This is a genomic window from Burkholderia sp. BCC1996 (genome assembly GCF_905339955.1).
In the GTDB taxonomy this organism is placed as follows: Bacteria; Pseudomonadota; Gammaproteobacteria; order Burkholderiales; family Burkholderiaceae; genus Burkholderia.
In genome coordinates this window covers 1-87,791 of record NZ_CAJPHM010000029.1, presented here as the reverse complement: position 1 = coordinate 87,791, position 87,791 = coordinate 1, and the positions used below count along the sequence as shown (strand labels likewise).

76 protein-coding genes, 2 tRNA genes and 2 pseudogenes are annotated in these 87,791 nt (G+C 65.2%); 26 read left to right on the top strand and 54 right to left on the bottom strand.

What is annotated here, in order from left to right:
- A partial coding sequence (locus tag U4Z64_RS31295; RefSeq protein WP_321821982.1) for a substrate-binding domain-containing protein occupies positions 1-631 on the top strand: 631 nt, incomplete at its 5' end.
- Positions 632-798: 167 nt separating this feature from the next.
- Positions 799-959: pseudogene (locus U4Z64_RS31290) on the top strand (carbohydrate kinase); the annotation flags it as partial.
- 6 nt (positions 960-965) lie between these two features.
- On the opposite strand, the gene U4Z64_RS31285 reads toward U4Z64_RS31290, so the two are convergent.
- The 3 genes from U4Z64_RS31285 to U4Z64_RS31275 all read right to left on the bottom strand — a co-directional run bounded on the left by U4Z64_RS31285 (position 966) and on the right by U4Z64_RS31275 (position 4,003).
- Positions 966-2,684, bottom strand: a complete 1,719-nt coding sequence (locus U4Z64_RS31285) for a SulP family inorganic anion transporter (protein ID WP_321821981.1) — start codon at positions 2,682-2,684, stop codon at positions 966-968.
- A 24-nt stretch (positions 2,685-2,708) separates the two neighbouring features.
- Positions 2,709-3,335: a ParB-like protein gene (locus U4Z64_RS31280; RefSeq protein ID WP_321821980.1), complete on the bottom strand. Its 627-nt coding sequence runs from the start codon at positions 3,333-3,335 to the stop codon at positions 2,709-2,711.
- 125 nt (positions 3,336-3,460) lie between these two features.
- A complete protein-coding gene (locus U4Z64_RS31275; RefSeq protein ID WP_321821979.1) occupies positions 3,461-4,003 on the bottom strand; it encodes a GNAT family N-acetyltransferase in 543 nt (180 codons plus the stop codon).
- 279 nt (positions 4,004-4,282) lie between these two features.
- Here U4Z64_RS31275 and U4Z64_RS31270 point away from each other — a divergent pair, with 279 nt between their 5' ends.
- From U4Z64_RS31270 to U4Z64_RS31255, 4 genes are all read left to right on the top strand, one after another.
- Entirely contained in the window at positions 4,283-5,503 is a 1,221-nt protein-coding gene (locus U4Z64_RS31270) for an MFS transporter (RefSeq protein ID WP_044849269.1), read from the top strand.
- A gap of 216 nt (positions 5,504-5,719) precedes the next feature.
- Entirely contained in the window at positions 5,720-6,538 is an 819-nt protein-coding gene (locus U4Z64_RS31265; protein WP_044849270.1) for a TetR/AcrR family transcriptional regulator, read from the top strand.
- A gap of 476 nt (positions 6,539-7,014) precedes the next feature.
- Entirely contained in the window at positions 7,015-8,769 is a 1,755-nt protein-coding gene (locus U4Z64_RS31260; protein WP_321821978.1) for an AMP-binding protein, read from the top strand.
- 29 nt (positions 8,770-8,798) lie between these two features.
- Positions 8,799-9,713, top strand: coding sequence for a DUF1571 domain-containing protein (locus U4Z64_RS31255; protein WP_321821977.1), 915 nt, complete (start codon positions 8,799-8,801; stop codon positions 9,711-9,713).
- A gap of 33 nt (positions 9,714-9,746) precedes the next feature.
- On the opposite strand, the gene U4Z64_RS31250 is transcribed toward U4Z64_RS31255, so the two are convergent.
- Positions 9,747-10,031: a PXPV repeat protein gene (locus tag U4Z64_RS31250; RefSeq protein ID WP_044846004.1), complete on the bottom strand. Its 285-nt coding sequence runs from the start codon at positions 10,029-10,031 to the stop codon at positions 9,747-9,749.
- A 295-nt stretch (positions 10,032-10,326) separates the two neighbouring features.
- Between U4Z64_RS31250 and hfq the strand changes: the two genes are divergently transcribed.
- Positions 10,327-10,893 (top strand): RNA chaperone Hfq, encoded by a 567-nt coding sequence (hfq, locus tag U4Z64_RS31245; RefSeq protein ID WP_321821986.1) that lies wholly within the window; start codon positions 10,327-10,329, stop codon positions 10,891-10,893.
- Between the two features lie 83 nt (positions 10,894-10,976).
- Here hfq and U4Z64_RS31240 read toward each other — a convergent pair whose 3' ends face one another.
- The 14 genes from U4Z64_RS31240 to U4Z64_RS31175 form a co-directional block, all read right to left on the bottom strand.
- Positions 10,977-11,684, bottom strand: coding sequence for a DUF2968 domain-containing protein (locus tag U4Z64_RS31240; protein ID WP_044846006.1), 708 nt, complete (start codon positions 11,682-11,684; stop codon positions 10,977-10,979).
- Between the two features lie 55 nt (positions 11,685-11,739).
- Positions 11,740-13,131, bottom strand: a complete 1,392-nt coding sequence (locus U4Z64_RS31235; protein ID WP_044846007.1) for a sigma 54-interacting transcriptional regulator — start codon at positions 13,129-13,131, stop codon at positions 11,740-11,742.
- 11 nt (positions 13,132-13,142) lie between these two features.
- Positions 13,143-15,173, bottom strand: coding sequence for a pilus assembly protein TadG-related protein (locus U4Z64_RS31230; protein ID WP_321821976.1), 2,031 nt, complete (start codon positions 15,171-15,173; stop codon positions 13,143-13,145).
- 11 nt (positions 15,174-15,184) lie between these two features.
- On the bottom strand, positions 15,185-15,538 hold the full coding sequence (locus U4Z64_RS31225) for a DUF3613 domain-containing protein (protein ID WP_415750326.1): 354 nt from the start codon (positions 15,536-15,538) through the stop codon (positions 15,185-15,187).
- Positions 15,535-16,377: a tetratricopeptide repeat protein gene (locus U4Z64_RS31220; RefSeq protein WP_321821975.1), complete on the bottom strand. Its 843-nt coding sequence runs from the start codon at positions 16,375-16,377 to the stop codon at positions 15,535-15,537. Before U4Z64_RS31220 ends, U4Z64_RS31225 begins: the two co-directional genes overlap by 4 nt.
- A gap of 18 nt (positions 16,378-16,395) precedes the next feature.
- Positions 16,396-17,388: a type II secretion system F family protein gene (locus tag U4Z64_RS31215; RefSeq protein WP_321812754.1), complete on the bottom strand. Its 993-nt coding sequence runs from the start codon at positions 17,386-17,388 to the stop codon at positions 16,396-16,398.
- Between the two features lie 4 nt (positions 17,389-17,392).
- Positions 17,393-18,385 carry a type II secretion system F family protein gene (locus U4Z64_RS31210; RefSeq protein WP_321812753.1) on the bottom strand — a complete coding sequence of 331 codons (993 nt, stop codon included), beginning with the start codon at positions 18,383-18,385 and terminating at the stop codon, positions 17,393-17,395.
- Complete coding sequence (locus tag U4Z64_RS31205; RefSeq protein WP_124522577.1) at positions 18,378-19,739, bottom strand: CpaF family protein; 1,362 nt, start codon at positions 19,737-19,739, stop codon at positions 18,378-18,380. The genes U4Z64_RS31210 and U4Z64_RS31205 overlap by 8 nt, the downstream gene beginning before the upstream one ends.
- Before the next feature lie 3 nt (positions 19,740-19,742).
- The gene (locus U4Z64_RS31200) at positions 19,743-21,014 is read right to left on the bottom strand and encodes a fimbrial protein (RefSeq protein WP_321812751.1); all 1,272 of its coding nucleotides are present in this window, start codon (positions 21,012-21,014) and stop codon (positions 19,743-19,745) included.
- Between the two features lie 60 nt (positions 21,015-21,074).
- Entirely contained in the window at positions 21,075-22,406 is a 1,332-nt protein-coding gene (locus tag U4Z64_RS31195) for a type II and III secretion system protein family protein (protein ID WP_124893779.1), read from the bottom strand.
- A 64-nt stretch (positions 22,407-22,470) separates the two neighbouring features.
- Positions 22,471-23,409, bottom strand: a complete 939-nt coding sequence (gene cpaB / locus U4Z64_RS31190; protein WP_321821974.1) for a Flp pilus assembly protein CpaB — start codon at positions 23,407-23,409, stop codon at positions 22,471-22,473.
- A 75-nt stretch (positions 23,410-23,484) separates the two neighbouring features.
- Positions 23,485-23,988 (bottom strand): TadE/TadG family type IV pilus assembly protein, encoded by a 504-nt coding sequence (locus U4Z64_RS31185; RefSeq protein ID WP_321821973.1) that lies wholly within the window; start codon positions 23,986-23,988, stop codon positions 23,485-23,487.
- Complete coding sequence (locus U4Z64_RS31180; RefSeq protein WP_321821985.1) at positions 23,988-24,485, bottom strand: prepilin peptidase; 498 nt, start codon at positions 24,483-24,485, stop codon at positions 23,988-23,990. Before U4Z64_RS31180 ends, U4Z64_RS31185 begins: the two co-directional genes overlap by 1 nt.
- 109 nt (positions 24,486-24,594) lie before the next feature.
- Positions 24,595-24,798 (bottom strand): Flp family type IVb pilin, encoded by a 204-nt coding sequence (locus tag U4Z64_RS31175; RefSeq protein ID WP_124667732.1) that lies wholly within the window; start codon positions 24,796-24,798, stop codon positions 24,595-24,597.
- Positions 24,799-25,467: 669 nt separating this feature from the next.
- Here U4Z64_RS31175 and U4Z64_RS31170 point away from each other — a divergent pair.
- From U4Z64_RS31170 to U4Z64_RS31155, 4 genes are all read left to right on the top strand, one after another.
- Positions 25,468-27,096: a collagen-like triple helix repeat-containing protein gene (locus tag U4Z64_RS31170; RefSeq protein ID WP_321821972.1), complete on the top strand. Its 1,629-nt coding sequence runs from the start codon at positions 25,468-25,470 to the stop codon at positions 27,094-27,096.
- A 40-nt stretch (positions 27,097-27,136) separates the two neighbouring features.
- Positions 27,137-28,486: a collagen-like triple helix repeat-containing protein gene (locus U4Z64_RS31165; RefSeq protein WP_044846019.1), complete on the top strand. Its 1,350-nt coding sequence runs from the start codon at positions 27,137-27,139 to the stop codon at positions 28,484-28,486.
- A gap of 144 nt (positions 28,487-28,630) precedes the next feature.
- Positions 28,631-30,316, top strand: coding sequence for a ShlB/FhaC/HecB family hemolysin secretion/activation protein (locus U4Z64_RS31160; protein WP_044846020.1), 1,686 nt, complete (start codon positions 28,631-28,633; stop codon positions 30,314-30,316).
- Positions 30,317-30,482: 166 nt separating this feature from the next.
- A complete protein-coding gene (locus U4Z64_RS31155) occupies positions 30,483-30,944 on the top strand; it encodes a DUF2147 domain-containing protein (RefSeq protein ID WP_321821971.1) in 462 nt (153 codons plus the stop codon).
- A 103-nt stretch (positions 30,945-31,047) separates the two neighbouring features.
- Here U4Z64_RS31155 and U4Z64_RS31150 read toward each other — a convergent pair whose 3' ends face one another.
- The 6 genes from U4Z64_RS31150 to typA all read right to left on the bottom strand — a co-directional run bounded on the left by U4Z64_RS31150 (position 31,048) and on the right by typA (position 40,733).
- Positions 31,048-31,458, bottom strand: coding sequence for a transposase (locus U4Z64_RS31150; RefSeq protein ID WP_321821970.1), 411 nt, complete (start codon positions 31,456-31,458; stop codon positions 31,048-31,050).
- A 144-nt stretch (positions 31,459-31,602) separates the two neighbouring features.
- Positions 31,603-32,700: a cell division protein ZapE gene (gene zapE / locus U4Z64_RS31145; protein WP_257774136.1), complete on the bottom strand. Its 1,098-nt coding sequence runs from the start codon at positions 32,698-32,700 to the stop codon at positions 31,603-31,605.
- Between the two features lie 99 nt (positions 32,701-32,799).
- On the bottom strand, positions 32,800-34,230 hold the full coding sequence (lpdA, locus tag U4Z64_RS31140; RefSeq protein WP_321821969.1) for a dihydrolipoyl dehydrogenase: 1,431 nt from the start codon (positions 34,228-34,230) through the stop codon (positions 32,800-32,802).
- An 81-nt stretch (positions 34,231-34,311) separates the two neighbouring features.
- Entirely contained in the window at positions 34,312-35,589 is a 1,278-nt protein-coding gene (gene odhB, locus U4Z64_RS31135) for a 2-oxoglutarate dehydrogenase complex dihydrolipoyllysine-residue succinyltransferase (RefSeq protein WP_044846025.1), read from the bottom strand.
- Positions 35,590-35,725: 136 nt separating this feature from the next.
- A complete protein-coding gene (locus U4Z64_RS31130; protein WP_044846026.1) occupies positions 35,726-38,590 on the bottom strand; it encodes a 2-oxoglutarate dehydrogenase E1 component in 2,865 nt (954 codons plus the stop codon).
- A 316-nt stretch (positions 38,591-38,906) separates the two neighbouring features.
- The gene (gene typA, locus U4Z64_RS31125) at positions 38,907-40,733 is read right to left on the bottom strand and encodes a translational GTPase TypA (RefSeq protein ID WP_044846027.1); all 1,827 of its coding nucleotides are present in this window, start codon (positions 40,731-40,733) and stop codon (positions 38,907-38,909) included.
- Between the two features lie 334 nt (positions 40,734-41,067).
- Here typA and U4Z64_RS31120 point away from each other — a divergent pair, with 334 nt between their 5' ends.
- From U4Z64_RS31120 to U4Z64_RS31105, 4 genes are all read left to right on the top strand, one after another.
- A complete protein-coding gene (locus U4Z64_RS31120; protein ID WP_014897211.1) occupies positions 41,068-41,559 on the top strand; it encodes a MarR family winged helix-turn-helix transcriptional regulator in 492 nt (163 codons plus the stop codon).
- Positions 41,560-41,646: 87 nt separating this feature from the next.
- Complete coding sequence (locus U4Z64_RS31115) at positions 41,647-43,143, top strand: efflux transporter outer membrane subunit (protein ID WP_321821968.1); 1,497 nt, start codon at positions 41,647-41,649, stop codon at positions 43,141-43,143.
- A gap of 52 nt (positions 43,144-43,195) precedes the next feature.
- Positions 43,196-44,413 (top strand): efflux RND transporter periplasmic adaptor subunit, encoded by a 1,218-nt coding sequence (locus tag U4Z64_RS31110; RefSeq protein ID WP_044846029.1) that lies wholly within the window; start codon positions 43,196-43,198, stop codon positions 44,411-44,413.
- Positions 44,414-44,440: 27 nt separating this feature from the next.
- Positions 44,441-46,000, top strand: a complete 1,560-nt coding sequence (locus tag U4Z64_RS31105) for a DHA2 family efflux MFS transporter permease subunit (protein WP_044846030.1) — start codon at positions 44,441-44,443, stop codon at positions 45,998-46,000.
- Between the two features lie 92 nt (positions 46,001-46,092).
- Here U4Z64_RS31105 and truB read toward each other — a convergent pair whose 3' ends face one another.
- The 9 genes from truB to U4Z64_RS31060 form a co-directional block, all read right to left on the bottom strand.
- Positions 46,093-47,025 carry a tRNA pseudouridine(55) synthase TruB gene (gene truB, locus U4Z64_RS31100; protein ID WP_321821967.1) on the bottom strand — a complete coding sequence of 311 codons (933 nt, stop codon included), beginning with the start codon at positions 47,023-47,025 and terminating at the stop codon, positions 46,093-46,095.
- A 13-nt stretch (positions 47,026-47,038) separates the two neighbouring features.
- Positions 47,039-47,437, bottom strand: coding sequence for a 30S ribosome-binding factor RbfA (rbfA, locus tag U4Z64_RS31095; protein ID WP_006495346.1), 399 nt, complete (start codon positions 47,435-47,437; stop codon positions 47,039-47,041).
- A gap of 113 nt (positions 47,438-47,550) precedes the next feature.
- Positions 47,551-50,472: a translation initiation factor IF-2 gene (gene infB / locus U4Z64_RS31090; RefSeq protein WP_257774130.1), complete on the bottom strand. Its 2,922-nt coding sequence runs from the start codon at positions 50,470-50,472 to the stop codon at positions 47,551-47,553.
- 91 nt (positions 50,473-50,563) lie between these two features.
- Entirely contained in the window at positions 50,564-52,039 is a 1,476-nt protein-coding gene (gene nusA / locus U4Z64_RS31085; RefSeq protein ID WP_044846033.1) for a transcription termination factor NusA, read from the bottom strand.
- The gene (gene rimP / locus U4Z64_RS31080; protein ID WP_014897219.1) at positions 52,039-52,497 is read right to left on the bottom strand and encodes a ribosome maturation factor RimP; all 459 of its coding nucleotides are present in this window, start codon (positions 52,495-52,497) and stop codon (positions 52,039-52,041) included. Before rimP ends, nusA begins: the two co-directional genes overlap by 1 nt.
- 418 nt (positions 52,498-52,915) lie before the next feature.
- Positions 52,916-54,625: a 23S rRNA pseudouridine(2605) synthase RluB gene (gene rluB, locus U4Z64_RS31075; RefSeq protein ID WP_321802183.1), complete on the bottom strand. Its 1,710-nt coding sequence runs from the start codon at positions 54,623-54,625 to the stop codon at positions 52,916-52,918.
- Between the two features lie 60 nt (positions 54,626-54,685).
- Positions 54,686-55,708, bottom strand: a complete 1,023-nt coding sequence (scpB, locus tag U4Z64_RS31070) for an SMC-Scp complex subunit ScpB (RefSeq protein ID WP_321821966.1) — start codon at positions 55,706-55,708, stop codon at positions 54,686-54,688.
- A gap of 272 nt (positions 55,709-55,980) precedes the next feature.
- The gene (locus tag U4Z64_RS31065; RefSeq protein ID WP_321821965.1) at positions 55,981-57,183 is read right to left on the bottom strand and encodes a pyridoxal phosphate-dependent aminotransferase; all 1,203 of its coding nucleotides are present in this window, start codon (positions 57,181-57,183) and stop codon (positions 55,981-55,983) included.
- A 66-nt stretch (positions 57,184-57,249) separates the two neighbouring features.
- Complete coding sequence (locus U4Z64_RS31060) at positions 57,250-58,152, bottom strand: LysR family transcriptional regulator (protein ID WP_124488898.1); 903 nt, start codon at positions 58,150-58,152, stop codon at positions 57,250-57,252.
- Positions 58,153-58,582: 430 nt separating this feature from the next.
- Here U4Z64_RS31060 and U4Z64_RS31055 point away from each other — a divergent pair.
- Both U4Z64_RS31055 and U4Z64_RS31050 read left to right on the top strand, forming a co-directional pair.
- Positions 58,583-58,978 (top strand): annotated as a pseudogene (locus tag U4Z64_RS31055) (transposase); the annotation flags it as partial.
- A gap of 202 nt (positions 58,979-59,180) precedes the next feature.
- Positions 59,181-59,432 (top strand): hypothetical protein, encoded by a 252-nt coding sequence (locus U4Z64_RS31050; protein WP_321821964.1) that lies wholly within the window; start codon positions 59,181-59,183, stop codon positions 59,430-59,432.
- Between the two features lie 181 nt (positions 59,433-59,613).
- Here the strand turns inward: U4Z64_RS31050 and U4Z64_RS31045 are convergent, their stop codons facing one another.
- Positions 59,614-59,931, bottom strand: a complete 318-nt coding sequence (locus tag U4Z64_RS31045) for a hypothetical protein (protein WP_044846039.1) — start codon at positions 59,929-59,931, stop codon at positions 59,614-59,616.
- 157 nt (positions 59,932-60,088) lie between these two features.
- Here U4Z64_RS31045 and U4Z64_RS31040 point away from each other — a divergent pair, with 157 nt between their 5' ends.
- From U4Z64_RS31040 to U4Z64_RS31030, 3 genes are all read left to right on the top strand, one after another.
- Positions 60,089-60,805, top strand: coding sequence for a YdcF family protein (locus U4Z64_RS31040; protein ID WP_321821984.1), 717 nt, complete (start codon positions 60,089-60,091; stop codon positions 60,803-60,805).
- A 223-nt stretch (positions 60,806-61,028) separates the two neighbouring features.
- On the top strand, positions 61,029-61,307 hold the full coding sequence (locus tag U4Z64_RS31035) for a hypothetical protein (protein WP_059608570.1): 279 nt from the start codon (positions 61,029-61,031) through the stop codon (positions 61,305-61,307).
- A gap of 136 nt (positions 61,308-61,443) precedes the next feature.
- Positions 61,444-61,701 (top strand): hypothetical protein, encoded by a 258-nt coding sequence (locus tag U4Z64_RS31030; RefSeq protein ID WP_006486090.1) that lies wholly within the window; start codon positions 61,444-61,446, stop codon positions 61,699-61,701.
- A 711-nt stretch (positions 61,702-62,412) separates the two neighbouring features.
- Here U4Z64_RS31030 and bamC read toward each other — a convergent pair.
- The 3 genes from bamC to U4Z64_RS31015 all read right to left on the bottom strand — a co-directional run bounded on the left by bamC (position 62,413) and on the right by U4Z64_RS31015 (position 64,725).
- Positions 62,413-63,621, bottom strand: a complete 1,209-nt coding sequence (gene bamC, locus U4Z64_RS31025) for an outer membrane protein assembly factor BamC (protein WP_044846042.1) — start codon at positions 63,619-63,621, stop codon at positions 62,413-62,415.
- Positions 63,622-63,761: 140 nt separating this feature from the next.
- Positions 63,762-63,838 (bottom strand) — tRNA-Pro (locus U4Z64_RS31020).
- Positions 63,839-64,011: 173 nt separating this feature from the next.
- The gene (locus tag U4Z64_RS31015) at positions 64,012-64,725 is read right to left on the bottom strand and encodes a methyltransferase domain-containing protein (RefSeq protein ID WP_321802180.1); all 714 of its coding nucleotides are present in this window, start codon (positions 64,723-64,725) and stop codon (positions 64,012-64,014) included.
- A gap of 347 nt (positions 64,726-65,072) precedes the next feature.
- Between U4Z64_RS31015 and U4Z64_RS31010 the strand changes: the two genes are divergently transcribed.
- Positions 65,073-65,933: a tyrosine-protein phosphatase gene (locus tag U4Z64_RS31010; protein ID WP_321821983.1), complete on the top strand. Its 861-nt coding sequence runs from the start codon at positions 65,073-65,075 to the stop codon at positions 65,931-65,933.
- A gap of 356 nt (positions 65,934-66,289) precedes the next feature.
- The gene (locus U4Z64_RS31005) at positions 66,290-68,500 is read left to right on the top strand and encodes a hypothetical protein (RefSeq protein ID WP_321821963.1); all 2,211 of its coding nucleotides are present in this window, start codon (positions 66,290-66,292) and stop codon (positions 68,498-68,500) included.
- Positions 68,501-68,582: 82 nt separating this feature from the next.
- On the opposite strand, the gene U4Z64_RS31000 is transcribed toward U4Z64_RS31005, so the two are convergent.
- The 13 genes from U4Z64_RS31000 to U4Z64_RS30940 all read right to left on the bottom strand — a co-directional run bounded on the left by U4Z64_RS31000 (position 68,583) and on the right by U4Z64_RS30940 (position 81,556).
- Entirely contained in the window at positions 68,583-68,996 is a 414-nt protein-coding gene (locus U4Z64_RS31000; protein ID WP_321812187.1) for a MerR family transcriptional regulator, read from the bottom strand.
- A gap of 61 nt (positions 68,997-69,057) precedes the next feature.
- Positions 69,058-69,444, bottom strand: a complete 387-nt coding sequence (locus U4Z64_RS30995; RefSeq protein ID WP_006486093.1) for an integration host factor subunit alpha — start codon at positions 69,442-69,444, stop codon at positions 69,058-69,060.
- A gap of 72 nt (positions 69,445-69,516) precedes the next feature.
- Complete coding sequence (gene pheT, locus U4Z64_RS30990; protein WP_321821962.1) at positions 69,517-71,946, bottom strand: phenylalanine--tRNA ligase subunit beta; 2,430 nt, start codon at positions 71,944-71,946, stop codon at positions 69,517-69,519.
- A 97-nt stretch (positions 71,947-72,043) separates the two neighbouring features.
- The gene (gene pheS, locus U4Z64_RS30985; RefSeq protein ID WP_006753318.1) at positions 72,044-73,057 is read right to left on the bottom strand and encodes a phenylalanine--tRNA ligase subunit alpha; all 1,014 of its coding nucleotides are present in this window, start codon (positions 73,055-73,057) and stop codon (positions 72,044-72,046) included.
- Positions 73,058-73,206: 149 nt separating this feature from the next.
- Positions 73,207-73,566 (bottom strand): 50S ribosomal protein L20, encoded by a 360-nt coding sequence (rplT, locus tag U4Z64_RS30980; RefSeq protein ID WP_004192938.1) that lies wholly within the window; start codon positions 73,564-73,566, stop codon positions 73,207-73,209.
- 30 nt (positions 73,567-73,596) lie between these two features.
- Positions 73,597-73,794 carry a 50S ribosomal protein L35 gene (rpmI, locus tag U4Z64_RS30975; protein ID WP_004191477.1) on the bottom strand — a complete coding sequence of 66 codons (198 nt, stop codon included), beginning with the start codon at positions 73,792-73,794 and terminating at the stop codon, positions 73,597-73,599.
- Positions 73,795-73,984: 190 nt separating this feature from the next.
- A complete protein-coding gene (gene infC, locus U4Z64_RS30970; RefSeq protein WP_071734130.1) occupies positions 73,985-74,509 on the bottom strand; it encodes a translation initiation factor IF-3 in 525 nt (174 codons plus the stop codon).
- Positions 74,510-74,558: 49 nt separating this feature from the next.
- Complete coding sequence (gene thrS / locus U4Z64_RS30965; RefSeq protein ID WP_257774120.1) at positions 74,559-76,466, bottom strand: threonine--tRNA ligase; 1,908 nt, start codon at positions 76,464-76,466, stop codon at positions 74,559-74,561.
- A 273-nt stretch (positions 76,467-76,739) separates the two neighbouring features.
- Positions 76,740-76,816, bottom strand: a tRNA-Val gene (locus U4Z64_RS30960).
- 96 nt (positions 76,817-76,912) lie between these two features.
- Positions 76,913-79,147, bottom strand: a complete 2,235-nt coding sequence (locus U4Z64_RS30955) for a bifunctional (p)ppGpp synthetase/guanosine-3',5'-bis(diphosphate) 3'-pyrophosphohydrolase (protein ID WP_321821961.1) — start codon at positions 79,145-79,147, stop codon at positions 76,913-76,915.
- Positions 79,148-79,186: 39 nt separating this feature from the next.
- Entirely contained in the window at positions 79,187-79,540 is a 354-nt protein-coding gene (locus U4Z64_RS30950; RefSeq protein WP_006758848.1) for a RidA family protein, read from the bottom strand.
- An 81-nt stretch (positions 79,541-79,621) separates the two neighbouring features.
- Complete coding sequence (locus tag U4Z64_RS30945; protein ID WP_321821960.1) at positions 79,622-80,518, bottom strand: alpha/beta hydrolase; 897 nt, start codon at positions 80,516-80,518, stop codon at positions 79,622-79,624.
- 132 nt (positions 80,519-80,650) lie between these two features.
- A complete protein-coding gene (locus U4Z64_RS30940; protein WP_321821959.1) occupies positions 80,651-81,556 on the bottom strand; it encodes a LysR family transcriptional regulator in 906 nt (301 codons plus the stop codon).
- 138 nt (positions 81,557-81,694) lie between these two features.
- On the opposite strand from U4Z64_RS30940, the gene U4Z64_RS30935 reads away from it, so the two are divergent.
- The 3 genes from U4Z64_RS30935 to U4Z64_RS30925 are packed head-to-tail and all read left to right on the top strand — an operon-like array spanning position 81,695 to position 84,034.
- Positions 81,695-82,249: an ester cyclase gene (locus tag U4Z64_RS30935; protein ID WP_321812190.1), complete on the top strand. Its 555-nt coding sequence runs from the start codon at positions 81,695-81,697 to the stop codon at positions 82,247-82,249.
- An 11-nt stretch (positions 82,250-82,260) separates the two neighbouring features.
- The gene (locus U4Z64_RS30930) at positions 82,261-83,274 is read left to right on the top strand and encodes a polysaccharide deacetylase family protein (RefSeq protein ID WP_321821958.1); all 1,014 of its coding nucleotides are present in this window, start codon (positions 82,261-82,263) and stop codon (positions 83,272-83,274) included.
- 46 nt (positions 83,275-83,320) lie between these two features.
- The gene (locus tag U4Z64_RS30925) at positions 83,321-84,034 is read left to right on the top strand and encodes an SDR family oxidoreductase (RefSeq protein WP_321821957.1); all 714 of its coding nucleotides are present in this window, start codon (positions 83,321-83,323) and stop codon (positions 84,032-84,034) included.
- A gap of 96 nt (positions 84,035-84,130) precedes the next feature.
- Here the strand turns inward: U4Z64_RS30925 and U4Z64_RS30920 are convergent, their stop codons facing one another.
- Positions 84,131-84,772, bottom strand: a complete 642-nt coding sequence (locus U4Z64_RS30920) for a CoA transferase subunit B (RefSeq protein ID WP_321821956.1) — start codon at positions 84,770-84,772, stop codon at positions 84,131-84,133.
- Position 84,773: 1 nt separating this feature from the next.
- Complete coding sequence (locus U4Z64_RS30915) at positions 84,774-85,478, bottom strand: CoA transferase subunit A (RefSeq protein WP_044846055.1); 705 nt, start codon at positions 85,476-85,478, stop codon at positions 84,774-84,776.
- 223 nt (positions 85,479-85,701) lie between these two features.
- On the opposite strand from U4Z64_RS30915, the gene U4Z64_RS30910 reads away from it, so the two are divergent.
- Positions 85,702-86,247, top strand: coding sequence for a LuxR C-terminal-related transcriptional regulator (locus U4Z64_RS30910; protein ID WP_044846056.1), 546 nt, complete (start codon positions 85,702-85,704; stop codon positions 86,245-86,247).
- 99 nt (positions 86,248-86,346) lie between these two features.
- Here the strand turns inward: U4Z64_RS30910 and U4Z64_RS30905 are convergent, their stop codons facing one another.
- Positions 86,347-86,778 carry a thioesterase family protein gene (locus U4Z64_RS30905; protein ID WP_321821955.1) on the bottom strand — a complete coding sequence of 144 codons (432 nt, stop codon included), beginning with the start codon at positions 86,776-86,778 and terminating at the stop codon, positions 86,347-86,349.
- Positions 86,779-86,810: 32 nt separating this feature from the next.
- Positions 86,811-87,587: an SDR family oxidoreductase gene (locus tag U4Z64_RS30900; RefSeq protein WP_044846058.1), complete on the bottom strand. Its 777-nt coding sequence runs from the start codon at positions 87,585-87,587 to the stop codon at positions 86,811-86,813.
- Between the last annotated feature and the right edge of the window lie 204 nt (positions 87,588-87,791).

Sequence of the window (87,791 nt, the reverse complement as noted above, 5' to 3'; positions counted from 1 at the left end):
GAAGAAGGCGCAGGCGGCGGGCATCACGGTCGTCGCGGTGGACGTCGCGGCCGCCGGCGCGAACGCGACCGTGCAGACCAACAACGTGAAGGCCGGCGAGCTCGCGTGCGACTTCCTCGCGAAGAAACTCAACGGCAAGGGTAACGTGATCATCGAGAACGGTCCGCAGGTGTCGGCCGTGATCGATCGCGTGAACGGCTGCAAGACCGTGCTCGCGAAGAACCCGGGCATCAAGCTGCTGTCGAGCGACCAGGACGGCAAGGGCTCGCGCGAGGGCGGGATGAACACGATGCAGGGCTACCTGACGCGCTTTCCGAAGCTCGACGGCGTGTTCACGATCAACGACCCGCAGGCGATCGGCAGCGATCTCGCGGCGAAGCAGCTGAATCGCCCGAACATTGTGATCACGTCGGTCGACGGCGCGCCCGACATCGAAGTCGCGCTGAAGTCGAACACGCTCGTGCAGGCGTCGTCGAGCCAGGATCCGTGGGCGATGGCGCAGCAGGCCGTGAACGTCGGCTACGGGATCATGAACGGCCAGAAGCCGGCCAACCCGATGATCCTGATCGAGCCGACGCTCGTCACGCGCGACAACGTGAAAGCTTACAAAGGCTGGAGCAGCCCGCGCTGATCGCGCGACGCGACCCGCGATTCCTGGCGATCCCGGTCGGTGCGGGGTGCGGACACCGGCCCTGCCCGTCCGTTCACCCCAACCGCCGCACCGCCGCGCGACATGCCGCGGCACATGGTCTCGACCCAACGACGACGTTCCCCCGCCGGGCCGTATTCGGCGAAGCGCTGACCGACTTCATCCGTGATGACCCGCGGCATTGGCGCAGCGTCGCCGACGGTTCATGCTGGAACGTGGCGCGCGGCTCGGCGTGCCGACCGCCTTCGCCGGCATGGTCAGCCGCGCCAATTTGGCGGCACGGGAAAACACCAGGCGAAGTATGCGCGCCGCCCGGTCACGCACCACGCTTCCCGCCGTTACCGCGCGCCTGCAGCAGTTGCAGGCTCTCGTCGACACTCAGTTCGGACATCGCATCGTCGCGCAGCGTATCGTCGGTCGCGCGGCGCAGCGCATGCAACGCGTGCTCCTTGAGCCGCACGATCGCGAACTGCAGCCCGCGTGCCGCGCATTCGGCGGCGAACGTGCGCAACGACTCGATCGTCGTGCCGTCGACGTCCGGCGTTTCCTCGAGACTCAGCATCACGGTATGCGTATCGGGCGCGGCCTTCATCAGGACGCGCACGCGATTGAGCATCCGATCGGCGTTCGCGAAAAACAGCTGCGCCTCGGGCCGCACGATCAGCACACCGGGGATCGGCTTCGCATCGGCGTGATTCGCGACGTCGACGAAATCGTGGCCGTCGCGCAGCCGGCCGAGTACGCTCACGTTCGGCTCCGACAACTTGCGCAGCGTCAGCAGCAGGTTCACGCCGATGGCCGCGAGCAGCCCGTGCAGCACGCCGAGCACGAGCACCGCGAGCAGCGCGGCGATCACGACGAGCCGGTCGCGATGCCAGACCCAATACGGCCGGAACACCGACGGATGCAGCGAGTGGCTGACCGCGAAGATCACGATCGCCGCGAGCACGGGCTCCGGCGTGCGCGCGAGTTGCGGCAGCAGCAGCCACACGATCAGCGCGACCACGCCGGCCGCCCACAGGCCCGCGAAACGCGACTGCGCGCCGGCCGCCTCGTTCGCGGACGTCGCCGAATAGCCCGCGCCGACCGGCATTCCGTGCAGCAGCCCCGACACGAGGTTCGCGCAGCCGATTGCGACCAGGTCGCGGTTCGCCGACACGCTGTCGCCGTGCTTCAGCGCGAAGTTGCGAATCGATCCGTACGACTCCGCATACAGGATCAGCATCAGCGCGAACGCGAGCTCGACCGTCTGCATCCATGCGTTCCGGTCGAGATGCGGCAGCCCGAATTCGAGATGCCGGAAATCGATGTGTCCGACGATCGCGATCCCGTAATGCTGCCAGTCGAACACATAGCCGGCCGCGATCGACAGCACGATCACGACGAGCGTCGCGGGCACGCGCGAGCGCCGCCCGAGCACGAACAGCAGCGCGAGCGCGGTCGCGCCGAGCGCGACGCTCGCGAGGTTTGCACGCGGTGCACCGGTGACGAGGTCGAGTGCGACGCGCGGCGCATCGCTGTGCTGCACGGAGATCGCGAGAATCTTCGGCAGCTGCTTGATGACGATCGTCAGCGCCAGGCCGAACGTGAAACCGCGCAGGACCGGTCGCGCGACGAAATCCGACATGCCCCCGAGCCGCGCGACGCCCGCCAGGATGAACAGCACGCCGGTCATCGCGACGAGCGCGGCCGCGAGCGCGAGCTGCGCGGCAAGCGCCATCCCCGACTCGGCCAGCACGGTCGCGGCGAGTACGGCCGCTGACGACGACGTCGACGACACGATCGCAAAGCGACTGCTGCCGGCCAGCGCATAGACGACGAGCCCCGACAGCAGCGCGATCAGACCGGCCTGCGGCGGCAGGTTGGCGAGACCCGCGTACGCGACCGCCTCGGGAATCAGCAACCCGGCGATCGACAGGCCAGCCAGCGCATCGAGGCCGATGCGCTGCGTGGGCGGCGGTGGCGCCGCATCGAGTGCAGCAAAATGCTCGGGATGCTGCAAGCCGGCATCCGGACGGATCGGGGCGGTCGTCATGAGGCGGTAGGCACCGGGTGCGGGTCAGGGTTTGACGGCGATGACACCCGACCAGCCGGGCAGATAGCGCGCGTCCTGCTCGTGTGCGCGGCGCAGCGAGATGTCGAGCGCCTTCGCGAAGTTCTTGCGGATCTGGTCGAGCGTCACGTGCTGGCGCAGGTAGTCGGCCCACAGGAATTCGCTGAACGGCGTCGCATCCTTCGCGTAGCCGCCGGCCGTGCGCAGTTCGCCCGCGAGGCTTCGATACGGATCGTCCTGGAGCCCCGTCAGCGCCTTCGGCAGTTGTGCGTAGTCGCGACGCGAGCCGTCCACGCCGAACGGATGCACCCACTGGTTGTGTTCCATCATCCGCCAGAAGATCGTGTCGTCGAGCCAGGACAGATCCTTCAGCAGCATCGCGTTCACGCGCGCCTCCCCTTCCTCGATCAGCGCCAGGCCGAGATGGTGATGGTCGGTGATGTAGTGCAGCCCGCCCGGGCCGAGGACGGCCGGAAACCAGTGCGAGTCGATCGCCGCCTTGCGGGCGCGCTTGTCGAGCGCCTTCCAGTGCTTGCGCTTCGCTTTCACTTCGCGATAGCCGACCGTCATTTGCGTCGGACGCAGTGCGTCGAGCCGGACGGGAATGAGATGAACGTCGTTGCCGAGTGCCATGGTCGTACCCCATGTTGCGAATTTCCGGCAACGATACTCCTGATCGTGCGAGCCGTTAATACGTCGCGACCTCGATGCGCGTGCGCTTGACCATCCCTGACATCCGGTCGCGCCCGCACGCGACGCTATGCACGCAGGTCGTCGCGCTCGAGACGATGGCGAACGTAAGGAATGCCGTCGTGAATAACGCTCACGCGCCGCATCCCGAGCTTGCGCGCGACGTTCAACGAACCCGAGTTCGCCTCCGCGATATCGGCGATCACGCGCGGCAGCCGCACGGTGTCGAACGCGTGACGCACGACGGCCGCGGCGGCCTCGCACGCGATGCCGCGCCCCCACGCCACGCGCACGAGCCGCCAGCCGATCTCGACGTCGCGCGCGCCGCCCGCATAATCGGGAATCAGCAGGATCCAGCCGATGAACGCGTCGGGCGCGGCCTTCTCGAAGATCGACCAGTAACCGAGGCCCGGCGGATAGGCGCGCGTGATCCGGTGCGTGACGAAGCGGCGATGTTCGTCGGGGTCGTGCCACGGCCCCGCGATGTAGCGCGTGACCTCCGGATCGCGATCCATCGCGATGCTCGCGTCGAGGTCGGCCAGCACGCGCGGGCGCAGCCACAGCCGCGCGGTCTCCAGGGCGGACAGCGCGGCAACGGACGGTTCGGTCATCGGGGCTCCTGATTCGGTGACGATGCGCATCGCGTGCATTACGTATCTGATACAAAAAACCTTCCGGAATGATACAGACGACTGTCGCTCGTCACGCACACGCTCATTTCCGTTTTCTCAACAGTTCATTTCGTAGGGATTATTCCCGATGCGCGGTTATCGCGCCCCACATCGCACGGCGCGGCGGCCTACACTCGATCCATGCCCCCGCGTCGCGCGCCAGCCGGGCCGGCATCCGCCGGCAGAGTGTGCGCACAAGCCAACGAGGAGACCTCGGACATGAGCTGGACCCGCGAACAACGCAACGTCACGATCGCCGCCTACCTGGGCTGGACACTCGACGCGTTCGATTTTTTCCTGATGGTCTTCGTGCTGAAGGACATCGCCGCCGAATTCGCGTCGACGATTCCCGCCGTCGCGTTTGCGCTTACGCTCACGCTCGCGATGCGCCCGATCGGCGCGCTGATCTTCGGGCGGCTCGCCGATCGTTTCGGCCGCCGCCCGACGCTGATGGTCAACATCGCATGCTATTCGCTGCTCGAGCTCGCGTCGGGCTTCGCGCCGAGCCTCACCGCGCTGCTCGTGCTGCGCGCGCTGTTCGGCATCGCGATGGGCGGCGAATGGGGCGTCGGCTCCGCGCTGACGATGGAAACCGTGCCGACCCACGCGCGCGGCTTCGTGTCGGGCTTGCTGCAGGCCGGTTATCCGAGCGGCTACCTGCTCGCGTCCGTCGTGTTCGGCCTGCTCTACCAGACCATCGGCTGGCGCGGGATGTTCATGGTCGGCGTGCTGCCTGCGCTGCTCGTGCTGTACGTGCGCACGCACGTGCCCGAATCGCCGGCCTGGAAGCAGATGGAAAAGCGCCCGCGCCCGAGCCTCGGCGCCACGCTGCAGCAGAACTGGAAGCTCACGATCTACGCGATCGTGCTGATGACCGCGTTCAACTTCTTCTCGCACGGCACGCAGGATCTCTACCCGACCTTCCTGCGCGAACAGCATCACTTCGATCCGCACACCGTGTCGTGGATCACGATCGTGCTGAACATCGGTGCGATCGTCGGCGGCCTGTCGTTCGGCGCGATCTCGGAGCGGATCGGCCGCCGCCGCGCGATCTTCATCGCCGCGCTGATCGCGCTGCCGGTGCTGCCGCTGTGGGCTTTCTCGAGCGGCCAGCTCGCGCTCGCCGCCGGCGCGTTCCTGATGCAGATCTCGGTCCAGGGTGCGTGGGGCGTGATCCCCGTCCACCTGAACGAGATCTCGCCCGACGAGATCCGCGCGACCTTCCCCGGCGTCGTCTACCAGCTCGGCAACCTGCTCGCGTCGGGCAACGCGACGATGCAGGCATCGCTCGCGGTCTCCCAGGGCAACAACTACAGTTTCGCGCTGGCGCTCGTGGCCGGCATCGTCGCCGTCGTGATCGCCGTGCTGATCCTGTTCAGCCGCGAACGGCGCGGCATCGACATGACGCAATCGGTCAATACGCGTACCACCGCCGGCTGAAGCCGCGCATTGCCGCGACGCACCATCGCGCGTGCCCCGTCCCGCCGGGGCCACGCGACATACTTTCCGCATCCGCACATCGAACTAGAGGAATTTGTCCAGATTCCGCGCTTGCCCGCGCCGCACGCGTTTTTTTATCTTAATAAAAACGGCTGTTTGAATCAGACAATCAAATCACCTGTTCGCGGCCGGGCAACCGGCATTGGGAGGCGGGACATGGCAGTCAGTCAGGAGGGGCGAGCGTCCGCGGGACGACCGTCCGGGACGCGGTCATCCGGCAATCGGCAGACCGGCGGGACGAAGGCGCGCATTCTCGATGCGGCCGAGGACCTGTTCATCGAACATGGCTTCGAAGCGATGTCGATGCGGCAGATCACGTCGCGCGCGACGGTGAACCTCGCCGCGGTCAACTACCACTTCGGCAGCAAGGAAGCGCTGATCCACGCGATGCTGTCGCGCCGGCTCGACCAGCTCAACCTTGAACGCCTCGGCATCCTCGACCGCTTCGATGCGCAGCTCGGTGCGCACATCACCTGCGAGCACGTACTCGGCGCGATGTTCATTCCCGCGCTGAAGGCGTCGCGCGACCCCGAGCGCGGCGGCCCCGCGTTCCTGCGGCTGATCGGCCGCGCGTACACCGATCCGTCGCCGTTCGTGCGCAACTTCCTGACCGCGCACTACGCGAGCGTCGCCGGCCGCTTCTTCGATGCGTTCCAGCGCGCGCTGCCGCATCTGCCGCGCACCGAGCTCGGCTGGCGGCTGCACTTCGCGATCGGCGCGCTGTCCGGCGCGCTGGCCGGTGCCGAAACCGAAAGCCTGATCGACGAATTCTCGCAAGGCCGCACGATGAACGACGTGCAGATGATCGCGCGGCTGTCCTCGCTGATCGTCGCCGCGCTGAAGGCGCCGATGCCCGACAGCGCGCAGTTGTCGATCTTCGCGGCCGTGCTCGACGATGCGGGTGCGAGCGAAGCGTTCGGGCTGTCGTCGAGCACGGCTGCTGCCGATACGGCGACGGCGCCTTCGGCGAGCTGATCGCACCAGGCCGCGCAGGCGGCGTTTCACGATTTGGGCGGCCCGGGCCGGCGTTGATGCGCCGGCCCGGGCCGAACGAATGTCATGCGGCGGGAGCCAAGGCAGGCTTGCTTTCGTCGACGAAAAGCATGGGGTACGAGTAAGCGCTGGAGTGCTGACTCTCACTGACTGCGAAGCATGGGGCGGGAGTAAGCGCTGAAGTGCTAACTCTCACCGACCGCGAAGCACGGGTGAGCGTAAGCGCTGAAGCGCCAACTCTCACCGACCGCAAAGCATGGGGTGAGCGTAAGCGCTGAAGTGCCAACTCTCACCGACCGCGAAGCATGGGGCGAGAGCAAGCGCTGAAGCGCTAACTCTCACCGACCGCGAAGCATGGGGTACGAGTAAGCGCTAAAGCGTTAACTCGTACCGACCGCGAAGCATGGGGCGAGAGTAAGCGCTGAAGCGCTAACTCTCGCCGACACCGGAGACACATCATGGCCTCATCCGCAGCAACCGCAGCGGCCCAGCTCCCGCCGAACAGCGACGGCATCTGGTACGCGTCGTATCCGCCCGGCGTGCCGCACGAGATCGACGTCACGCAATACGCATCGCTCGTGCAGTTCTTCGACGAATGCACGACGCGCTTCGCCGAGCGGGTCGCCTACGTAAGCGCCGGCGCATCGATGACCTACCGCACGCTCGCGCAGAAAGTCGACGCGTTCGCGTCGTATCTGCAAAGCACCGGCGTAAAACCGGGCGACCGCGTCGCGATCATGCTGCCGAACACGTTCCAGTACCCGGTCGCACTGTTCGGTACGCTGAAGGCCGGCGCGATCGTCGTCAACGTCAATCCGCTCTACACCGCGCGCGAACTCGCGCACCAGTTGAAGGACAGCGGCGCACAGACGATCGTCGTGTTCGAGAACTTCGCGCGCACGCTGCAGGACGCGCTGCCGGAAACGCAGGTGAAGAACATCATCGTCACCGCGCTCGGCGACCTGCTCGCCGACGGTTTCAATGCGAAGGGACGCCTGATCAATTTCGTGCTGAAGCACGTGAAGAAGCTCGTGCCGGCCTACAACCTCCCGCAGGCGATCCGGCTGCGCTCCGCCCTCGCACTCGGCGCACGCGGCAAACCGCAGCCGGTGCAGACGACCCGCGACGATCTCGCGTTCCTGCAGTACACCGGCGGCACGACCGGCGTCGCGAAAGGCGCGATGCTCACGCACGGCAACCTGATCGCGAACCTGCTGCAAGCGAAGGCGTGGATCGCCGACCAGGTGTCGGGCGACGTCGAGACCGTGCTCACGCCGCTGCCGCTCTATCACATCTATTCGCTGACGGTGAACGCGTTCATCTTCATGGGGCTCGGCGGACGCAACATCCTGATCGCGAACCCGCGCGACATGAACATGGTGATGAAGATCATCCGCAACGAAACGTTCACCGGGATCACCGGGATCAACACGCTGTACAACGCGTTCCTCGACAACGACGAATTCCGCAAGCGCGACTTCTCGAAGCTCAAGCTCGCGATGGCGGGCGGCATGGCGATGCAGCGCGCGGTCGCGGAGCGCTTTCAGCAAGTCACGGGCCGGCCGGTCATCGAGGGCTACGGGCTCACCGAATGCTCGCCGATCGTCACGATGAATCCGGTGGACCTGAGCGACATGGCCGGGTTCAGCGGCTCGATCGGCCTGCCGGCCCCGTCGACACTCGTGCGCTTTCGCCGCGAGGACGGCACCTGGGCCGCCGTCGGCGAGCCGGGCGAGCTGTGCGTGCACGGCCCGCAGGTGATGCGCGGCTACTGGCAGCGGCCCGACGAAACCGCGAAGGTGATCGACGCCGACGGCTGGCTCGGCACCGGCGACATCGGCGTGATGGACGAGCGCGGCTTCATCCGCCTCATCGACCGCAAGAAGGACATGATCCTCGTGTCGGGTTTCAACGTGTATCCGAACGAGATCGAGGAAGTGCTGGTCATGCATCCGGGCATCAGCGAAGCCGCTGCGATCGGCATCCCGGACGAAGTACAGGGCGAACGGATCAAGGTCTTCGTCGTGCGCCGCGACCCGACGCTGACGGTCGACGACGTGCTCGCGCACTGCCGCAAGAACCTGACCGGCTACAAGATGCCGAAATTCGTCGAGTTCCGCGATGCGCTGCCGCAGACCAACGTCGGCAAGATCCTGCGCCGCGCGCTGCGCGACGAGGAACTCGCCAGGATCAAGGCCGCAAAGCAAGGCTGAACGATCCGATGAGCCCCGAGACGCTGTCGATGAACGAAGGAACGAAGCGCCGCGCGCGGTACGCCGCCGCGGCACTCGCGTGCGTGCTGTCGCTCGCGCAAGCCGGCCTGCACGCCGAGGAAACCGCCGATGCCGCGAGCGCGGTACAGGAGGCCGCACTGCCGGCGGAGCTGGCGAAGGTCACGCGCGAGCCGGTCGCGCAGCAGGCGCGCTGGCTGCGCACGGCCGCCCAGCGCGGCGCGCTCGCGCAACTCGACGACGCGACGCTCACGGCGCTGTTCAAGGCCCTCGATCCGCTCGCCGTACCGCTCTATATCCGCAATGGTCCCAACGGCTATCCGTCGTACCAGTTCACGATGGTGCGCCAGGAACGCATCAGCGGGAAATGGTCCGACACGCCCGACCGCATGCTCGTGAAGACGACCCGCGAACCGTTGCGCGTTTATGCGAAATGGCTGGCGAGCGGCGCGCATGCGGGACAGGAGACGATCTACGACACGACGCGGCGCAGGGACGAGATGTACGGCCATCTCGGCGGCCTGCTCGGCAAGATTCCGTTGTGGACGGCGCTCGACGGCGCACTCGCGCGTGCGCAGTCGAATCACCAGGTGAAGGATCTCGGCACCGAGTTCATCACGAACCTGTACCTGACCGAAGGAAGGAAATACCAGGAAGCCGGCGTGCAGCGGCCGACCCAGGTGGAGGCGAAGACGATCGGCGGCGTGCGCGTCGTCGCGCTCACCTACGAGACGCCGACCGGCCGGCCGCAGTTCTACGCGAAAAAGGAAATCCTCGGGCTCGACCTGCACGCGCCCTACTTCAGGACCATCGAGTCCTATGACAACGACGGCAGGATCTTCGAACGGATCGTCATCGAGAAAATCGCGCCCGCGACGCTCGACGAATCCGCGTTCGACCCGAAGAACCCGGACTATGCGTTCTGATCGTCACCGGCGTCGGCGCCACGCAGGTCGCGCTCAATCATCATCGTCGTCGTGATGATGCTTGTGCCAATGCTTGTAATAATGCTTGCGCCATTTCCGGTAGCCGTCGTCGTCCTCGTCGCCGTAGTAGCCGTATCCGTAACCCGGATAAGCGACCACCGCAGGCTGCGGCGCCACATAGACCGGCGCCGGTTCGACATAGACCGGTGCGACCGGCACGCCGATGCCCACCGACAGGTCGACGCGCCCCGCCATTGCACTGCCGGAAGCGAGCAACGCCACACTCCCGATCCACACCGCCAATCCCCTCTTGTTCATGTTCCCCTTCCCGGATCCGCCGGCCTGCCCGGCATGCGCGTGGAATGTAATCCCGCCGCGCGCCGCCAGGTGCTACGCCATTGCGAGATTCGTAACGCGACGTAACGAAACGGCACTAGCCATTCGACCGAATCGCGAAAATGCACGGGAACGTCTATAGTGGGTTACGGTTCGACACAATCACGACTGCGCGCTGGTGGAACGAACAGGGTAAAATCCCGCCAAACACTTGGTGGGCAACCACGCCACACACACGCACAACATATTCTCTGACGCAGGCTCCTGCCGCACCTCAATGGCCAATCCCGCAGAATCCCATCCGCAAAACGACTTCATCAATTCGGCGCGCAAGGAACGTAAGCGCGTTGAAATCTATCTCGTCAACGGCATTCGTCTGACGGGATGTATCGAGTCGTTCGACCAGTACCTGGTGATGCTGCGCACCCCCGTGGGTCTGCAAGGCATCTACAAGCGTGCGATTTCCACGATCCAGCTCGACACGGGCGGCTCGCGCCCGGGCGGCGGCGGTCCCCGCGGCCCGCGGCCCGGCGGTCGGCCGGGCGGCCGCGAAGGCGGCGGCCACAGCCCGTACGGCTCGCATGGCGGCTCCCGCGAATCGCGTGGCGACGGCGGCGGCTACGGCTCGCGCGAGCCGCGTGAAGGTTACGGTTCCCGTGAACCGCGCGAGGGTTATGGCGCGCCGCGCGAGCCCCGCGAAGGCTATGGCGCCCCGCGCGAAAGCTACGGCGCACCGCGCGATGCCAGCGACGCTTCGGGCAACACGTCGCCGTCCGACGCACGCGGCGGCAACGGGCCGGTGATCGTCACGCGCCGCCGGCGAATCGTGCCGGACGGCCAGTAAAACAAAAGGGCAAGCCAGGCGGCTTGCCCTTTTTTCTGGCGGATCGGCGCGGCATGTCGCCGCACCGGCCGTGCCGTGATCGCTCAGTGTGCCGTCGTCGGCAAACCTGCGTCGGCCTCCCGCTGCAGCGAACGCACCTGCTGCTGCAACGCGCGCAGTTGCGACTGAAGCGCCGCCTGTTGCGCCTGCAGCGCCGCCGTTTCGTTGCGGACGCTCTTCTGGCGATCCGCGACCGCCGCCTGCTGCTCGCGGGCGATCGAGATATCGGCCTGCAGACGCCGCGCCCGCTCCTGCGCGACTTCGATCTGCCGATCCGTCTGCACCTTCTGCGACTCCAGCTTCGCCGCACGCAGCTCGTTGACGGACAGCCGTTCCGCCTGACGCGAGAAATCGCGATAGATCGCTTCCGCGCGCGATTCGTCGTAAGTCTTGATCACGCGCCAGAACGCCTTCTGCTGGAACAACGCGACGAAATAGGAACCGTCCTTCACGCTGAACAGCTGGCTCGCGCCGTAGCTGCCGTTATAGCTGGTGCGCATTTCCGTCAGCGAATGCGCCTGGATCTGGCGCTGCAGCTCGTCAACCGTGCTCTGCCCCGTCGTCTCGCCTGCCTGCGGCTGTATCGAGGTTTGAACCTGCTGATCAATCACCGGAATCGCCGCCACCGGTGCCGACGCCTGCTGTACCGCGGGCGATGCATTGCCCGCCAATCCCTGCGCGAACGCGCCCTGCATGCCTCCCATCATCGCGAGCAACACCCACGCCCGCCCCAACCCCGTCATATGGCTCATGAATTTTGATTCCCTGCCCGTGTCGTTGTAATTCAGCGCGATTTTATCGCATTAATTATTCGCTTTCGCGGGTCTCGGGCTCTTCGTCGAAGATCTGATATTTGCGCATCTTTTCCCACAGCACCTTCCGGCTGATGCCGAGCTGCTGCGCCGTATCCTGCCGTCGCCAGCCGTTTGCGTCGAGGGCCGCGATCACGCGGCTGCGCTCGTTCATGTCCCACTTGCTGCGGTCGACGAAGACCTCCGCCACGCTCTCCGCCGGCACCGGCTGCGCCGCATTGCGCGCATGCGCGACCAGCCGCTGCAGTCGCGCGGCGTCCCAGCCGCCCGTTTGCCGCACCGTCACGCCGACGCGCTCCGCAAGGTTGCGCAGTTCGCGCACATTGCCGGGGAAATAGCTGTCCGCGACCGCATCCGCGAGCCAGTAAGGCAGGTCGGACAGTTGCGCGAGCCGTTCGTCGCCCACCACCTCCGCGACGAACGACTTGAACAGCGCGATCTTGTCGACCGCGCCCCGCTCTTCCAGCGACGGAATGCTCAGTTCGATCACCGCGAGCCGGTAATAAAGATCCGCGCGGAACAGGCCTTCCTTCACGAGCTGCGGCAGCTTCTTGTTGCTGGCCGCGACGAGACGGAAATCGACCTTGATCGGCGTCGTCGCGCCGACCCGCAGCACGGCGCCGTCCTCGAGCACGCGCAACAGCTTGACCTGCTGATACAACGGCAGATCGCCGACTTCGTCGAGGAACAGCGTGCCGCCCGCCGCCTGCTCGAAATAGCCTTTATGCGCAACAACCGCGCCGGTAAACGAGCCTTTTGCGTGCCCGAAGAACAGCGATTCGAACAGGCCGTCCGGAATCGCACCGCAGTTGACCGGCACGAATTCGCCGTCGCGGTAGCGCGAATGCTTTTCGTGGAGTAATTGCGCGATGCGTTCCTTGCCGACGCCGGTTTCGCCGTGCAGCAGCACGTTGGTGTCGCAGTCGGCGAACATATCGACCTCGTGCAGCAGCGCCTGCATCGACTCCGAGTGCGCGACGAGTTCGGACGGCCGCAGCGTATCGGCCGCATGCGCGCGCAGCTGCGTGACGAGCTTGCCGATCATCCCGCGCAGCTCGGCGCACGTGAAGTCGAGCGGCAGGATGTGCGAATAGTCGGGCGGATACTGCGACGCGTCGTGGTCGCGCGCCGCGCCGACCCAGACGACCGGCATGCCGATGTTGGCCTGCCAGTCGCGCAGGAACGCCGCGCCGGTCTCGATCATCGTCACGCTGATGATCGCGAGCGATGGCCGCAAGGCGGCGCGCTCCGGCGAGATTTCCGCATTGTCGGCGCGGATCACTTCGACGTCGAAGCTCGCCATGCAGCGGGCAACGCGGTCGACAATGTCCGCCTTGCCTTCCCAGACGTACAGGTCGAGTTCTGCGATTGCGGAGGGGGTTCTCATCGTTGATGCTTTCAATGAACGATTTGCGGGGCGTTGCAAGTCAAGCCGTGTTGAATCACGGTCAGCTGTCCGATCTGCAATCCTAATGCCGTCAGCAGTGGTGTCACCAGCGTATTGAGCAACGGATTGACTAGGCCGAGCAGCAACGGAATGAGCTGCCCCGTCAGCGGCTGAAGGATCACGGTCAGGATCGATAGATCCAGCCCCAAGACATTCAGCTGAAGCGACGGTAGATTCAACAGATTGGTCAGTTGTACGTTGAGTGTGTTGGTCGCCGTCGACGACGTGGTCCAGTTGGGCCCGGGAGACCACGCGGACGACGTACAAGCGCCGTTGCTCGGCTTGGTATTGCAGAACGAGTATTGCGAACTGTTCTGATAGACGATCCCCGTCCCGCTCAATGACAGGCTGGCGTTCAGCGCGCCAGGGGTCGAGGGCAATGGCGGCCCGCTGTAGATGGGCGTGCTGGCGCTACTCCCAACGTACGCGACGGGATTCGATACCGACAGGACGACTTGCAGAAGCGAAAAATTGCCGAGTAGTCCCCCGCCCGACAACTTGGCAACGGGAATCGTGCCGGAGGTGGACGCACAGCTCGGTGAATTGAGGTTCAGCTTGCCGCCAGTTGTTTGTCCGGCGCAAATCATCGCTACACCCGGCAACGCACCGAACGTCGCGGTGCTCGATGCAGGGGTCGATTGGCAACTCGTATTGGCCAGCCAAGCGCGCCCTGGGCCGCCCAGGACGATATAGAGCGGCAAGTGCGGTCCCGTCAGCTGAAGCGTCAATACGCCGGGAATTCCCAGTGGAGGCGGATCCGACAGCGCCTGCACATCGACGTAGAGTCCGATCTCCGCTTGCGACGCCTGCGTGCGCCAGATGCCGTTTACTTGTCCGGCCTCGCCAATTCCGATCGACGGCGGTGCCAGCACCTGCAATTGCAGGCTATTGACTCGAACCAGCGACGACACCGCTGAAATGAGCGGGCAAAACGGACTGCCGGGGCAGTTGCCTTGGCCGACCGACACCGTCAGCGCGCTGTTGTATGCCCCGACCTCCGCCGTCGTCAGCAGCAGTTGAAGCACATTGATGCTTGCGTTCGCGGCCGCTTCCGCATTGCTGCCCGAGTATTGAAGGAGACTTCCCAAAGAGATCTTGTTGGCATTGACGTTGGCGCCAACACTGTTCTTCAGCGCGGTGAGTACCGTGCCCACCGTGGTATTGCTGCCGACCGCGGTGGCGGTGAGGTTCAGGATATCCGCTACGGTCAGATTGAGACCGAGCAACTTCCCGACGCTGGCTGGACTCGACATCCCCGCGGTGCCGAGCTGTGTCGCGACGTTCGCCAACTGACCCAGCGTAACGTTTGCCCCGGCCAACGCCTGGTAACTCGCCAGACCGACATTGACGTTGGCCGACGCGCCCAGCAATCCGGTGAGCAGCGGGTCAAGAATCGCGGACGACGAGGAATTCAGGCTCGCGAGCGTCGACCCCACGCTGAACGTGTCGATTGCCGCCGCGCGTGCGGTAGCCGTTGCGGAAACAACGACCTGCCGCCCGCTCAACTTGTTCAGCAGCCCAAGGAAGAAGTAGCTCACCTGCCGGTACGCCGTCACCTGCGCCGCATTCGCCGCGGCCGACGCCGGCGTCACATAGGCGGTCGACGGATCCCACCTCCCGCAACTGACGGCAATCTGGTCCCTTCCCGCCGTAGGATTTGCCGTTGCCGTGGCGCTGATCAGCGTAACCGTATAACCCTTGTCGTTGATGTTCGCGCTCGTGGTTACATTGTTCTTCGCATCGCTCAGGCAACCAGTCGGATCGCTCGACATCGGCTGCACCGCCGCCAACGCGGCCAGGTCCGCGACCCGCTGCAGATCCCGCTTCTGCAGATACAGATTCGCGATGTCGATGACCCCGAGCACGACGATCGCGACCGTGACCCAGAGCGCTGCCATGACCACGATGGAACCGCGTTGACGTCGCTTCCCCGGCCAGCGAGCACCCCGCCGCCGAGATCCATATGGTTGATCTACGCGCATCGTCATCTCGCTTACTGCGCGCCCTGCCCGCTACCCGACATGCCACCGGACGAGCTACCAAGTTGCGTGCTCATCGACTCGGGAATCTTGTTCTTGAACGAATCGAGATAGCGCTGATAAACGAGCGACGCGACATCGCCGAGCATCGGTTGCGTCGGCGCCGCCGCGCGATTGTCTCGTTGCAACGAAAGCCACTCCTTCGTCGAACGGTCGACGTCGGATGCGGACGGTGCCGTTCCCTGTTGCGCCTGTGCGGCTGCAGTGCCCATCGCCATGCCCATGATCGCGCTCAACACCACGACGCGGCCCGCAAGCGTGTTTCGATAATATTTATTGTTCATGTCGTTCCCCGCCTGTCTGTTCATTGTGCAAACCGTTGCAGCAGCGGCACGGTCTGGTCATAGCCGAAATTATTTGCCATCGGCGTGATCGGTGCAGTCGTGGAGCGCCGCGATACCACCGGCGGCGTCGCGACCGCACGCTGCTGCGCACGTGCCGCGGCCGCGATTTTTGCGGCATCGCCGACGATGTTCTTGCGGATATCCGTCGGAAGATGCTGCTGGTTCATCAACCGCTGCGCGTCCTGCGAGCGCCCGGCAGCAAGCAGATACAGCGCGAGGTTGCTGACGATTTTCGGGTTGCGTTGATCCAGTTCCGCCGCCTTCATCAGCGGCACCCGCGCACCGACCACATCGCCGTTACGCAACTTCGCATAGGCGAGATCGGACAGCAGCGACGCGTCGGTCGGCGCGAGCTCGGACGCCTGCGTCAGGGCCTGTACCGCCTGGGCGAAATCGCCGGCCGCACCGGCGATCAGCCCAAGCCCCCGGAAACCACGCGCGGCGAGCGGCGTCTTCAGCAACTGTGTGTATGCAGCCGCGCTCGCAGCCGGCTGGTCGGTCATGCGCAGCGCATCAGCGCGCAGCAATATCGAGTCCGGCGACACGCCGTACGCCTTGTCGTATGCGTCGATGTGCGCAAGCGACGCGTAATAGAGACCCTCTGCCTGCATCCGCTGGATCAGACCGAGATACATCGCGGGCGTATCCGGCACCGCCTGTTTCTGGTCAGCCGCCTGGATCAGCGCCGCACGTTCGGTCTGTGCACCGACGCCGTACCCGCTTTCCTTGGTTGCACATGCGGCAAGGAGCAGCACCGCCATCGCCATACTTGCGTGCCTCGCCATCCTGCTTATCCGCTTCATCGTCTTTCCTTCCAACCATCAATGACGCGCCGACAGCGCATGCATCACCGCCAGAAACCCGGGCCCCGCCGTCACGATCAGCAGTGCGGGCAACAGCGTCAGGACCATGACACCTGTCATCTTCACGGTCAGTCGACCGATCCGCTCGCGCAGCATCGCGCGGCGCGTTTCGCGCAGCCGGTCGCCGAACTGCTTGAGCGGCTCCTGCACCGCGCCGCCGTGCTTGTCGACCTGCACCATCAACCGGGCAATCGCGCGCAAGTCCTCGTTGTCGAACCCGCCGGACAACCGCTGCATCGATTGGTCGCGCGTGCGGCCCGCCGCAAACTGACGCTGCGCGATTCCAACCTCGGACGACAGCACCGGCATCATCCCGCGGAAATCGTTCGTCACGACCTGCAGGCTTTGATCCAGCGACAATCCCACGCCCTGCAACAGGCGCAGCATGTCGACGAGTAAAGGCAGTTCATCGACGACGCTCTGGCGCCGTGCCGCTGCACGACGGCGCACATAGAGTTTCGGCAGCATGAAGCCAAACCCGAATGCGGCGAACATGCCGATCGTCCAGTGTCCGCCTTTCATTCGTCCACTCGCGACTACCGCGAAAAGCACCGGCACCGCGATCCCGCAAGCGATCCGTGCGATCAGAAACAGCCCGCGCGTGTGCGTGTCGACGTAACCGCATTGCTCGAGAAGACGACGATCCTCTTCCGCGACGATGTGCTTGCCGAAACCGGTATCGAGCCAGCGCATCCCCGCCGCAGACAATCGTGCGAGCATTCGCTCGATGCGCTGCTGGCCACGCATGTCCGGTCTCGCTTCCGTACGTTCTTCCGTCGAGGTCCGGAGCTTGGCCGCTTCGAGTGCTGCCATACGCTGGTCGAGCGCATCGGCCAGCGCGCGTTGGGCACGCGACGCGGCCCTCGCACGCAGCAACGCGATCATTCCAAGCAAGAGCACGCCCAGCGCGCCGAGCGCCAGAGCAATCGAGCCGATCTGAGTTGCCGTCATCGCATCACCTGAGTCGAGCCATTCGATACAACCACACGCTCCCGGCAACCTGCATCAGGAACGCGAAGACAAGGAACGTGCGTCCGTTCGGATCAATCCACATGCCTTCCAGATACTTCGGATTGGTCATCACGACAAAACTGCCGATCGCGATCGGCAGCATCATGAGCACGAACGCCGACAACCGCGTCTCCGCCGACATCGCCGCCAGTTCGCGCTCCGCCTGCTCGAGGTCGCGCATGAACACGGCCATGCGCTCGAGCATCACGTCCGCACGGCCGCCATATTTGACCGACAATCGCAGCACGGATCCGAGAAGTTCGAATTCCTTCGTCCGGTAGATCTTCGCGATATGAAGCATCGCGCGATCGATCTCGACACCCGTGCGCAACATCCGGGACACGTGGTCGAGACACCCCCGCAGCGGCTCCTCCGTCGTCAGCAGCGCTGCCTGGAATGCGGCCGGCACGCTGTTGCCGAGCGTCACCAGTCGCACGATCCCGTCGAGAAACGATGGAATCTGCCGGACGATTTTCAGTCGACGCCGCTGGATGCGCGATGTGAGCCAGATGCCGAAAATCGCGCTCCCGCAGACAAGCGCGGCGAAACACGCGAGCACGCCGCCGCGGCTGCCCGCGATTGCCGCAACCGTCACGAGAGCCGCCAGCGCGACGATCGCCTTGCCGCGTGCGCCTTCGATCCCGGCACGGTTCACGAGGTCGGTCAGATACTCCGTCGCCATCGCCAGCCAGTGCACCCAGAAAGCACCGGATGCCGCATTGCGCGCGCCACTGGATGACGACACGACACGCGGCGCAGCGGATGCTGCCGGTCTTGCAACCGGTGCCGCCGCGCGTGCGCCGGGCTCCAGCCGACTGTCGATGAAGCGCTTCGCATCGGTGCGCACGCGCCGGGTTTCCGCATGTCGCCACAGCATCAGTGCCGATGCCACGCACAGCATCGCGACCGCGAGCATCCAGATCGTTGCGCTATACATTGAAGCCCCCGCCGCGACCGAAACCGCCGCCGCCAAAGCCGCCGCCGAAACTGCCCAGGCCGCTGTTCGTCAGCGTCTGGCGGAAACGCGCGAGCTTCGGCGAATGCGGATGAATGCCCAGCGACTCCCAGTGATCGACTTCCTCGCCCTCCGGCGTGACGCGCGCTTCGTAGCGATACAGCTCCTGCGTCGCGATGATGTTGTCGGACAGCCCAGTCACCTCGGTGATCGACAGAATCCGGCGGCGCCCATTCGACAGGCGTCCGATCTGCACGATGAAGTCGATCGCGTTCGCGATCTGGCGACGCAGGCTCGATTCGGTCCCCTGGAAGCCCGCGAAGCCGGCGAGCATCTCGAGACGGTACAGGCACTCGCGCGGCGAACTCGCGTGCACGGTGCCCATCGAGCCGTCGTGGCCCGTGTTCATGGCCTGAAGCATTTCGAGCACTTCACCGCCGCGCACTTCGCCGACGATGATCCGGTCCGGACGCATCCGCAGCGTATTGCGCAACAGATCGCGAATCGTCACGACGCCACTACCGTCGAACCCGCCCGGCCGGCTTTCGAGCCGCACGACGTGCGGATGGTTCAGCGACAGTTCCGCCGTATCCTCGATCGTCACGACACGCTCGGCCTCCGGAATGTGGAACGCGAGCGCATTGAGCAGCGACGTCTTGCCCGAGCTCGTGCCACCCGACACGAGCACGTTGCAGCGGGCCTCGACCGCCGCCTCGAGCAATGCACCGATCTCTTCGTTGTACGTGCCGTTGCCGAGCAAGTCCGAAGGCTTGAGCGGGTCCTTGCGGAATTTCCGGATCGACACGATCGGGCCGTCGATCGACAGCGGCTCGATCACGACGTTCACGCGGCCGCCGTCGGGCAGTCGCGCGTCGACCATCGGGTTCGATTCATCGAGACGGCGCCCGATCGGCGCGAGGATCCGGCGCACGATTCGCAGCAAATGCGCGTTGTCGGTGAAGCGCACCGGCAGCTTCGCTAGGATCCCGTGACGCGACACGTACACGTCGTTGTAGCCGTTGATCAGGATGTCCTCGACCGCCGGATCCGCGAGCAGATCCTCGATCGGCCCGAAGCCCGCGAGTTCCTTCGTCAGCGCCTCGGCGATCGCACGCACCTCGTTCTCGTTGAGCGGAATGCGGCGCAGGCGCACGAAGCTGTCGATCTCGAGATCGACGAACTGATTGATCGCCTGGCGCGACCATCGGCCGAACTCGGCGCCCAGTTCTTCGATACGCGTCAGCAGGTGCTCGTGCGCGGCATTCTTGATGTCGTGGAATTGCTGCGTCTGGGAGAACGGCGCTGCGCCGTCGGCGAATTGAATGTCGTGTGCCATCGGTTACGACCGCTTGGACGAAGGTTGAATGAAACGTTTGAGCGCGGACAGGCCGGGCGCCGCGCGCGACGCGCCCGCCATGCCCGATACGCCGGGCAACCGCGCGGCGAGGGATTCGAGTGCGCGCACGTAAGGATCACGCTCTGCCGCATCGACGATGAGCCGCCCCTGGTTCGCCGCATGGCCGATCGCGACGCGGCGCGCGGGCAAGCTGCCGACCAGCGACAACCCGAGACGCTCGGCGATCTGTCCGGGCATCAGGCCCAGCGCGGGATCGTACTGGTTGACCACGAGCTTGACGCGATCGGTATCGACGCCCCCATCGCGCAACCCGGTGATCAGGTCGGCGGCCGAAACGATCGATGCGACGCCTTGATCGCAGACCAGCCACGCCTCGTCGGCCGATGCGGCGATCTGCGTGACGAACTCGCGATTCGAGAACCCGCCGAGATCGACGACCTGCTGGTCGAAGAACGCACGAAAACGGTTCAGCAGGCCGACGCATGACGCATAAGACACGTCGCGCAACCCGCCCAGGTCCGGCGGCAGCGTCGTCAGCGCGACACCGCTCTGATGCCTCGTGAGCGCGGTGTTCACGAACGTGCGGTCGATGCGGCGCAGGTTCTGCACCGCATCGATGAAATGAAATTCGCAACGCGTGTTCAGAAACAGCGCGCCGTCGCCGGCCGGCAACCCCAGGTCGATCAGCGCGGTCTGGCGGCCGGCCGGCGCACCGCCGTCCGTGCCCGCCGCACCCGGCCCGAGTGCCCGCTTCTGAAGCCAGACCGCGAGGTTCGCTGCGAGCGTGCTGACCCCCATGCCCGCGCGCGCGCCGAGCAACGTGACGACCTTGCCGTGACGGCTCGTCGGCTCGCCGACGTGGGACAGCAATCCACGCGTCGTCCGCAGTGCATCCTCGGCCGATGCCGACACGTCGATGAAATCGCGCACGCCCGCGCGCAGTGCGGCAAGCGTGCTCTCCGGCTGGGTGAGCGAGCCCAGCGCGACGATCGGCAACCCCGGATGTGCCGCGCGTACCGTGGCCGCAGCGACGCTCGCCGCTTCGCTGCGTTCGGAGAAATCGATGAACACGAGCGCCGGATTGAGCCCTGTGATGCGCTGCGCAAGCACGCCCGGCTCCAGCGACGCGGCCTCGACCGCACCGGCCGACACCAGCGTATCGGCCAGCCAGCGCACATGCGCTTCCTTTGTCGATGCGCAAACGAAGTAGTCGGTCACGGCGGGTTCACACAACGATTGGGTTCGTGCATTCATGTCGAACACCCCCGATTACGCAAGGCGTAGCAATGTGCCACGACGCGCAATGCATCAGATTCATTTCGAAAACCCCGGTGCCGCATCCGGCGATGCCGCACCGCCCAGGTAGGATCGCCATACCGGCCCGTCGCGCTGCTCGGACAATTCGCCAGGCGTCGCAGGCAGCACCGCCCCCTTCGCAATCGGTGCGACGAGATGCGGTGTCACGATGATCAGCAATTCCTTGTCGTTCTGCTGGTAGTTCAGGTTCTTGAAGAACGTGCCGATGATCGGCAGGTCGCCGAGCAGCGGCACCTTGCTCACGTTCGACATCGTCTGGCGATCGATCAGGCCGCCGATCACGAAACTCTCGCCATCGCCGAGTTCGACCGTCGTGTCGGCACGACGCGTCGTGATGCCCGGCACGGCGACACCGCTGATCGTCACGCTGTTCACGAAATCGAGCTGGCTCGATTCCGGCGCGACCTTCAGCGCGATCCGGCTTGGGCTCAGCACCGTCGGAGTCAGCGACAGTCCCACACCGTATTGTTTCCACTGGATCGCGGTCGAGCCAAGCCCCTGCGGCGACGGAACCGGGATCTCGCCGCCGGCGAGGAAGCTGGCGCTCTGGCCGGACAGCGCGACGAGCGTCGGCTCCGCGAGCACGCGCGCCAGATTGTTCGCTTCGAGCAGCGACAGGTCGGCGAAGATGCCGCGGCCTGCTGCATTCACGACCAGGTTGAATGCAGACGCAACCGGTGCGCCGAGCGTCGGAATATACCCGGCCGTACCCGGGCCCGACGCGCCGTTATACGACTGCACGCCGCCCGGCGAAAACGAGCCGAACGAAAAGCCGTTGCTCTGCTTGAAGAAGTTGAAGCCGACCTGCTTGAGCACCGAGCGGCTGAATTCCACGACCCGCACGTCGACCTGCACGACATTCTTGCCGGCCAGCGTCGAACGATCGATCACCGTGCCTTTCGGGCTCATGTTCTTGGCGACCGCCACGGCACGTTCGTGCGCATCGAGCGATGCCGACGTTCCCCGCAGCACCGACGTCCCGCCGTATGCCTTCACCTGCGGCGTCGAACCGTCGAGCACCGCTTGCGCAGCAGCATCGACGACTTCGACACTCCACACCGTCGGCTCGTCGTGACCGCGCTCCCACAACATCACGTTCGTTGTACCCGGCGCTTTCGCGGTCAGCAGCACGGAACCGGTACGACTGCCCTTCATGATCAACACGTCGGCGATCGCGGGATCGCCGACTGCGACACGCTGCAGCGCACGACCTGCAGAAATCTGCCGCTGCGCGCCGACCGCGAGTTCAATCGTGCCGCTCGCGCTTGCAGTGGATGCGAATGTCAAGGTCCAGAGAGCAATCGCGAATGCAGTCAGTATGTTTTTCATTGTTTGTTGGGCCGTCGCACGGCCTTTACTTGTCGTCGCAGATATCGATGGCCACCGATGTTGTTCAATATGCAACCGTTTCCGAGCGGCCGCCGCGGATCAGCTCGATGCTGCCGCCGCCGCTACCGCCTCCGACGGATCGCCCTGCCGGCGGCAAGCGCGATGGCAGCGGCGGCACATTCACGTTGGCCACCGCAGTCCTCGACGTACCGGACAGCTGTTGCAGCGATACGCCGACCGCGGCAAGCGCCGACGGCGACAACTTGTTGTCCGTACGCACCGCCACCGTCTGCATCGCAAGCTCGTCGTCGCGCGGATTGCGCAGTGCGAGCGTCAGCCGACCGCTCGCCTCGCCGAGCGTGAGTGCATCGACCTGCGCCGTCGGCACCGCGAGCACCGCGATGCGCGTATTGCTCGGCTGGCCGTTATTGCCGTTCGTGTTGCTGCCGCTGTCGCGCTCCGGCGTCGCGTCGCCGAACGACAGCACGCGCACCTTCGACATCAGGAGCCGCGCTTGTGTCTGCGAGACTTCGCCGTCGAGCATCCCGCCGCCCGCCTCACGCTTCAGGTTCACGAAGACGTCGACGAAGTTGCCGGGCCGCAGGCGATTGCCGACCGCATTGGTCTCGTCGACACGAACCGCAATCGCGCGCTCGCCCGGCTGCACGTCCTCGGCAAGCCCCGACACCAGTGCGTCCGACACAACCGGTGCCGACGCCGGGATGTCTCTCACCGGAACGCGACCGACCAGGGCGGCCGGATCGGAAAACGCACCTGCCGGCGCAGGAGCAACTGGTTGAACCTTCAACGCATCGGCGGCAATCGGCTGCCCCATCGGCAGCGCGCGCGTCGCGATAACCACTGACACCGGGCTCGCAGCGATAGCCTGTTGCACGGGGATGGGACTAGGCGTACTGCGTCCAAGCATCCAAGCGTAGATTCCAAGCAGAACAGCGATCGCAATCAGCAACCCCGCGATGATTTTTGTCAGATTGTTGGCCATGTTGATATCGGAATGCCGGAATCAGGTTCTGGAGCGTGATGACGGTCGGGCGACTCGATCAAGTAGGATTGCGATTCAGAGCATGCTTGGCTGAACTTGCACGGTCGCACTACTCTGCAACTGCGGCGCAGTGAACAGGAATATCCACGGGATCAGCGGATTCGCCGCGTATGAATAGGTCGTTGTCACCATCACGTTGAATGCGGCGGTGGACGTCGATGTGAATGTCCCGCCGCAGGTCACGCCGGGCGTCGACGTGGGCGACGGTATCGAGGTGGACACCTGCGCGGCGAAACTGACGTTCTTCGACCACGGTGCGCCGCCCAATGCTTGCGTCACGGCATTTCGCGCATTGACCTGCAGGCGGTCGCACGGCGCCGACGTGTAGTTCAACGCAGCGCGCGCGCCTTCGGATGCCGCGAATGTCAGGCTTTGCTGGATGATGAACACCATCCCGAACGTGACGATCGCGTAGAAAATCAGGAAGAACAAAGGAAAGACGACAGCGAACTCAACCGCCGCCACTCCCCGTTGCCGCCGCCATGCGGACGGCTGGCGCGCTTGCGTCCCCCGAGCCATCACATTCCCCTCACATACATAAGATGCAGAAGCCAAACAGCCGCGGGTATAACGAGAAAGGCCGCGTAGGGCGTCGCGCGACGGCCGCCGAGCGTCATTGTGGGCATCGTGCGCTTGTACAGCAGGGAAACAGACGTCCGCGACAGCAGCATTAACCAAAGCGCGTGCAGCCCCCCGGCGAGACTCGCGACAACCCAAAGCCACAACAATGCTTGCGCACCACACCATGCACCCAGTACGGCGAATACCTTAACGTCGGCCGCGCCCATGACGCGCAATGCGAACAAGGGCGAAAAGCAAATCAGCCCTACGAGCGCGCCTGCCAATGATTGAGAGAGGGAAATTCCAAACGGATTTCCGGAGATCGTCGCGCCCACCAGTGCGGCCACCAAACCGAAAATGACGAGTGAATTTCGAATGCGCCGAAGACGGATATCACTGGCCGCGACAAATACCGCCCAGCCCAGGAATGTCCCGCAGAAAATAAGACGTACCATCACGCCGCGATCGATCCCGGCCAGATCGGCGGGCGAACAACTAATGCAGTCCGCCCGCTGCCCGGCCGCAAGATGATTTCCGGAACCCGCGCCCTCTCACCCGCCGCGATTAACTCGAAGCAGCCGCAGTCCAGCACGTGCTGCTCGGCGCCGAGACACAGGTACCAATTTTTGAGAAGGTACTGCTGAGATTGGACCCCACCGAGGAGGCGCCAGCGATGATGGCAACAGCAATCAGACCCGCAATCAGCCCATACTCGATTGCGGTAACCCCGTCTTCTTCCTTGAGGAAGCGCTTGATGAGTGCTTTCATTTTTTAATTCCTCGTGCCTGTATGTACGTTTTTTGGCCTTTTATACGTTGTACATCCCCGCATATCGGGCCCTTGCCCCGCGTCGTTCGCTACAACTAAGTAACGACAACCGGATGCGCTTTCTTTATATGTCACCCCGAGGGGTATGTATCACAATTTGATGCAAGTTAACATTCGCGATAGTGACCCTCCTCGAACGTCGTGTACCGAGCTGTACATTTCCTTACACCTGCTCCGGATTCTATATCCGATCGTATTTAACTTCCAACCTCTTTTAAGACCGGATCGAAAAAACTTTCCGGGAGCACAGCCGTATTTGTACGGCGTTTCGGTACGACTTACACATAGGACTTACGATAGGTTAGATGTGCACACCTAATCCACCAGTAAAACAGCCGGAGCGCCCGCCAGGCCTGCACGCCCGCCCACGTTACGCCGCACGCGTAACGCCAATGTTGTGACGTTACGTTACGAAACGGCCGAAACCGTTCTCATTCGACCGTTCTTAAACAGATTCAACAATCTTTCAGTTTGCCTAAATCCCTTTTCCGACAAGGAATTGCCCCGTTTAAAACCAATCGTCGAACCGTCGGCCATCGAAATGGCACGACAGTTGCAGAGTAGTCCCCGCATCACTCAACACAACATCAGCTTCAATGCGAGGACGAAATGGACATTCAGGTTATCCCTCATGGCACGCTCCGGACGACTATGATCGCGGCCACCGTGGCAGCCATGCTTTCCCTCTCCGCGTGCGGCGGCTCCGGTTCCATCAGCAAGGGGCTCAGCGGCGGCTCCAGCTCGGGCGGTGGCGACTCCGTCTCGACGTCGGGTGGCGGCACCTCGGGCGGCACGTCCGGTTCGACGAGCGGCAGCACGTCGGGCGGCACCAGTGGCTCGACCAGTGGCAGCACGAGCGGCTCGACGAGCGGCAGCACCAGCGGCTCGACGAGCGGCTCGACGAGCGGCACGACGAGCGGAACGTCCAGCGGAACGAGCGGCACCTCCGGTGTGTCGTCGAACGCAGTGGGTCAGGTCCTCGCAAGCGGCAGCAATCTCGTCACCAATCTCGGTGGCACCGTGTCAAACCTCGGCGGCGTCGTCGCCGGCCAGTCGTTGCCCGGCGTCAACCCGGCCACGACGCAAGCGGCGGGCGGCATCATCCAGAACGTCGGCGGCGCGGTCACTGCACTCGGCAATGGCCTCGGCAACGGCCTCGGCCAGCTCGGCGCAACGAAAGACCCGGTCGGCGTCACGGTCGCCAGCACCGGCGGCGTGGTGAACCAGCTCGGCGGCGCAGCCACGCAGACCGGCAACCTGGTCACGAGCCTCGGCAGCGGCCCGTTGTCGCCACTCGCTCCCGTCACCGGCGCCGTCGGCGGCCTCGTGACGCAGGTCGGCAACGCGGTTTCGAACGGCGGCACCACGCTGTCCAACGTGCTGTCGACCGGCCCGATCCAGCAGGTCACGCAGACGGTCAGCTCGGCGATCACGCCGATCACGACGATGGTCGGTCAGACGACGCAGACGATCGGGACGGCCACCGGCCTCGGCGCCCCTGTCAACACGCTGCTCGGCACGATCGGCAACGGCCTGAACCAGGGCGGCGCGGTGATTGCGTCGACGGGCGGCAATCCCGTCACGACCGGCCTCGGCAGCACTGTCTCGTCGACCGGCAATACCGTGAAGGCCGTCGGCGGCCTGCTCACGGGCGCCACCGGCGGCGCGACCAACCCGCTCGCGCCGCTCACGGGCCTGCTCACGACCGTCACCGGCACGCTCGGCGGCGCAACGGGCGGTACGAGCGGCGGCCCGCTCGCTCCAGTCACCGGCCTCGTCTCCACCGTCACCGGCGCACTCGGTGGCGCAGCCGGCGGCACGAGCGGCGGTCCGCTCGCTCCAGTCACCGGCCTCGTCTCCACCGTCACCGGCGCACTCGGCGGCGCAACGGGCGGCACGAGCGGCAGCAACCCGCTCGCTCCGGTCACCGGCCTCGTCTCCACCGTCACCGGCGCGCTCGGCGGCGCAACGGGCGGCACGAGCGGCGGTCCGCTCGCTCCGGTCACCGGCCTCGTCTCCACCGTCACCGGCGCGCTCGGCGGCGCAACGGGCGGCGCGGGCGGCAGCAACCCGCTCGCTCCCGTGACGGGCGCCGTGTCCGCGGTCACCAGCACGGTCGGTGCCCCGGCACTGAGCGGCACCACGGGCGCCGTCACGAATTCGGGCTCGGGCTCGAACCCGCTCGCGCCTGTCACGTCGCTGCTCGGCGGCCTGCTCGGCGGCACGCACGGCAAGTAATCGAACATCCATTCATCGACAAGACAGCGAGGAGTCCATCATGTCCCAGCAACGTTCCATCACGACGGCCGCCCTGCGCCAATGGCGCGCGCCCCTCACCGCTTTCGCCGCAGCGTGCCTGCTGGCCGCCTGCGGCGGCAACAGCGTCAGCACGCCGCCGACGAGCAGCAATGCCGGCAGCAGCAGCGGCACGAGCGGCACCAGTGGTACGAGCGGCACCAGCGGCTCGTCCACCGGCACCAAGGGCGCTGTCAGCACGATCGGCCAGACGGCAACCGACCTCGGCAGCACGGTCGGCAACATCAGCGTGCCCGGCCTCGGCGACGGCGTGACGAAGGGTGTCGGCAGCACCGTCTCGAGCACCGGCACGATCATCAACGCGGCTGCCGATGCGTTGAGCAACGGGCTGGGACAGACCGGCTCGATCAAGGATCCCGTCGGCACGACGGTCGCCGGCCTCGGGAACGTCGTGGGCGCGACGAGCAACACCGTGTCCGGACTGAGTTCGACGGTCAAGGCGCTCGGCACGGGTCAGCTCGCGCCGCTCGCCCCTGTCACGACGCCGGTCGGAACCGTGCTCGACACGGTTGCCAACGGCCTCTCGGCAGCCGGCACGACGATCGGTTCGACGCTGTCGTCGGGTGCCGTGCAGCAGGTTACGCAACCGCTCAGCTCGGCGATCACGCCGCTGGTGATCACCGCAGGCCAGGTCACGCAACAGGTCGGCACGACCACCGGCCTCGGGCAGCCCGTGTCGGGCCTGCTCGGTCAGGTCGGCGGTGCAATCAGCTCGGCGGGCACGAAGGTCGCAAGCACGTCTAACCAGCCGCTCGTCGGCGACGTCGGCCAGCTCGTCACCGCGGTCGGAAACACCGTGACCAACGCGGGCGGCCTCGTGAACCCGAACGGTCCGAACGGCGCGGCACCGATCCCCGGCCTGCTCACCAGCCTCGTCGGCGGCTCGACGGCTACGGTCCAGAACGGCACGTCGTCGGGTTCCGGCTCGACGAACCCGCTCGGCGGCCTGCTGTCCGGCCTCGGCTCGACGCCGCTCGGTTCGCTCACGGGTGCGGTCGGCGGCGCAACGGGCAGCTCGGGCAGCAATCCGCTCGCGCCCGTCACGGGCCTCGTGTCGACGGTCACGGGCACGCTGGGCGGCGCAACGGGTGGTGCAGGCGGGGCAAACCCTCTCGCGCCCGTGACCGGTTTGCTGAATACTGTCACCGGAACAGTCGGCGGTGCAGCGGGAACCGGGGGTTCGTCGAGCCCGCTCGCACCGGTCACGTCGCTGGTCGGCAGCGTGACGGGTGCGGCATCGTCGGGCAGTTCGACGGGTCTGCTGGCACCGGTCACGGGGCTGCTGGGCACGCTGGGTAGCGTCGGCAAGTAAGGAGGACGATCGCGCCTTTGCAGCCGGAGCAGGAGGCGCGGCCGTACCAATACAACCGGCAATGCGGCACGCGGCGCGCGACACCCTGGTGTCGCGCGCCCGCATTAGAAAGAAGATGAAAAGCAAGGCCTACGAGGAAGAACAATGAAATCCAGACTCGACAGATGGATGATGCTGCTCGCTATCGCGGCGGCAGGCACGGCACATGCACAAACGCGCGCGGCAGGTAACCCGCTCGATTCCCTCCCCCAGATCAACGCACCGCAGAAAGGCCCGAGCGTCACCGTGCAGGTCGCGCCGCAGGCACCGCAACTGCAGGAACTGCTGTCGCGGCACCTGACGCCGACGACGTTCCAGGTGGAAGGCGTGAAGTCGGTGCCGTTCGACGAAATCTCGCGTCGCTTCACGCCCCTCGTCGGCAAGGACATCACGATCGGCGAGCTGATCGAAACCGCCAACGGCGTGACCAAGCTGTACCAGGATCGCGGCTATGCGCTGTCGTTCGCGTTCATTCCCGCGCAGACGTTCGAGAACGGCGTCGTGCGCGTCACGGTCGTCGAAGGCTATGTGTCGGACGTCAAGGTGACCGGCAAGCCCGGCGCGATGGAATCGAAGATCCGCGCGATCGCCGCGCACATCACGGCCGATCGCCCGCTGCGCCGCGCGACGTTCGAACGCTACGTGAACACGTTCGGCCTCCTGCCCGGCGTGTCGGTGAAGGCCAATGTGCCGCCACCGCAGACGACCGACGGCGCAACGACGCTCGAACTGGCCGTCGACCGCAAGGCATTCAACATCAGCACCGGCATCGATTTCAATCACCCGGGCGTGCAGGGGCTCATCACCGCAACGGAAAACGGCCTCACGTCGTTCGGCGAGCAATTGAGCATTTCCGCGCTGGTGCCGCCCGGACGCGACAAGCAGACCTACGTCGCATTCAGCGGTGCCGTGCCGGTCGGCAGCAGCGGCCTGGTCACGCGCCTCGACGCCAGCACGTATCGCGGCAAGCCGACCGACAACCCGGGCCTGCCGTCGACCGTCGAGCGCACCGTCAAGAACGAGAAGCTCGGTCTTTCGGCATCCTATCCGTTGCTGCTGAACAACCAGCGCAGCCTGCTCGGCACCGTGTCGGGCTATGCGTCGCACAACGAAGACCGCTACCAGAACAAGATCAGCGGCAACAGCATCGATACACGCTCGCAGGTCCGCGTGCTGCAGATGCAGCTCGACTACACGAGCGTATCGGCCAAGCAGGTACAGAAGCTGAGCGTGAACGTCGCGAAGGGCTTCAACATTCTCGGCGCGTCGAAATCGCAGGACATCACGATCGGCTCGAACACGACGTCGGTGGACAGCCCGATCTCGCTGACGTTCGTGCGCACCGGCGCGACCTTCACGCAAACCAATGAATGGCCGTTCAAGATCGGCACGTCGGTCTCGCTGACCGGCCAGTACAGCCCCGACTCGCTGCCGACGTCGGAGCAGATCTCGTTCGGTTCGACGCGCTATGCGCTCGGCTACCAGCCCGGCGAAACGTCGGGCGACTCGGGCTGGGGGATGTCGCTGGAGGTCAACCGCGGATTCACGCCGGGCTGGACGTACATGAAATCGATCACGCCGTACATCGCGTACGACATGGCGCGCGTGTACCTGCATACCGGCACGCCGTCGCCGAGCCGCCTGTCGTCGGTCGGTATCGGCGTGCGGTTTACCGACAGCCGCTACTACAGTCTCGATCTGAACATCGCGAAGCCGGTCGGCGATGCACCGGTTGAAAGCGCATCGCGCAGCCCGCGCGTGAATGCCGCGTTCTCGTATCAGCTCAACTGATCGGTCACCAGACAGCCTGCGTCTCGCGGGCCGTTTGGATTAGAACCCCCTCTATCAAACGCGGCGGGCGGTTTCACGTATTCTGGCAAAGCTCGCAACATGCCACCGTCCCATGCAGACGGTCGTGCGGGCGCATCGAACACGACATGAAACAAGGAGGAAGACGATGATTCAACTGACCCGCCCGTTGCGCGCACTGGCCATCGCGAGTGCCCTGCTCGCTTGCGCCGCCCCCACCTTCGCCCAGGCCGACAGCCCCATCGGCATGTGGCAGACGATCGACGACAACACGCATCAGCCGAAGGCGCTCGTGCAGATCGCCGACGACGGCGAAGGCTCGCTGTCGGGCAAGGTCGTCAAAGGCCTCGGCGCCAATGACACGCCCGATCGCCGCTGCACCGCATGCACGGACGAGCGCAAGGATCAGCTCATCAAGGGCATGACGATCATCAAGGCGATGAAGAAGGACGGCGATCACTGGGACGGCGGCAACATTCTCGACCCGGAGAACGGCAAGGTCTACAAGTGCAAGATGTCGCTCGAAGACGGCGGCCAGAAGCTCGTCGTGCGCGGCTATATCGGCGTATCGCTGCTCGGCCGGTCGCAGACCTGGGTTCGCGCACAATGACGCAACGCGCGTCGACACGCGCGACGCGATAAAAAAATCGGCCTGCGACGACGTCGTCAGGCCGATTTTGTTTTGACGCCGACGTGCATGAAACCGATCGACATCACGCTGCGCGCTTCAGCGCATCCGCCGTGTAGCTGCGCGGCGTGCGATAGACCGGCGCCACGGCACTGCGCACCGCCGCCGCCTTCGATTGCGCGTGCTTGCGCATCCGCGTGGCCAGCTGGTCGCACAGCTTCGCGCCTGCGTCGCCATACAACGCGTGCATCACCTGGCGCAGCGTGCCGGTCTCGTGCCAGACCTTGAAACGGCGGTGGCAGGTTTGGTACGAAGGGTAACGACGCGGCATCGCGGACCAGGTCGCGCCGCTATAGATGATCCACAGCACGCCGTTCAGGACGGCGCGTGTGTTGGCCAATGGTCGGCCGCGCAACTCGGTGCGCGGCTGCATTTCGGGCAAAAACGGCGCAACGCAGCGCCACTCATGGTCGGTCAGATCGCGATACGGTGTCATGGATATCTCCAGCCTTGGGAACCATGACGCAACGATATCGGCTGACCTCAACCGTGAACATAAGACGAGTCCGAAAATACCCGGAGATTGCGGGAATTTGACCGGAATTGACCTTTGAAGCCCGCCGCTCGCCGGCAACCGCGATCAGGTCAGCGAAGTATCGACGATACGACGCGGCGTTTCGAGGTATTCCTTCGACTGCATCTCGACGATCCGCGACACCGTGCGCGTGAACTCGTTCGCCATCGGCCCTTCGACGTACAGCTGCTCCGCCGGCACCGCCGCGGACATCAGCAGCTTGACCTTGTGGTCGTACAGCACGTCGATGAGCCAGGTGAAGCGTCGCGCCTCGGACGCCATCCGCGGCGACATCTGCGGCACTTCCGACAGCACGATCGCATGGAAGCGGCTGGCAAGCTCGAGATAGTCGTTCTGTGAACGCGGGCCGCCGCACAGCGTCGCGAAGTCGAACCAGACGACGCCGTCTGCCTTGCGCAGCGCCTTCAACTCGCGCTTCTCGATATGCAGGATCGGGCTTTCGTCCGGCACCGCGGCGAGCTTCGCGAACGCATGACGCAGTTCGCGATCGGCGTCCGCGCCGAGCGGCGTGTGGTACATCTGCACCTGCGCCAGCGTGCGCTGGCGATAGTCGACGCCCGCGTCGACGTTCAGCACGTCGAGCTTTTGCTTGATCAGCGCGATCGCCGGCAGCATGCGGTCGCGATGCAGGCCATCGGGATACAGATCGTCGGGATCGTAGTTGGACGTCATCACGAACTGCACGCCGTTGTTGAAGAGGCGATCGAGCAGCCGGTACAGGATCATCGCGTCGGCGATGTCCGACACGTGGAATTCGTCGAAACAGATCAGCCGGTAGCGTTTCGCGATGCGCCGCGCGAGCTCGTCGAGCGGATCGGCCTGCCCTTTCAGCTCCTCGAGTTCGCGGTGGACTTCACGCATGAATTCGTGGAAATGCAGGCGCGTCTTGCGCTGCACGGGCACCACCGCATAGAAGCTGTCCATCAGGAAGCTCTTGCCGCGGCCGACGCCGCCCCACATGTAGACGCCGCGCGGGAGGTCCGGATGATTGATGAGCTTCTTGAACGCGTTCGAGCGACGCGCCTTGTACTCGACCCACTCGTCGAAACATTGCTGCAGGCGGTCGACGGCCGCGCGCTGGGCGGGATCGGACTGATAGCCGCGCGTGGTCAGTTCGCGCGTGTAGTATTCGGTGACGTTCATCGGGCAAACCGGAAAGAACGAAGGCGAGCGGGAAACCCCCGCCCGCCTTCGTCATGAGACGGCTGCACCGGCCAATGGCCGGCCGGCGCTATACCGCGCTCAGCTGTTCAGCGAGCGCTTGTCGACGGCGAGCGCCGCTTCGCGCATCACTTCCGACATCGACGGGTGCGGATGGCAGATGCGGGCGATGTCTTCCGACGCCGCCTTGAACTCCATCGCCACCACGGCTTCCGCGATCAGGTCCGACGCGTTCGCGGCGATCACGTGCACGCCGAGCAGTTCGTCGGTCTTCGCGTCCGCGATCATCTTCACGAAGCCGTCCGGCGCATTCATGCCGAGCGCGCGGCCGTTGATCGAGAACGGGAACTTGCCCGACTTGATCTCGCGGCCTTCGGCCTTCAGCTGCTGTTCCGTCTTGCCGACCCATGCGATTTCCGGGTACGTGTAGATCACCCACGGAATGCAGTTGTAGTCGATGTGCGGCTTCTGGCCGTCGATCACTTCCGCGACCAGCACGCCTTCGTCTTCCGCCTTGTGCGCGAGCATCGGGCCGCGCACCACGTCGCCGATCGCGTAGACGTTCGGCACCGCGGTACGGCAGTGGTCGTCCACGTCGATGAAGCCACGCTCGTTCGCCTTCAGGCCGATTGCCTCGAGGCCGAGGTTGTCGGTGTTCGGCACGCGGCCGACCGACACGATCAGGCGGTCGGCGTCGAGCGTCTGCGCGTTGCCGTCCTTGTCCGTGTAAGCGATCGACACGTCGTCGGCGGTCGTCTTCACTTCGCCGATCTTCACGCCGAGATGGATGTCGAGGCCCTGCTTCTTGAACAGCTTGGCCGCTTCCTTCGCGAGCGCTTCGTCGGCTGCACCGAGGAATGCCGGCAGCGCTTCGAGCACCGTCACTTCGGCACCCAGGCGACGCCACACCGAGCCGAGCTCGAGGCCGATCACGCCTGCGCCGATCACGGCGAGCTTCTTCGGCACCGAGTCGAACGTCAGCGCACCTTCGTTGTCCGACACGATCTTGTTGTCGACGGGGATACCCGGCAGGTGACGCGCCTTCGAGCCCGTCGCGATGATCACGTTCTTCGCGGTGACGACTTCGGTTTCACCCTCGCCGCTCACTTCGATCTGCACGCCGGCATCGGTCTTGCCGGTGAACTTGCCATGGCCCTTCAGCCAGGTGATCTTGTTCTTCTTGAACAGGAACTCGATCCCGCTCGTCATCTTCTCGACGATCGCATCCTTGCGGCCGAGCATCTTCGCGACGTCGATCTTCACGCCGTCGACCGTGATGCCGTGGTCGGCCAGGTGATGCGACGTGTTCTCGAACTCTTCCGACGAGGCGAGCAGCGCCTTCGACGGGATGCAGCCGACGTTCAGGCAGGTACCGCCGAGCTTCAGCGCGCCGGCCGGGTTCTTCCACTTCTCGATACACGCAACGGTCTTGCCGAGCTGCGCGGCGCGAATCGCGGCGATGTAGCCGCCGGGGCCGGCGCCGATCACGACGACGTCAAATTCCTTGGACATGACAATCCTTTCTACTTGTACGCCCGCACGCTCGCGCAAGTGCGCGAGCGTGCGGGGCGGGTCAATGCAGTGAGACTCGGCTTACAGGTCGAGCAGCAGGCGTGCCGGATCTTCCAGCGCATCCTTCATCGCGACGAGCGACAGGACTGCTTCGCGGCCGTCGATGATGCGGTGGTCGTACGACAGGGCCAGGTAGTTGATCGGACGGATCACGATCTGGCCGTTTTCGACAACCGGGCGCTCCTTCGTCGCGTGCACGCCGAGGATGGCCGATTGCGGCGGGTTGATGATCGGGGTCGACAGCATCGAGCCGAACACGCCGCCGTTCGAGATCGAGAACGTACCGCCCGTCATTTCCTCGATCGACAGCTTGCCGTCCTTCGCCTTCTGGCCGAATTCGGCGATCTTCTTCTCGATCTCGGCGAGGCTCAGCTGATCGGCGTTGCGCAGGATCGGCACGACCAGGCCGCGCGGCGAACCGACCGCGATACCGATGTCGAAGTAGCCGTGGTAGACGATGTCGTTACCGTCGATCGACGCGTTCACCAGCGGGAACTTCTTCAGCGCGTGCACGGCCGCCTTCACGAAGAACGACATGAAGCCGAGCTTCACGCCATGTTCCTTCTCGAACTTGTCCTTGTACTTGTTGCGCAGTTCCATGACCGGAGCCATGTTCACTTCGTTGAACGTCGTCAGGATCGCGTTGGTCTGCTGCGACTCGAGCAGACGCTCGGCGATACGCGCACGCAGGCGCGACATCGGCACGCGCTGTTCCGGACGATCGTTCAGCCACGTTGCTGCCGATGCCGGCACCTTCACTTCCGGCAGCGCCGGCTTCGCAGCAGCGGCCTTCGCCGGTGCGGCGGCCGGAGCAGCCTTCGGTGCGCTGCCTGCGGCCAGCGCGTCGCCCTTCGTGACACGGCCGTCACGGCCCGAACCTGCGACGTCGCCTGCCGACAGGCCCTTCTCGGCCAGCAGCTTCGCTGCGGCCGGCGATGCGGCGGCCGAGCTCGACGCGGTCGCGACGGCCGGCTGTGCTGCCGGTGCGGCTGCAGCAGGGGCTGCCGCCGGCTTCACTTCGGCGGCGCCTGCCGCTGCTTCGGCAGCACCTGCCTTCGCTTCGGTGTCGATCGTCGCGATGATCTGGTCGGCGACCACGGTGTCACCGTCGTTCTGCAGCACTTGCGCGAGCACGCCCGCGGCCGGTGCCGGCACTTCGAGCACGACCTTGTCGGTCTCGAGTTCGATCAGGATTTCGTCCTGCGCGACTGCTTCGCCCGGCTTCTTCTTCCACTGCAGCATGGTGGCTTCCGAAACCGACTCTGAAAGCTGGGGGACTTTGACTTCTACGATAGCCATGTGATTTTCCTGGATGCTTAATCTGGGGTATGACGAGGTTCGTGCGATTCCTTCGGCCGGTGCGGCGCGCGACGCGCCCGGCAGGCCAAAAGAGACGGGAAAGCGCAGTGCGCCTTCCCGTTTCGCTTGACGTCGGTTATTTCGCGATCGATGCGCTCTTCAGGCGGCCGAATGCACCTTCGATGAGGGCCTTCTGCTGCTCGTAGTGCTTCGCGTAGTAGCCAACCGCCGGCGAGGCCGAAGCCGGACGGCCGCTGTATGCCAGCTTCTGCCCTTCCTTCATGCCTTCCTTCAGGTGGTGCTCGACGTAGAACCAGGGACCCTGGTTCTGCGGCTCGTCCTGCACCCAGACCACTTCAGTCGCGTTCTCGTACTTCTTCATTTCGGCTTCGAACTGCTTGTGCGCGAACGGATACAGCTGCTCGATACGGATGATCGCGACGTCGTTCGCCTTCGCTTCGCGGCGATGCGCGACGAGGTCGTAGTACACGCGGCCCGAGCAAGCCAGCACGCGCTTGACCTTCTTCGCGTCGATGCCGCCGTCGGTTTCGCCCAGCACCGGCTGGAACGAACCCTTCGCGAGTTCCGACAGGTCCGACACCGCTTCCTTGTGACGCAGCAGCGACTTCGGCGTGGCGACGATCAGCGGCTTGCGGAACAGGCGGATCATCTGGCGACGCAGCAGGTGGAAAATCTGCGCCGGCGTCGTCGGCTGGACGACCTGCATGTTGTGATCGGCACACAGTTGCAGGAAACGCTCGATACGCGTCGACGAGTGTTCCGGACCCTGGCCTTCGTAGCCGTGCGGCAGCAGCATCGTGAGACCCGACACGCGGCCCCACTTCACTTCGCCCGACGAGATGAACTGGTCGATCACGACCTGCGCGCCGTTGACGAAGTCGCCGAACTGCGCTTCCCACAGCACGAGCGTGTTCGGCTCGGCGGTCGAGTAACCGTATTCGAAGCCCAGCACCGCTTCTTCCGACAGCACCGAGTCGATCACCGTGAACTTCGCCTGACCGTCGGCGATGTTCTGCAGCGGCACGTACGTGCCGTCGTTCCAGCGCTCGCGGTTCTGGTCGTGCAGCACCGCGTGACGGTGCGTGAACGTGCCGCGGCCCGAGTCCTGGCCCGTCAGGCGCACCGAGTAGCCCGATGCGACGAGCGACGCGAACGCGAGGTGTTCGCCCATGCCCCAGTCGAGCGGCTGGTCGCCGCGCGCCATGTTGCGGCGGTCGTTGATCACGCGCTCGACGAGCGGGTGAACCTTGAAGTTTTCCGGGACCGTCGTGATGCGTTCGCCGAGGCGCTTCAGTTCGGCGAGCGGCACGGCCGTATCGGCTGCGTCCGTCCACTTGCGGTTCAGGAACGGAACCCAGTCGACCGCGTACTTGCTCTTGTAGTTCGACAGAACCGGATCGACGGTGTGGTGGCCGTCGTCCATCGCCTTGCGGTACGCCTTCACGTAGTTGTCGGCGTCTTCCGCGGTGATCACGCCCTGCTGCACGAGCTTCTCGGCATACAGCGCACGGGTGCCCGGGTGCTGCGCGATCTTCTTGTACATCAGCGGCTGCGTGACCGCCGGCGTGTCCTGCTCGTTGTGACCCAGCTTGCGGAAGCAGACGATGTCGATCACGACATCCTTGTGGAACTGCATCCGGTAGTCGATCGCGATCTGGATCGCGAGCACGACGGCTTCCGGATCGTCGCCGTTCACGTGCAGCACCGGCGCTTCGATCATCTTGACCACGTCGGTACAGTACAGCGTCGAGCGCGCATCGCGCGGGTCCGACGTCGTGAAGCCGATCTGGTTGTTGATGACGATGTGCAGCGTGCCGTGCGTGCCGTAACCGCGCGTCTGCGCGAGGTTCAGCGTTTCCATCACGACGCCCTGGCCGGCGAAGGCCGCGTCGCCGTGGATCTGCACCGGCAGCACTTGCAGGCCGTCTTCGTCGCCGCGACGGTCCATCCGCGCCTTCGCAGAACCTTCGACCACCGGGTTCACGATTTCGAGGTGCGACGGGTTGAACGCGAGCGACAGGTGGACCGGACCGCCTTCGGTCGACACGTCCGACGAGAAGCCCTTGTGGTACTTCACGTCACCGGCCGGCAGGTCGTCGACGTGCTTGCCTTCGAATTCGGCGAACAGGTCGGCCGGCATCTTGCCCAGCGTGTTGACCAGCACGTTCAGACGGCCGCGGTGGGCCATGCCGATGATGATTTCCTGCACGCCGCGCTTGCCCGCGTGCTGGACGACTTCGTCCATCGCCGCGATGAAGCTTTCGCCGCCTTCGAGCGAGAAGCGCTTCTGGCCGACGTACTTGGTGTGCAGATAGCGCTCGAGGCCTTCCGCTGCCGTCAGGCGATTCAGGATGTGCTTCTTCTTGTCGATCGAGAAGGACGGCGTCGCGCGGGTCGATTCCAGGCGCTCCTGCCACCAGCGCTTCTGTTCCGGATCGCTGATGTACATGTATTCGGCGCCGATCGTGCCGCAATACGTATCACGCAGGCCCTTGACGATGTCGCGCAGCGAAGCCTGGTCGAAGCCGAAATACAGGTTGCTTGCGCTGTACGTCTGGTCGAGGTCGCCTTCGGAGAAGTCGTAGAACGCGGGTTCGAGTTCGGGAATGGCGGGACGTTCGCGACGCTTCAGCGGATCCAGATTGGCCCATTGCGAGCCGAGGAAGCGATATGCGCTGATGAGGGACTGGACGTGGACCTGCTTGCGCGCGGTCGCCAGATTGCTGGTGCTTTCGCGCGGGATGAAGGCATTGGCCTTCGCGCGCTCGGCGAACGATTCGACGATCGGAAAATGAGCGACGTCATTGGCATTCGAGCCGTCGGTTGCAGGCACGTTCTGCAGCGCGTCGAAATACTCTCGCCAGTTCTCCGGCACCGATGCCGGATTGTTGAGGTATGCATCGTACAGTTCTTCAACGTACGAAGCATTGCCGCCGAACAGATAGGAGTTCAGCTGAAACTGCTTCATTACATCTGACATTTTACGCTCACCTTTCTTCGAGCTTCTCGAGAAATAGCGGGTTACTCAACCTTCCGCGACACGGCCTGACCGTTTAGCGGATTGCGAATCAAGTCTTGCTTGGAAGGACCTAAAACTTGCGTGCGCGCAGCATATCACAGAACCGTTACCGAAGTTCACGACGAAATGTGCCCGAAAGCACCGCGCGACGGGGTTTTGCCGGATTGCCACGACCCGCGGGAACAGTGTTTTGCAGCCTGCTCGATTGCGCATCGCGCAGATGCAAAAAAGGCCGCCCGAAGGCAGCCTTTTTCATCATGCAAGGGAACGATCGAACTTAGTCGACCGCGCCTTCGCGGCTCGCGCGGCGACGCTCGTGCTCCTTCAGGAAGCGCTTGCGCAGGCGGATCGACTGCGGCGTCACTTCGACGAGTTCGTCGTCGTCGATGAATTCGACCGCGTATTCGAGCGACATCTGGACCGGCGGCACGAGGCGCACGGCTTCGTCGGTGCCCGACGCGCGCACGTTGGTCAGTTGCTTGCCCTTGATCGGGTTCACGACGAGGTCGTTGTCGCGGCTGTGGATGCCGATGATCATGCCCTCATACAGCGCGTCGCCCGGCTTCACGAACATGCGGCCGCGATCCTGCAGCTTCCACAGTGCGTAGGCGACCGCGGCGCCGTCATCCTGCGAGATCAGCACGCCATTGCGGCGCTCGAAGACCGAGCCGTCCTTGACCGGTGCGTACGAGTCGAAAATGTGGCTCATCAGGCCCGTGCCGCGCGTGAGCGTCAGGAATTCGCTCTGGAAGCCGATCAGGCCACGTGCCGAGATCTTGTATTCCAGGCGCGTGCGGCCGCGGCCGTCGGATGCCATGTCGAGCATTTCGCCCTTGCGGCGACCGAGCTCTTCCATCACGCCGCCCTGGTGTTCGTCTTCGACGTCGACCGTCAGCAGCTCGTACGGCTCGTGGCGCACACCGTCGATTTCCTGCATCACGACGCGCGGACGCGACACGGCCAGCTCATACCCTTCACGGCGCATGTTCTCGACGAGAATCGTCAGGTGCAGTTCGCCGCGGCCCGACACTTCGAACACCGTTTCGTCGCCCGTGTCCTTCACGCGCAGCGCGACGTTGTGGTTCAGTTCCTTCATCAGGCGGTCGCGGATCTGGCGGCTCGTCACGAACTTGCCTTCGCGGCCTGCCAGCGGCGACGAGTTGACGAGGAAGTTCATCGTCAGCGTCGGCTCGTCGACCGTGATCATCGGCAGCGCTTCCGGCGTGTCGACCGCGCAGATCGTCGCGCCGATGCCGACGTCTTCAATACCGTTGATCAGCACGATGTCGCCGGCTTCGGCCGACTCGACCTGCACGCGCTCGAGGCCCTTGAACGACAGCACCTGGTTGATCTTGCGGTTCAGCACGTCGCCTTCCGGACCGAAGCGCATCACGACCGGCTGGCCCGGCTTGATGCGGCCGCGCGTGATGCGGCCGACGCCGATCCGGCCGACGTACGTCGAGTAGTCGAGCGACGTGATCTGGAGTTGCAGCGGCGCTTCCGGATCGGCCGGGCGAACCGGCACGTGCGCGAGGATCGCCTCGAACAGCGGGCGCATGTCGCCTTCGCGGGTCGCCGGATCGAGCGACGCATAGCCGTTCAGGCCCGATGCGTAGACGATCGGGAAGTCGAGCTGCTCTTCGGTCGCGCCGAGCTTGTCGAACAGGTCGAAGGTCTGGTTGATGACCCAGTCGATCCGCGCGCCCGGACGGTCGATCTTGTTGACGACCACGATCGGCTTCAGGCCGAGCGCCAGCGCCTTCTTCGTGACGAAGCGCGTTTGCGGCATCGGGCCCTCGACCGCGTCGACGAGCAGCAGCACCGAGTCGACCATCGACAGCACACGCTCCACCTCGCCACCGAAGTCCGCGTGCCCCGGCGTGTCGACGATGTTGATGTGCGTGCCTTCGTATTCGACCGCGCAGTTCTTCGCGAGGATCGTGATCCCGCGCTCTTTTTCGATGTCGTTCGAGTCCATCACTCGCTCGGCAATCTGCTGGTTCTCGCGGAAGGTGCCGGACTGGCGGAGCAGTTGGTCGACGAGCGTGGTCTTGCCGTGGTCGACGTGAGCGATGATGGCGATATTGCGAAGGGCGCGGGTCATAGAAACCTGGAAATCGTTGAACGCGCAAACGCGCACGCTCGTCAGTCACCGGGACACGTGCGCGCGCGTTGCAGCTTGGAAAGCCTCAAATTATAGCACGTGAGAATGTCGAGAGCCGGACCGTGTGTTGCAACGCGAAAGATGATGCGCCCCGCCCTCGCCTCGCAGAGGGCGATTCCGCCTGCCGACACACCGCCCACGAACGAAGACCCTGACGCCCGCAAGGGAATTTCGGGCCGCGCAGCGCCCGCCCGCTCGTTCGATTAATATTTGCCGCGGCAAGCAAATAGCGCCTATACTGCTGCCTAGTCAACTATTGCAGCTTCAGGGTTTTATGTCGGATTCTCCTTCCCAACCGCCCGTTTCGCCGCTGTCCTCGTATCAGATGAACGACAGCGTCGGTTATCTGATGTCGCGTGTGAAGTCGGTGATGACCAACCTCGTCACGCAGCGCACGCAGGAAGAGCTCGGCATTACGGGCACGCAGGCGAGCATGCTGTTCATGATCGCCGTCGGAAAGTGCTCGACGGCCGCCGAACTCGCGCGGGAATACGGGATCGACGCGAGCGCGGTCACGCGCCTGCTCGATCGCGTCGAGAAACGCGGCCTGCTGTCCCGCGTGCGCAGCATCGAGGATCGGCGGGTCGTACGCCTCGAGCTGACCGATGAAGGCCGCGCGCTTGCCGAGCGTCTGCCGCCGGTGTTCCGCAGCGTGCTCGACGAGCTGCTGGACGGATTTACGCCGGAAGAAGTCGGGTTCCTGAAGAGCATGTTGCGCCGCATTCTCAGCAACTACTGCGAAACCGCGGGCGGCAGCATCACGTAATAGTTGCCATAACAATTACTTTTGACAGATTAATGTAAGGAAATCCTTGCAGTGTCCATCATTCATTCCGAGTCAGGGAACAGCGCGATGAAATCCTCCCCGTTGTCCGTGCGCGCCGGGTCGTGCCGCGCCGCCGTCGCCGCCGCGGTTGCCGCGCTGGCGCTGGCGGGCTGCGCAAACTACATCGGCATCAAGAGCGACAAGCAGATCGCACCCGCATCGCAATTCGAAACCGCCCAGAGCCTGCCGGCCCAGGGCGGCCAGTGGCCGGCGCTCGACTGGGCCAACCAGTTCGGCGATCCGCAGTTGCCGAAGCTGATCGACGAGGCGCTCCAGGGCAACCCGTCGATCGCGCAGGCACAGGCGCGCATCGCGAAGGCGTCGTCGTACATCGAGTCGTCGCGCTCGAACCTGATGCCGAAGGCCGAAGCCAGCTACTCGTGGACACGCGAGCTGTATTCGTCGAACGCGCTGTTCCCGCCCCCGTACGGCGGCCAGTGGTACAGCGAGAACAACGCACTCGCGAGCGCGTCGTGGGATCTCGACCTGTGGGGCAAGAACCGCGAGCGCCTGCACACCGCCGTGTCGCAGGAAAAGGCCGCCGAGGCCGACATGCAACAGGCGCGCATCACGCTCGCGTCGTCGGTGGCCCGCACCTACAACTCGCTCGCCCAGCTGTATGCGCTGCGCGACATCGCGCAGCGCGAGATCGCCAACCGCCAGACGGTCGGCAAGATCACCGACGGCCGCGTGTCGGCCGGTCTCGACACCAACGTGGAACGCCAGACGGCGCGCGGCAACATCGCGACGACCCAGGCATCGCTGTCCGACCTCGACGGCCAGATCACGACCGTGCGCTACCAGCTCGCCGCGCTGCTCGGCAAGGGGCCGGATCGCGGGCTGCAGATCGCCGCGCCGGTGTTGAACCCGACCGGCGAAGTCGCACTGCCCGGCAACCTGCCGGCCGACCTCGTGTCGCGCCGCCCGGACATCGTCGCCGCGCGCTGGCAGGTCGAGGCCGCGATGCACGACGTGAAGGAAGCGAAGGCCGAATTCTTCCCCGACGTGAACCTCGCGGCCGGCTTCGGCTTCGATGCGTTCGGCTGGGGCAAATTCCTGAATTTCGCGAGCCGCCAGGCGCAGTTCGGGCCGGCCATCCACCTGCCGATCTTCGATGCCGGTGCGTTGCGCGCGCAGCTCAAGGGCCGCTACGCGGACTTCGACCTGTCGGTCGCGAACTACAACCAGACGCTGATCAGCGCGCTGAACGACGTCGCGACGCAGGTCGCGTCGATCCGTGCGGTCGATCGCCAGATGGATGACGCGCAGCGTGCGCTCGATGCGTCGACGCGGGCGTACGACCTCGCCGTGATCCGCTACAAGGCCGGCCTGTCGCCGCAGCTCCAGGTGCTGACCGCGGACACCAACCGCCTCGCATCGGAACAGACGGTGACCAACCTGAAGATGCGCCGGCGCGACATGCAGCTCGCGCTGATCAAGGCGCTCGGCGGCGGGTTCGACGCGACCGGCACGCGGCTCGCCGCACCCGACGCCGACAAGCAGACAAGACAGGCCGCCAACTGATCCGGCGCCACCACTACGCAGACACTCGAAATAACGGACGGAGAAAATCGCCATGAGCGACCCTCAACAAAACGCCGCCAGCGCACAGCCGCAGAACAACGGGAAGCGCAAACGGATGATGACGCTGCTGATCGCGGTCATCGTGATCGCGGCCATCGCGTACGGTCTGTACTACTTCCTCGTCGCACGCTTCCATGAAGAGACGGACGACGCGTACGTGAACGGCAACGTCGTGCAGATCACGCCGCAGGTCACGGGTACCGTGATCGCCGTGAAGGCCGACGATACGCAGACGGTCAAGGCCGGCGATCCGCTGGTCGTGCTCGACCCGGCCGACTCGCAGGTCGCGCTGCAGCAGGCCGAGGCCAACCTCGCGCAGACGGTGCGCCAGGTGCGCGGCCTGTTCGTCAACGACGACCAGTACCGCGCGCAAGTCGCGCTGCGCCAGTCCGACCTGTCGAAGGCGCAGGACGACCTGCGCCGCCGGATGGCCGTCGCGCAGACGGGCGCCGTGTCGCAGGAAGAAATCTCCCATGCACGCGACGCGGTGCGCGCCGCGCAGGCGTCGGTCGACGCGGCGCAACAGCAGCTCGCATCGAACCGCGCACTGACCGCGAACACGACGATCGCGTCGCACCCGAACGTGATGGCCGCGGCAGCGAAGGTTCGCGACGCGTACCTCGCGAACGCGCGCAACGTGTTGCCCGCACCGGTCACCGGCTATGTCGCGAAGCGCTCGGTTCAGGTCGGCCAGCGCGTGTCGCCGGGCAACCCGCTGATGTCGGTCGTGCCGCTGAACGCGGTGTGGGTCGACGCGAACTTCAAGGAAGTCCAGCTCAAGCACATGCGCATCGGCCAGCCGGTCGAATTGACCGCCGACATCTACGGCTCGTCGGCCGTCTACCACGGCAAGGTCGTCGGCTTCTCGGCCGGCACGGGTTCGGCGTTTTCGCTGCTGCCGGCGCAGAACGCGACGGGCAACTGGATCAAGGTCGTGCAGCGCCTGCCGGTGCGTATCGAGATCGATCCGAAGGAACTCGAGAAGCATCCGCTGCGCATCGGCCTGTCGATGCAGGTCGACGTCGACATCAAGGACGAGCGCGGCGACCAGCTCGCCAACGCGCAGAACACGGTCTACGAAACGAACGTGTTCGCGAAGTACGGCGACGAAGCCGACGCCGAGATCGCGCGCATCATCGCCGAGAACGCCGGCGGCAACGCGCCCGCACCGGCCGCGGCGAAGTCGAACGCCGCCGCCAAGATGATGTAACGGTTCCGACTCCGGAAAACTATCGACATGGCACAGGCTCCTGTCTCCCACCCGCCGCTGCAGGGCGGGCAACTCGTGCTCGGGACGATCGCGGTATCGCTCGCGGTGTTCATGAACGTGCTCGACACGTCCATCGCGAACGTCGCGATCCCGACCATCTCGGGCGACCTCGGCGTGTCGTCCGACCAGGGTACGTGGGTCATCACGTCGTTCGCCGTCGCGAACGCGATCTCCGTGCCGCTGACGGGCTGGCTGACCGACCGCTTCGGTCAGGTCCGCCTGTTCCTCGCGTCGATCATCCTGTTCGTCATCTCGTCGTGGATGTGCGGGCTGTCGCCGAACCTGCCGTTCCTGCTCGGCTCGCGCGTGCTGCAGGGCGCGGTCGCGGGCCCGATGATTCCGCTGTCGCAAGCGCTGCTGCTGTCGAGCTATCCGCGCGCGAAGGCACCGATGGCGCTCGCACTATGGGCGATGACGACGCTGATCGCGCCCGTCGCGGGCCCGATTCTCGGCGGCTGGATCTCGGACAACTATTCGTGGCCGTGGATCTTCTACGTCAACATCCCGGTCGGCATCGCCGCCGCCGCCGCGACGTGGGCGATCTATCGCAATCGGGAGTCGGCCGTGCGCCGCGCGCCGATCGACGGCGTGGGCCTCGCGCTGCTGGTCATCTGGGTCGGCTCGCTGCAGATCATGCTCGACAAGGGCAAGGATCTCGACTGGTTCGCGTCGACGACCATCATCGTGCTCGCGCTGACCGCTGTCATTGCGTTCGCGTTCTTCGTGATCTGGGAGCTGACCGCCGAGCACCCGGTCGTCGACCTGTCGCTGTTCCGCATGCGGAACTTCACCGGCGGCACAGTCGCACTGTCGATCGGGTACGGCCTGTACTTCGGCAATCTCGTGCTGTTGCCGCTGTGGCTGCAGACGCAAATCGGCTACACCGCGACCGACGCCGGCCTCGTGATGGCGCCGGTCGGGTTGTTCGCGATCCTGTTGTCGCCACTCACCGGGAAGTATCTGCCGCGTACCGATCCGCGCTTCATCTCGACGGCGTCGTTCCTGACGTTTGCGCTGTGCTTCTGGATGCGTTCGCGATACACGACGGGCGTCGACGAATGGTCGCTGACGCTGCCGACGCTCGTGCAGGGTATCGCGATGGCGGGCTTCTTCATCCCGCTCGTGTCGATCACGCTGTCCGGCCTGCCCGGCAACCGCATTCCCGCGGCGTCCGGCCTGTCGAACTTCGTGCGGATCATGTGCGGCGGCATCGGCACATCGATCTTCCAGACCGCGTGGGACCACCGCAACAACTTCCATCACGCGCAACTGGTCGAGCAGGCGAACCCGTACAACCCGACGTTCAACCAGGCCGTCACGCAGATGCGCAGCCTCGGGCTGACGCAGGACCAGGCGCACGGCCTCATCAACAACATGGCCACGCAGCAGGCCGCGCAACTCGGCGTGAACGATCTGTTCTACATCTCGGCGGCGATCTTCGTGCTGCTGATCGGACTGATCTGGATCACGAAGCCGGAGCGCGCGGGCGGCGGCGATGCGGGTGCGGCGGCGTCGGCTGCACACTGAGCACCGCGCTCGAACGAGCGCGCCCAACAAAAAACCCGGTCGATTTCGACCGGGTTTTTTTCGTTCCGACGACGGCGCTTGCGCGTCGCGCGTTACGCAGCCGTCACGACGAGGCGTTCGGGCGCGAGTACGCCGTTGGCCTTGCGCGCCACGCCGAGCAGTCGCTGCGCGTCGTACACGCGCACACGCTCGCCCTCGGCCGCATCGATCGAATCGAGCGCCGACAGCGGCAGGCGCTGGCCGTGCAGGAATCGCTTCGCGCTGGTTTCGTCGAGGCGCACCAACGGAAACGTCGACAGCAACGCGTCGACCGGCTGAAGCCAGGCGTCGCGCGCCGCTTCGGCAGCGTCGGACAGCGCGTCGAGCGTCACCGCATGTTCGAGCGTCAGCGCGCCGACACCCGTGCGACGCAGCATCGTCAGATGTGCGCCGCAGCCGAGCGCTTCGCCGATGTCTTCGGCCAGCGTGCGCACATACGTGCCCTTGCTGCAGGTCACGCGGAACGTCACGTCGGGCAGCTCGCACGCGAGCAGATCGAGCGCATGGATCGTCACGTTGCGGCCTTCCCGCTCGACGGTCTGGCCCGCACGCGCGTATTCGTACAGCGGCTTGCCGTCGCGCTTGAGCGCCGAATACATCGGCGGCACCTGCACGATCTCGCCGGTAAAGCGCGCGAGCGCCGCTTCGACCGCCGCACGGTCGCATTCGACGGCGCGCGTGTCGAGCACGTCGCCTTCCGCGTCGCCGGTGGTCGTGCGCACGCCGAGACGCATCGTCGCTTCGTAGGTCTTGTCCGCTTCCAGCAAGTCCTGCGAGAACTTCGTCGCTTCGCCGAAGCACAGCGGCAACAGGCCCGAGGCCAGCGGATCGAGCGTGCCGGTATGGCCGGCTTTCTTCGCGAGAAGCAGGCGCTTCGCGCGAATCAGGGCGTCGTTGCTCGACAGGCCGACCGGTTTGTCGAGCAGAAGGACGCCATCCAGCGCGCGCCGCGGCACGCGTGGACGCTGGGGAGCTGCAGTCGTCATGGGGCGTGCGCGCTCAATCGTCCTTCGCGGGCGCGTCGGCTTCGTCGTCGTCCTTCGCGCGCGTCGAGTTGGCTTCCTTGATCAGGCGCGACATTTCCACGGCCTTCTCGATCGTCTGGTCGTAATGGAAGTGCAGCGTCGGCACCGTATGAATGTGCAGGCGCTTGAACAGCAGGTTGTGCAGGTGGCCCGACGCGTGGTTCAGCGCTTCCTGCGTCTTGTCCGGATCGCCGGTCAACGCCGTGAAATAGACCTTGGCATGCGCGTAGTCCGGCGTGAGCTCGACGCTCTGGATGGTCACGATACCGATGCGCGGGTCTTTGACCTCGCGCATGATGAGTTCGGACAGATCGCGCTGAATCTGGTCGGCGATCTGAACGTTGCGATTGGGGGAAGTACGTTTCCTGGACATGATCGATCCGTGATCCGTTTATCAGGATAAAGCGACGCGCCGTTGGCGCGCCACCATGAAAATGGGCGGGACAGGCCCAAGCCTGCCCCGCCCCATGAGCCGATACGCGACGATTACAGCGTCCGTGCGACTTCGGTCACTTCGAAGACTTCGAACTGGTCGCCTTCGATGATGTCGTTGAAGTTCTTCACCGACATACCGCACTCGAAGCCTTGCTTGACTTCCTTCACGTCGTCCTTGAAGCGCTTCAGCGATTCGAGTTCGCCCGTGAAGATCACGACGTTGTTGCGCAGCACGCGAACCGACGACGAGCGCTTGACGATACCGTCGGTGACCATACAGCCGGCAACCGTACCGACCTTCGGCACCTTGAACACCTGGCGCACCTCGACCATGCCGGTCACGACTTCGCGCTTCTCCGGCGCCAGCATGCCCGACATCGCGGCCTTCACCTCATCCACTGCGTCGTAGATGATGTTGTAGTAGCGGATGTCGATACCGTTCGCTTCGGCCAGCTTGCGCGCCTGTGCATCCGCACGCGTATTGAAGCCGATGATGACCGCCTTCGATGCCGTTGCCAGGTTGACGTCGTTCTCGCTGATGCCGCCCACCGCGCTGTGCACGATCTGCACGCGCACTTCGTCGGTCGACAGCTTGAGCAGCGACTGCACGAGCGCTTCCTGCGAGCCCTGCACGTCTGCCTTGATGATGAGCGGCAGGTTCTGCACTTCGCCTTCGCCCATCTGCTCGAGCATGCTTTCCAGCTTCGCGGCCTGCTGCTTCGCCAGCTTGACGTCGCGGAACTTGCCCTGACGGAACAGCGCGATTTCGCGCGCCTTGCGCTCGTCCGGCAGCACGATCACTTCCTCGCCTGCACCCGGCACTTCCGACAGACCCTGGATTTCGACCGGGATCGACGGGCCGGCTTCCTTCGTCGGCTTGCCGTTCTCGTCGAGCATCGCACGCACGCGGCCGTAAGCCGTGCCTGCGAGCACGATGTCGCCGCGATTCAGCGTACCCGACTGCACCAGGATCGTCGCGACCGGGCCCTTGCCCTTGTCCAGCTTCGCTTCGATCACGATGCCCTTCGCCGGCGCCTCGACCGGTGCCTTCAGTTCCAGCACTTCGGCCTGCAGCAGCACGTTCTCGAGCAGGTCGTCGATACCGGCGCCCGTCTTGGCCGACACCGGCACGAACGGCGAATCGCCACCGTATTCTTCCGGCACGACGCCTTCCGCGACCAGTTCCTGCTTGACGCGGTCCGGGTTCGCTTCCGGCTTGTCGATCTTGTTGATCGCCACGACGATCGGCACGCCACCCGCCTTCGCGTGCGCGATGGCTTCCTTCGTCTGCGGCATCACGCCGTCGTCGGCAGCCACCACCAGCACCACGATGTCGGTCGCCTTCGCGCCGCGTGCACGCATTGCCGTGAACGCTTCGTGACCCGGCGTATCGAGGAACGTGATGACGCCGCGCGGCGTTTCGACGTGGTATGCGCCGATGTGCTGCGTAATGCCGCCCGCTTCGCCCGCTGCAACCTTCGCGCGGCGGATGTGGTCGAGCAGCGAGGTCTTGCCGTGGTCGACGTGACCCATCACGGTGACGACCGGCGGACGCGGCAGCTGTTCCGCATCGGTACCGGTCTCGCCTTCGACCAGCAGTGCTTCCGGATCGTCCAGCTTCGCGGCAACCGCGCGGTGGCCCAGTTCCTCGACGACGATCATCGCCGTTTCCTGGTCCAGCACCTGGTTGATCGTGACCATCTGGCCCATCTTCATCATCACCTTGATGACTTCGGAGGCCTTGATCGACATCTTGTGCGCGAGATCGGCAACCGAGATGGTTTCCGGCACGTGCACTTCACGCACGATCGGTTCGGTCGGTGCCTGGAACGTCGATGCGCTGTCCTGGTGACGGCCGCGACCCTTCGGGCCGCCGCGCCAGCCGCGGTCGACGCCGCCGCTCGAATCGCCGCGCGTCTTGATGCCGCGGCGCTTCGCTGCGTCGTCCTGCCAGCCGCCCTTGCCGCCGCCCGGCTTCTTGTTGCGGTCGCCCGCGCCTGCCGGTGCCGTCGTGGCCGCCGGCGCTGCACCGGCCGGCTTCTTCACGGCCGGGCGTGCTTGCGCAGCTGCGCCCGCCGGCTTTGCCGGCTTGTGCAGCGTGCCCTTCGCTTCGGCCGGCTTCGGCGGTTCCACCGGCTTCGGCGGCTCGACTGCCTTGACCACGGCCTTGCGCGGCGTGTTCATCATTTCGCGGATCGCGCGTGCTTCGGCTTCTGCCGCCGCGCGACGCTTGCTGATCTCTTCCTGCTCGGCGCGCGCCTTGTCCGCCGCCTCGCGGGCAGCATCCTCGGCCTTCTTCGCCGCTTCGCGCTGGGCCGCACGTTCGGCGGCCGCGCGTGCTTCATCCTGCGCGGACTGCGCACCGGCTGCTTCCTGCTGAGCCTCGGCGGCCTGCTGGGCAGCCGCCTGCTGTGCCGCTGCGGCTTCGGCCGCGGCACGCTTCGCCGCCGCTTCTTCCTCGGCACGGCGGCGCTCGGCTTCGGCCGCTTCCTCACGGGCACGGCGCTCGGCTTCCTCGCGCTCGAGGCGCTCCTGACGCTCGCGCAGTTCCTGCGCCTGCTTCTCGAGCAGCTCGGCCTCGCGGCGCGCTTCTTCCTCGCGACGCTTCAGTTCCGCATCGTCGTCCGCTTCGGCGACCTGCGCCTGACCCTGTTCCGCACCCTCGGCCACGTCGTCGCGCTTGACGAACGTACGCTTCTTGCGGACCTCGACCTGAATGGTGCGAGCCTTGCCCGTCGCGTCAGATTGCTTGATCTCCGACGTATGCTTGCGGGTCAGCGTGATCTTGCGCTTGTCGCCGTCGGTTGCGCCGTGTGACTTGCGCAAATGATCGAGCAGACGCGCCTTGTCCGCTTCGGACAGCGCATCGTCTTCACTCGCTTTCTGGACGCCCGCTGCCTGCAGCTGTTCGAGCAGCACACCAGCAGGCATTTTCAGTTCCGCGGCAAATTGGGCTACGTTGTTACTCGCCATTCATTCCTCTTAGTGCAAGGACCGATTCCTTGCGGTTAGCATCGGGTCAGGCCATACGGCCGCCATCAAATCAGTGCGCCATGGTCATTTCTCACTGGAACCAGTGTTCACGTGCTTTCATGATCAACGCCTTAGCGGCATCCTCTTCCATCCCGGTCATATCGACCAGTTCATCCACGGCCAGCTCGGCGACATCGTCGCGCGTCTGCATGCCGTGTTCGGCCAGCTTCGCGAGCAACTCCGGCGTGATGCCGTCGAGGCCCTTCAAATCCAGCGCTGCATTTTCAACCTTTTCTTCGTTCGCGATCGCCATCGTCAACAGAGCGTCGCGTGCGCGGTTGCGCAGTTCGTGCACGGTGTCCTCGTCGAACGCCTCGATTTCGAGCATTTCGTTGAGCGGCACGTACGCGATCTCTTCGAGGCTCGTGAAGCCTTCGTCGATCAGGATGTCGGCAACTTCTTCGTCGACGTCGAGACGCGCCATGAACAGCGAACGCAGTCGGTCGCGCTCTTCACCCTGCTTCAGGGCGGATTCGTCCGGCGTCATGATGTTGATCTGCCAGCCGGTCAGTTCGCTGGCAAGGCGAACGTTCTGACCGCTGCGGCCGATCGCGACAGCCAGCTCGTTCTCGTCGACGACGACGTCCATCGAGTGCTTTTCTTCATCGACGACGATCGACTGGACGGCTGCCGGCGCGAGCGCGCCGATCACGAACTGGGCGGGATCCTCGGACCATAGCACGATGTCGATGTTTTCGCCACCGAGCTCGTTGCGCACGGCCTGCACGCGGGAGCCGCGGATGCCGACGCAGGTGCCGATCGGATCGATCCGCTTGTCGTAGGCGATCACGCCGATCTTCGCGCGCACGCCCGGATCGCGAGCGGCTGCCTTGATCTCGAGCAGGCCCTGCTCGATTTCCGGCACTTCCATCTCGAACAGCTTCATCAGGAACTCGGGCGCCGTGCGCGAGAGTTCGATCTGCGGGCCGCGCGCGGTGCGGTCGACCTTCGCGATGTAGGCACGCACGCGGTCGCCCACGCGCAGGTTTTCCTTCGGGATCAGCTGGTCGCGGCGCAGCAGCGCTTCGACACGGCCCGATTCGACGATGAAGTTGCCCTTGTCGAGGCGCTTCACCGTGCCGGTCATGATCTTTTCGCCGCGCTCGAGGTAGTCGTTCAGGATCTGCTCGCGTTCGGCATCGCGCACCTTCTGCAGGATCACCTGCTTCGCGGCCTGCGCGCCGATACGGCCGAACTCGATCGACGGCACCGGCTCCTCGATGAATTCGCCGACTTCGACGTCGGGCTTCTGCTCACGTGCTTCGAACAGCAGGATCTCGCGATCCGGCTCCTGCAAGCCTGCCTCGTCGGGCACGACGAGCCAGCGACGGAAGGTTTCGTGCTCGCCGCTTTCGCGATCGATATGGACGCGGATTTCGGCGCCTTCGTCGAACAGCTTCTTGGAAGCGGAAGCGAGCGCGGCCTCGAGGGCGCCCAGCACCACATCCTTGTCGACGTTTTTCTCGCGCGCCAGCGCATCCACCAGCATCAACACTTCGCGACTCATTATTTGCGGCTCCTAAAGTCAACTTGCGGAATCAGGCGGGCTTTGTCGATATCGGCCAGCGTGAAATCCAGCATGGCTGCCTCGCCCTTCTTCCTCTCAAATTCCAAACCGATCGTTTCGCCATTCGGCGCGTGCAGAATGCCCCGGTACGTCTTGCGCCCGTCCAGCGGCTTTTTCAAGGTCACGGAAACTTCGCTGCCGGCGAAGCGCTCGAAGTCGGCCAGCTTCTTCAACGGGCGGTCGAGCCCCGGGGACGAGACTTCGAGCCGTTCGTAATCGATGTTTTCGACCGTCAAGACGTGCTGGAGCTGACGCGTGACCTTTTCGCAATCTTCGAGCGAGATGCCGGCAGGCTGATCGATGTAGATGCAAAGCATGCCGCGCCCGGTGCGCTCGAGATCCACCAGCTCGTAGCCGAGCCCGGTGACCGTGGTTTCTATCAGTTCCGTCAGTTGCACAGTGTCCTCTCAGGTGTTCGCGCCCGCCGCTCGCGATTCACCCGCGGGCGCGCGCCTTAGCCGGCGCAGGAAGCGCTACCCGAGATGCCTAACCGTTTCAGCAAAAAAAAATGGGCGGAACGCCCATCTTCTTACTGGTGGTCGCACCTGAGCCGCACATTGAATCCGTACGCCCAGCGACTCCGCGATTATAGCGATTTTTGGCGCAAACGCCAAGCCAGCCGGTAAAAGCAGCGTCCAGCCCGCCTTTACCGACCAAAAATGCGAAACCGGACTGTCCGACCAGGCGGCACAATCCGGCAGCGCGATATATATACAGTCAAAAGCAAACCACGCAGGGCGAGGTGCCGACCCAACCGGACTCATGCCGATTTCGCCGGCACACCGGCGGCTTCATGCCGCCGGACGCCGCAAACGCTCAGCGGCCCCGCGAGCGATTGCGCTGCGGACGCTGACCGCCGCGCGCACCGCCGCCGCCGTTGCCGGCGCCTTCGGCGCGATTGCCGTTGGGATTGCGGTTGCCGCCCTTGCCGCCGCCGCGCTTGCCGCCAGCGCCTTCACGCTTGGGGCCCGCGCCATACGACGCACGATTGCCGTCGACATCGCGACCGCCACCCGAGCGGTTGCCATAACCCGACGGCGAAACCGGCAAGCTGCCGTAACCGCTCAGGCCGGGCAGGCCCGGGGCGCCGCGCCGGCCGCCACCGCGACGCGGCTGGTCGAGCTGACCATGCGTCGTCAGCACCGGCTCGCGGCCGATGAAGCCCATCGACGTCTGCATCGGATCCGGCTGGCGGCGCTCGGCCTGCCCGCCACCACCGCGCTTGCCCTTTTCCTCGGACGGCGCCTTCAGGCCGACAGTCGCCATCAGCTTGCGCACCTGCGCCTCGTCGAGCTCTTCCCAGCGACCGCGCTTCAGGCCGCGCGGCAGCGGGATCGGACCGTGACGCGTACGGATCAGGCGGCTCACCATCAGGCCGGCCGCCTCGAACATCCGGCGCACTTCGCGGTTGCGGCCTTCGGCCAGCGCAACGTGATACCAGTGGTTCGTGCCTTCGCCGCCGCCGTCGCGGATGCGCAGGAAGTTCGCCGGGCCGTCATCGAGCTCGACGCCATGCAGCAGTTTCTGCCGCATCCCTTCGGACAGTTCGCCGACGACGCGCACCGCGTACTCGCGTTCGACGCTGTAGCGCGGATGCATGAAGCGGTTCGCGAGATCGCCCGACGTCGTCAGCATCAGCAGGCCTTCGGTGTTGAAGTCGAGACGGCCCACCGCGAGCCATTTCGCCGTCTTCATCGGCGGCAGGCGGTCGAACACCGACGGACGACCTTCCGGGTCCGCGTGGCTGACGATCTCGCCGGTCGGCTTGTGGTACAGCAGCACGCGCGGCGGCTTGTTCGGCAGCTTGCGCTTGACCGGCTTGCCGTTGATGCGGACCTGGTCGGTCGGCATGATGCGCTGGCCGATATGCGCGGGCTCACCGTTCACCGACACGCGGCCGGCGACGATCAGCTCTTCCATTTCGCGGCGCGAACCCATGCCGGCTTCCGCGAGCACCTTGTGGAGCTTCGGCGCGTCGTCGTCCGGAGACAGCACGCGCTTGTTCGCCGGCTGGCTGCGGCCGCGACGCAGCATCGGCGCACGTACGCCGCTGCCGCCCGCCGAATTGTCCGCGTCGAATGCCGGCGACGTCACATAGGCGAACAGATCGTCCTGCGACGCTGCGTCGCCTTCGGCCTTCGCCGCGCCGCCCTCGGCCTTCGCCGAACCGCCGCGTCGCCCCTGGCCGCCTTGCCCGCCCTGGGCACCCTTGGCTGCGCCTTCGCGCTTGCCGGCCGGCTTGCGGCCACCCTTGGCCGCACCTTCCTTGCGCGGCGCGCGTGCGGGCTGCGCTTCCGCCGCGTCGGCCGGCTGCGCTTCCGCGCCCTCGACGCCCTGCGACTCGCCATCGCCCTTCGACTTGGCTGCCGCGCGGCGACGCGCGATCAGGCTGCGCGGGCCGCGCCGCAGGCCGCGGCGGGGACGCTCGTCACCACCCGCGGCCGGAGCGTCCTGCTCCGGCGCATCGTCGGCACGCGCGGCCTGCACGGCAGGCGCGGACGATTCAATATCGTGGATATCAGTCAAAACAACCTCAAAATGTCAGGTCTCGCGCCCGACTCGGGCGCGGCAAGAAGTCGGCCGCGATCAGGCGCGGCGCTGTTCGGGTTCTGCTTCGTCGTCCGGCAGCGCGTCGGCGCCGATGGGCGCACTGGCACTGCGTACGGCGTCGGCGAGGCTGTCGGACGTATCGTCCAGCAACTCGCCGTCCGCGGGACGGGAGCGTGAGGCGTCGGCCTGGCCAGCCTCGCCCGGCATGTCGCCGGCCGCTTCCGCTCCGTCTCCGGCAACCGCGTCGGCAGCCGGCTTGCGATCTTCCTCGTTCCACACCGCGTGCAGCGGCTCGGGCTGCCCGCCGGCCGGCGCTGCTTCGGCGCCGCCCTGTTCGCTCTGAACGCGATCCGCTTCCAGCGTATCGCGGTTCGGCATTTCCTGCGTCGGCGCGCCTTCCGTTGCGGCGTCGCCCGGCAATTCATCCGGCTGAACGCGCGGCTCGTCGGCCGCCGCTTCGCCGGCTTCCGGCACCGCGTCCGCCGCCGGCGCATCGCCGTCGAAGTCCATCGCCTGCTGCGCGAGCAGCGCGGCTTCGATGTTCGCCGCCGGCTCCTCGAGCGCCGGCAGGTCGTCGAGCGCCTTCAGGCCGAGATCGTCGAGGAACTGCTTGGTCGTCGCGTACAGCGCCGGGCGGCCCGGCACGTCGCGATGCCCGATCACCTCGATCCAGCCGCGATCCTCGAGCTGCTTGACCACCTGCGTATTGACCGTGACGCCGCGAATCTCTTCGATGTCGCCACGCGTGACGGGTTGCCGATACGCAATGATCGCGAGCGTCTCGAGCACCGCACGCGAATATTTCGGCGGCTTCTCGGGATGCAGTCGGTCCAGGTAATGGCGCATCGCCGGCTTGCTCTGGAAGCGCCATCCGGTTGCCAGCGCCACCAGTTCGACACCGCGGCCGGACCAATCCTGTTTCAGATCTTCGAGCAACGTGCGGACCGTGTCAGCCGACACGCCGTCGGCAAAGAGCTTGCGCAAATCGCCGAGCTTCAGCGGTTCCTGCGCGCAGATCAAAGCAGTCTCGAGGACGATCTTCGCCTCTTGGGTATTCATGCAGCTAGGCCAGACCCTGTGGTCAAACGAACCGGATCAACAAACAGACGAAAGGAACGGAAGACGCGCTCGCCCGATTCTGATCGGTCATATTGATGGGAGCACGAACCGGGGGCGGCGAACCAACTTCAAGCCAGGCCCAAACCGGACGGAACAGCACGGTTCAACGATGGAACCGCGTGACTGAGCGCCATCTTACGCAAAATTGCCCGGTGCGTAAAGATGAGCCGAAAGGCCCGCCGCCCGCACGCCGCACCCGCTCCGTCCCCGCTTCAACGCAGGCCTGCGCCGCGCGCGAGGAACGCCCGCAAGCGCTCGACGCCTGCCTCGAGCCGCACCGGATCGCACGCGTAGCACCAGCGCACAAACCCTTCCCCCTCCGGGCCGAACGCGCGGCCGGGCGCCAGCCCGAGCCCCGCCTCGCGCACCAGCGACTTGCAGAACACAAGACTGTCGCCCGCGCCCGGCAACCGCAGGAACAGGTACATCGCACCCGGCGGAGGCGGCACGTCGACGCCCGGCAACGTGCGCAGCGCGGCGACCAGGTGGTCACGCGCACCGCGCAGCGCCGCGACGAACGACTGCACGAACGGCTCGCCGTCACGCAGCGCGACTTCTCCCGCGGCCTGGATGAAACCCGGCGCGCACGACGTGTTGTACTCGACCAGCTTCGACAGATCGCCCATCACCGACGCCGGCGCGACCAGCCATCCGAGCCGCCAGCCCGTCATCGCCCAGGCCTTCGAGAACGAATTCACGACGATTACCCGCTCGTCGCGCGATGCGATGTCCAGGAACGACGGCGCGCCGTCCGTGCCGAACACGAGCCGTTCGTACACCTCGTCGGCGACCACCCAGATGCCGTGGCGCCGGCAATGCGCGAGCACGGCCTGCTGGTCGTCGCGGGACATCACCCAGCCGGTCGGATTGTTCGGCGAGTTGACGAACAGCATTCGCGTGCCGGGCGTCAGCGCCGCGAGCAGCCGGTCGACGTCGAGCCGCCAGCCCGCATCGCCATGGCGGAGCGACACGCACTCGACCTGTGCACCGAGGATCTTCGGGATCTCGACGAGATTCGGCCAGAGCGGCGTGACGGCGACGACGCGGTCGCCCGGGCCGACCAGCAACTGTGCGGCCAGCATCAGCGCGCTCACGCCCGAACTCGTCACGGCGATCGTATCGGCCGCCGTCGCACCGTGACGCGCACCAACATAGGTCGCAATCGCGTTGCGCAGCGGTACGGTGCCGAGGTTGTGCGTGTAGAAGGTCGCACCGTCGCGCAGTGCCGCGGCAGCCGCGTCGCGAATGAATGCGGGCGTCACGCGATCGGACTCGCCGAACCAGAACGGCAGCACGTCGGGTACGCCGAAGCCGGCGTTCGCCACTTCCCGGATCAGCGACGGACGCAGCGCCTGAACTGCGCTGCGCGCCGCCGGCTCGCCCGTCGCCGGGCCGACATCTGCGGAATGCGTCATCGAGAACCGCCACCGAGGAACACGATCCGCGTAGTGTACCGGCGTGCGCGCCCGATCCGCACCCTTTCAGTCGAGATCCTCCGCCCGCGCCGGCATCTGGCGCACGAGTTCCCAGATCGCCTGCGCGGCCGGCGACAGCGACCGGTCGCGGCGGCGCACCAGCTCGACGGTGCGCTCGGTACGCGGCGTCAGCGGCCGCGCGACCAGCGTCGATCCGGCCGGCAGCGGCAGCGACAGCCACGGCTGCACGCTCACCCCGACGCCGGCCTCGACGAGCCCGAACACCGTCGCCGAATGCCCGAGCTCCTGCATGACCGTCGCATTGACCCGATGGGCGGCCAGCGCGGCGTCGATCAGCGGCCGGCTTCCGGACGCATGGTCGAGCAGCACGAGACGCTCGCCGTCGAGCGCCGTCCACGGCACCTCGGCCCGCGCCGCGAGCGGATGATCGGCGCGCGCGACCAGGCAGAACGAGTCGGTCATCAACGGTTCGCACACGAGATCGGCAACGGCGAGCGGCCCGATGACGACGCCGAAATCGACTTCGCTCGACTTCACCTTGCGCAGGACGTCGCTCTGCACGTCGTCACGCAGGCCGAGCGTGACGAACGGGAACTGGCGCTCGCACGACGCGACGACGCGCGGCATCAGCCGGCACGCGATCGTCGGGCTCGCAGCGACGATCACGCGCCCCCGCCGCTGCTCGCCGATCTCGCGAATCTCGCGCAGCGTGTCGTCGAGATCGGCGATCAGGCGGGACACGCTCGCGATCAGGTTCGTCCCGACGTCGGTCAACTGCACGTCGCGCGTCGTCCGGTCGATCAGCTTCAGTCCGAGCTCGGTCTCGAGTTCGCGCACGCAACGGCTGACCGCGGACTGCGTGAGCCCGATCTCGTCGCCCGCGCGACTGAAGCTCCGGAGCCGCGCAACCTCGATGAATACGCGAAGCTGGCGCAGCGTAACGTTCATCCCCTCTCCTCATCAATCGTCGATACCGATGCGCGATTTTAATGCGCGCCATCGTCTTCGATGTGCGAATCCGGCACCGGCAGCACATGTTTCGCTGCGGTGCAATATCGACGCAAACGCACGTAGCGCGGGCGACTTGCACAAGATTGGTGATTGTCCTGATTTGCTGGCGGGTTATTTTGGCGTCTTATACGCCCCTAGCTGACTTAGCCGTCAGCCCGCTGCCAAGCGGCTCTCGCGGGAATCGCCTCAGACATGGCACACATCGTGCTTTATCTGACGTACAGGGCGCAGGTCGAGTCGGACAGAGGGCAGAAACGCCGCTGCCGGCCAACCGGAAGCCCCCACCCGGCACTCGACGCTCGAGTGCTTGAAGAGTGCGCGGCGCAGGGCAGCGCACCGGAGTTAGCTTCGCTGAGGTGAGGACATGATGCTGTTCGACGATTTGAGAGATAACGAGTGGGCGCTGGTCGAAGGTCTGTTTTGCTCGGAACCCGCACGCAGTGAACGGCGCGGCCGTCCCCGCGTCGAGGCCCGTTCGGTGGTAAACGCCGTGCTGTGGGTACTGTCGACGGGTGAAGGCTGGTCGAAGCTGCCGGGCCGCTATCCGTCGCCGCCGACCTGCCGCCGTCGCTTCGACGAATGGCAGGCAGACGGCACGCTCGCCGAAATCGTCAAGCGACTCGGCACCAGCGGCCGCCAGATCTCGCTGCGCGGGCGCATCGGGGCGAGCGCGACGAAGCCGCCTGCACCGCCGAGCCGCGACCGGCTGCGCGGCGCCTTCTGGACCAACCCGGAATCCTGGCGCGCCCCCGTGAAGATGGCGTAACGCATGCTCGATCGGGCGGCTTCGGCCGCCCGGTTTCTTTCAGTGCCACGCGCTTTTGCGCGGCGCTCGCGTCGCCGTCGATTGCGCCTGTCGTGCGGCGATACATCTATTTACGATTATTTACAGCAAGCCTGCACTCCCACGCTTACCTTAGCGAAATATCAACAGGCCGCGCCGGTGGCTTGAAGGGAGCCCCGCCATGAAACCAATGTCACTGCTCGTCGCATGCGGCATTGTCATTTCGCTGGCGCTGACCGCCCCCGCTCGCGCGGACGATCGCGCGAAGCCGCCTCACCGCCAGCAGGATCATAGGAACACCCTTCGCCAGCAACCGCCCGCCGCGCCGCCCAATCGGCAGACCGTGCCGCGCGGCGATTTGCGCGGCGACATCGCCAGCAACGCGCGCGCGCGCACTGGCTCGCAGCCGACCGACCTGCCGCGTCATCCGTAGTCCACAGGATTTCGTCAAAGAAAATTACCGGATTCGGGAACTGCCCGACATGCGACGAGTCACATTCGTTGCCATGAGCACAGCGTGGCAACAGCAAAAGTATCCGGTACGCCCGTATCCTCGCGATACGGGCTTTTTTTTGCGTCGCCGGTGGACGGCGCGCGAGAACGGGAGTGCGCCGCTACAGGCGGCTTTCGAGAATCGCCACGGCGCTCGCTTCGCTCAATGCGTAGTCGTCCATACGGCGATCGGTCCAGGAAAGCAGTTTCTCGTCACGCTCGAGGCGCGCGCATTCGGCACGACCGTTGTCGGTCAGCACCGCGATGTCGACCGGCGCATGGAAACCCGGTGCGGGAGCAACGGTCTTCTGCCTGACCGTGTCCATCAGCCCCAGCGACCGGAGATACTCGAACACGCCCGGGCGGCGCGCCCACGGTACCTGGCGGTACTGCACTCGTCTCAATGCGTCGAGCACCGCTTCGTTGGAATACGTGGTCATCTCGATTCTTTCTTAAAGTGCAGCGACAATGCGAAGCGGCGCGCCGGGCGGGAGCTCCGCCCGCCGATACCGCCACCGATTCTGGGGGCCGACGTTCGGCGTCGCGTCAGGGCCGGATCGTCAGCCGTCCATAAAAAGACACCATACCCCAATCAAATTGATTCTGTTCGATTCATTTGTACTTCTCTTCATCGGTTTCATGCTCTGCCGCAAGCGGCGGCGACTCATCGCGATCGCGAGCGTCGCGCTGTTCTGGCTGCTCGCGACAGGCTGGCTCGCCGCGCCGCTCATCGCGTGGACCGAAGCGGGCGTGACGCCGGTCGAGCGCCCCGACATGCATGGCCGGACCACGCTGATCATCATCGGCGCCGGCACGCGGCGCAGCGACACCGGCCTGCGACCGCCTCCCGACGGGGAAGCACGCATCCGCGAGACCGCGGCGCTCTACCGCACGTGCCGGCAGCAGGCTGCCCGCTGCACCGTGGTGATGTCGGGCGGCGACCCGCAACGTCACGGCGAAACCGAGGCGGCCGTCTACGGGCGCCGGCTGGTCGCGGCGGGTGTCGCTTCCAGCGACCTCGTCCTCGAGCCGAACAGCCGTACCACCTACGAAAATGCGAAATTCACTGCATCTATACTACGCTCACAACATGACGACACGCGCATTCTCGTCACGTCGTCCTATCAGATGCGCCGCGCATTGCTCGATTTCCGCCGCTTCGGCATCGATCCGCAACCCGTTTATGCGAACCGCCGGCGCGCGCAAACGGGCTGGCTGCCCCGCTGGCACAACCTCGAAGACGCGAATCAGGCATTGCACGAACTGATCGGCATCGCACAGTTCCACGTCTACCGATGGCTCGGCTGGTTTTGATTGCAACGCTTGCACCGGCGGCGAACGCGACGGTGCCGCCCCGGGATGGCATGCGCATGACGGAATGCACGAAGTGTTGCGCGACTTCAACGGGGCCTTGCGCTGTGCCTCGATCCGGTGCACATTGATCCGTCACTTTTGTTACACTCGACACGCACTCGATTGCAGTCGCCAGACAAAACGGCAACATTCGGGTTCATCACCACTTAGCGGAGGTAAAGCAATGAAGAAGACGTCCCTGGCTATTCTGGTCGCGATGTCGGCGCTGACTGGCGCAGCGTATGCGCAAGAGAGCACGCAAATCCAGACCATCACCGACCCGGCGAAGATCGCCGAGATCGAGCAGCGCGCACAGGCACTGCAACAGCAGCAAGCAGCCGAGGCTGCACAGCCGGCGGCGCAGGAAGAGCACCACGGCAAGAAGGCTGCTCACCACAAGGCAGCGAAGAAGGCTGGCAAGAAGGCCGCCAAGGCCGCTCCGGCAGACGCTGCCAGCCAGTAAGTTCGGCGGCACCGCACAAGCGAAAAGCCGAATCCGGGCAACCGGGTTCGGCTTTTTTGGTTGCGGCGCCTGCGCGCTGTGCTAAAGTCGCGCACCGAAATTTTCCACCCGTGCGCACCCCGGTGCGGAGGACAGCATGAGCAACATTCAACTCGACATCGAGTGGACCGAAGCAGCCACTCGCAAGATCAAGCAACTGATGCCGCGCGGCTCGGACGACGCCTTTCTCGCGCTGCCGCCGATCGAGTGCCTGCCGATGGAGGGCGACGTGCTTTTCCTCGGCCCGCAAGGCAAGCAGCAACCGTTCATCGTCGCCGAACGCCAGTATCACCACGACGGCGATGCCGACTGGACGATCATCCTGATCCTCGACGTACCCAGCGCGTCGCACTGACGCGTCGCGGCGGCCGGCAACGCGTCCGGCCGCACCGCCCTGCTCGCACGCGCTGCGACGGCACGCGAATCCCGGGCCGATCGAGCCGGTCCGCGTCCGTTTCGCAATTGAGCGGCGTGTGAGCGGAACGCTCGCACGCGGCCAACGCGACCTCGCCCTACCGGCGCTCGCCGGATGCGAACCGCGCCGCCCCCACTCCAATTGATTGCGAATCACCGAATCCCGCACAGGCCGGATCGGCGCCCTCGCATTGCGGCCCCACCAAAAAAATTGCCCGCGCTTCATACGAAGCGCGGGCGAAACCGTCGCCCTACGAGGATAGGCGACGGGGCCATCGGGACCCGCGCGCGGCGCGGATCATCATCGGTTGTGCCCGCGCTCGCAGCGCCGGCATCTGGGGACGTCGAAACCGTTGGTCGGGCGTTCGCGACGCCTGCCCGGTCTCTGGCACCACCCTCCCTGTCCTAACGATTCGAACTAATAAAGCAGTTTGCGTGCCAGGTGCATTTTCGAAAGCACAGCATTGATCCATAAGGATATTTTTCGGGACCATGACGATGTAACACCCGTTCCGCCGCCGTAACGCGCGGATGTTACGTAACGTCACAAGGCGGAGCAGCCGAACGTCCCGCACACGCCGACGTCACGGCGCGCGACCATAAAAAAAGCCCGCCGGGCGGCGGGCTTGTTCGACGAGCGGGATCGTCGCGATCAGCGCAGCTGATTCACGAGCAGCCCCATGATTTGCCGGGCCGGCGACGACGAATCGATCGCACCCGAATCGTCGACGACTGCCACACGCGTCTGGTCGGCCGTCAGCGCCTTCACGTTGACGCGATACTGCTTCGCCTGCTTTTCCTTCTTGCCATGGAACAGTTGGCTCCAGAAGCCCTGCTCGGCCGCGCTCAGATCCTTCGGATCGACATAACGCACGAAATACAGACCCTTCGTGCGATCGCGATCGTCGACCGTGAAGTTCGCGCGATCGAGTGCGAGGCCGACGTGCAGCCACGACCGGTCGTACGGCTCGCCGAGCGTGACTTCGGACGGCACCGCGCTCGTGTCGACGTCGTTCGCTTGCGACGACGTACGCGCGACGTTCTGCGCAGCGATCGCCGCGGCGGCCGCCTTCGACGCGTCGGTATCGGCCTTCTTGTCCTTCGGCACCGTGTTGTCGTTGATGTTCGCGACCGGCGGCTCGCCGTTCTTCGCACGCTGCTCGTTCTGCGCGAGCACCGCCATCAGCCGCTTCAGGTATTCCGTCTCGAGCGCCGGATCGTTCGGCTTCGCTTCCCACTTGCTCGAATCGTTGTTCGCGCCGGTGATCGCCTCGCGCATGCCCTTCTGGCTGACGAACACATAGGTGCCGCCGTTCGGCGCCGAATCGAGGCGCGTGCGGTACTTGTTGCGCTCGGCCGTCACGTACGAATTGCCCATCGCTTTCGAGATCACGCTGCGGATCAGGCCGTCGTTGATCTGCGGATGGGTCTCGTTCCAGTCGGTTTCCATCACGCCCTTGTCGCGCTGGTCGACGACGAGCAGGAAGCCCTGCTCCTGCCAGAAGCGGCGCACTTGCGGCCAGATGTCGGCGGGCTTCTTGCCGTCGATCACGAGCCAGCTCTCGGTGCCGTCGCGCTGGATATGCATGCCGGCCACGGCGGGCGCGACGGTATCCGTCGCGGGCGCCGTGTGCTGGACCTGCTGAAGCGCGGACAGGGAAGTCGCGCCGCCCTGCGGCGGCAGCGAACGCTGATCGGCCGTCTCGTCGAGCATGTTGGGCGGCACTGCGAGCGACGCTTCCTTCGATTTCGAATCGCTCTTGTAGTCCACTTTCGTGGGCGACGACGTACCGCAACCGGCGACGAGCGCGCCAGTGGCGAGCACTGCAGCGAACCGCATGGTAAGACGAAGATCAGTCATGTTCGGGGAATCCTCTTCCGCTAAATCACGGCGCTTTCCGTGGATCAACCTTGCATTTTACCGGGGCCGCGCCGGGATGTGCAAAAAAGCGACGGGCAAGAAAAAACCCGCGTCAGCCTGAGCTGACGCGGGTTCTTATCTGGTCGGGGCGAGAGGATTTGAACCTCCGACCACCTGCACCCCATGCAGGTACGCTACCAGGCTGCGCTACGCCCCGAAAGAAAAAAATTATAACAGAGAGTTGGCCGATTTAGAACGGGTCGCATGCATTTTGTGCATGTCCCTGCCGAAATTTTTTGTGGCGCACCGTGGCGTGACGGATTCGACACGAACGGCGACGCACATGACGCCCCGCCGGTCCGTCGTCCGTCCACACGATCCGCCTGACGCTCACGCGCTGCGCGCGACACAGATCACCGTGAGCCCCGCCAACCGGTTGAACCGGAACATCGGCAGCTCGGCGCGGCAGATCAGCTTGAGCAAACCATTGACTACCGGATGGTGTCGACGCAGTTGCGACGCGGGTTCGCGTGGCTGACGACGCGCTCGCTCGCTCAGTCGCAATGCCGCCGCGAGCGGAAACGTGAAGCCGAAGTAGTAAGCGCCGCGCTCGACCTCGAGCCCCGCACGGCGCGCGACGTCTTCGAGGCCGTCGAGCGTATACCTGCGCTTGTGTTCGAGAAAGTCGTCGTGCGCGCTCCAGAGGAACTGAAACGCGGGAACGGTGATCAGGAAGCGGCTGCCCTTCGGCACGCCGGCCACATATTGTGCAAGCAGCCCGACATCGTCATCGACGTGCTCGAGCACGTCCATCAGCAACACGAGATCGGCATCGAGCCGATTGACGGCGCGGCGAAAATGGACGGGCTTGCCTGCCGCCTCGCCGTCGGTATCGTCGGCGTAGCTCGTGTCGACACACCACGCTTCCGTCGCCTGCGTGCGCTCGAGCAAATGTTTCGAAAAGAAACCCGAGCCCGCGCCGACATCGAGTATCCGGTTCGCATCCGCCGCGCCCAGGAACCGGCGAATCGCGCTCGCCTTCGACGCGTAGTACCAGTGATCGCCGACGTCCGCTCCCAATACGTCGAGTTCCTTCAGATCCATGACGCCTCCCCCGTGTCGGCCACCATGCTTCGATCATCAAGCCACTGACGCCGATCTTACCGCGCCGCAGCCGTCGCACGCATCGCAAGTTGCGCGAATTGCACCGCGCCCGCATCGCGTCCTAGTCGAAAAGGACGATGGCCGTTTCGCCGCGGATCGCTACCGTGCGCTTACCCGGCGCGAGATCGACGCGCCCGGCGCATCGTCCGACTGCAGGCCGATCGAGATCGCAGATCTGCGCGTTGCCGCGCGGCGCGCCGGGCCGGCAGCGACTTCGATCGCAACGGCGGTCGCAACTTCCCGTGACAGTCTCCGACAAAGGTCAGTGAATGCATCAGAAAAACGAAATTTCCCGACGACACTTTCTCCGGCTGGGCGCCGGCACGTTCGGCATCGCGCTGGGAAGCGCGTCGTTTCTGTCCGCGTGCGGCGGCGATTCGATCGCGATCGCCCCCGTCACGACGCCCAGGCTCGCCTCGGTAGCGAATTTTCGCGATACCGCAGGACCGGACGGAACGGGCTATGCCACCCCGAGCGGCGCAGCGATGAAAAAAGGCGTGATCTACCGGTCGTCCGCGCTCACGTTGTCCGCGGCCGACGTCGCAACGGTCGATACGCTCGGCATCACGCAGGTGTGCGACCTGCGCACGACCTCCGAGATCCAAGCGCAGCCGGATGTACCGTTGGCGGGCGCCATTTGGCAGAACCTCAACGTGCTCGGCGCCGCCAATCTCGGCCCGCTGCCGACCAGCGGCGCGACGGCCACGGCCTTCATGATGAGCATGTATCGGGCGTTCGTGACGTCGGAAACCGCACGCACGAGCTACCACGCGTTGTTTGCCGGCTTCGCCTCATCCGGCGGCAATCTGGTCTTCCACTGCACGGCCGGCAAGGATCGCACCGGCTGGGCGACGGCCATCCTGCACACGATCCTCGGTGTCCGCCCGCAGACGATTCTCGCCGACTATCTGCTGACCAACGTCTACAGCGCGTCGGAAATCGCCGCCTATGTCGCGCAGGCGCAAAAGCGCGGCGGGCAGGATGCGGCCGACATGATGGCCGCGCTGCAAGGCGCGCAAGCCACCTATCTGCAGGCGGCGTTCGATCAGGTCGTCGCGTCGTATGGCTCGATGACGTCATACATCGAGAACGGCCTGCAGCTCGACGCGTCGACGCAGAATGCGATCCGGCAGCGCATGCTGGTCTGACCGACCGTGCAGGCGGCACTGGCGACAGCGCGGCTGTCATCGCACTGCCGCCGCGCCCGGATCGGACACGGCCTTCATCCGGCAAGTGACCCGGCGTCAACCCACGCCGACGCCGGGTTTGCCGATCCGACGCAATGCGCGCCGCCCGCCTCGACCGCAAAACCAAACGACCGTTTGATATCGCCGCCCCGACGCCGCGAATCCTTTGCCCTGTCGTGCGCCGACCGATGTTGCCCGCACGCCCGCTGTTTGGTAACGCCGCTCTAGCGCGCTATGCCACACTGCACGGCATCGACGACTGCGCCGCGCATCGATCGCGCGCCCTCGCCGGTCACGACAAGACATGGAGACAGACGATGCGGAATTCGGTCCGGCGCGGCCATCGCACGCCCTTGGCAAGTTTCGACTGGATGGCCGGCCTGCGACGCGCGGCCGCCCCGGTTTCACACGGCACCGCTCGCGCATTCGGCTGCGGTGCGCTTGCGCTCGCGCTGCTCTGCACCGGCTGCGCGGAACCGGCCGCGCAGCGCGACGGCAACGCGTCGGTCGCATCGACGAAGATCGAGCGCGCCAAAGCCGAACGCCTCGCTCACGAACAGCAGATCGCCCGCACGGTGCCGTCGCTCGCGTCGATCAACCTCACGCAGCCGCGCCCGTTCACGCTGCGCGACTCGGGCCAGAACGGCGCGATGACGTTCCTGCGCGACGTCGATTTCCGCATCGTCAACAACCTCGGCTTCTTCATCCATCAACTGTCCGCGACGCTCGTGCCGACGCAGGCCGGCGCCCCCATCGTGTTCGACGACCCGACGAGCTTCGAGATCGACGTACACGAAGGCGCGGTCACGCTCGACAACGCAAAGCTGACCGCGCTCTTCGACACTTACATCTTCGGTTACCGCAACGCGCCGCTGCGCAAGCTCGCCGTATCGGCCGGCGACGGTGTGATCCATCTTCAAGGCGAGATGCAGCGCGACGGCTGGGTGCCGTTCTCGCTGACCGGCACGCTCGCGATCCGCGACGGCAGCCAGCTCGTATTCCACCCGACCGGCGTGCGCGTGTCGGGCATCAACGCGCAGCCGGTCATGCGCGCGGCCAACGTGAAGATGGCCGATCTGCTGAAGGTGGAAACACCGATCGCGCGGCTCGCCGGCGACGACCTCGTGATGTCGGTCGACAAGCTGATGCCGCCGCCACGGCTGAAGATCCGGATCACCGCGCTGCGCGTAACACCGGCCGGCCTCGACCTGGCGCTCGACGACGGCTCGCACGCCGGCTTCGCGCTGCCCGCGAACGCGCCGCAACAGGCGATGTACATCCGCGGCGGCGACGTGAAATTCATGCGCTCGATGCCGATGAACGCCGACATCCTGATCGGCCCGGTCGATCCGACGAAGCGCGACCAGCACTTCGTGTTCGACCTGTACCACTATCGCGACCAGGTTTCGGCCGGCTATTTCAATTTCGACGAAAGCGGCGCGATGGCGATCCGGATGCCGTCGTACGCGGGCCCCGCGAGCGGCGCCGCGCTCGGCAATTCGGCCGCTCGCCTGAACGACAGCTTCCTCGCCGCGCAGCAGAATGCGTTGCGCGACTCGCGCCAGCACTGGGAAGCGTTTGCACTCGCGGCCAGCGCGCCGCAACCCGGCATGCAGAAAGTCGCGATGCGGCGCTCGTCGACCGCCCCGTTCAACGAACGGCACGTGTCGAACCGCAACCCGACGATCCACCTGCACAACGTCGACTTCAACCTGTCCGGCGACATCGGCTTCCATGTCGAGGATCTCGACGTGCAGCTGATCGCGAAACGCCCGGGCGAACCGGTCGATCTCGACGATCCGAACCAGTACGACATCCGCATTCTCGGCGGGACGGTCGTCGAATCGTGGAAGGCGATGTCGGCGCTCTTCAACAACTACCTGCTCGACTACTCGCCGCGCTCGCTGAACGACCTGCAGTTGAGTGCGGATGGCCAGGAATTGCGCGTCGAGGGCGGCATCAAGCTCTGGAATCACGTGCCCGGCGTGTGGCTGCCGACCGACATGAAGGGCACGCTGTCGGTGCTCGACGACCGGCACCTCGCGTTCAAGCCGGCGCAGGTATCGGTGCTCGGCATCCCGCAGGCGAAGCTGCTGCGCTCGCTCGGCATCGAGCTCGCGTCGCTGACGCCGCTGCAGCGCCGCGGCGCGGAGCTGCGCGGCGACACGCTCGTGCTCGACCAGTACACCGTGTTTCCGCCGCCGGTGCTGAACGGCAAACTCGGCCAGGCGACGGTCGAACGCGACGGGCTGCGCCTCACGTTCCGGCGTGCCGCCGACGCGCCCGCGACGAAGCGGCCGCAGATCGACGCGCCGAGCTACATGTGGATGGAAGGCGGCGACATGAAGATGTTCAACGTGCTCGAACTGAACGTGCGCGCGCTGATCCGGAACTCGGCCGAGGCCGGCCCGATGCGTTTCGACCTGTACGGCTACCGCAGCCAGGTCGCGCAGGGCTCGGTGCGGATGCTGCCGGACGGCACGCTGGTCGTCGACATGGGCAAGCCGAACCCGCTCGCGTCACGCTGACCCGCCGAGCGCGAGCCCGCGTCCATGAAAAAACCCGGCGGCGCATCGCCGACCGGGTTTTTTGTTGATTCGAGCGTTGCGCTCAGTCGTGTTTGAGTCCGTCGATCACGTCGAGGAGCGCCTGCCGCAACGCGACCACGTCGACCGTTGCACCCGGCTTGCCCGATACTCGCACGTCGCCGGCCGGCACATCGGGCTCGGCCGGCGCCGCGGCAGCGCGCTCGCCGCCCGGCGAATCGAGCCGGTTGCGCGCCCCGTTGATCGTGAACCCCTGTTCGTACAGCAACTCGCGAATCCGCCGGATCAGCAGCACTTCGTGGTGCTGATAGTATCGGCGATTGCCACGCCGCTTCACCGGCCGCAACTGCGTGAATTCCTGTTCCCAATAACGCAGCACGTGCGGCTTGACCCCGCACAGTTCGCTGACTTCACCGATCGTGAAATAGCGCTTCGCGGGAATCGGAGGCAAGACGACTTTCTCAACCGTAGTGGTCATCGTCGGTTAACCGTCGGTAAAGAATGCGCGGCGGCCGCGCGGAGACTTCGGCGCGCGGGCGTTACTCCGCGCCGTTTTCGACCAGCGCCTTCAGCTTCTGGCTCGCGTGGAAGGTTACCACCCGGCGGGCCGCGATCGGAATCGCCTCGCCCGTCTTCGGGTTGCGGCCCGGACGCTGCGGCTTGTCGCGCAGCTGGAAGTTGCCGAACCCCGACAGCTTGACGCTTTCGCCGTTTTCGAGCGCGTCGCGGATCACTTCGAAAAACGCCTCGACCATGTCCTTCGCTTCACGCTTGTTCAGCCCGACGCTGTCGAACAGCAGCTCCGCCAGCTCCGCTTTCGTCAGCGTCGGCGTCTCGGTGGACGCCGGCGCCGAAGCGTCGCGGTTCATGGCGCTGCGTTGCGCCGTCAGGAGGGCTTCGAATTCACTCGAGGTCATGTCGTTCATATCTGCCATACAGCGCGTTAAACCAAAACTTACGATGGGGAAGCGCCACCCGCGAACGGGCGGCCCCTCTCCTTAGCCGCGCAGGCGGGCACCCGCACGAGCCATCCGCTCGACCAGCGTCTGGATCGCCTGATCGACGACCTCGTCCTGTAGCGTGCCAGCCGCATCCTGCAGCGTCACGCGGAAGGCAAGGCTCTTCTCGTGCGCGGCAAGACCACCGGAAGTATTTGATTTTGCACGAAATTCGTCGAAGAGTACAACCTTCTGAACGAATCGGCAGGCGTCTTCGGCCAGCGCCTTCTTCATTTCGTCGAAAAGTGCCTGAACCTCGACCGCCTGATCGACGACAACGGCGATATCGCGCCGTACCGGCGGGAATTTCGACACGTCGGTCGGCGCCGGCAGTGCACGCGCGATCAGCGCATCCGCGTCGATTTCGAACATCACCGGCGCGTGCGGCAGCTCGTACTTCTGCATCAGGCGCGGATGCAGCTCGCCGATCCAGCCGACCGCGCGGCCATCCACTTCGATGCGCGCACTGCGGCCCGGATGAAGGGCCGGATGCTCGGCCTTCACGAAACGCGCGGCGGCCGGCGCGAGCAGCGCCTCGAGATCGCCCTTCACGTCGAAGAAATCAACCGCGCGGGTCGCGACGCCCCACTGCTCGTCGACTGCCGGGCCGTACGCGAGCGCGCCGACACGCTTCGGTTGCGTGTAGCCTTCGACGGTCAGCTCGCCGGCCTTCACCGACGGATCGGCGAGGAACACACGGCCCGTCTCGAACACGCGCACGCGATCCGCGCGACGGTTCAGGTTGTGGCGCAGCACGGAGATCAGGCTGCCGAACAGCGTCGTGCGCATCACCGACAGCTGGCTCGCGATCGGGTTCAGCAGGCGGATCGGAGTGTCGTTGCCGGCGAAGTCGTGCTCCCACTCCGCATCGACGAAGCTGAAGTTGACCGTTTCCGCATAGTCGCGCGCCGCGAGCGCATGACGGATGTCGTGGATCGAACGCCGCGTCTCGTTGGTCGCGCGCATCTCGCTCGTTGCGACCGGCGGACGCGCGGGAATCTTCTCGAAACCGTAAATGCGCGCCACTTCCTCGATCAGGTCTTCCTCGATCTCGATGTCGAAGCGGTGCGACGGCGGCGTGACCAGGAACGCGTCGTCGTCACGCTCGAACGGCAGGCGCAGGCGCGTGAAGATGTTCGCAATCTCGTCGGCATCGATCTTCACGCCGATGATGCGGTTCGCGCGCGATACGCGCATTTTCACCGGCGCGCGCTGCGGCAGGTTCACCGCCTGGTCGTCGACCGGGCCGGCCTTGCCGCCGCAGATTTCGAGAATCAGCTGCGTGATGCGCTCGACGTGTTCGACGGTCGTCGCGTAGTCGACGCCGCGCTCGAACCGATGGGCCGCATCGGTCGAGAAGTTGTACTTGCGCGCGCGGCCACGGATGCTGTCCGGCCACCAGAACGCGGCTTCCAGGTAGATGTTGGTCGTGTCGAGCGTGACGGCCGTGCTGTCGCCGCCCATGATGCCCGCGAGGCTTTCGACCTGACGGTCGTCCGCAATCACGCCGACCGTTTCGTCGAGTTCGACCGTGTTGCCGTTCAGCAGCTTCAGCGACTCGCCGCGCTTGCCCCAGCGCACTTCGATGCCGCCGTGGATCTTGTCCAGATCGAACACGTGCGACGGACGGCCGAGCTCGAACATCACGTAGTTCGAGATGTCGACGAGCGCCGACACGCTGCGCTGGCCCGAACGCTCGAGGCGCTCGACCATCCATTGCGGCGTCTTCGCATGCGCGTTCACGCCGCGGATCACGCGACCCGAGAAGCGGCCGCACAGATCGGGCGCAGCGATGCGCACGGGCAGCGTTTCGTCGAGCTCGACGCGCACCGGACGGATATCGACCGGCGTCAGCGGCGCGCCGGTGATCGCGGCCGTCTCGCGCGCGATGCCGAACACCGACAGGCAATCGGCCTTGTTCGGCGTCAGCTTGATTTCGAAGATCGTGTCGTCGAGATTGAGCGTATCGCGGATGTCCTGGCCGACCGGCGTGTCTTCCGGCAGGATCAGCAGGCCGCTGTGGTCCTCGGACAGCTTCAGCTCGCGCGCCGAGCACAGCATCCCCTGGCTCTCCACGCCGCGCAGCTTCGACAGCTTGATCGCGAACGGCTTGCCGCCCTCTTCTGCCGGCGGCAGTTCCGCGCCGACCAGCGCGACCGGCACCTTGATGCCGGGCGCCACGTTCGGTGCGCCGCACACGATATTTAGCGTCGCGCCGGTGCCGGCGTCGACCTGGCAGACATTGAGCTTGTCCGCATCCGGATGCTTGACGACTTCGAGCACGCGGCCGACGACGATCTTCGATGTCGGCGGCGCAGCCTTGCTCAGCGATTCGACTTCGAGCCCCGCCATCGTCAGCGCGTGCGACAGTTCGTCGGTCGTCAGCTGCGGGTCGACAAAGGTTCTCAACCAGGATTCAGGGAATTGCATGGATGTCTACGTTCGAAACAGGTTAGATCGGCGCCCGGCCCCCCGTCGGAAACGTCCGGCGGGGCATGCGCGGGCACATGTCGGCGCGGCGCGTGCGTTATGCGAACTGGCGCAGGAAACGCAGATCGTTCTCGAAGAACAGCCGGAGATCCTGCACGCCGTAGCGCAGCATCGTCAGGCGCTCGAGGCCGCTGCCGAACGCAAAGCCGATGTAGCGCTCGGGATCGAGGCCCATGTTGCGGATCACGGTCGGATGCACCTGCCCCGAGCCCGAGATCTCGAGCCATTTGCCGGCGTTCTTGCCGTGCTCGAACATCATGTCGATCTCGGCCGACGGTTCCGTGAACGGGAAATACGACGGACGGAAGCGCACGAGGATGTCGTCGCGCTCGAAGAATTTCTTCAGGAAGTCGGTATAGACGCCCTTGAGGTCGGCGAAGCTGATGTTCTCGTCGATCCACAGCCCCTCGACCTGATTGAACATCGGCGAGTGGGTCGCATCGCTGTCGACGCGATACGTGCGGCCCGGCGCGATCACCTTGATCGGCGGGCGGTTCATGCGCGCGTAACGCACCTGCATCGGGCTCGTGTGCGTGCGCAGCAGCAGCTGGCGGCCGTCGGCATCCTTGCCTTCGACGTAGAAGGTGTCCTGCATCGAACGCGCCGGATGGTTTTCCGGGCTGTTCAGCGACGTGAAGTTGTACCAGTCGGTCTCGATTTCGGGACCGTCGGCCACGTCGAAGCCGATCGAGCGGAAAATCTGTTCGACGCGCTCCCACGTGCGCATCACGGGGTGCAGGCTGCCTGCGCCGGCGCCGCGGCCCGGCAGCGTCACGTCGATCGCCTCGGCGGCGAGGCGCTGGTTCAACAGCGCGTCGGCGAGCGCCTGGCGGCGTGCGGTCAGCGCGGCTTCAACCTGCTGCTTCGCGACGTTGATGCGTGCGCCTTCGGTCTTGCGTGCTTCGGGATCGAGCTTGCCGAGGCCCTTGAGCAACTCGGTCAGCGCACCCGACTTGCCGAGAAAGCGTGCTTTCTCGTTTTCGAGCGTGGTGATGTCGGCAGCCTGTTCGAAGGACTGCTGCGCGTCGGCGACAATCTGGTCCAGATCCATAGATCCCATCATTTCCAACGTCATTCGGTCTTGGCGAGCGAAACTGCTCCACCAAACAAAAAAGGGGCTCGGAAGAGCCCCGTTTTCGCTGCAGCGGCCGAGACTACCGGAACGTCGCTGCAACTAACCACGCAGTGCTAATTTCGCAATTAGGCTGCAACGGCGGCTTTCACCTGCTTGACGATCGCAGCAAAAGCAGCCTTGTCGAACACCGCCATGTCGGCCAGGACCTTACGGTCGAGTTCGATCGACGCCTTCTTCAGGCCGTTGATGAACACGCTGTAGGTCATGTCGTGCTGGCGAACTGCCGCGTTGATACGCGTGATCCACAGTGCGCGGAACACACGCTTCTTGTTGCGGCGATCGCGGTACGCGTACTGACCAGCGCGCATCACCGCCTGCTTGGCGATGCGGTAGACGTTATTGCGACGGCCGCGATAACCCTTGGCCAGGTTGATGATCTTCTTGTGGCGGGCCCGTGCGGTTACCCCACGTTTGACTCGAGGCATGTTTCTCTCCTTGGAGTATCAGTTGAGGGGTTACGCGAACGGCAGCATCGCGCGGACGGAGTTCAGATCGGAATCATGAACTGCCGTTGCGCCGCGCAGGTGACGCTTGTTCTTCGTGGTTTTCTTGGTCAGGATGTGACGCTTGAAGGCTTGACCGCGCTTGACGGTACCGCCCGGACGCACCACGAAGCGCTTTGCAGCACTCTTCTTGGTCTTCATCTTAGGCATGACGAACAACTCCAGTTTATTTGATGGCGATGGGTGTGCGGTTGGCTTGCGCCCTTGACCCGCCCTTCGAAACCCAGTCCACTTGTGTACGGCGAACCGCTTGCGCAGCCGCCGTCGTTGTTGGTGCGCCGCCCTGACCGGGCCACGCACCGAACCACTTTCGAACCTGCGCGCGTGGCGCGCGGGCCCGTTACTTCTTTTTCTTCGGCGAGAGCACCATGATCATCTGGCGCCCTTCCATCTTCGGCATCTGCTCGACCTGGCCGACTTCCTCGAGATCCGTGCGCAGACGCTCAAGCATCCGCATGCCGATCTCCTGGTGAGCCATTTCGCGGCCGCGGAAACGCAACGTGATCTTCGTCTTGTCGCCCTCTTCGAGGAAGCGCACGAGGTTGCGAAGCTTGACGTTGTAGTCACCGTCATCGGTACCCGGGCGGAATTTGACTTCCTTCACCTGAATGACCTTTTGCTTCAGCTTCGCTTCGTGCTGCTTCTTCGATTCCTGGTACTTGAACTTGCCGTAATCCATCAGACGGCAAACCGGCGGAACCGCTTGCGGCGCGATTTCCACCAGGTCAACATCCAGTTCTTCCGATTTACGGAAAGCATCAGCGAGTTTTACGATACCGAGCGGTTCGTTCTCGATCCCGACCAGACGCACTTCCGGCGCAGTGATTTCACCGTTGATGCGGTGCGACGACTTATCAGTAGCGATGTTACGTTTCCTCTAAAAATTAAAAAAACGAGCCGCGCTGCCAGGGCGGTTACTTGAACGAGCGCAGGTCTTCCTGCAGACGCTCAACGAAGGCTTCGATCGGCATAACGCCAAGATCGACGCCGCCACGGGCACGCACGGCTACCGTTTGCGCATCACGCTCCTTATCGCCCACGACGAGGAGATAAGGCACCTTTTCCAGCGTGTGCTCGCGTATTTTATAGCTAATCTTCTCGTTGCGCAAATCGGCCGCCACTCTAACCCCTTGTTTTTGCAACGTTTGGGTCAGAGATTGTGCATATTCGGCCTGACTTTCGGCGATATTGAGCACAATTGCCTGGTACGGCGCGAGCCAGACCGGCATCGCACCGGCGTGGTGCTCGATCAAAATGCCGAGGAATCGCTCCATCGAACCGACGATCGCGCGGTGCAGCATCACCGGCCGGCGGCGGCTGTTGTCTTCCGCAACGTACTCGGCGCCGAGGCGCTCCGGCAGCATCATGTCGAGCTGCAGCGTGCCGCACTGCCACGAACGGCCGAGCGCATCCTTGATGTGGTACTCGATCTTCGGGCCATAGAACGCACCCTCGCCCGGCAGCTCTTCCCACGACAGGCCGCAGGCCGTCAGCGCTTCGCGCAGCCCCTGCTCGGCACGGTCCCACGTTTCATCGGAACCCATGCGCTGCTCGGGACGCAGCGACAGCTTGATGTCGATGTGCTCGAAGCCGAAATCGCCGTACACGCTCATCGCGAGCTTGTTGAACGCGATCGACTCGGCAATGATCTGGTCTTCCGTACAGAAGATGTGCGCATCGTCCTGCACGAAGCCGCGCACGCGCATCAGGCCATGCAACGCACCCGACGCCTCGTTGCGATGGCACGAGCCGAATTCCGCGTAGCGCAGCGGCAGGTCGCGGTACGAGCGCAGGCCGTGCTTGAACACCTGGACGTGCCCCGGACAGTTCATCGGCTTGATCGCGTAGTCGCGCTTCTCCGACTCCGTCGTGAACATGTTCTCGCGGTAGTTCTGCCAGTGGCCCGACGCTTCCCACAGCGAGCGGTCCATGATCATCGGCGTCTTGATCTCGAGGTAGCCGGCTTCGTTCACGCGGCGGCGCATGTACTGCTCGACCTGCTGCCACAGCGCCCAGCCCTTCGGATGCCAGAACACCATGCCCGGCGACTCTTCCTGCATGTGGAACAGGTCGAGCTGCTTGCCGAGCTTGCGGTGGTCGCGCTTTTCCGCTTCCTCGAGCATGTGCAGGTATTGATCCTGGTCTTCCTTCTTCGTCCAGGCCGTCCCGTAGATGCGCTGCAGCTGCTCGTTCTTCGAGTCGCCGCGCCAGTACGCACCCGCGACCTTCATCAGCTTGAAGACCTTCAGCTTGCCGGTCGACGGCACGTGCGGGCCACGACAGAGGTCGGTGAAGCCGCCGTGCGAGTACAGCTTGATTTCGTCGCTTTGCGGAATCGATTCAATGATCTCGGCCTTGTACTTCTCGCCGAGGCTGCGGAAATAGCCGGCCGCCTCGTCGCGCGACACGACGCGGCGCGTCACCGGCTCGTCCTTCTTCGCGAGTTCCTGCATGCGCTTTTCGATCTTTTCCAGATCTTCAGGCGTAAACGGGCGGTTGTACGAGAAGTCGTAGTAGAAGCCGTTGTCGATCACCGGACCGATCGTCACCTGCGCATCCGGATACAGATCCTTCACCGCATAGGCGAGCAAGTGCGCGGTCGAGTGACGAATGATGTCGAGACCGTCGGCATCCTTGTCCGTGACGATCGCGAGCGATGCGTCGCGATCGATGACCGTGGACGTATCGACCAGCTCGCCATCGAGCTTGCCACCAAGCGCAGCCTTCGCAAGGCCGGGACCGATCGAGGCCGCAACCTCGGCAACTGTCACCGGATGCTCGTATTGTCGAACTGAGCCGTCAGGCAAGCGTATCGAAACCATAGCAATCTCCGTGATGCCGACAGTGGGCGGCAAACCAAGCACGCGATATCAAAGTCACGCGCGAAAATTTCGCGACAAAAAAAATGCGGCCCCGCTTTCGAGGGGCCGCATTCGATACTTCACTCAAACTGAAAGGGCGAAAACGTTCCTCGACTAGCGTCGCTCCGAAAAGGTTTCGGTCAACGTTCGCGGTGTCATAACCGTATTCGCCTTGTTCGCGTTGAGTTATTTACTGCATCGAACACCCGAAAAAACCGGGCATTCTCAATTCGTTGGTAGGCTCGATTGGACTCGAACCAACGACCCCCACCATGTCAAGGTGGTGCTCTAACCAGCTGAGCTACGAGCCTAGAGAAGCTAAGATTATATGGAGCTAACGCAGACTTGGCAAGCGTTTTTATGCGGCCGCAGCAAAATGATCGGGCTCCAACCCCATTACAGGGACCTCACGCCTTGCGCCCCGCCCGCACGACGCCCGGCACTTCGCCGAGCAGCGTGCACGCCCGCTGCACCTGCGCGGAATTCGAAACCTCGACCGTGAACTGCATGAATGCCGCATTGCGGCGGCTCTGCGTCTTCACGCCCACCACGTTCATCTTCTCGCGCGCGAACACTTCGGAGATATCGCGCAGCAAGCCTTGCCTGTCGCTCGCCTCGACCATCAGGTCGACCGGATAGACGGACACGCCACGGCCGCCCAGCACGTCGGCCGACCAGGTCGTCTGCAGTACGCGCTCCGGCGCCCGCTCGGCCATCCGCCGGAACGTCGGGCAGTCGCTGCGGTGAATCGACATCCCCTTGCCGCGCGTCACGAAACCACTGATCGGGTCGGGCGGCGCCGGACGGCAGCAGCGCGCAAGCTGCGTCAGCAACGCATCGACGCCGACCACCAGCACGCCGGTCGACGCGCCGTGCGCGACGCTCGCCCCACTGCTGCGCTTCTCGAAATCGGCGGGCGCCTCGGGCGCATGGTCGGGCGGCGGCGCATCGGACAGCGCGTGCTCGACGTTGCGCAGGCTGAATTCCTCCTTGCCGACGACCGAGAACAACTCATCGGGCGACTTGAAGCCGAGCTTCGCGGCCAGATTGTCGAGGTTCACCGACGTCTTGCCTTCGCGCTGCAGCGTCTTTTCGACGAGCGCGCGACCATGCGCGATGTTTTCTTCCTGCTCGATCGAGTTGAACCACGCGCGCACCTTCTGTCGCGCGCGCGGGCTCTTCAGGTAGCCGAGCTGCAGGTTCAGCCAGTCGCGCGACGGCCCGCCCTCCTTCACCGCGACGATCTCGACCGTCTGGCCGTTCGCGAGCGACGTGTTCAGCGGCACCATCACGCCGTCGACGCGCGCGCCGCGGCAGCGATGGCCGAGCTCGCTGTGCAGGTGATACGCGAAATCGACCGGCGTCGCGCCCTGCGGCAGCGCGATCACGCGCGCCTGCGGCGTCAGCACGTAGATATGGTCGTCGTCGAGCGACGTCTCGCGCAGCTGCGCCCACGCCTTGTCGCCCGAGACTTCGGTGCCGTCCTCGACGTCGTCCTTCCATGCGAGCAGCTGGCGCAGCCACGCGATCTTCTCGTCGTACTTGTCGCTCGCCGAGAACTGGCCGCCATAGCCGCGCGCGCCCGCTTCCTTGTAGCGCCAGTGCGCGGCGACGCCGTACTCCGCGAAGCGGTGCATTTCCTGCGTGCGGATCTGCACTTCGAATGCGCGGCCGTCGTCGCCGATCACGACCGTATGCAGCGACTTGTAGCCGTTCGGCTTGGGGCGCGAGATGTAGTCGTCGAATTCCTTCGGCACCGGCTGCCACAGGTGATGCACGATGCCGAGCACCGCGTAGCAATCCTTGATGTCCGGCACGATCACGCGAAATGCGCGCACGTCGTACAGCTCGGAGAAGTCGAGCTCCTTGCCGCGCATCTTGCGCCAGATGCTGTAGATGTGCTTCGGCCGACCGCTCACGTCGGCCGGGATGTGCGCTTCCGCCAGTTCGTGCTGCAGCCGCTCGATCGCCTGCGCGACGTACGCCTCGCGTTCGATGCGCTTTTCGTCGAGCAGCTTGGCGATGCGCTTGTAGGTGACCGGATCCTCGAAGCGGAACGCGAGGTCCTCGAGCTCCCACTTCAGTTGCCAGATACCGAGACGGTTCGCGAGCGGCGCATAGATCTCGAGCGTCTCGCGCGCGACGTCGGGCGGCGGGTCGATCTTCGCCGCCGCGTAGTAGCGCAGCGACTGCAGCCGCGACGCCAGCCGGATCAGCACCACGCGGATGTCCTGCGCGAACGCGAGCAGCATCTTGCGCAGCGCCTCGATCTGCGTGCGCCGCTCTTCCGCGGCGTCGCGCCCGGCGTCGGGCATCGCGTTCTGCGCGGCGCGCAGGCTCACGGTGCCGAGCCGCAGCAGCTTGCGCACGTCGGATACGAGCCGCGCAACCTCTTCGCCGAAGCGTTCGGTCAACTCCCGCTCCGGGTCGTTCAGGTGCGGCGTCAGCACGAACAGCGCAGCCGCCTGCATCGCGTGCGGGTCGACGTTCAGCGTGCGCATGATCGACGCCGTGCCCGCCGAATGATCGGCGAGCAATTCGCCCGTCGACAGGCGCGCGTCGCCGGCCCGCTCGCGCACGAACGCGAGCACGTCGTCGAACGACGGCGCCGCGACGGAAGAAGCGGAAACGGACTCGGTCATTGCACGGCCTGGCGTATTGCGGTCATCGTGATGCTTCGCTCAGCTCCGCTGCGCGGCGACGACGACGATCTCGACGAGCAGCGCCGGATCCGCGAGCTTCGCCTCGACGGTCGCGCGCGGCGGCGTATTGCCGGGCGCGACCCACGCGTCCCACTCCGCATTCATGCCTTCGAAGTTCGCGAGATCCGAAATGTAGATCTGCACCGACAGCAGATGCGCCTTGTCGCTGTTCGCTTCGGCGAGCAGGCGGTCGATGTGGCCGAGCACTTCGCGCGTCTGGCCCTTGATGTCCTGGGTGGTGTCTTCGGCAATCTGGCCGGCCAGATACACGGTACCGTTGTGGATCGCGGTTTCGGAGAGACGGGCCCCGACGTGGTGACGAATGACTGCCATGGAATGTTCCGGTCGTGTGAGTGGGTGAAGTATCGGCGACGACACGGCCCGCGTGCCGCCGAACCGCATATTATGACGCGTTTATGCGCCGCCTTCGACGAAAAACCGGCGGGCGAGCGCAATCTGATCGGCGCTGATGAACGCCGGCGCATGGCCCGCGTCCTGGATCTCGGCTTGCGTCACGTGCCGGCCGCGCCGCACCATCTCGGCCGCCGTATCGCGCGACAGCAGGTCGGAATGCTCGCCGCGCACGACCAGCAGCGACGCGTCGGTGGTCTCGATCGCTCGCCACAGCGCGGCCTCGCCGAGCGCGGCCAGTTCGGGCGTCGTCGCCTTGAACGGCTCCGCGATGCGCGGATCGTAGCGCATCGTCCAGGCGCCGTCGGGCAGCTCGCGCAGCAACGGCCCGTTGATCTCGCGCCACTCGTCGCCGCTCAACGCGCCGAACGGCAGCGACAGCGACGTCAGATAGTCGATGCCCTCCTGCTCCGTCGCGAAGCGCGGCTGCACGCCGAGGTATTCGCCGATGCGCGTCAGCGAATCGGGCTCGATGCGCGGGCCGACGTCGTTGACGATCATCCGGCGCAGCGGCGAACCGGGCAGCCCCGCGAGCGCCATGCCGATCAGCCCGCCCATCGACGTGCCGAACCAGTCGACCGACTCGACATCGAGCCGCGCGATCAGCGTCACCATGTCGGCCACATATTGCGGAATCGCATAAAGCCGCGGATCGGCGAGCCAGTCGGAGCGCCCGCGCCCGACGACGTCGGGGCAGACGACGCGATACGTATGGGACAGTGCGGCGGCGAGCCGGTCGAAGTCGCGCCCCGAACGGGTCAGGCCGTGCACGCAGACCAGCACGCGCGGATTGGCGGGATCGCCCCATTCGGTATAGGCGACGTGGTGAAGGCCTGCGGCGCTCGCACACTGCACGCGTCGCTGACGGGGAACCGGAGGATTCGCTGAGGGTGTTGGCATCGTTGGCATCCTGTCGAACGTGGACGGTGCGGCGGGCAACGCTTGCACCGCCCGATGCAAACGATTGTAAACCGCTTCTTAACGGCGGGGCGTCACGCGCCTGCGGTCATCCGGCGCATCGTTCGCACCGGCTCACGCGCCGCGGCGCCACGAGGCGCGCAACTGCTCGCGCAGGAAGTCGATGAATGCCCGTACGCGCAACGGCACGTGACGCCCGCCGGGATAGACCGCATGAAGCGGTGCCGCGGGTGCGGCGAATGCCGGCAGCACGCGGACGAGCCGGCCCGCGTCGAGGTCGGCACCGACGTCCCAGATCGACTTCAGCGCGATGCCCGCGCCCTCCAGCGCCAATGTACGAGCCGCACCGCCGTCGTTCGTCAGCAGCGCGGCCGTCACCTCGACCGCAACCGCGCCCTGTACGCCGTCGAACCGCCACTCCGCACGCGGCTGGTCGCCCATCACGATGCATCGGTGCATGCGAAGCTCGGCGGGATGGGCCGGCAGCCCGTGCACGGCGAGATAGCTCGACGACGTGCACAGCACGCGATGATTCGGCGCCAGCTCGCGCGCGATCATCGTCGAATCGGCGAGGCTGCCGATCCGCACGGCAACGTCGATGTCCTGCGCGAGCAGATCCACGATCGCGTCGGTCAGCATCAGGTGCACGGTCAACTCCGGATGTTGCCGTTGAAACGCGGCGACGAGCGGCGCGATCCGCAGCCGGCCGAGTTCGCCGGGCGCCGTCAGGCGCAGCACGCCGCTGACCGTGCCGCGACGATCGCTCATCAGCGTTTCGGCGCGATCGACCTCGGCCAGGATGCGCAGCACCTGCGCATGGAACTGCGCACCGTCGTCGGTCAGCGTCTGCTGTCGCGTCGTCCGGTGCAGCAGACGCACGCCGAGCTGCGACTCGAGATGCGCGAGCCGCTTGCTGACGACGGACAGCGACAAGTCCAGCTCGCGCGCCGCCGCGGACAGGCTGCCGGCCGACACGATTCTCGCGAAGGTATCGAGCGCCGGGAGATCGTCGATCAGCATCGCGGCACCCGCTTCGCCTCGACCTTTCCTTTTTTCGAATAATCCATTCGCTTTTAGACCGTATTTGGGTTCAGAACGGAAACCTACCATACCTGTTCCGCGTCGTCCCGCGACGCCATTCACAGGACATCCGAAACCATGTCGATCCTTCCTTCGATCGCGCGCCCGCTCACCCGCGTCATCGCCGCGGCGGCCTGCGTCGCCGCGCTGTCGCCTGTCGCGGCCCGCGCCGCCGACCTTCTCGACCCACACGGCCTGACCGTCGCGACCGACGTGCCGGCTACGCAGGCGCGCGCACAGATCCTCGCCGCGCGCCGCTACGGCACGTTCTGGGATACCGGTGATGCGACCCTCGCCCGCGCCGCACTCGCGGCCGATTTCGTCGACCGGACGTTGCCGGCCGGCCGTGAACAAGGCGTAGCGGGGCCACTGGCGGCGTCCAGGACGATGCGCACAGCCATCCCGGACCTGCATTGCGACATCGAACAGATGATCGTGGCGGGCGACCGTGTCGTCGTGCACCTGCACTTTCGCGGCCATTTCACCGGCACGTTCAACGGAACGACCGGAAGCGGACAGGCGATCGACTTCATCGCGACCGACATCTACCGCATCGACCAAGGCCGGATAGCGGAAAACTGGCACATCGAGGACAACCTGACGCTGATGCGTCAGCTCGGGCTCGTCGGCTGACGGAGGGGACGATGACTGACAGCGACTACGATTCTTCGGCGATGCGTCCGGCGCGCCGCAAGTTTCTTGCACACGCAGGCGCCGGGGCGGCCGCCGGCATTGCGATGGCCGCGGGCGCCTCCCGGTCGGCAACTGCCGCGCCGATATCGGATGCTGCCGGGACGAACGCCAGCGGGTTCTGGCCGGACAACACGCGGCTCGTCATCTCGATCTCGATGCAGTTCGAGGCCGGCGGACAACCGTCCAAGGGCGCGGACAGCCCGTTCCCGCCCATCGAATTTCCACCGTCGGTCCCGGTCGACCTCGCGTCGGCCACGTGGTTCGCATATGGCTACCGTGAAGGGATCCCGCGTCTTCTCGACCTGTGGGACCGGCATGGCGTGAAGGTCACGTCGCACATGATCGGGGAAGCCGTGCGCCGGCATCCCGAACTGGCACGCGAGATCGTGTCGCGCGGCCACGAAGCGGCCGCGCACGGCCCGACCTGGCGGTCGCAATTCGCGATGAGCCGCGACGACGAGCGCCGCTTCCTCACCGAAGCCCGCGACATGGTCGAAGCGGCGACGGGACGGCGCCCGGTCGGCTACAACTGCAACTGGCTGCGGCGCGGACCGCACACGCTGCCGCTGCTGCAGGAACTCGGCTACGTGTATCACATCGACGACGTCAGCCGCGACGAGCCCTTCATCGAAACCGTCGACGGCCGCGATTTCGTGGTCGTTCCATACACGTTGCGCAACAACGACATCCTGCTGATCGAAGGCCGCAATTACTCGCCGACGATGTTTCTCGAGCAGATCAAGCTCGATTTCGACCAGTTGTACGCGGAAGCCGGCCAGCGGCGGCGATTGATGTCGATCAGCGCGCACGACCGGATCAGCGGCACGCCGCAGATGGTCCGCGCCTGGGACGCATTCCTGCACTACGCTCGATCGCATCCGGGCGTTGCCTTCATGCGCAAGGACGACATCGCCCGCTTTGCGCTGCGCAGCCCGTCGACGTTGCGCGAAGCCGAAACGATCTGACCGGATTGCGCTCGCCTGCTCACCCCCTCACCTCGGAAGGACCACCATGAACGACTCACTCCACGGAAAGAAGGTACTCGTCGTCGGCGGCAGCTCCGGCATCGGTGCCGCCGCCGCGACCGCATTCGCACGACTCGGCGCTGTCGTGACGATCGCATCGCGCAACCCGGACAGGGTCGGTGCAGATGCCGCGCCGGGCGCGCAAGTACGCACCGAAGCGCTCGACATCACGGATACGGCGGCCGTCGATGCGTTCTGCGCGCGTGCCGGCCAGTTCGACCACGTCGTGATTTCGGCCGCGAAGACACCGACGGGCCCAATCCGCGCGCTGCCGCTTGCCGACGCGCAGGCCGCGATGGACAGCAAGTTCTGGGGCGCATACCGCGTCGCACGCTCGATCGATATCGCACCCGGCGGTTCGCTGACGTTCGTGTCGGGCTACCTAAGCGTGCGACCGAACGCGTCGTCGGTACTGCAGGGGGCCATCAACGCGGCACTCGAGGCGCTCGCCCGCGGCCTTGCGCTCGAGCTGTCGCCCGTGCGGGTGAATACCGTATCACCGGGCCTGATCGCGACGCCGCTGTGGGACAAGCTCGCCCCCGATGCGCGCGACGCGATGTACGCGGGCGCCGCGCAGCGCCTCCCGGCACGCCGCGTGGGCCAGCCGGAGGACGTCGCGAATGCGATCGTGTATCTGGCGGCAACGCCTTATGCAACCGGCTCGACGGTGCTGATCGACGGCGGCGGCGCGATCGCGTGATCAGCGCGATTCGGGAGACGTATGCGGTCATGACAAAACGCCCCGCGTTCCACCGGGGAACGCGGGGCGTCGAGCGTCGAAACGAAAGGCCGGCGCTTACGCGACCGCGCTCACGTCGAGCGGCGCGCCCGTCTTCGCCTGGATCTCTTCCGCGCTTACGCCGTCGGCGAGTTCGAGCACCTTCAGGCCGGCCGGCGTCACTTCGATCACGCCGAGATCGGTGATGATCAGGTCGACCACGCCGACACCCGTCAGCGGCAGGTTGCATTCGTCGAGGATCTTGTGCTGGTCGCCCTTCGCGACATGCTCCATCAGCACGACGACGCGCTTCACGCCCGCGACGAGGTCCATCGCGCCGCCCATCCCCTTGATCATCTTGCCCGGGATCATCCAGTTCGCGAGGTCGCCATTCTTGCTGACCTGCATCGCGCCGAGGATCGCGAGGTTGATGTGGCCGCCGCGAATCATCGCGAACGAATCGGCCGACGAGAAGATCGACGAGCCCGGCAGCGTCGTGACGGTCTGCTTGCCGGCGTTGATCAGGTCGGCGTCGACCTCGTCCTCGGTCGGCGACGGGCCGATGCCGAGCAGCCCGTTCTCCGACTGCAGCCACACTTCGACGCCTTCCGGCACGTGGTTCGCGACGAGCGTCGGCAGGCCGATGCCGAGGTTCACATAGAAGCCGTCCTGCAGTTCCTTCGCCGCGCGCGCGGCCATCTGGTCACGATTCCAGGCCATGTCAGTCTCCTTTCGCGCGTACGACGCGTTGTTCGATGCGTTTTTCGGGCGTCGCGTTCAGCACGATGCGCTGCACGAAGATCCCCGGCGTGTGGACATGGTCCGGATCGAGTTCGCCGTTCTCGACGATCTCCTCGACTTCCGCCACGGTGATCTTGCCCGCCATCGCGCACATCGGGTTGAAGTTGCGCGCGGTGCGGCGATAGATCAGGTTGCCGGACTTGTCGGCCTTCCATGCCTTCACCAGCGCGACGTCGGCCGTCAGCGACGGCTCGAGCACGTAGTGGCGATCGCCGAACTGGCGCGTTTCCTTGCCTTCCGCGATCACGGTGCCGTAGCCGGTGTTCGTGAAAAAGGCGGGGATGCCGGCGCCGCCCGCGCGCAGCTTCTCGGCGAGCGTGCCCTGCGGCGTGAATTCGAGCTCGAGTTCGCCGGCCAGGTACTGGCGCTCGAACTCCTTGTTCTCGCCGACGTACGACGAGATCATCTTCCGGATCTGGCGCGTTTCCAGCAACAGGCCGAGACCGAAGCCGTCGACGCCTGCGTTGTTGCTGATGCAGGTGATGCCCTTGACGCCGGAATCGCGCAGCGCCGCGATCAGCGCCTCGGGAATCCCGCACAGGCCGAAGCCGCCCACCGCGAAGGTCTGTCCGTCGCGGACGATCCCTTCCAGCGCGGCGGCCGCGCTTGGATAGACTTTGTTCATCTGTATGTCCCTTCCTCTATGGAAACCAGCAAAACCGGTTCACGCGCCCACTGGGCCGCAAGCCCGCCGCATCATTCTATGCATGCACGGCGATACCTGCGTCGAGGCGCGCTGTTTTTATATCGCGGCACACCGCCGCGAGATGCCTGAAAGGGTACGATGTGACGCCGATACGGCACAATACGCAAAAATACATAAGCATTTGCCTCCGCTTGCCCGCGCCATGCCCGCTCTCGATTACCAGACTGCCTTTCACCTCGCGCCGCTCGGCCTCGTGATGTCGCGCGACCGCGTGATCGAGGACTGCAACGACGCGCTCGCGGCGATCTTCCGCTGCGCGCGGGCCGATCTGATCGGCAAGTCGTACGAGGTGCTGTATCCGTCGCCGGACGAATTCCAGCGCATCGGCGAGCGCATCTCGCGCGTGATGATCGCGAACGGCACCTACGCCGATGACAGAATCATGAAACGGGCCGACGGCGAGCTGTTCTGGTGCCACGTGACGGGCCGCGCGCTCGACCGCACCGCGCCGCTCGCGGCGGGCGTCTGGACCTTCGAGGACCTGAGCGCGACGCGCCGGGTCGCCGTCGAGCTGACGCCGCGCGAACGCGAGATCGCCGCGCAGCTCGCGACCGGCAAGACCAGCAAGCAGATCGGGCGCGTGCTCGACATCAGTTCGCGCACGGTCGACATCTATCGGGCGCGGCTGATGCGCAAGTACGGCACGAACAATACGCCGGAGCTGCTGCAGCGCCTGCTCGGCCAGTAAAACGCGCGCCGGAATGGCAATCGGCCGCGTGAAGCGGCCGATTCGGGAGATCATCGGGAAATGGCGACACACCGGGCGCCGGCTTCGGCGCCGCCGCGCTCAGCCGACCTGCGCCGCGAGCGCGCGCTCGATCGTATCGCGCAGCAGTTGCGGCAGCGGCACCGACTTGCCGAGCCCGTAGTCGACCCACACGCAGCGCGCGTTGCCGCGCGCATAGACGTGCTGCGGATCGTCCGCGCGCGTCAGCTCGAAACCGGTGTCGAAGCTGCTGCGGCCCGGCTTCGCGGCCGACATCTTCGCGATCACGTCGCCCGGATAGTGCAGTTGCTTCAGGAACTCCATCGACGCCGTGACGATCACGGGCCCCTGCCCCTCGCCGTTGCCGCCCGCGATGCCGAGTTCCTCGAACCACGAGATCCGCGCCTGTTCCATGTAGCGGAAATAGACCGTGTTGTTCACGTGGCCGAACGCATCCATGTCGCCCCAGCGGATCGGCATCGACATTTCAAATACGGGGGAATATTCGCTCATTGCAGTCTTCTTTGTTGCTGAATGTCATCCACTCAGGCGAGGCCGAAGCCATCGTCGGCGGAGATAATCGAGCCATTGATGAACTGCGACTCGTCGGCCGCGAGCAGCAACAACAGCCCGTCGAGATCCTGAGGCTTGCCGACGCGCCGGCGCGGCAGCATCGACTGCAGCTTCTGGCCCTGCTCGGTTTCCCACAGGTAATGATTGATTTCGGTATCGATATAGCCCGGGCAGATCGCGTTGACGTTGATACCGTGGCGGCCCCATTCGAGCGCCATCGCGCGCGTCATCTGCACGACCGCCGACTTGCTCATCGCATACAGGCCGATCTGCGGAAACACGCGCAGCCCCGCCACCGACGCGATGTTGATGATCCGGTAAGGCGGTTTGCCGTTGCCGTTCGCGCGCATGATCATCCGCTTCGCGACTTCCTGCGCGACGAAAAACGCGCCGCGCGTATTGGTGTCGAACACGAACTCGAAATCGGACGGCGTGACGTCGACGAGCTTCTGCATCGTCGAGACGCCCGAATTGTTCACGAGGATGTCGATCGTGCCGGCTTCCGTCTCCGCGTGCGCGATGGCCGCCTTGATGCTCTGCACGTCGGTGACGTCGAGCGACACCACGTGCGCGGCACCGCCCGCCGCCTCGATCTCCGCGCGCAGTTCCTTCAGGCGCTCGACGCGGCGGCTCGCGAGCACGACCTTCGCGCCGGCCTGCGACAGCACCTGCGCAAAGCGTTGCCCGAGGCCGCTCGATGCGCCCGTGACCAACGCGACCTTGCCTTCCAGATTGATCGATCGACCCATTGCACATCCCCTTTCGATGTCGTTTCGCCGCCGCGGGCGCCCTGTCCCACGCAGCATAACCCTAGCACATAAAATAGAACGATCGTGCTAATGTATCCGCATGCTGTTGCGGCAAGCGTTTCGTTTCGCAGACAATACGCTCCCGAATAAAAGCATTCTAACGGTTAGAGGAACGCCAATGACCCCCGCAAGCCTCATCGAGCA

Excerpts from the sequence above, each read along its gene's own strand:
- U4Z64_RS31255 (WP_321821977.1), top strand. The coding sequence starts at position 8,799 with ATGAACGAAGGAACGAAGCGCCGCGCGCGGTACGCCGCCGCGGCACTC.
- U4Z64_RS31030 (WP_006486090.1), top strand. The coding sequence starts at position 61,444 with ATGAGCAACATTCAACTCGACATCGAGTGGACCGAAGCAGCCACTCGC.
- U4Z64_RS31185 (WP_321821973.1), bottom strand. The coding sequence starts at position 23,988 with ATGGCTCGGGGGACGCAAGCGCGCCAGCCGTCCGCATGGCGGCGGCAA.
- U4Z64_RS30910 (WP_044846056.1), top strand. The coding sequence starts at position 85,702 with ATGCCCGCTCTCGATTACCAGACTGCCTTTCACCTCGCGCCGCTCGGC.
- rpmI (WP_004191477.1), bottom strand. The coding sequence starts at position 73,794 with ATGCCTAAGATGAAGACCAAGAAGAGTGCTGCAAAGCGCTTCGTGGTG.
- U4Z64_RS31285 (WP_321821981.1), bottom strand. The coding sequence starts at position 2,684 with ATGACGACCGCCCCGATCCGTCCGGATGCCGGCTTGCAGCATCCCGAG.
- U4Z64_RS31050 (WP_321821964.1), top strand. The coding sequence starts at position 59,181 with ATGAAACCAATGTCACTGCTCGTCGCATGCGGCATTGTCATTTCGCTG.
- U4Z64_RS31115 (WP_321821968.1), top strand. The coding sequence starts at position 41,647 with ATGAAATCCTCCCCGTTGTCCGTGCGCGCCGGGTCGTGCCGCGCCGCC.
- U4Z64_RS30920 (WP_321821956.1), bottom strand. The coding sequence starts at position 84,772 with ATGGCCTGGAATCGTGACCAGATGGCCGCGCGCGCGGCGAAGGAACTG.
- cpaB (WP_321821974.1), bottom strand. The coding sequence starts at position 23,409 with ATGGCCAACAATCTGACAAAAATCATCGCGGGGTTGCTGATTGCGATC.
- U4Z64_RS31000 (WP_321812187.1), bottom strand. The coding sequence starts at position 68,996 with ATGACCACTACGGTTGAGAAAGTCGTCTTGCCTCCGATTCCCGCGAAG.
- U4Z64_RS31045 (WP_044846039.1), bottom strand. The coding sequence starts at position 59,931 with ATGACCACGTATTCCAACGAAGCGGTGCTCGACGCATTGAGACGAGTG.
- U4Z64_RS31110 (WP_044846029.1), top strand. The coding sequence starts at position 43,196 with ATGAGCGACCCTCAACAAAACGCCGCCAGCGCACAGCCGCAGAACAAC.
- truB (WP_321821967.1), bottom strand. The coding sequence starts at position 47,025 with ATGACGACTGCAGCTCCCCAGCGTCCACGCGTGCCGCGGCGCGCGCTG.
- rbfA (WP_006495346.1), bottom strand. The coding sequence starts at position 47,437 with ATGTCCAGGAAACGTACTTCCCCCAATCGCAACGTTCAGATCGCCGAC.
- U4Z64_RS30930 (WP_321821958.1), top strand. The coding sequence starts at position 82,261 with ATGACTGACAGCGACTACGATTCTTCGGCGATGCGTCCGGCGCGCCGC.
- U4Z64_RS31250 (WP_044846004.1), bottom strand. The coding sequence starts at position 10,031 with ATGAACAAGAGGGGATTGGCGGTGTGGATCGGGAGTGTGGCGTTGCTC.
- U4Z64_RS30995 (WP_006486093.1), bottom strand. The coding sequence starts at position 69,444 with ATGAACGACATGACCTCGAGTGAATTCGAAGCCCTCCTGACGGCGCAA.
- U4Z64_RS31130 (WP_044846026.1), bottom strand. The coding sequence starts at position 38,590 with ATGTCAGATGTAATGAAGCAGTTTCAGCTGAACTCCTATCTGTTCGGC.
- U4Z64_RS30945 (WP_321821960.1), bottom strand. The coding sequence starts at position 80,518 with ATGCCAACACCCTCAGCGAATCCTCCGGTTCCCCGTCAGCGACGCGTG.
- U4Z64_RS31155 (WP_321821971.1), top strand. The coding sequence starts at position 30,483 with ATGATTCAACTGACCCGCCCGTTGCGCGCACTGGCCATCGCGAGTGCC.
- infB (WP_257774130.1), bottom strand. The coding sequence starts at position 50,472 with ATGGCGAGTAACAACGTAGCCCAATTTGCCGCGGAACTGAAAATGCCT.
- U4Z64_RS31175 (WP_124667732.1), bottom strand. The coding sequence starts at position 24,798 with ATGAAAGCACTCATCAAGCGCTTCCTCAAGGAAGAAGACGGGGTTACC.
- U4Z64_RS31210 (WP_321812753.1), bottom strand. The coding sequence starts at position 18,385 with ATGTATAGCGCAACGATCTGGATGCTCGCGGTCGCGATGCTGTGCGTG.
- U4Z64_RS30900 (WP_044846058.1), bottom strand. The coding sequence starts at position 87,587 with ATGGGTCGATCGATCAATCTGGAAGGCAAGGTCGCGTTGGTCACGGGC.
- pheT (WP_321821962.1), bottom strand. The coding sequence starts at position 71,946 with ATGCAATTCCCTGAATCCTGGTTGAGAACCTTTGTCGACCCGCAGCTG.
- U4Z64_RS31225 (WP_415750326.1), bottom strand. The coding sequence starts at position 15,538 with ATGAACAGACAGGCGGGGAACGACATGAACAATAAATATTATCGAAAC.
- U4Z64_RS30925 (WP_321821957.1), top strand. The coding sequence starts at position 83,321 with ATGAACGACTCACTCCACGGAAAGAAGGTACTCGTCGTCGGCGGCAGC.
- U4Z64_RS31160 (WP_044846020.1), top strand. The coding sequence starts at position 28,631 with ATGAAATCCAGACTCGACAGATGGATGATGCTGCTCGCTATCGCGGCG.
- U4Z64_RS30955 (WP_321821961.1), bottom strand. The coding sequence starts at position 79,147 with ATGACCGAGTCCGTTTCCGCTTCTTCCGTCGCGGCGCCGTCGTTCGAC.
- U4Z64_RS31265 (WP_044849270.1), top strand. The coding sequence starts at position 5,720 with ATGGCAGTCAGTCAGGAGGGGCGAGCGTCCGCGGGACGACCGTCCGGG.
- U4Z64_RS31270 (WP_044849269.1), top strand. The coding sequence starts at position 4,283 with ATGAGCTGGACCCGCGAACAACGCAACGTCACGATCGCCGCCTACCTG.
- U4Z64_RS31230 (WP_321821976.1), bottom strand. The coding sequence starts at position 15,173 with ATGCGCGTAGATCAACCATATGGATCTCGGCGGCGGGGTGCTCGCTGG.
- U4Z64_RS31170 (WP_321821972.1), top strand. The coding sequence starts at position 25,468 with ATGGACATTCAGGTTATCCCTCATGGCACGCTCCGGACGACTATGATC.
- U4Z64_RS31240 (WP_044846006.1), bottom strand. The coding sequence starts at position 11,684 with ATGAGCCATATGACGGGGTTGGGGCGGGCGTGGGTGTTGCTCGCGATG.
- U4Z64_RS31195 (WP_124893779.1), bottom strand. The coding sequence starts at position 22,406 with ATGAAAAACATACTGACTGCATTCGCGATTGCTCTCTGGACCTTGACA.
- U4Z64_RS31180 (WP_321821985.1), bottom strand. The coding sequence starts at position 24,485 with ATGGTACGTCTTATTTTCTGCGGGACATTCCTGGGCTGGGCGGTATTT.
- U4Z64_RS31215 (WP_321812754.1), bottom strand. The coding sequence starts at position 17,388 with ATGACGGCAACTCAGATCGGCTCGATTGCTCTGGCGCTCGGCGCGCTG.
- hfq (WP_321821986.1), top strand. The coding sequence starts at position 10,327 with ATGGCCAATCCCGCAGAATCCCATCCGCAAAACGACTTCATCAATTCG.
- U4Z64_RS31275 (WP_321821979.1), bottom strand. The coding sequence starts at position 4,003 with ATGACCGAACCGTCCGTTGCCGCGCTGTCCGCCCTGGAGACCGCGCGG.
- U4Z64_RS31005 (WP_321821963.1), top strand. The coding sequence starts at position 66,290 with ATGCGGAATTCGGTCCGGCGCGGCCATCGCACGCCCTTGGCAAGTTTC.
- U4Z64_RS31065 (WP_321821965.1), bottom strand. The coding sequence starts at position 57,183 with ATGACGCATTCCGCAGATGTCGGCCCGGCGACGGGCGAGCCGGCGGCG.
- odhB (WP_044846025.1), bottom strand. The coding sequence starts at position 35,589 with ATGGCTATCGTAGAAGTCAAAGTCCCCCAGCTTTCAGAGTCGGTTTCG.
- scpB (WP_321821966.1), bottom strand. The coding sequence starts at position 55,708 with ATGAATACCCAAGAGGCGAAGATCGTCCTCGAGACTGCTTTGATCTGC.
- lpdA (WP_321821969.1), bottom strand. The coding sequence starts at position 34,230 with ATGTCCAAGGAATTTGACGTCGTCGTGATCGGCGCCGGCCCCGGCGGC.
- rplT (WP_004192938.1), bottom strand. The coding sequence starts at position 73,566 with ATGCCTCGAGTCAAACGTGGGGTAACCGCACGGGCCCGCCACAAGAAG.
- U4Z64_RS31165 (WP_044846019.1), top strand. The coding sequence starts at position 27,137 with ATGTCCCAGCAACGTTCCATCACGACGGCCGCCCTGCGCCAATGGCGC.
- U4Z64_RS31200 (WP_321812751.1), bottom strand. The coding sequence starts at position 21,014 with ATGAATGCACGAACCCAATCGTTGTGTGAACCCGCCGTGACCGACTAC.
- pheS (WP_006753318.1), bottom strand. The coding sequence starts at position 73,057 with ATGGATCTGGACCAGATTGTCGCCGACGCGCAGCAGTCCTTCGAACAG.
- U4Z64_RS31015 (WP_321802180.1), bottom strand. The coding sequence starts at position 64,725 with ATGGATCTGAAGGAACTCGACGTATTGGGAGCGGACGTCGGCGATCAC.
- U4Z64_RS31150 (WP_321821970.1), bottom strand. The coding sequence starts at position 31,458 with ATGACACCGTATCGCGATCTGACCGACCATGAGTGGCGCTGCGTTGCG.
- U4Z64_RS31105 (WP_044846030.1), top strand. The coding sequence starts at position 44,441 with ATGGCACAGGCTCCTGTCTCCCACCCGCCGCTGCAGGGCGGGCAACTC.
- U4Z64_RS31060 (WP_124488898.1), bottom strand. The coding sequence starts at position 58,152 with ATGAACGTTACGCTGCGCCAGCTTCGCGTATTCATCGAGGTTGCGCGG.
- U4Z64_RS31260 (WP_321821978.1), top strand. The coding sequence starts at position 7,015 with ATGGCCTCATCCGCAGCAACCGCAGCGGCCCAGCTCCCGCCGAACAGC.
- U4Z64_RS30935 (WP_321812190.1), top strand. The coding sequence starts at position 81,695 with ATGTCGATCCTTCCTTCGATCGCGCGCCCGCTCACCCGCGTCATCGCC.
- thrS (WP_257774120.1), bottom strand. The coding sequence starts at position 76,466 with ATGGTTTCGATACGCTTGCCTGACGGCTCAGTTCGACAATACGAGCAT.
- U4Z64_RS30905 (WP_321821955.1), bottom strand. The coding sequence starts at position 86,778 with ATGAGCGAATATTCCCCCGTATTTGAAATGTCGATGCCGATCCGCTGG.
- U4Z64_RS31120 (WP_014897211.1), top strand. The coding sequence starts at position 41,068 with ATGTCGGATTCTCCTTCCCAACCGCCCGTTTCGCCGCTGTCCTCGTAT.
- U4Z64_RS31280 (WP_321821980.1), bottom strand. The coding sequence starts at position 3,335 with ATGGCACTCGGCAACGACGTTCATCTCATTCCCGTCCGGCTCGACGCA.
- bamC (WP_044846042.1), bottom strand. The coding sequence starts at position 63,621 with ATGACTGATCTTCGTCTTACCATGCGGTTCGCTGCAGTGCTCGCCACT.
- U4Z64_RS31235 (WP_044846007.1), bottom strand. The coding sequence starts at position 13,131 with ATGAGAACCCCCTCCGCAATCGCAGAACTCGACCTGTACGTCTGGGAA.
- U4Z64_RS31035 (WP_059608570.1), top strand. The coding sequence starts at position 61,029 with ATGAAGAAGACGTCCCTGGCTATTCTGGTCGCGATGTCGGCGCTGACT.
- U4Z64_RS30915 (WP_044846055.1), bottom strand. The coding sequence starts at position 85,478 with ATGAACAAAGTCTATCCAAGCGCGGCCGCCGCGCTGGAAGGGATCGTC.
- nusA (WP_044846033.1), bottom strand. The coding sequence starts at position 52,039 with ATGAGTCGCGAAGTGTTGATGCTGGTGGATGCGCTGGCGCGCGAGAAA.
- U4Z64_RS31220 (WP_321821975.1), bottom strand. The coding sequence starts at position 16,377 with ATGAAGCGGATAAGCAGGATGGCGAGGCACGCAAGTATGGCGATGGCG.
- U4Z64_RS31205 (WP_124522577.1), bottom strand. The coding sequence starts at position 19,739 with ATGGCACACGACATTCAATTCGCCGACGGCGCAGCGCCGTTCTCCCAG.
- zapE (WP_257774136.1), bottom strand. The coding sequence starts at position 32,700 with ATGAACGTCACCGAATACTACACGCGCGAACTGACCACGCGCGGCTAT.
- U4Z64_RS30950 (WP_006758848.1), bottom strand. The coding sequence starts at position 79,540 with ATGGCAGTCATTCGTCACCACGTCGGGGCCCGTCTCTCCGAAACCGCG.
- typA (WP_044846027.1), bottom strand. The coding sequence starts at position 40,733 with ATGACCCGCGCCCTTCGCAATATCGCCATCATCGCTCACGTCGACCAC.
- U4Z64_RS30940 (WP_321821959.1), bottom strand. The coding sequence starts at position 81,556 with ATGCTGATCGACGATCTCCCGGCGCTCGATACCTTCGCGAGAATCGTG.